At 58.2% G+C, this 108493-nt stretch carries 121 protein-coding genes and 1 riboswitch (2 of these 122 cut by a window edge); of the genes, 56 read left to right on the forward strand and 65 right to left on the reverse strand.

What is annotated here, in order from left to right:
- The 3 genes from ansA to ACJ8IM_RS00525 all read left to right on the forward strand — a co-directional run.
- Window positions 1–762: the 3' portion of an asparaginase gene (gene ansA / locus ACJ8IM_RS00515; RefSeq protein ID WP_033638505.1), read on the forward strand. It extends 255 nt beyond the left edge of the window; 762 of the gene's 1017 nt are visible here — the last part of the coding sequence; its start codon lies beyond the left edge, outside the window; the stop codon is at window positions 760–762.
- 22 nt (window positions 763–784) lie between these two features.
- On the forward strand, window positions 785–1417 hold the full coding sequence (pncA, locus tag ACJ8IM_RS00520) for a bifunctional nicotinamidase/pyrazinamidase (RefSeq protein WP_033654376.1): 633 nt from the start codon (window positions 785–787) through the stop codon (window positions 1415–1417).
- 232 nt (window positions 1418–1649) lie between these two features.
- Window positions 1650–2927: a glycoside hydrolase family 18 protein gene (locus tag ACJ8IM_RS00525; protein WP_033654377.1), complete on the forward strand. Its 1278-nt coding sequence runs from the start codon at window positions 1650–1652 to the stop codon at window positions 2925–2927.
- 46 nt (window positions 2928–2973) lie between these two features.
- Here the strand turns inward: ACJ8IM_RS00525 and ACJ8IM_RS00530 are convergent, their stop codons facing one another.
- The gene (locus tag ACJ8IM_RS00530; protein WP_033634809.1) at window positions 2974–3246 is read right to left on the reverse strand and encodes a YeaC family protein; all 273 of its coding nucleotides are present in this window, start codon (window positions 3244–3246) and stop codon (window positions 2974–2976) included.
- A 63-nt stretch (window positions 3247–3309) separates the two neighbouring features.
- Window positions 3310–3723 (reverse strand): peptide-methionine (R)-S-oxide reductase MsrB, encoded by a 414-nt coding sequence (gene msrB / locus ACJ8IM_RS00535; protein WP_004932219.1) that lies wholly within the window; start codon window positions 3721–3723, stop codon window positions 3310–3312.
- 348 nt (window positions 3724–4071) lie between these two features.
- Here msrB and gapA point away from each other — a divergent pair, with 348 nt between their 5' ends.
- Both gapA and ACJ8IM_RS00545 read left to right on the forward strand, forming a co-directional pair.
- On the forward strand, window positions 4072–5067 hold the full coding sequence (gene gapA, locus ACJ8IM_RS00540; protein WP_004932222.1) for a glyceraldehyde-3-phosphate dehydrogenase: 996 nt from the start codon (window positions 4072–4074) through the stop codon (window positions 5065–5067).
- A gap of 83 nt (window positions 5068–5150) precedes the next feature.
- Window positions 5151–6026, forward strand: coding sequence for a D-hexose-6-phosphate mutarotase (locus ACJ8IM_RS00545; RefSeq protein WP_033634810.1), 876 nt, complete (start codon window positions 5151–5153; stop codon window positions 6024–6026).
- Window positions 6027–6120: 94 nt separating this feature from the next.
- On the opposite strand, the gene ACJ8IM_RS00550 is transcribed toward ACJ8IM_RS00545, so the two are convergent.
- On the reverse strand, window positions 6121–6825 hold the full coding sequence (locus ACJ8IM_RS00550) for a MipA/OmpV family protein (protein WP_033654379.1): 705 nt from the start codon (window positions 6823–6825) through the stop codon (window positions 6121–6123).
- Window positions 6826–6992: 167 nt separating this feature from the next.
- Entirely contained in the window at window positions 6993–7268 is a 276-nt protein-coding gene (locus ACJ8IM_RS00555) for a hypothetical protein (RefSeq protein WP_154067234.1), read from the reverse strand.
- 42 nt (window positions 7269–7310) lie between these two features.
- Between ACJ8IM_RS00555 and yeaG the strand changes: the two genes are divergently transcribed.
- From yeaG to ACJ8IM_RS00580, 5 genes are all read left to right on the forward strand, one after another.
- Window positions 7311–9245: a protein kinase YeaG gene (yeaG, locus tag ACJ8IM_RS00560; RefSeq protein WP_004932230.1), complete on the forward strand. Its 1935-nt coding sequence runs from the start codon at window positions 7311–7313 to the stop codon at window positions 9243–9245.
- A 132-nt stretch (window positions 9246–9377) separates the two neighbouring features.
- Window positions 9378–10646 (forward strand): YeaH/YhbH family protein, encoded by a 1269-nt coding sequence (locus ACJ8IM_RS00565; protein ID WP_033634813.1) that lies wholly within the window; start codon window positions 9378–9380, stop codon window positions 10644–10646.
- A gap of 337 nt (window positions 10647–10983) precedes the next feature.
- Window positions 10984–11214: a hypothetical protein gene (locus ACJ8IM_RS00570; protein WP_004932237.1), complete on the forward strand. Its 231-nt coding sequence runs from the start codon at window positions 10984–10986 to the stop codon at window positions 11212–11214.
- 53 nt (window positions 11215–11267) lie between these two features.
- Entirely contained in the window at window positions 11268–11546 is a 279-nt protein-coding gene (locus ACJ8IM_RS00575; protein WP_033654382.1) for a hypothetical protein, read from the forward strand.
- An 804-nt stretch (window positions 11547–12350) separates the two neighbouring features.
- Complete coding sequence (locus ACJ8IM_RS00580; RefSeq protein WP_033634815.1) at window positions 12351–12527, forward strand: GhoT/OrtT family toxin; 177 nt, start codon at window positions 12351–12353, stop codon at window positions 12525–12527.
- Window positions 12528–12795: 268 nt separating this feature from the next.
- Here ACJ8IM_RS00580 and ACJ8IM_RS00585 read toward each other — a convergent pair whose 3' ends face one another.
- Window positions 12796–13089 (reverse strand): hypothetical protein, encoded by a 294-nt coding sequence (locus ACJ8IM_RS00585; RefSeq protein ID WP_033647615.1) that lies wholly within the window; start codon window positions 13087–13089, stop codon window positions 12796–12798.
- A 295-nt stretch (window positions 13090–13384) separates the two neighbouring features.
- On the opposite strand from ACJ8IM_RS00585, the gene ACJ8IM_RS00590 reads away from it, so the two are divergent.
- Window positions 13385–13795, forward strand: a complete 411-nt coding sequence (locus tag ACJ8IM_RS00590; protein ID WP_308317394.1) for a hypothetical protein — start codon at window positions 13385–13387, stop codon at window positions 13793–13795.
- Between the two features lie 11 nt (window positions 13796–13806).
- Here ACJ8IM_RS00590 and ACJ8IM_RS00595 read toward each other — a convergent pair whose 3' ends face one another.
- Complete coding sequence (locus ACJ8IM_RS00595) at window positions 13807–13959, reverse strand: hypothetical protein (RefSeq protein ID WP_223479875.1); 153 nt, start codon at window positions 13957–13959, stop codon at window positions 13807–13809.
- 141 nt (window positions 13960–14100) lie between these two features.
- On the opposite strand from ACJ8IM_RS00595, the gene ACJ8IM_RS00600 reads away from it, so the two are divergent.
- The gene (locus ACJ8IM_RS00600; RefSeq protein WP_033654385.1) at window positions 14101–14661 is read left to right on the forward strand and encodes a 3'-5' exonuclease; all 561 of its coding nucleotides are present in this window, start codon (window positions 14101–14103) and stop codon (window positions 14659–14661) included.
- 77 nt (window positions 14662–14738) lie between these two features.
- On the forward strand, window positions 14739–15932 hold the full coding sequence (locus ACJ8IM_RS00605; protein ID WP_033647617.1) for a multidrug effflux MFS transporter: 1194 nt from the start codon (window positions 14739–14741) through the stop codon (window positions 15930–15932).
- 8 nt (window positions 15933–15940) lie between these two features.
- Here the strand turns inward: ACJ8IM_RS00605 and dadX are convergent, their stop codons facing one another.
- Window positions 15941–17014, reverse strand: coding sequence for a catabolic alanine racemase DadX (gene dadX, locus ACJ8IM_RS00610; RefSeq protein ID WP_033654386.1), 1074 nt, complete (start codon window positions 17012–17014; stop codon window positions 15941–15943).
- Window positions 17015–17090: 76 nt separating this feature from the next.
- A complete protein-coding gene (locus tag ACJ8IM_RS00615; RefSeq protein ID WP_033654388.1) occupies window positions 17091–18395 on the reverse strand; it encodes a D-amino acid dehydrogenase in 1305 nt (434 codons plus the stop codon).
- Window positions 18396–18936: 541 nt separating this feature from the next.
- Here ACJ8IM_RS00615 and ACJ8IM_RS00620 point away from each other — a divergent pair.
- The gene (locus tag ACJ8IM_RS00620) at window positions 18937–19254 is read left to right on the forward strand and encodes an antibiotic biosynthesis monooxygenase family protein (protein ID WP_033654390.1); all 318 of its coding nucleotides are present in this window, start codon (window positions 18937–18939) and stop codon (window positions 19252–19254) included.
- 46 nt (window positions 19255–19300) lie between these two features.
- Here the strand turns inward: ACJ8IM_RS00620 and zinT are convergent, their stop codons facing one another.
- Entirely contained in the window at window positions 19301–19951 is a 651-nt protein-coding gene (zinT, locus tag ACJ8IM_RS00625; RefSeq protein WP_033647622.1) for a metal-binding protein ZinT, read from the reverse strand.
- A 299-nt stretch (window positions 19952–20250) separates the two neighbouring features.
- Here zinT and ACJ8IM_RS00630 point away from each other — a divergent pair, with 299 nt between their 5' ends.
- Window positions 20251–21786 carry a SpoVR family protein gene (locus tag ACJ8IM_RS00630; RefSeq protein ID WP_004932268.1) on the forward strand — a complete coding sequence of 512 codons (1536 nt, stop codon included), beginning with the start codon at window positions 20251–20253 and terminating at the stop codon, window positions 21784–21786.
- A gap of 57 nt (window positions 21787–21843) precedes the next feature.
- Here ACJ8IM_RS00630 and fadR read toward each other — a convergent pair whose 3' ends face one another.
- Window positions 21844–22563: a fatty acid metabolism transcriptional regulator FadR gene (gene fadR / locus ACJ8IM_RS00635; protein ID WP_033634827.1), complete on the reverse strand. Its 720-nt coding sequence runs from the start codon at window positions 22561–22563 to the stop codon at window positions 21844–21846.
- Window positions 22564–22806: 243 nt separating this feature from the next.
- On the opposite strand from fadR, the gene nhaB reads away from it, so the two are divergent.
- The gene (gene nhaB / locus ACJ8IM_RS00640; protein ID WP_033654392.1) at window positions 22807–24372 is read left to right on the forward strand and encodes a sodium/proton antiporter NhaB; all 1566 of its coding nucleotides are present in this window, start codon (window positions 22807–22809) and stop codon (window positions 24370–24372) included.
- Between the two features lie 120 nt (window positions 24373–24492).
- Complete coding sequence (dsbB, locus tag ACJ8IM_RS00645; protein ID WP_004932277.1) at window positions 24493–25023, forward strand: disulfide bond formation protein DsbB; 531 nt, start codon at window positions 24493–24495, stop codon at window positions 25021–25023.
- A 663-nt stretch (window positions 25024–25686) separates the two neighbouring features.
- On the opposite strand, the gene ACJ8IM_RS00650 is transcribed toward dsbB, so the two are convergent.
- From ACJ8IM_RS00650 to ACJ8IM_RS00665, 4 genes are all read right to left on the reverse strand, one after another.
- Complete coding sequence (locus ACJ8IM_RS00650) at window positions 25687–26133, reverse strand: YcgN family cysteine cluster protein (protein WP_033654394.1); 447 nt, start codon at window positions 26131–26133, stop codon at window positions 25687–25689.
- Between the two features lie 119 nt (window positions 26134–26252).
- Window positions 26253–26909 carry a fumarylacetoacetate hydrolase family protein gene (locus tag ACJ8IM_RS00655; RefSeq protein WP_033654395.1) on the reverse strand — a complete coding sequence of 219 codons (657 nt, stop codon included), beginning with the start codon at window positions 26907–26909 and terminating at the stop codon, window positions 26253–26255.
- Window positions 26910–26967: 58 nt separating this feature from the next.
- A complete protein-coding gene (locus ACJ8IM_RS00660; RefSeq protein WP_033654396.1) occupies window positions 26968–27990 on the reverse strand; it encodes a lytic murein transglycosylase in 1023 nt (340 codons plus the stop codon).
- Window positions 27991–28018: 28 nt separating this feature from the next.
- Entirely contained in the window at window positions 28019–28291 is a 273-nt protein-coding gene (locus ACJ8IM_RS00665) for a YcgL domain-containing protein (RefSeq protein ID WP_033634832.1), read from the reverse strand.
- A gap of 136 nt (window positions 28292–28427) precedes the next feature.
- On the opposite strand from ACJ8IM_RS00665, the gene minC reads away from it, so the two are divergent.
- Genes minC through minE form a run of 3 tightly spaced genes read left to right on the forward strand, consistent with a single transcriptional unit; the run spans window position 28428 to window position 30234 of the window.
- The gene (gene minC, locus ACJ8IM_RS00670; RefSeq protein WP_025303113.1) at window positions 28428–29123 is read left to right on the forward strand and encodes a septum site-determining protein MinC; all 696 of its coding nucleotides are present in this window, start codon (window positions 28428–28430) and stop codon (window positions 29121–29123) included.
- Between the two features lie 25 nt (window positions 29124–29148).
- Window positions 29149–29961 carry a septum site-determining protein MinD gene (gene minD / locus ACJ8IM_RS00675; RefSeq protein ID WP_016927452.1) on the forward strand — a complete coding sequence of 271 codons (813 nt, stop codon included), beginning with the start codon at window positions 29149–29151 and terminating at the stop codon, window positions 29959–29961.
- 3 nt (window positions 29962–29964) lie between these two features.
- Entirely contained in the window at window positions 29965–30234 is a 270-nt protein-coding gene (gene minE, locus ACJ8IM_RS00680; protein WP_004932303.1) for a cell division topological specificity factor MinE, read from the forward strand.
- Between the two features lie 237 nt (window positions 30235–30471).
- On the opposite strand, the gene rnd is transcribed toward minE, so the two are convergent.
- The 5 genes from rnd to ACJ8IM_RS00705 form a co-directional block, all read right to left on the reverse strand.
- The gene (gene rnd / locus ACJ8IM_RS00685) at window positions 30472–31593 is read right to left on the reverse strand and encodes a ribonuclease D (protein WP_033634833.1); all 1122 of its coding nucleotides are present in this window, start codon (window positions 31591–31593) and stop codon (window positions 30472–30474) included.
- An 81-nt stretch (window positions 31594–31674) separates the two neighbouring features.
- Window positions 31675–33363, reverse strand: coding sequence for a long-chain-fatty-acid--CoA ligase FadD (gene fadD, locus ACJ8IM_RS00690; protein ID WP_033654397.1), 1689 nt, complete (start codon window positions 33361–33363; stop codon window positions 31675–31677).
- A 208-nt stretch (window positions 33364–33571) separates the two neighbouring features.
- The gene (locus tag ACJ8IM_RS00695) at window positions 33572–34162 is read right to left on the reverse strand and encodes a Slp family lipoprotein (RefSeq protein ID WP_033638506.1); all 591 of its coding nucleotides are present in this window, start codon (window positions 34160–34162) and stop codon (window positions 33572–33574) included.
- A 100-nt stretch (window positions 34163–34262) separates the two neighbouring features.
- Window positions 34263–34964 (reverse strand): tRNA (adenosine(37)-N6)-threonylcarbamoyltransferase complex dimerization subunit type 1 TsaB, encoded by a 702-nt coding sequence (gene tsaB / locus ACJ8IM_RS00700; RefSeq protein ID WP_033654398.1) that lies wholly within the window; start codon window positions 34962–34964, stop codon window positions 34263–34265.
- Between the two features lie 79 nt (window positions 34965–35043).
- Window positions 35044–36960: an ATP-dependent DNA helicase gene (locus ACJ8IM_RS00705; RefSeq protein WP_033647629.1), complete on the reverse strand. Its 1917-nt coding sequence runs from the start codon at window positions 36958–36960 to the stop codon at window positions 35044–35046.
- A 133-nt stretch (window positions 36961–37093) separates the two neighbouring features.
- Here ACJ8IM_RS00705 and ACJ8IM_RS00710 point away from each other — a divergent pair, with 133 nt between their 5' ends.
- The gene (locus ACJ8IM_RS00710; RefSeq protein WP_033654399.1) at window positions 37094–37438 is read left to right on the forward strand and encodes a RidA family protein; all 345 of its coding nucleotides are present in this window, start codon (window positions 37094–37096) and stop codon (window positions 37436–37438) included.
- Between the two features lie 62 nt (window positions 37439–37500).
- Here the strand turns inward: ACJ8IM_RS00710 and mdtI are convergent, their stop codons facing one another.
- The 4 genes from mdtI to zwf form a co-directional block, all read right to left on the reverse strand.
- The gene (gene mdtI, locus ACJ8IM_RS00715) at window positions 37501–37830 is read right to left on the reverse strand and encodes a multidrug/spermidine efflux SMR transporter subunit MdtI (protein ID WP_033634839.1); all 330 of its coding nucleotides are present in this window, start codon (window positions 37828–37830) and stop codon (window positions 37501–37503) included.
- Window positions 37817–38185, reverse strand: a complete 369-nt coding sequence (gene mdtJ / locus ACJ8IM_RS00720) for a multidrug/spermidine efflux SMR transporter subunit MdtJ (RefSeq protein ID WP_033634840.1) — start codon at window positions 38183–38185, stop codon at window positions 37817–37819. Before mdtJ ends, mdtI begins: the two co-directional genes overlap by 14 nt.
- 550 nt (window positions 38186–38735) lie before the next feature.
- Window positions 38736–39377: a bifunctional 4-hydroxy-2-oxoglutarate aldolase/2-dehydro-3-deoxy-phosphogluconate aldolase gene (locus ACJ8IM_RS00725; RefSeq protein WP_033634842.1), complete on the reverse strand. Its 642-nt coding sequence runs from the start codon at window positions 39375–39377 to the stop codon at window positions 38736–38738.
- A gap of 154 nt (window positions 39378–39531) precedes the next feature.
- Window positions 39532–41007: a glucose-6-phosphate dehydrogenase gene (gene zwf / locus ACJ8IM_RS00730; protein ID WP_033634844.1), complete on the reverse strand. Its 1476-nt coding sequence runs from the start codon at window positions 41005–41007 to the stop codon at window positions 39532–39534.
- Between the two features lie 448 nt (window positions 41008–41455).
- On the opposite strand from zwf, the gene ACJ8IM_RS00735 reads away from it, so the two are divergent.
- The 3 genes from ACJ8IM_RS00735 (at window position 41456) to ACJ8IM_RS00745 (ending at window position 44927) form a co-directional block, all read left to right on the forward strand.
- Window positions 41456–42328 carry a MurR/RpiR family transcriptional regulator gene (locus ACJ8IM_RS00735; RefSeq protein WP_033634845.1) on the forward strand — a complete coding sequence of 291 codons (873 nt, stop codon included), beginning with the start codon at window positions 41456–41458 and terminating at the stop codon, window positions 42326–42328.
- A gap of 189 nt (window positions 42329–42517) precedes the next feature.
- Window positions 42518–43960: a pyruvate kinase gene (pyk, locus tag ACJ8IM_RS00740; RefSeq protein ID WP_019452801.1), complete on the forward strand. Its 1443-nt coding sequence runs from the start codon at window positions 42518–42520 to the stop codon at window positions 43958–43960.
- Between the two features lie 85 nt (window positions 43961–44045).
- Window positions 44046–44927: a leucine-rich repeat domain-containing protein gene (locus tag ACJ8IM_RS00745; RefSeq protein WP_033654401.1), complete on the forward strand. Its 882-nt coding sequence runs from the start codon at window positions 44046–44048 to the stop codon at window positions 44925–44927.
- 49 nt (window positions 44928–44976) lie between these two features.
- Here ACJ8IM_RS00745 and lpxM read toward each other — a convergent pair whose 3' ends face one another.
- From lpxM to znuA, 3 genes are all read right to left on the reverse strand, one after another.
- On the reverse strand, window positions 44977–45945 hold the full coding sequence (lpxM, locus tag ACJ8IM_RS00750) for a lauroyl-Kdo(2)-lipid IV(A) myristoyltransferase (protein ID WP_442516213.1): 969 nt from the start codon (window positions 45943–45945) through the stop codon (window positions 44977–44979).
- A gap of 150 nt (window positions 45946–46095) precedes the next feature.
- The gene (gene mepM / locus ACJ8IM_RS00755; protein WP_033654402.1) at window positions 46096–47418 is read right to left on the reverse strand and encodes a murein DD-endopeptidase MepM; all 1323 of its coding nucleotides are present in this window, start codon (window positions 47416–47418) and stop codon (window positions 46096–46098) included.
- Window positions 47419–47439: 21 nt separating this feature from the next.
- Window positions 47440–48384 (reverse strand): zinc ABC transporter substrate-binding protein ZnuA, encoded by a 945-nt coding sequence (znuA, locus tag ACJ8IM_RS00760; RefSeq protein ID WP_033654440.1) that lies wholly within the window; start codon window positions 48382–48384, stop codon window positions 47440–47442.
- A 78-nt stretch (window positions 48385–48462) separates the two neighbouring features.
- Here znuA and znuC point away from each other — a divergent pair, with 78 nt between their 5' ends.
- Together znuC and znuB are read left to right on the forward strand one after the other, a co-directional pair.
- Window positions 48463–49221 carry a zinc ABC transporter ATP-binding protein ZnuC gene (gene znuC, locus ACJ8IM_RS00765; RefSeq protein ID WP_004932357.1) on the forward strand — a complete coding sequence of 253 codons (759 nt, stop codon included), beginning with the start codon at window positions 48463–48465 and terminating at the stop codon, window positions 49219–49221.
- Window positions 49218–50003 (forward strand): zinc ABC transporter permease subunit ZnuB, encoded by a 786-nt coding sequence (gene znuB, locus ACJ8IM_RS00770; RefSeq protein ID WP_033634849.1) that lies wholly within the window; start codon window positions 49218–49220, stop codon window positions 50001–50003. Before znuC ends, znuB begins: the two co-directional genes overlap by 4 nt.
- 228 nt (window positions 50004–50231) lie before the next feature.
- On the opposite strand, the gene ruvB is transcribed toward znuB, so the two are convergent.
- The 7 genes from ruvB to ACJ8IM_RS00805 form a co-directional block, all read right to left on the reverse strand.
- The gene (gene ruvB / locus ACJ8IM_RS00775) at window positions 50232–51236 is read right to left on the reverse strand and encodes a Holliday junction branch migration DNA helicase RuvB (protein WP_025303125.1); all 1005 of its coding nucleotides are present in this window, start codon (window positions 51234–51236) and stop codon (window positions 50232–50234) included.
- A 19-nt stretch (window positions 51237–51255) separates the two neighbouring features.
- Entirely contained in the window at window positions 51256–51870 is a 615-nt protein-coding gene (gene ruvA, locus ACJ8IM_RS00780) for a Holliday junction branch migration protein RuvA (protein WP_033634852.1), read from the reverse strand.
- A gap of 112 nt (window positions 51871–51982) precedes the next feature.
- Window positions 51983–52504 (reverse strand): crossover junction endodeoxyribonuclease RuvC, encoded by a 522-nt coding sequence (gene ruvC / locus ACJ8IM_RS00785; protein WP_004932367.1) that lies wholly within the window; start codon window positions 52502–52504, stop codon window positions 51983–51985.
- 57 nt (window positions 52505–52561) lie between these two features.
- Window positions 52562–53305 (reverse strand): YebC/PmpR family DNA-binding transcriptional regulator, encoded by a 744-nt coding sequence (locus ACJ8IM_RS00790; RefSeq protein ID WP_033647638.1) that lies wholly within the window; start codon window positions 53303–53305, stop codon window positions 52562–52564.
- Window positions 53306–53324: 19 nt separating this feature from the next.
- On the reverse strand, window positions 53325–53771 hold the full coding sequence (gene nudB, locus ACJ8IM_RS00795) for a dihydroneopterin triphosphate diphosphatase (RefSeq protein ID WP_004932373.1): 447 nt from the start codon (window positions 53769–53771) through the stop codon (window positions 53325–53327).
- Window positions 53771–55555 (reverse strand): aspartate--tRNA ligase, encoded by a 1785-nt coding sequence (gene aspS, locus ACJ8IM_RS00800; protein WP_033654403.1) that lies wholly within the window; start codon window positions 55553–55555, stop codon window positions 53771–53773. The genes nudB and aspS overlap by 1 nt, the downstream gene beginning before the upstream one ends.
- A 74-nt stretch (window positions 55556–55629) precedes the next feature.
- Entirely contained in the window at window positions 55630–55860 is a 231-nt protein-coding gene (locus ACJ8IM_RS00805; RefSeq protein WP_320204121.1) for an FmdB family zinc ribbon protein, read from the reverse strand.
- A 215-nt stretch (window positions 55861–56075) separates the two neighbouring features.
- Between ACJ8IM_RS00805 and ACJ8IM_RS00810 the strand changes: the two genes are divergently transcribed.
- The 5 genes from ACJ8IM_RS00810 (at window position 56076) to cmoB (ending at window position 59835) form a co-directional block, all read left to right on the forward strand.
- Window positions 56076–56654 (forward strand): hydrolase, encoded by a 579-nt coding sequence (locus tag ACJ8IM_RS00810; protein WP_033654441.1) that lies wholly within the window; start codon window positions 56076–56078, stop codon window positions 56652–56654.
- 53 nt (window positions 56655–56707) lie between these two features.
- The gene (locus ACJ8IM_RS00815) at window positions 56708–57523 is read left to right on the forward strand and encodes a DUF72 domain-containing protein (protein ID WP_103798925.1); all 816 of its coding nucleotides are present in this window, start codon (window positions 56708–56710) and stop codon (window positions 57521–57523) included.
- A gap of 102 nt (window positions 57524–57625) precedes the next feature.
- Window positions 57626–58021 (forward strand): MAPEG family protein, encoded by a 396-nt coding sequence (locus ACJ8IM_RS00820; protein WP_004932387.1) that lies wholly within the window; start codon window positions 57626–57628, stop codon window positions 58019–58021.
- A gap of 102 nt (window positions 58022–58123) precedes the next feature.
- Window positions 58124–58867, forward strand: a complete 744-nt coding sequence (gene cmoA, locus ACJ8IM_RS00825) for a carboxy-S-adenosyl-L-methionine synthase CmoA (protein WP_033634856.1) — start codon at window positions 58124–58126, stop codon at window positions 58865–58867.
- The gene (gene cmoB, locus ACJ8IM_RS00830; protein ID WP_033654405.1) at window positions 58864–59835 is read left to right on the forward strand and encodes a tRNA 5-methoxyuridine(34)/uridine 5-oxyacetic acid(34) synthase CmoB; all 972 of its coding nucleotides are present in this window, start codon (window positions 58864–58866) and stop codon (window positions 59833–59835) included. The genes cmoA and cmoB overlap by 4 nt, the downstream gene beginning before the upstream one ends.
- A gap of 36 nt (window positions 59836–59871) precedes the next feature.
- Here the strand turns inward: cmoB and ACJ8IM_RS00835 are convergent, their stop codons facing one another.
- The 3 genes from ACJ8IM_RS00835 to cutC all read right to left on the reverse strand — a co-directional run bounded on the left by ACJ8IM_RS00835 (window position 59872) and on the right by cutC (window position 63292).
- Window positions 59872–61704 carry an FKBP-type peptidyl-prolyl cis-trans isomerase N-terminal domain-containing protein gene (locus ACJ8IM_RS00835; protein ID WP_033654406.1) on the reverse strand — a complete coding sequence of 611 codons (1833 nt, stop codon included), beginning with the start codon at window positions 61702–61704 and terminating at the stop codon, window positions 59872–59874.
- The gene (locus ACJ8IM_RS00840) at window positions 61701–62105 is read right to left on the reverse strand and encodes a hypothetical protein (protein WP_033654407.1); all 405 of its coding nucleotides are present in this window, start codon (window positions 62103–62105) and stop codon (window positions 61701–61703) included. The genes ACJ8IM_RS00835 and ACJ8IM_RS00840 overlap by 4 nt, the downstream gene beginning before the upstream one ends.
- Before the next feature lie 428 nt (window positions 62106–62533).
- Window positions 62534–63292 carry a copper homeostasis protein CutC gene (gene cutC, locus ACJ8IM_RS00845; protein ID WP_033634860.1) on the reverse strand — a complete coding sequence of 253 codons (759 nt, stop codon included), beginning with the start codon at window positions 63290–63292 and terminating at the stop codon, window positions 62534–62536.
- A 101-nt stretch (window positions 63293–63393) separates the two neighbouring features.
- Here cutC and ACJ8IM_RS00850 point away from each other — a divergent pair, with 101 nt between their 5' ends.
- Window positions 63394–64542 (forward strand): MalY/PatB family protein, encoded by a 1149-nt coding sequence (locus tag ACJ8IM_RS00850; protein ID WP_033654409.1) that lies wholly within the window; start codon window positions 63394–63396, stop codon window positions 64540–64542.
- Here ACJ8IM_RS00850 and ACJ8IM_RS00855 read toward each other — a convergent pair.
- Window positions 64539–65105: a VOC family protein gene (locus tag ACJ8IM_RS00855; RefSeq protein ID WP_033654410.1), complete on the reverse strand. Its 567-nt coding sequence runs from the start codon at window positions 65103–65105 to the stop codon at window positions 64539–64541. The genes ACJ8IM_RS00850 and ACJ8IM_RS00855 overlap by 4 nt on opposite strands.
- 828 nt (window positions 65106–65933) lie before the next feature.
- On the opposite strand from ACJ8IM_RS00855, the gene argS reads away from it, so the two are divergent.
- On the forward strand, window positions 65934–67664 hold the full coding sequence (gene argS, locus ACJ8IM_RS00860; protein ID WP_033654411.1) for an arginine--tRNA ligase: 1731 nt from the start codon (window positions 65934–65936) through the stop codon (window positions 67662–67664).
- 62 nt (window positions 67665–67726) lie between these two features.
- On the opposite strand, the gene murJ is transcribed toward argS, so the two are convergent.
- From murJ to rimJ, 4 genes are all read right to left on the reverse strand, one after another.
- Window positions 67727–69262, reverse strand: a complete 1536-nt coding sequence (gene murJ / locus ACJ8IM_RS00865) for a murein biosynthesis integral membrane protein MurJ (protein WP_033654412.1) — start codon at window positions 69260–69262, stop codon at window positions 67727–67729.
- Window positions 69263–69368: 106 nt separating this feature from the next.
- Window positions 69369–70289: a Gfo/Idh/MocA family protein gene (locus tag ACJ8IM_RS00870; protein WP_033654413.1), complete on the reverse strand. Its 921-nt coding sequence runs from the start codon at window positions 70287–70289 to the stop codon at window positions 69369–69371.
- Entirely contained in the window at window positions 70282–70929 is a 648-nt protein-coding gene (locus ACJ8IM_RS00875) for a YceH family protein (protein WP_033647660.1), read from the reverse strand. Before ACJ8IM_RS00875 ends, ACJ8IM_RS00870 begins: the two co-directional genes overlap by 8 nt.
- A gap of 9 nt (window positions 70930–70938) precedes the next feature.
- The gene (gene rimJ / locus ACJ8IM_RS00880) at window positions 70939–71523 is read right to left on the reverse strand and encodes a ribosomal protein S5-alanine N-acetyltransferase (protein ID WP_033638511.1); all 585 of its coding nucleotides are present in this window, start codon (window positions 71521–71523) and stop codon (window positions 70939–70941) included.
- A 346-nt stretch (window positions 71524–71869) separates the two neighbouring features.
- Here rimJ and mdtH point away from each other — a divergent pair, with 346 nt between their 5' ends.
- The 5 genes from mdtH (at window position 71870) to ACJ8IM_RS00905 (ending at window position 76561) form a co-directional block, all read left to right on the forward strand.
- A complete protein-coding gene (gene mdtH, locus ACJ8IM_RS00885) occupies window positions 71870–73075 on the forward strand; it encodes a multidrug efflux MFS transporter MdtH (protein ID WP_033654414.1) in 1206 nt (401 codons plus the stop codon).
- Between the two features lie 73 nt (window positions 73076–73148).
- Entirely contained in the window at window positions 73149–73397 is a 249-nt protein-coding gene (locus ACJ8IM_RS00890) for a hypothetical protein (protein ID WP_033634870.1), read from the forward strand.
- A gap of 127 nt (window positions 73398–73524) precedes the next feature.
- On the forward strand, window positions 73525–74172 hold the full coding sequence (gene grxB / locus ACJ8IM_RS00895; RefSeq protein ID WP_101455584.1) for a glutaredoxin 2: 648 nt from the start codon (window positions 73525–73527) through the stop codon (window positions 74170–74172).
- Between the two features lie 32 nt (window positions 74173–74204).
- Window positions 74205–75845 (forward strand): ABC1 kinase family protein, encoded by a 1641-nt coding sequence (locus ACJ8IM_RS00900; protein WP_033654417.1) that lies wholly within the window; start codon window positions 74205–74207, stop codon window positions 75843–75845.
- Window positions 75846–75997: 152 nt separating this feature from the next.
- Window positions 75998–76561, forward strand: coding sequence for a lipoprotein (locus ACJ8IM_RS00905; RefSeq protein ID WP_004927555.1), 564 nt, complete (start codon window positions 75998–76000; stop codon window positions 76559–76561).
- A gap of 56 nt (window positions 76562–76617) precedes the next feature.
- On the opposite strand, the gene yebF is transcribed toward ACJ8IM_RS00905, so the two are convergent.
- The 5 genes from yebF to cspE (ACJ8IM_RS00930) form a co-directional block, all read right to left on the reverse strand.
- Window positions 76618–76977: a protein YebF gene (yebF, locus tag ACJ8IM_RS00910; protein ID WP_033634875.1), complete on the reverse strand. Its 360-nt coding sequence runs from the start codon at window positions 76975–76977 to the stop codon at window positions 76618–76620.
- 70 nt (window positions 76978–77047) lie between these two features.
- On the reverse strand, window positions 77048–77356 hold the full coding sequence (yqfB, locus tag ACJ8IM_RS00915) for a N(4)-acetylcytidine aminohydrolase (protein ID WP_004927562.1): 309 nt from the start codon (window positions 77354–77356) through the stop codon (window positions 77048–77050).
- Between the two features lie 39 nt (window positions 77357–77395).
- On the reverse strand, window positions 77396–77719 hold the full coding sequence (locus ACJ8IM_RS00920; protein ID WP_033654419.1) for a YebG family protein: 324 nt from the start codon (window positions 77717–77719) through the stop codon (window positions 77396–77398).
- Between the two features lie 88 nt (window positions 77720–77807).
- The gene (gene dbpA / locus ACJ8IM_RS00925; protein ID WP_033654420.1) at window positions 77808–79190 is read right to left on the reverse strand and encodes an ATP-dependent RNA helicase DbpA; all 1383 of its coding nucleotides are present in this window, start codon (window positions 79188–79190) and stop codon (window positions 77808–77810) included.
- A 147-nt stretch (window positions 79191–79337) separates the two neighbouring features.
- Window positions 79338–79547: a transcription antiterminator/RNA stability regulator CspE gene (gene cspE, locus ACJ8IM_RS00930; RefSeq protein ID WP_004927572.1), complete on the reverse strand. Its 210-nt coding sequence runs from the start codon at window positions 79545–79547 to the stop codon at window positions 79338–79340.
- A 246-nt stretch (window positions 79548–79793) separates the two neighbouring features.
- On the opposite strand from cspE (ACJ8IM_RS00930), the gene purT reads away from it, so the two are divergent.
- Window positions 79794–80972, forward strand: coding sequence for a formate-dependent phosphoribosylglycinamide formyltransferase (gene purT / locus ACJ8IM_RS00935; protein ID WP_033654421.1), 1179 nt, complete (start codon window positions 79794–79796; stop codon window positions 80970–80972).
- 34 nt (window positions 80973–81006) lie between these two features.
- Here the strand turns inward: purT and ACJ8IM_RS00940 are convergent, their stop codons facing one another.
- Window positions 81007–81252: a YoaH family protein gene (locus ACJ8IM_RS00940; protein WP_033634881.1), complete on the reverse strand. Its 246-nt coding sequence runs from the start codon at window positions 81250–81252 to the stop codon at window positions 81007–81009.
- A gap of 70 nt (window positions 81253–81322) precedes the next feature.
- A complete protein-coding gene (locus ACJ8IM_RS00945; protein ID WP_033634882.1) occupies window positions 81323–82324 on the reverse strand; it encodes a glycosyltransferase in 1002 nt (333 codons plus the stop codon).
- A gap of 520 nt (window positions 82325–82844) precedes the next feature.
- On the opposite strand from ACJ8IM_RS00945, the gene pabB reads away from it, so the two are divergent.
- The 4 genes from pabB (at window position 82845) to ACJ8IM_RS00965 (ending at window position 88459) form a co-directional block, all read left to right on the forward strand.
- A complete protein-coding gene (gene pabB / locus ACJ8IM_RS00950; protein WP_033654442.1) occupies window positions 82845–84218 on the forward strand; it encodes an aminodeoxychorismate synthase component 1 in 1374 nt (457 codons plus the stop codon).
- Window positions 84215–84793 carry a CoA pyrophosphatase gene (locus ACJ8IM_RS00955; protein WP_033654422.1) on the forward strand — a complete coding sequence of 193 codons (579 nt, stop codon included), beginning with the start codon at window positions 84215–84217 and terminating at the stop codon, window positions 84791–84793. Before pabB ends, ACJ8IM_RS00955 begins: the two co-directional genes overlap by 4 nt.
- A 446-nt stretch (window positions 84794–85239) precedes the next feature.
- Window positions 85240–86604 (forward strand): L-serine ammonia-lyase, encoded by a 1365-nt coding sequence (gene sdaA, locus ACJ8IM_RS00960; protein ID WP_033634884.1) that lies wholly within the window; start codon window positions 85240–85242, stop codon window positions 86602–86604.
- Window positions 86605–86872: 268 nt separating this feature from the next.
- Window positions 86873–88459, forward strand: coding sequence for an EAL domain-containing protein (locus ACJ8IM_RS00965; protein ID WP_033634885.1), 1587 nt, complete (start codon window positions 86873–86875; stop codon window positions 88457–88459).
- Window positions 88460–88475: 16 nt separating this feature from the next.
- Here the strand turns inward: ACJ8IM_RS00965 and ACJ8IM_RS00970 are convergent, their stop codons facing one another.
- A complete protein-coding gene (locus ACJ8IM_RS00970) occupies window positions 88476–90020 on the reverse strand; it encodes a TerC family protein (protein WP_033634886.1) in 1545 nt (514 codons plus the stop codon).
- A 563-nt stretch (window positions 90021–90583) separates the two neighbouring features.
- On the opposite strand from ACJ8IM_RS00970, the gene manX reads away from it, so the two are divergent.
- The 5 genes from manX to mntP all read left to right on the forward strand — a co-directional run bounded on the left by manX (window position 90584) and on the right by mntP (window position 94754).
- A complete protein-coding gene (gene manX, locus ACJ8IM_RS00975) occupies window positions 90584–91543 on the forward strand; it encodes a PTS mannose transporter subunit IIAB (RefSeq protein WP_033654424.1) in 960 nt (319 codons plus the stop codon).
- A 56-nt stretch (window positions 91544–91599) separates the two neighbouring features.
- Complete coding sequence (locus tag ACJ8IM_RS00980) at window positions 91600–92400, forward strand: PTS mannose/fructose/sorbose transporter subunit IIC (protein WP_033634888.1); 801 nt, start codon at window positions 91600–91602, stop codon at window positions 92398–92400.
- 15 nt (window positions 92401–92415) lie between these two features.
- Entirely contained in the window at window positions 92416–93258 is an 843-nt protein-coding gene (locus ACJ8IM_RS00985; protein ID WP_033634889.1) for a PTS mannose transporter subunit IID, read from the forward strand.
- A gap of 54 nt (window positions 93259–93312) precedes the next feature.
- Entirely contained in the window at window positions 93313–93771 is a 459-nt protein-coding gene (locus ACJ8IM_RS00990; RefSeq protein ID WP_033647681.1) for a DUF986 family protein, read from the forward strand.
- 218 nt (window positions 93772–93989) lie between these two features.
- Window positions 93990–94173, forward strand: a riboswitch (yybP-ykoY riboswitch).
- Window positions 94174–94184: 11 nt separating this feature from the next.
- Entirely contained in the window at window positions 94185–94754 is a 570-nt protein-coding gene (gene mntP, locus ACJ8IM_RS00995; RefSeq protein ID WP_033647683.1) for a manganese efflux pump MntP, read from the forward strand.
- Window positions 94755–94818: 64 nt separating this feature from the next.
- Here the strand turns inward: mntP and rlmA are convergent, their stop codons facing one another.
- Window positions 94819–95637: a 23S rRNA (guanine(745)-N(1))-methyltransferase gene (gene rlmA, locus ACJ8IM_RS01000; protein WP_079656563.1), complete on the reverse strand. Its 819-nt coding sequence runs from the start codon at window positions 95635–95637 to the stop codon at window positions 94819–94821.
- Window positions 95638–95798: 161 nt separating this feature from the next.
- Between rlmA and pgeF the strand changes: the two genes are divergently transcribed.
- On the forward strand, window positions 95799–96515 hold the full coding sequence (gene pgeF, locus ACJ8IM_RS01005) for a peptidoglycan editing factor PgeF (protein ID WP_033634893.1): 717 nt from the start codon (window positions 95799–95801) through the stop codon (window positions 96513–96515).
- A 52-nt stretch (window positions 96516–96567) separates the two neighbouring features.
- Here the strand turns inward: pgeF and cspE (ACJ8IM_RS01010) are convergent, their stop codons facing one another.
- The 3 genes from cspE (ACJ8IM_RS01010) to ACJ8IM_RS01020 form a co-directional block, all read right to left on the reverse strand.
- A complete protein-coding gene (gene cspE / locus ACJ8IM_RS01010; protein ID WP_002221949.1) occupies window positions 96568–96777 on the reverse strand; it encodes a transcription antiterminator/RNA stability regulator CspE in 210 nt (69 codons plus the stop codon).
- Window positions 96778–96818: 41 nt separating this feature from the next.
- A complete protein-coding gene (locus tag ACJ8IM_RS01015) occupies window positions 96819–96935 on the reverse strand; it encodes a DUF2627 domain-containing protein (protein ID WP_002211058.1) in 117 nt (38 codons plus the stop codon).
- 682 nt (window positions 96936–97617) lie between these two features.
- On the reverse strand, window positions 97618–98652 hold the full coding sequence (locus ACJ8IM_RS01020) for an MBL fold metallo-hydrolase (RefSeq protein ID WP_033634894.1): 1035 nt from the start codon (window positions 98650–98652) through the stop codon (window positions 97618–97620).
- A gap of 220 nt (window positions 98653–98872) precedes the next feature.
- On the opposite strand from ACJ8IM_RS01020, the gene ACJ8IM_RS01025 reads away from it, so the two are divergent.
- Entirely contained in the window at window positions 98873–99163 is a 291-nt protein-coding gene (locus ACJ8IM_RS01025) for a hypothetical protein (protein WP_033647690.1), read from the forward strand.
- Between the two features lie 46 nt (window positions 99164–99209).
- On the opposite strand, the gene ACJ8IM_RS01030 is transcribed toward ACJ8IM_RS01025, so the two are convergent.
- The 3 genes from ACJ8IM_RS01030 to ACJ8IM_RS01040 all read right to left on the reverse strand — a co-directional run bounded on the left by ACJ8IM_RS01030 (window position 99210) and on the right by ACJ8IM_RS01040 (window position 101360).
- Entirely contained in the window at window positions 99210–100571 is a 1362-nt protein-coding gene (locus ACJ8IM_RS01030) for an amino acid permease (RefSeq protein ID WP_033634896.1), read from the reverse strand.
- Between the two features lie 175 nt (window positions 100572–100746).
- On the reverse strand, window positions 100747–100983 hold the full coding sequence (locus tag ACJ8IM_RS01035; protein WP_025303167.1) for a DUF4060 family protein: 237 nt from the start codon (window positions 100981–100983) through the stop codon (window positions 100747–100749).
- Between the two features lie 74 nt (window positions 100984–101057).
- Window positions 101058–101360 (reverse strand): phage protein NinX family protein, encoded by a 303-nt coding sequence (locus ACJ8IM_RS01040; RefSeq protein ID WP_004927682.1) that lies wholly within the window; start codon window positions 101358–101360, stop codon window positions 101058–101060.
- 170 nt (window positions 101361–101530) lie between these two features.
- On the opposite strand from ACJ8IM_RS01040, the gene fos reads away from it, so the two are divergent.
- Window positions 101531–101938 (forward strand): fosfomycin resistance glutathione transferase, encoded by a 408-nt coding sequence (gene fos / locus ACJ8IM_RS01045; protein ID WP_060430415.1) that lies wholly within the window; start codon window positions 101531–101533, stop codon window positions 101936–101938.
- A 36-nt stretch (window positions 101939–101974) separates the two neighbouring features.
- Here the strand turns inward: fos and ACJ8IM_RS01050 are convergent, their stop codons facing one another.
- Both ACJ8IM_RS01050 and ACJ8IM_RS01055 read right to left on the reverse strand, forming a co-directional pair.
- Window positions 101975–102250 (reverse strand): YebO family protein, encoded by a 276-nt coding sequence (locus ACJ8IM_RS01050; protein ID WP_033647694.1) that lies wholly within the window; start codon window positions 102248–102250, stop codon window positions 101975–101977.
- An 81-nt stretch (window positions 102251–102331) separates the two neighbouring features.
- Window positions 102332–102490, reverse strand: a complete 159-nt coding sequence (locus tag ACJ8IM_RS01055; RefSeq protein ID WP_004927688.1) for a PhoP/PhoQ regulator MgrB — start codon at window positions 102488–102490, stop codon at window positions 102332–102334.
- A gap of 161 nt (window positions 102491–102651) precedes the next feature.
- Here ACJ8IM_RS01055 and ACJ8IM_RS01060 point away from each other — a divergent pair, with 161 nt between their 5' ends.
- Window positions 102652–102885 (forward strand): YobH family protein, encoded by a 234-nt coding sequence (locus tag ACJ8IM_RS01060; RefSeq protein ID WP_004927690.1) that lies wholly within the window; start codon window positions 102652–102654, stop codon window positions 102883–102885.
- Between the two features lie 40 nt (window positions 102886–102925).
- On the opposite strand, the gene ACJ8IM_RS01065 is transcribed toward ACJ8IM_RS01060, so the two are convergent.
- Window positions 102926–103165 carry a DUF2766 family protein gene (locus ACJ8IM_RS01065; RefSeq protein WP_004927692.1) on the reverse strand — a complete coding sequence of 80 codons (240 nt, stop codon included), beginning with the start codon at window positions 103163–103165 and terminating at the stop codon, window positions 102926–102928.
- A gap of 184 nt (window positions 103166–103349) precedes the next feature.
- On the opposite strand from ACJ8IM_RS01065, the gene ACJ8IM_RS01070 reads away from it, so the two are divergent.
- Both ACJ8IM_RS01070 and ACJ8IM_RS01075 read left to right on the forward strand, forming a co-directional pair.
- A complete protein-coding gene (locus tag ACJ8IM_RS01070; RefSeq protein ID WP_004927694.1) occupies window positions 103350–103562 on the forward strand; it encodes a YccJ family protein in 213 nt (70 codons plus the stop codon).
- Window positions 103563–104009: 447 nt separating this feature from the next.
- Entirely contained in the window at window positions 104010–104396 is a 387-nt protein-coding gene (locus tag ACJ8IM_RS01075) for a helix-turn-helix domain-containing protein (protein WP_004927697.1), read from the forward strand.
- 21 nt (window positions 104397–104417) lie between these two features.
- Here ACJ8IM_RS01075 and ACJ8IM_RS01080 read toward each other — a convergent pair whose 3' ends face one another.
- The 5 genes from ACJ8IM_RS01080 to lysM all read right to left on the reverse strand — a co-directional run bounded on the left by ACJ8IM_RS01080 (window position 104418) and on the right by lysM (window position 107298).
- Window positions 104418–104771, reverse strand: coding sequence for a DUF1304 domain-containing protein (locus ACJ8IM_RS01080; RefSeq protein ID WP_033654431.1), 354 nt, complete (start codon window positions 104769–104771; stop codon window positions 104418–104420).
- A gap of 427 nt (window positions 104772–105198) precedes the next feature.
- Window positions 105199–106140 carry a pirin family protein gene (locus ACJ8IM_RS01085; protein ID WP_033654432.1) on the reverse strand — a complete coding sequence of 314 codons (942 nt, stop codon included), beginning with the start codon at window positions 106138–106140 and terminating at the stop codon, window positions 105199–105201.
- Between the two features lie 104 nt (window positions 106141–106244).
- A complete protein-coding gene (locus tag ACJ8IM_RS01090) occupies window positions 106245–106409 on the reverse strand; it encodes a hypothetical protein (protein ID WP_162846224.1) in 165 nt (54 codons plus the stop codon).
- 23 nt (window positions 106410–106432) lie between these two features.
- Window positions 106433–106573 (reverse strand): hypothetical protein, encoded by a 141-nt coding sequence (locus ACJ8IM_RS01095; RefSeq protein WP_162846225.1) that lies wholly within the window; start codon window positions 106571–106573, stop codon window positions 106433–106435.
- A 278-nt stretch (window positions 106574–106851) separates the two neighbouring features.
- A complete protein-coding gene (gene lysM, locus ACJ8IM_RS01100) occupies window positions 106852–107298 on the reverse strand; it encodes a peptidoglycan-binding protein LysM (RefSeq protein WP_033634902.1) in 447 nt (148 codons plus the stop codon).
- A gap of 228 nt (window positions 107299–107526) precedes the next feature.
- On the opposite strand from lysM, the gene ACJ8IM_RS01105 reads away from it, so the two are divergent.
- Complete coding sequence (locus tag ACJ8IM_RS01105; RefSeq protein WP_004934567.1) at window positions 107527–107718, forward strand: YebW family protein; 192 nt, start codon at window positions 107527–107529, stop codon at window positions 107716–107718.
- Between the two features lie 123 nt (window positions 107719–107841).
- Window positions 107842–108066, forward strand: coding sequence for a biofilm development regulator YmgB/AriR family protein (locus tag ACJ8IM_RS01110; RefSeq protein ID WP_033654433.1), 225 nt, complete (start codon window positions 107842–107844; stop codon window positions 108064–108066).
- 242 nt (window positions 108067–108308) lie between these two features.
- On the opposite strand, the gene ompC is transcribed toward ACJ8IM_RS01110, so the two are convergent.
- Window positions 108309–108493, reverse strand: partial view of a porin OmpC gene (gene ompC / locus ACJ8IM_RS01115; RefSeq protein WP_033634904.1) — the end only. The gene runs 898 nt beyond the window's last position; only the last 185 of its 1083 coding nucleotides appear in the window; its start codon lies beyond the right edge, outside the window; its stop codon occupies window positions 108309–108311.

Raw genomic sequence — 108493 nt, forward strand, 5'->3', positions numbered from 1 at the left:
GTGATCCTGCACGGCACCGACACCATGGCGTTCACCGCGTCGGCACTCTCCTTCATGCTGGAAAACCTGGCTAAACCGGTGATCGTCACCGGCTCGCAGATTCCGCTGGCGGAGCTGCGTTCCGATGGCCAGACCAACCTGCTCAACGCGCTGTATCTGGCGGCCAACCATCCGGTGAATGAAGTCAGCCTGTTCTTCAACAACAAGCTGTTCCGCGGCAACCGCACCACCAAAGCGCACGCCGACGGCTTCGACGCCTTCGCCTCCCCGAATCTGCCGCCGCTGCTGGAAGCCGGTATTCACATTCGCCGCCAGCAAGGCATCGACAGCCCACCATGCAACGGCGCGCTGCGGGTGCACGACATTACGCCGCAGCCGATCGGCGTGGTCACTATCTATCCGGGCATTTCCGGCGCGGTGGTGCGCAACTTCCTGCTGCAGCCGGTCAAAGCGCTGATCCTGCGTTCCTACGGCGTCGGCAACGCGCCGCAGAAGGCAGAGCTGATCGACGAGTTGCGCGCGGCTTCAGAACGCGGCATCGTGGTGGTGAACCTGACGCAGTGCATCTCCGGGCGCGTCAATATGGAAGGCTACGCCACCGGCAACGCGCTGGCGCACGCCGGGGTGATCAGCGGTTTCGATATGACGGTGGAAGCCGCCCTGACCAAGCTGCACTACCTGCTGAGCCAGCCGCTGACGCCGGAACAAATCCGCGCCCTGATGCAGCAAGACCTGCGCGGCGAGCTGAGCATCAACGGTTAACCTACTGAACTCTGGAGCGGCGATGAAAACGGCCCTGTTGTTGATCGATCTGCAAAACGATTTCTGCCCCGGCGGCGCGCTGGCGGTCACTGCGGGCGACGCCGTCATCCCGGTGGCCAATCAGGCGATCGCCGCCTGTCTGGCGCGTGGCGAGCCGGTGGTGGCCAGCCAGGACTGGCATCCCGCCAATCACCGCAGTTTTGCGGTGAACTCCCATGCGCAGGTCGGCACCCTCGGCGAGCTGGAAGGCCTGCCGCAGGTATGGTGGCCGGTGCACTGCGTGCAAGGGAGCCACGGCGCCGATTTTCACCCCCAGTTACAGCGGCAACATATCAATGCCGTTTTTCGCAAAGGGCAGGATACGGATATCGACAGCTACAGCGCGTTCTTCGATAACGGCCACCGAGCGCAGACCGAACTGCACGGCTGGCTGCAATCACAGGGCGTCCGGCGGCTGGCAATCATGGGCCTGGCGACCGACTACTGCGTGAAGTTCAGCGTGCTGGATGCGCTGGCCGCCGGCTATCCGACGCAGGTGATCGTCGACGGCTGCCGCGGCGTGAATCTGCAGCCGGACGACAGCGAGCGGGCGCTGCAGGACATGGCGTGCGCCGGTGCGCAACTGGTTACCCTGTCACAATTCCTCGCCAACTAAATCCTCCAGGGCGCCATCAGCGCCCTCTCTGCGCGGTGGCGAAAATTTCGACGCCGCTCACAATATCGCCCTTCTTCTTCCCCAACGGCTTGTGAGCAGCAGGCGCTTTTGCTGTTATGGCTGCGACGCTTTTGGCGTCAATCGGTTATACGCATCCGGGGCCCACTGAGCCCGGCTTTATTGTGACCGCCCCTGGCGGTACGGTCGGCCTTGCCGACCCAAGGAGACAGACATGAAAATAACCCGAAAACTGCTGCCTTTGCTGGCGGCGGTGCAGTTGGCTATGGCCGGCGTAGGCACGGCCCAGGCGGCTTATCTCTCCGTCGGCTACTTCAACGGCGGCGGCGACGTCACCGCCGGCCCCGGTGGCGACATCGACAAGCTGGACGTCACGCAAATCACCCACCTCAACTATTCGTTCGGACTGATCTACAACGGCGAGAAAGACGAAACCAATGCGGTGTTGAAAGACCCCGCTCGTCGCCACCAGATCTACCTGTCGCCGAAGGTGATGGCCGATCTGCAACGGCTACCGACGCTGCGCAAGCAGAACCCCGAGCTGAAAGTGCTGCTGTCGGTCGGCGGCTGGGGCGCACGGGGTTTCTCCGCCGCCGCCGCGACTGCGGAAAACCGGGCGATATTCATCCGTTCCGCGCTGCAGGTGATCGCCCAGTATCAGCTGGATGGTATCGATCTGGACTGGGAATATCCGGTGAACGGCGCCTGGGGGCTGGTGGAAAGCCAACCGGCGGATCGCGACAACTTCACCCTGCTGCTGAAAGAGCTTCATCAGGCGCTGGGTAAAGGCAAGCTGTTAACCATCGCCGTCGGGGCCAACGTCAAAAGCCCGCAGGAATGGGTCGATGTGAAAAGCATTGCTCCATACCTCGACTACATCAATCTGATGACCTACGACATGGCTTACGGCACACAGTATTTCAATGCCAACCTGTACGATTCAAAGCGTTGGCCAACCGTGGCGGCCGCCGACCGCTACAGCGCCGATTTCGTGGTCAAAAATTATCTGGCTGCAGGGCTGAAACCGGCACAGATGAACCTGGGTATCGGTTTCTACGGCCGGGTACCGAAGCGGGCGACCGAGGCGGGTATCGACTGGGACAAGCCGGACGCCGCCAAACATCCGGTGACGCAACCTTACTTCAGCGCGCGAGAAACCGCCCTGTTCAACGCGCTGGGGCTGGATCTCAGCAAAGACACTTACTTTAAATACCACGATATCGTCAGTAAATTGCTCAACGATCCGCAGCATCGTTTTCGCGAGCACTGGGATGACGACGCCAAAGTGCCTTACCTGACGCTGCAATCCGCCGAAGGCAAGCCGCTGTTCGCAATCTCCTACGAGAATCCGCGTTCAGTGGCCATCAAGGCCGAATACATCAAAAGTCAGGGATTGGGCGGTGCGATGTTCTGGGAATACGGCGCGGATGACGACAATCGGCTGGCGCAGCAGCTGGCGGAATCGCTGGGAATTAAGGGCGAAAAACGGTGAATCGACGGGGCGATGGCGACATCGCCCCGCTTTCATTAGGGAAGCCTTACTGCGGTTTGAGTTTGGCCAACGGCTCGGCAACGAACTGCTGTTTCAGCTCTTGCTTGCTCTTCATCACGATCTGCCCGTCGGTGCCGATGCTCATGTGCTGCGGATCGACGTTGTTCATCGACTGCCACAGCATCACCGCCTGCAGGCTGTTTTCTTTTTGCTCCGGCGTCAGCGCCACGCCGTCCGGCCATTTGCCCAGCTCAACCGCCTGTACCAGGCGCTGGTATATCTCGGGCGTCATCGCCGCAATCAGATCTTTCACGTCCATCAGAGCCCTTCTCGCTTACGGATGAATAATTAGCTGAATCGATTTTGTTGGTTAAATTACCACTTAACCGGCCGTTTGGTCGCCATTTTCGCCATCGGTAAAGCTCAGTGAAGCGGAATTGACGCAGTAGCGATCGCCGGTCGGCTGCGGGCCATCGGGGAAAACGTGCCCCAGGTGTGCGTCGCAATGGCCACAGCGGATTTCAACACGATGCATATTATGTGAATTATCATCAAGATAACGGATAGCATCGGCGGAAACCGGCTCATAAAAGCTCGGCCAGCCGCAGCCGGAATCGTATTTGGTTTCGGAATAGAACAGCGGCTGGTTACAGCACAGGCAATGGTACACGCCCTCGCGCTTGTTGTGCAGCAATTTGCCGCTGAACGGCGCTTCGGTGCCGCGCTGTTGCGTCACATAACGTTGGATTTCATTCAGTTCCGTGACCGGATGACCGGGGGTTGTCTCTTTAGCCATTTGTGCTTATCTCTGAATGTGGATAATGTCAACGAAAACAATGATTAATAATAACAAAAAATTAACACCACTGCAGGGGTTTTTGGCCTAAACTGTAGCCCATAAAGGCCACGTCACGATGATATGTGATAGCGATCACACATCTTGCGTATGCTGACTTTATACTTGGCGGCTTGTCCCCATATAACGGATGAGGCCGAGCGCAAATGGACTGTGCAATAAGCGTGCAAAACCACCCTTCCGGTTTGACTTGCCGCAAGAATTGACACGATTCCGCTTGACGCTGGGTAAGGTTTTTGTAATTTTACAACCAACCTTTTATTCACTAACAAATAGCTGGTGGAATATATGACTATCAAAGTAGGTATCAACGGTTTTGGCCGTATCGGTCGCATTGTTTTCCGTGCTGCTCAAGAGCGTTCTGACATCGAGATCGTTGCAATCAACGACCTGTTGGACGCAGAGTACATGGCTTACATGCTGAAGTATGACTCTACTCACGGCCGTTTCAACGGTACGGTAGAAGTTAAAGACGGCCACCTGGTTGTTAACGGCAAAACCATCCGTGTTACCGCAGAGAAAGACCCGGCTAACCTGAAGTGGAACGAAGTGGGTGTTGACGTGGTTGCTGAAGCGACCGGTATCTTCCTGACCGACGAAACCGCACGTAAGCACATCACCGCCGGCGCCAAAAAAGTGGTTCTGACTGGCCCATCCAAAGATGCGACCCCAATGTTCGTGCGCGGCGCCAACTTTGATAAATATGCCGGCCAGGACATCGTGTCCAACGCCTCTTGCACCACCAACTGCCTGGCGCCACTGGCTAAAGTCATCAACGACAACTTCGGTATCGTTGAAGGCCTGATGACCACCGTTCACGCGACCACCGCAACTCAGAAAACCGTTGATGGCCCGTCCCACAAAGACTGGCGCGGCGGCCGCGGCGCATCCCAGAACATCATCCCTTCTTCTACCGGCGCAGCGAAAGCGGTTGGCGTTGTTCTGCCAGAGCTGAAAGGCAAACTGACCGGTATGGCGTTCCGCGTACCGACGCCAAACGTATCCGTTGTTGACCTGACCGTGCGTCTGGAAAAAGCGGCTACCTACGAAGAAATCAAGAAAGCCATCAAAGACGCCGCTGAAGGTTCTATGAAAGGCGTTCTGGGCTACGTTGAAGACGACGTGGTTTCCACCGATTTCAACGGCGAAGTGCTGACTTCCGTGTTCGATGCCAAAGCCGGTATCGCACTGAACGACAACTTCGTGAAACTGGTTTCCTGGTACGACAACGAAACCGGTTATTCCAACAAGGTTCTGGATCTGATCGCTCACATCTCCAAGTAATGGCATGATGTTAAGCTGATAATGAGGGCGACATTTTTGTCGCCCTTTTTTATTTGTCTCTCCGGCAAACAATAGGTCATGAAATGAACGAGAAAATTTTCACCCTGCCCGTTTCCGAACAGATTTCGCCTTACATCAGCCAGCGGCAACTCGATGAGCTGGGCGTGGTTGTGGTGTCGCATCCGAAAGTGCGCGCTGCCGTCGCGCTGCAAGGCGCCCATTTGCTGGCCTGGCAGCCTAGCGGTGAGCAGCCGGTGATTTGGCTCAGCAACAATACCCCCTTCGCCAAAGGCAAGGCCATCCGCGGCGGCGTGCCGATCTGCTGGCCGTGGTTCGGCCCGGTGGCGCAACCCTCCCACGGTTTTGCCCGCAACCAGCCCTGGAGCCTGACGGCGCACGATGAAGATGACAACGGCGTCATCCTGACCTTTACGCTGAAAGACAATGAGCAGACCCGCAAACTGTGGCCGCACGCCTTCACGCTGATTGCCCGCTTCAAGCTGGGTGCGGAGTGCGAAATCGAACTGGAATCGCACGGCGATTATCAGGCCACGGCGGCGCTGCACAGTTACTTCCAGGTCGGCGACATCGATCGGGTCAGCGTGGCGGGTCTGGGCGAGCCTTATATCGACAAGGTGGCGGGCGGCGCAGAGGCGCTTCAGGAAGGCGAAGTGACCTTCGTCGGCCAAACCGACCGCGTCTATACCCGCCCGGAGGCCTTCAGCCAGATCCGCGATCCGGCGCTCGCGCGCACCATAGAGGTTCACCACCATCATATGAGCGACGTCATCGCCTGGAACCCCGGCGTGGAGCTCTCCTGCAGCATGGGGGATATGCCGAACGACGGTTACAAGACCATGGTCTGCATCGAGACCGGGCGCGTCAGCAAACCGCTGGTCGCCGCCGGCGAGCAACCCGCCCGTTTGGGCGTGACCTTCCGCAGCCGTAAGAAGGCCTGAGGCGCCGCGCGCGACAGCGCACTGCAGATGTGCAAAAGGGGCGCCAGCGCCCCTTTTTGATGCACGCCATGCACGATAATCGTGCAATGCGTGATTAGAAGGTGTAGCTCACACCCGTCATCAACAAACCGGTGTAGGATTTATCCACCATCGGGCTGTCTTTCACTTCATCCGACAACTTCACATAGCGGCCGAGGAAGAAGGCGTTCCAGCTTTTGTTGATCTGGTAATTGGCGCTCAGTTCGAGATACGGCGCCCAGCTATCGCCTGGGGTGTAGCTGTCCAGTCCGCTGCGGCGCGATTCATTGGCGCTGACGCCGTAGTAATATTTGTTCTGGTTTTTGCTGTTCCACATCACGCCTACGCCCGGGACCAGCGTCAGCGCGTCCAGATCAAACTTGTACAGATAAGCCACATCGCCCACCAGCCCGTTGCTGTAGTTCAACGTGTCGCCGGTGAAGGTGGTGCGGAGGGTGCCCCACTCCGCGTGGTGCGAATAAGCCAGGCCGGCCATCAGCGTGCCGCGGCGTTTGTCGAGACGCTTCATGCGATCGTCATCGCTGTCGCCAGGGCGGTAGCCCCATGGCGTGTAGTAACCCATGATGCTCAGCTGGTTTTCTTGATCTTTCCACAGGTAGTAACCGGCGGTCAGAGTACGGAAGTAGAAGTCGTCACCTTCATAGTCGATGACGGGCACCGGATATACGCGATCCTGATAACCGCGATACGCGTCCGGGCTAACCAGCGCGCCGGCGCCGAGTGACCAGGTTCCCGCCTGAGCACTTTGCGCACAAACCATTGCGGAAGCGATAATTGCTAGCGTTTTGAGTTTTGAAATCTTCACTGGTTGTTTTCCATAAATTACAGGGTTAATAGCCGCAATAGTTTATGTGAAAATTTAGTTGCGCGCCTAATCTTTACAATAGAAAACGACCAAGATCGAATAACTTATAGCGGAATTATGAATTAATCATGGCGGAACGATGACGTTTCATCCTGCAGGCCGCGCCAGACAAGGCATTTGGCTTCCACTGTAATAACTGAGTCATTGATATGACTTAAAAAAAGCTTTTTCTGCGGCAGGAAATTTTCCGGCAAGCAAACTAAGCTTAAATCAGAAGGTGAATTTATCCTGAGCCCAGTGGCAAACAGCGCAACTCGCGATAATAAGCGCACCAAGTTGGCATACGGGTTGCTGTACTCAGGCGTATTCTCATCTTCCGGGGGCCAGAACACTATCACACGCTCTCTTTAACCTGTGCTAATAACGAAAGGACGGGCATCATGAACATATTTGACCACTATCGCCAGCGCTACGAAGCTGCCAAGGACGAAGAGTTCACACTGCAGGAATTTCTTACCATTTGCCGGCAAGATCGCAGTGCCTATGCCAACGCGGCCGAACGTCTGCTGATGGCTATCGGTGAACCTGTGATGGTCGACACTGCGCTAGAATCACGCCTGTCGCGCCTGTTCTCCAACCGCGTGATCGCACGCTATCCTGCCTTTGAAGAATTCTACGGCATGGAAGAGGCCATCGAACAGATCGTCTCTTACCTGAAACACGCCGCGCAGGGCCTGGAAGAGAAGAAACAGATCCTTTACCTGCTGGGCCCGGTGGGCGGCGGTAAATCCTCGCTGGCGGAGCGTCTTAAGGCGTTGATGCAGCGCGTGCCCATCTACACCCTCAGCGCCAACGGCGAACGCAGCCCGGTCAACGATCATCCGCTGTGCCTGTTCAACCCGCAGGAAGATGCCTCGATCCTGGAAAAAGAGTTCAACATCCCGAGTCGCTATCTCGGCACCATCATGTCGCCGTGGGCGGCGAAGCGCCTGCATGAGTTCGGCGGCGACATCACCAAGTTTAAAGTCGTCAAAGTGCGCCCTTCCATCCTGGAGCAGATCGCCATCGCCAAAACCGAACCGGGCGATGAGAACAACCAGGACATCTCGGCGCTGGTCGGTAAAGTGGACATCCGTAAGCTGGAGAACCATGCGCAGAACGATCCGGACGCCTACGGCTACTCCGGCGCCCTGTGCCGCGCCAACCAGGGGATTATGGAGTTCGTCGAGATGTTCAAAGCGCCGATCAAGGTGCTGCACCCGCTGCTGACGGCGACCCAGGAAGGCAACTACAACGGCACCGAGGGCATCTCCGCCCTGCCGTTCAACGGCATCATTCTGGCGCACTCCAACGAATCCGAGTGGGTGACCTTCCGTAACAACAAGAACAACGAAGCGTTCCTCGACCGCGTGTACATCGTCAAGGTGCCTTACTGCCTGCGCGTGTCGGAAGAGATCAAGATTTACGACAAGCTGCTGGATCACAGCGAGCTGACCCACGCGCCCTGCGCGCCGGGCACCCTCGAAACGCTCGCGCGCTTTAGCGTGCTGTCGCGGTTGAAAGAGCCGGAAAACTCGAGCATTTACTCGAAAATGCGCGTGTATGACGGCGAAAGCCTCAAGGATACCGATCCGAAAGCCAAGTCCTATCAGGAGTACCGCGACTACGCCGGGGTTGACGAAGGCATGAACGGCCTCTCCACCCGTTTCGCCTTTAAAATCCTCTCGCGGGTATTCAACTTCGATCACGCCGAGGTGGCGGCCAACCCGGTACACCTGTTCTATGTGCTGGAGCAGCAGATCGAACGCGAACAGTTCCCGCAGGATTTGGCCGAGAAATACCTGGAGCACCTGAAAGGCTATCTGATCCCGAAATACGCCGAGTTTATCGGCAAAGAGATCCAGACCGCCTATCTGGAATCCTACTCGGAATACGGCCAGAACATTTTTGACCGTTACGTGACCTACGCGGACTTCTGGATCCAGGATCAGGAGTATCGCGATCCCGACACCGGTCAGCTGTTCGACCGCGAGTCGTTGAACGCCGAACTGGAGAAAATCGAGAAACCGGCCGGCATCAGCAACCCGAAAGATTTCCGTAACGAAATCGTGAACTTCGTGCTGCGCGCCCGCGCCAACAACAACGGCCGTAATCCGAACTGGACCAGCTACGAGAAGCTGCGCACCGTGATCGAGAAGAAAATGTTCTCCAATACCGAAGAGCTGTTGCCGGTCATTTCGTTTAACGCCAAAACATCGACGGACGAGCAGAAGAAACACGACGACTTCGTCGACCGCATGATGGAGAAAGGCTATACCCGCAAGCAGGTTCGCCTGCTGTGTGAATGGTATCTGCGGGTCAGAAAATCCTCATAACGCCTCAGGTAAGCGGCATTATCAGGGCCATGTCCACAGTCATGGACGTTGCAGCGCAGCCCAGGGAGGGGCTGGCATATTGCGCTGTCGCGGCCGGGACATGAAGAGTTGGCAACGTCGTTTGGGGGAAGTATGGCCTATTTCATTGACCGGCGGCTGAACGGCAAAAACAAGAGCATGGTGAACCGCCAGCGCTTCTTGCGCCGTTACAAGTCGCAAATCAAACAGTCGATTGCCGAAGCCATCAACAAGCGTTCGGTCACCGACGTAGACAGCGGGGAGTCGGTCTCCATCCCCACTGACGATATCAACGAACCGATGTTTCATCAGGGGCGCGGCGGCACTCGCCATCGCGTTCACCCGGGCAATGACCACTTCGTGCAGAACGATCGCGTTGAGCGGCCTCAGGGCGGCGCAGGCGGTGGCGGCGGCCAGGGCAACGCCAGCCAGGACGGTGAAGGCCAGGATGAATTCGTCTTCCAGATCTCCAAAGACGAGTACCTCGATCTGCTGTTCGAGGATCTCGCCCTGCCCAACCTGAAAAAGAATCAGTACAAGCAGTTGACCGAGTTCAAAACCCATCGCGCCGGCTATACCGCCAACGGCGTGCCGGCCAACATCAGCGTCGTGCGTTCGCTGCAGAACTCGTTGGCGCGACGTACCGCCATGACCGCCGGTAAAAGACGCGCGTTGCACGAGCTGGAAGACGCGCTGACCCAGCTGGAAAACACCGAACCGGTGCAATTGCTGGAAGAGGAGCGGCTGCGCAAGGAAATTGCCGAACTGCGCAAGAAAATCGAAAGCGTACCGTTTATCGATACCTTCGACCTGCGCTACAAAAACTATGAGCGCCGGCCGGAGCCTTCCAGCCAGGCGGTGATGTTCTGCCTGATGGACGTGTCCGGTTCGATGGATCAGGCGACCAAAGACATGGCCAAGCGCTTTTACATTCTGCTTTATCTGTTCCTGAGCCGAACCTACAAGAACGTCGAGGTGGTCTATATTCGCCATCACACCCAGGCGAAAGAGGTGGACGAACAGGAGTTCTTCTATTCGCAGGAAACCGGCGGCACCATCGTCTCCAGCGCGCTGAAGTTGATGAACGACGTGGTCGAAGAGCGTTATGACCCGGCGCAATGGAATATCTACGCCGCGCAAGCGTCGGACGGCGACAACTGGGCCGACGATTCACCGCTGTGCCATGAGCTGTTGGCGAAGAAGATCCTGCCGATGGTGCGTTATTACAGCTACATAGAAATCACTCGCCGCGCTCACCAAACGCTGTGGCGCGAATATGAGGATCTGCAGGCAAGATTCGATAACTTCGCCATGCAGCATATCCGCGAACCGGACGATATCTATCCGGTATTCCGCGAACTGTTTCGCAAACAGACCGTGTGAATAACGTCGCGTTAATGTCACCACAGCCGGAAAACGCCGTTTTCCGGCTGTTTCTTTTTCGCATTATATATTTACATCACCTATGTTTGATTTTTAGGCAATGGCAATATCAATAATAAGTCAGATTCCCCAGAACGGCCGTCTCTATTATTTGTTCTTCTGAGGTTATTCCTAAACATTCGCCTCTGTGCCCACACGGCTTGATAGGAATATTCCCATTCAGTTATCGTTACCCCGTCGCTTAAGTCTCTTCCTAAGCGAAATTTGCCTCATTTTATTTTTCTATGGCTTCTCAGCCCGCTGCGGCGGGCATTTACCTGTCAGCAGGTTAGACATCATGATCGATTACACCCTCTATGGCCTCAACAAGCACGATGTTGATGAATACCATAAGCAAATATGCTGCCTGCTTGGCAAAAACGTGCTGCTGGTGCTGACCGCCAACAAGCCGATAACCAAACAGAACCTGCTCGCCAGCCTTATCCAGGAGATAGAAAAACAGCCCGATGATTATTTTCAGCGGTTGCATCGTGCAGCCATAGAAATGATCGGCGTTAACGGACGCTAAGGCGATATACGTAAGGCAGGCATCTACGCCATTATTGCCGCCGCCGCGTGTCGATGATGCTGTTGATTATTAATATCGATAGCGATATCAGCGAAGGGATAGCCTGCCGCAGAATGTCATCTTTTAGTCCGAAAACCCTTTCTGCCCTTGCTGTATTTCGCGCCGGCCGCCTCATCAATCAAACCCGCCACCTCATCGGCATGGAAACCAGCGAGGTCAACGCATTTCCACCGTATGAATCGCCGAATATCCCCTGCGCGACGCCGTCCCAGAATCAGCGTACCAGCACGATAATGGGTTGCGTGCTCATTGCCGACTCCTTCATCTCATAGTAAAGCACCGCAGGTAGATGAACAGCCCCCTTAAGGAACGTGCCCGGCTGCCTTCGACGCCACGCAGTCCCCATTTTCTATAGTCAGCCTCAGGCGTTCAGCAATGGCGACGACGAGTTAGCGTTCCCGGTTTTCCGGCGTCGCCACGGCCTTATCGAAGCGGCTTACGCCGCAAGGGGGGAGAAAAAAACGATTAAAACTAGGATTTTTACCCATGTCGATCTAAAATTTCGCGCAAAAACAAAGAGAAGTAAATTTAGCCCAACGGGAAAAGGAATGAAGTTGTGAAGGAAATGATCTCCATCGTTTTTATGGCATGCCTGCTGGCGCTGCTGTTTTCGTGGCTGTTCGTCTACGGTCTTAACATTCATTAAACCCGCAACGTCCACAATTCCCCTCCCTGGCCGGCTGGCGGCGCATCGTGACAGATGCGCTAAAACCGGCACATGAAGGGTTCACGTACCGCCAAACCCACGCCACCTCACCTTAGCCGTCCGTCCGCCAATACATCATTAATTTTTATGAGTCATAACCCCCATCGCGTTCCCCCCTTCACCGGCTCTTTTACTGCTTAGGGGAGTCACCTCCAGAAAGAGGGTTTGCCAGATGCGGAATGTTACCGGTAACTATGCTGTTGATTTCTTTTGGTAATAAACGTAAGACCGTTAATAACCCTACGTTCTTTATAGAAATAAATTATGCATTCTTATGGATAAAGGTTTGAATAAACGGTCTTTGGTCATTGATTATCACCCGCCAAGCTCCTAGAATTCGCGCGTAAAAATACAACTGGGATCGGGTTTCATGTCGTCGCTGTGGGTTGCAACGCAATACTGTTATTTTATCGGCCTGTTAGTTTCTATGATTTTCACCTACCTGGTTAGCCGGGACACCGTCAAAATTCGCTGTATCAGCGCGCTGACCATCGGGTTAACCTGGCCGTTAAGCCTGCCGGTGGTGTTGCTGTTTTCGCTGTTCTGACGCCCCCAATACCTCGCGTGGGTTTTTAAACAGGCATGCTAATGAAAAGAGGCCGACCACCGGCGCAGTGGATTTTTGGCGCGGGATAAAAAAACGCCAGCACAAGGCTGGCATGAAAATTGGAAGCAATGTGAGCAATGTCGTGCCGGATCGGGGGGCACAGAAGGAGACAACCCTTTTCCCCTCACCGGCGATTCAAATGATAATACGTCTCATTATTGAATGTAAAGTCATTTCCCTGCGTAACTCTTCCCCCCCTGGAAAAATATCAGCCGCGCGGCGCACGCCAGCGTTGATACAGCCGCCCTGCGCCCCACACCAGCAGCCAGAGAAAAATATTCAACCCCAACCATAACATCAGCAAGTAGAAGAACGTCTGATAACCGGGTATGCCCCGATCGGCTGAAAACGGGTTAAAGTGGAAAAATTTAACGATCGCAAACGGGTTAAGATTGAAACGGTCAAACACGGCCGCCGTCAACAACGGCGGCAACAACGTATAAAACGCCAGGCTGAACAGCAGCAGGATTTTTGTGCCCGAGGTGTTTTTATAATCTTTCATATCAATGTATTACGTCTTCCATTGTGGTGCGAACACCGCCAGGCGTTCACACGCCAATCGACCCCGCAAGCGCAAAAGAGTTCCAGGCAAACGCGGAAATAAAGCCGATCCGGCGTTTAATTGTCATTTAGCGCTCGGGTGATATATACCCTGTGGATTTTAAATTACGATGTCGCCGCGCCGCCTTCAACCGCAGCGTTCGCATGGCATCATCAGGAGGCATTAATGAAACCGGACGCACTCTCTGCCGCCGAACCCGAAAAAGCTCAAGGTCATCTACGGCTGGTATATTTACGTGATCTATAGCCTGCTGGTTTTCAACATTTACATGGCGGTCTACAACGTCTGCGTTCGGCATCCGATCGAGGCCCCGCTGCTGTCGCTGTTTCACAGCCTGTTCCTCGCGCTGATGCTGCAGCAGGTGCTCAAGAAGAACGTCGTTTTCGCCTGGGTCTTGCTCAGCTATTTTATTCTGATGCGCCTGTATTACGCCAATGTGCTGCATGTTGAGTTCACGCTGGTGAGCCGTGGCCTGGTGCTGCTGATTCTGACGCTGCTGCTTACCGGCGCCGTGGCCGTCGGGCAACTGGCCACGCCACCGCAGCGACATGACTGGCTGGCGCGGCTGGGCTGGCGGCAATGGGGAGCGCTCACAGCGCTGGCGGCTATCCTGACGCCGCTGATTACCACCGACTATCTGGGATAAACAGGGGGCTATTAGGGGATGTGCGGTTCGGAAATGTCTACGATACGGCAGATTTTAGTGTAGTTACCCGCCTTCTCACAGATCTTGTCCGTGACGAACATGCCAAGGTAGCCCAGCAGCAGCAAGTAGCCGACCATGCACAGAATAAAGATAAGCGTTCTCACCGATAGCGACCAACCTGACAAGAGTATCCCGAATATCATAACCTGAACGCGGCGCTTTAAAAGGATTTCATGCGCACACAGCCCTCATCGGCGCACGTTCTGTAGTAACATTAAGCCACCACGCAACCGCCGGATACGCCGATGCACCATCTGATGTTAGACATTGAAACCCTGGATATAAAACCCAGCGCCGTCATTCTGGTGGTGGCGGCGGTGTTTTTCGATCCCCGAACCGGGGAGCTGGGCGCCGAATTCGAAGCCGCCATCAGCAGCCAGAAAGACCAGCCGGGCCGTACCATCAGCCTGGACACGGTCGCCTGGTGGGCGAAACAGTCCGATGAGGCCCGCAAACAGGCCTTCAGCGGCACCGAGAGCCTGAAACGCGTGCTGAGCAGCCTCAGCCGCTTTATCCATATGAACAGCACCGACACGGTGAAAGTCTGGGGCAATGGCAAAGAGTTCGACTGCGCGATCCTCGAACACGCCTTCCAGCAATTGGAAATGCCCTGCCCGTGGAAATTCTGGGATACCCAGGACGTGCGCACGGTGATCACGCTGGCGGAACTGCACGGCTTTAACCCGAAAAAAGCCCGCCCGTTCGAAGGTATGCCGCATCGCGCGCTGGATGATGCTCGCCACCAGGCCCGTTATGTGGCCGATACCGTCTCGGCGCTCTATTACCGCCAAGGGGCGCAGCGCTGACCCGCTTTGCCCCTTTTCATTTGCCGCCAGAGTCTCTACTCTAGCCCTCTTTGTCACTTGGACGTGCCTTTCCTGTTATGCAAAAGTTTCTGTTTATGCTTCTCAGCCTGGTGCTGCTCGGCCCATTAGGCATCGATCTTTACCTGCCGACCATTCCCGCCATTGCCGTCGGCCTGGGCAGCAGCGAAGCGCTGATCCAATCCACCATTTCACTGTTTATTCTGGTGCTTGGCCTCGGCCAGGTCATCGCCGGGCCGCTGGTGGATAACTATGGCCGCAAGCCGGTGGCGCTGGCCGGCATTATCCTCTACATGATCGGCGCCGCGATGGCGGCGCTGGCCACCAGCCCGACGATTTTCATCGCTTCGCGTCTGCTGCAAGGGGTGGCGGTTTGCTGCACCGCCGTCGTCGCCTTCAGCGGCGTGCGCGATCGCCTGAATGGCGACGATGCCGCCCGCGCTTTCGGCTTTCTCAACGGCACGCTGAACATCATCCCGGCGCTGGCGCCGCTGCTCGGCGGCCTGCTCGCCGAAGCCTTCGGCTGGCGCGCCCCCTTCTGGTTCCTGGTCGGCTACGCGCTGCTGGTGTTGGTGCTGATCGCGCTGCGCCTGCCGGAAACTCGCCCTGCCGACACCGTGCCGGTCAAAGGGCTGCCGGTGCGCCAATACGCGCGCATCCTCAGCGATCGCCGTTTCCTCTCCTTTGCGGTGGTGAACTCCGGGGCGATGGGCATGGCGCTGACCTACGTTTCTCTGGCGCCGAACGTGCTGATGGGCACCGCCGGCCTGACCCCGCTGCAATTCTCGCTGGTGTTCGGCGCCAACGGTTTCTGGATCATGCTGGTCAGCTTCTTCGCCAACCGCATCATCCACAAGGTCGGCCGCCCGGTTTGTCTGGCGACCGGCGGCATGTTGATGGGGCTGGGCTGTCTGGGCCTGCTGCTGGGCGTCATGCTACTGCCCGCGACGGCGCAAGCGCACTGGCTGGCGTATATGTTGCCGGTCGCCAGCGCCTGCGCCGGGTTGGCGTTCGTGATGGGCCCGGCCACCAGCTACGCGCTGGAGCCGTATTCCAATGAGGCCGGCGTCGCGTCCGCGCTGGTCGGTTTCGTGCAGATGGCGGGCGGTGCCGCGCTGGGTCTGGTGGCGATGGCGTTGCCGCTGCAACCGAAGCTGTCGCTGGCGCTGGTGATGCTGGCGGGCTGCCTGCTGGCGCTGCACGCGCGGCGGCTCAGCAAGCAGATTAAAGGGCAGATCAGAAAAGTCGCCTGAGCCGCGGCTCAGGCTTCAATGGCGACCGGCACCCGCGCCGCTAACGCCGACAGCAGCTCATAGCCCAACGTTCCTGCCGCCGTGGCCACCTCGTCCACCGGCAGGCGTTTCCCCCACAGCTCCACTTCGGCGCCCAGCTCGACTTGCGGACAGGGCGTCAGATCCACCGCCAGCATATCCATCGATACCGTTCCCAGGGTGCGCGTCAGCACGCCGTCAACCCATACCGGCGTGCCGGTCGGCGCATGACGCGGATAGCCGTCGGCGTAACCGCAGGCCACCACGCCAATACGTTGCGCGCCGGCGGCGCTGTAACGGCCGCCGTAACCCACGCGATCGCCAGACTTCAGCTGCTGAATGCCGATGATCTCGCTGCTCAGCGTCATCGCCGGCTGCAACCCCGTCGCCGCAACGTCATTCCAGCACCCGCTCGGCGAAGCGCCATACAGAATGATCCCAGGGCGTACCCAACTGCCGTGGGCAGAAGAATGCCACAGCGTGGCGGCCGAGTTGGCCAGGCAGCGCGGCAGCGGGATATCGGCAGCGGCCGCCTCGATGGTAGCCATCTGCTGGGTCACGCCTTCCGGGCCGTCGGCGGTGGCGAAATGGCTCATCAGCGTAAGCTCGCCGATGTTGGCAACCACCTGCGCCCTGCGCCACACCTCGTGCAGCCGCTCGGGTGCGAACCCCAGCCGATTCATGCCGCTGTTCACTTTCAGATAGACATTGAGCGGTGCGCTCAGCGTGGCATCGGCGATCGCCGCCAGCTGCCAGTCGCTGTGCACCGCCGTCGTCAGGCGATAACGATCGAGCAACGCCAAATCCTGCGGCTGGAAGAAACCTTCCAGCAGAAGAATCGGCCCTTGCCAACCCGACTCACGCAGCAGCACCGCTTCGGCCAGATCCAGCATGGCGAAGCCGTCGGTTTGCGCCATGCTGCGCCAAACGTGTTTGATGCCGTGGCCATAGGCGTTGGCCTTGACCACCGCCCAGACTTTGGCGCCGGGGGCGAAACGGCGCACCACCTGCAGGTTATTTTCAATTGCGCCAAGATGCATCGTGGCGGTTATCGGACGGGGCATCGCTTCTCCTTGGGGCAGCGTACAGCGGCCACGCGCGCCTGCGCGTGGCCGGGAAAGTCTATGACAGCGTCGACGATTAACGCGCGGGATGCACGTCGTTCAGCGGAACCGCGTGTTGCTGGCGAAAACCGGCGCTGTAACGCGCCACCGCCAGATCATCGGAAGGGATCGCCGGCGTAATGCCGGACATCAGATCGGACAACAACTGCCCGGAACCGCAGGCCATCGTCCAGCCCAACGTGCCATGCCCGGTATTGAGATACAGATTCTTCAGCGAAGTGCGGCCGACAATGGGCGTACCGTCCGGCGTCATCGGCCGCAGGCCGGTCCAGAACGTCGCGTCTTCCACTCTGCCGCCGTTCGGGTAGAGATCGCGCACCACCATCTCCAGCGTTTCGCGCCGTTTTTGCTCCAGCTGCGTATTGAAACCGACGATCTCCGCCATGCCGCCGACGCGGATGCGCTGATCGAAACGGGTGATGGCGATTTTGTACGTCTCGTCCAACACCGTGGAGAACGGCGCCGCCGCTTCATCGGTGATCGGAATGGTCAGCGAATAGCCCTTCAGCGGATAAACCGGGATAGAAACCAGGCCGCGCAGCAGCGCCGTGGAATACGAACCGAACGCCACCACGTAGCTGTCGGCTTTAAACACGTCCTCGCCGCACTGCACGCCGGCGATCTTGTCGCCCTCAACCAGCAGGCGGTCAACGCTGCGGTTGAACAGGAAGGTTACGCCCGCCTGCTGCACCATTTTCGCCAGCTGCTGCGTAAACAGCTGGCAATCGCCGGTTTCGTCGTTCGGCAGCTGCAGGCCGCCGGTCAGCTTGTGCGCCACCTGCGCCAGCGCTGGCTCGACGCTGCCGAGTTGGCCGGCTTCCAGCAATCTGTAAGGCACACCGGCATCTTCCAATACCGCAATGTCTTTCGCTGCGTTTTCGAACTGTTGTTGGGTGCGGAACAGCTGCAGCGTGCCGCCCTGGCGACCTTCGTACTGGATGCCGGTCTCCTGACGCAGCGCCTTGATACAGTCGCGGCTGTATTCCGCCAGGCGCACCATGCGGCCTTTGTTGGTCATGTAGTGTTCGGTGTTGCAGTTTTTCAGCATCTGCCACATCCAGTTCAACTGGAAGCTGCTGCCGTCGAGGCGGATCGCCAACGGCGCATGGCGCTGGAACATCCACTTGATGGCCTTCAACGGCACGCCCGGTGCCGCCCAGGGTGCGGCATAACCCGGTGAAATCTGCCCGGCGTTCGCCGCGCTGGTTTCCAGTGCCGGGCCAGGCTGACGATCGATCACCGTCACCTCATGCCCTGCCTTCGCCAAATACCAGGCACTGGCTACGCCCACCACTCCACTACCTAAAATTACCACTCGCATCGCTGACTCCAGCCCAAGGCTTCACAAAGCATAATCTTCTGCTCACAGGAAATTAACTCAGTGAAAAAATCCGTCCAACAACTTCGTCATCAAACGTGACAATATTCACAATTAATTTATCGTCGATGAGCCGAGCATTTGCAATAGCCGCTCGTAAATAGCGATAAGATGCGGTTTAGAAGGGATTATAGCGTCAGACCGCCGCTGAATCGATAGCAACGCTATCAATGACAGCAGTCAAAAAAGGCGTAATAAGCAACATTGATTTAACAGAATATAAAAACATCAGCCAACATATAAACAGAATAAAAAACCAATAAAATAAAAAATACCAACATAACAGACAAAATGAATCCCCTCTCCCCGCAGCAGAAAAAACGCGTAAAATTTCGGCAAAAAATTAACCTTGTTTTCACTACTGGATTAAAACAGCCGAGCCCTTAGCCCCGCCCGTTTAGGTTGAACGCGGCAGCACGATATGAACGTTGAAGCCAGAAGCAGATCCTAAAGTTCACATTGTCGCTTTTCTGGAGAACCCCTTATGTTCATCGCCATCTACCGGTTCTCAGTCAAAACCGGGCACGAACACGCCTTTCGCCTTGCCTGGCTTGAGTTGACCCAAGGGATCTATCTGCAGCGCGGCAGCCTCGGCTCGCGCCTGCATCGAGATATGAGCGGGAAGTTTATCGGCTATGCGCAATGGCCAAGCCGAGCCGCATGGGAAAACTCCGGTGATATTCAGTTGGATGAACGCTACCGGCAAGCCCGGGAGCGAATGCGGGCGACCCTGTTGGCGGATGAAACATTATTTGAAATGGCAGTGACGGACGATTACCTGCAAATCAGACCGTTTGACTGAGCACAAGCCCACATAAGCGGGCTTGTGGTGACGGGAGCGAGCGGCATCAATGATGCAGCATCTCGTCCACGACTTCTTTGGTCTGCAGTTGGAATGGGTAGTAAGTCGGCCAGTTGTCCATTTCTTTCAGCAACGCTTCCTGCGACGTGTTGCCCATAAAGATATGGAAATGTGCCGATTTGCGCGGGCCGATAATATGATCGCTGAACTGCACGAATTTCGGCGCCAGGCTGCCGGCATCCTGGCATTCGAACAGATAACGCACGCCCTTTTTACCGGAAACATAGGTCAAGATCTTGTGCCCGGCGTACTTATACTGACAGGCGCTGGATTGGTCGCCGCGATGAAACTCCATGACGCCGTTTTCAATGCCGATGGTATCCACATCGGTAGCATACCCTTTGCGGTAATACGCTTTTACTTCCGCGAAGGTCTTGCTCTTATCCTTTGCCGCTTTCTTCTTGAACACCGGGTCAAGATCCCCATTGAGTAGATAAGGATACACGGATTGCCAGACGCCCTCCCAATCCGCCAAGTTGCGATCTTTGACGTCCTTATCGTCGAACACGCCCGCCTCCGCTTTTTTTTCCACCTCCGTCAGCGGCTTGCCATGTGAATGATGCCCGTGGGCAAACGCCTGCCCGCTGATAAACAGTGCGGCCAGCGCCACCGCCAGTTTGCCAAAATGCCTCGCCAAAATGCGCTCCTTGTCCGTTATTGAGAAAAAACTAAAAGTTACAATATAACATAACATTTTTCAATCCCTGTCGCGCAGCAGGCAGTGTGTTGCGCGCCCTTGTCACAGGGCTATACTCGGAGAGGGAGCCAGGTGCTGAGGCGCTTTCTGCCGGGACGGGCGTCAAATTGACCGCCGCTCGCTCCCGTGCGTACCGGCATTTTTATTTCACTGATTTGCAATGGTTAATTATGACTTGAACTATGCTTGATACAGGGTCTGCCGTTTGAGCAAGACCCGTGAATAATGAGGGTGCGCTGATGACTACTTCAACACATGAAAAGGTCAAGGATGACAAACGTCTGAGCGATGGACCGGACTGGACGTTCGAACTGCTGCAGGTGTATTTGGAGCAGATTGACCGCGTCGCCAAGCATTACCGGCTCGACACCTACCCCCATCAGATCGAGGTGATCACCTCCGAGCAGATGATGGACGCCTATTCAAGCGTCGGCATGCCGATCAACTATACCCATTGGTCCTTCGGCAAGAAATTCATCGAAACCGAACAGCGCTACAAACAGGGCCAGCAAGGGCTGGCGTATGAAATCGTCATCAACTCCAATCCCTGCATCGCCTACCTGATGGAGGAGAACACCATCACCATGCAGGCGCTGGTGATGGCGCACGCCTGCTATGGCCACAACTCGTTCTTCAAGAATAACTATCTGTTCCGCAGTTGGACCGACGCCAGCTCCATCGTCGATTATCTGCTGTTCGCCCGCCACTACATCAGCCAGTGCGAAGAACGCTACGGCGTCGATGAAGTGGAGCGGCTGCTGGACTCCTGCCACGCCCTGATGAACTACGGGGTCGACAGGTACAAACGCCCGCAGAAAATCTCACTGGTGGAAGAGAAAGCGCGCCAGAAAAGCCGCGAAGAGTATCTGCAAAGCCAGGTGAACACGCTGTGGAAGACCCTGCCACGCGTCGAACGTGAAGAGTCGCCGGAGCAGGCGCGCCGCTATCCGAGCGAGCCGCAGGAAAACATCCTCTATTTTATCGAGAAAAATGCGCCGCTGCTGGAACCCTGGCAGCGTGAGGTGCTGCGCATCGTGCGCAAAGTCAGCCAGTATTTTTATCCGCAAAAACAGACTCAGGTGATGAACGAGGGCTGGGCCACTTTCTGGCACTACACCATCCTCAACCATTTGTACGACGAGGGCCGTGTGACCGAGCGGTTTATGCTGGAGTTTTTGCACAGCCACACCAACGTGGTGTATCAGCCGCCGTACAACAGCCCGTACTATAACGGCATCAACCCTTATGCGCTGGGCTTCGCCATGTTCCAGGACATCAAGCGAATCTGCCAGTCGCCAACCGAAGAAGACCGCTACTGGTTCCCGGACATCGCCGGCAAAGACTGGCTGGACACCTTGCACTTCGCCATGCGCGACTTCAAGGACGAGAGCTTTATCAGCCAGTTTCTGTCGCCCAAAGTGATGCGCGATTTCCGGTTGTTCACCGTGCTGGACGACGATCGCAACAACTATCTGGAAATTGCCGCGATCCACAACGAGGCCGGTTACCGGGCGATCCGCCAGGAGCTGTCGGCACAATACAACCTGAGCAATCACGAGCCGAACATTCAGATCTGGAACGTGGATCTGCGCGGCGACCGCTCGCTGACGCTGCGCTACATCCCACAGGAACGCGCGCCGCTGGATAAGAGCCGCCGCGACGTGTTGAAGCACCTGCATCGCCTGTGGGGCTTCGACGTGATCCTCGAACAGCAAAACGAAGACGGCAGCGTGGAGTTGCTCGATCGCTGCCCGCCGCGGCCGACGCCGCTGTAACCGCCACAACGACAAAGGGCGCCGCATGGCGCCCTTCGTTATTTCATCGACACGCGATTAGCGACGCGCTTCGGTCAGATCGCTCGGCATGGTGCCCTGCATGCTCTGCCAAATCGCCCCGCTGTCTTTACCGTAGTTGCGCACGGTATCCATCACCTGGTCGTACAGCTTCTCATGGCACAGCGTGGACAGCTTGCTGTAGAAGGCCAACGCCAGCTTGCGCGCTTCCGGGTTGGAGAAGTAGTAACGGCCCACGCGGGTATACAGCCCTTTCAGGCCGTTGAAAATCAGGCCGTAGATCGGGTTGCCGGAAGCGAACGCCAAGCCGCGGAAGATCTCGTAATCGAGCAGATTGAAAGCGTCCGCCTGATCTTCCACCTCGGCGGCTTTCGCCAGCACTTCCTGCGCCTGCTCAGGATGATTGCGCACCGCGGCGCGAATAAAGATCGACGCGATATTGGTGCGCACGGACAGCAGGTTATCGATCAGTTGCGGGACGCTTTTGTGATCGAGACGGGCTACGGTCTCAAGGATATTGAGGCCGGACGTTTCCCAGAAATTGTTCACTTTGGTCGGTTTGCCATGCTGAATGGTCAACCAGCCATCGCGGGCCAGACGTTGCAACACTTCACGTAACGTGGTGCGCGTGACGCCAATCAACTCCGAAAGCTCACGCTCCGCGGGCAAAATAGAGCCAGGGGGGAAGCGATTATTCCAAATACTCTCAATAATGTACTCTTCCGCGAAACCGGCAGGACTCTGCGCCTTTATGACCATGTGTTTGACGTTCCGTTGCGACGATAAAATCAGTAAAAGTAATCAGCTCATCATACCAGATCGCGCTGACATGACATAGCGTGAGCGAAAAACAATAAACGAAAGTGTGCATAACGTGGCAAAAAACGAGCAAAAATACCGGCCGGCGGAAATTTGCCGCCGTAAAACAAGCTCCGGTTGCGCCCGCCCCCGCCGCATTGTTAGGGTACGTGCTACGACTGATTTAAGGATGCATAAAGGACAATGGAAACAACCTTGCGCAGCGCTCTGCTCAAAAATTTTCTGGGGCAATCTCCCGACTGGTACAAACTGACCATTCTCATTTTTCTGGCGATCAATCCCCTGGTGTTCTTTTTCGCCAGCCCGTTTATCGCGGGCTGGCTGCTGGTGGTCGAGTTCATCTTTACCCTGGCGATGGCGCTGAAATGCTATCCGCTGCTGCCGGGCGGCCTACTGGCGCTGGAGGCGGTGGCCATCGGCATGACCAGCCCGGCGCAGGTTTCGCAGGAAATCGAACATAACCTGGAAGTGCTGCTGCTGCTGATCTTTATGGTGGCCGGCATCTACTTTATGAAGCAGCTGCTGCTGTTCGTGTTCACCAAGCTGCTGCTCAACATCCGTTCGAAAACGCTGCTGTCGCTGGCGTTCTGCCTGGCCGCCGCCTTACTTTCCGCCTTCCTCGACGCGCTGACGGTCGTGGCGGTAGTGATCAGCGTGGCCACCGGCTTTTATTCCATCTATCACAACGTGACCTCGAATCGCCCCGATGGCGACATCGGCGATGACAGCGATTTCGCCGGTGAAGAGCGTAAACAGACGCTGGAGCAATTCCGCGCCTTTCTGCGCAGCCTGCTGATGCACGCCGGCGTCGGCACCGCGCTCGGCGGGGTCATGACCATGGTGGGCGAGCCGCAGAATCTGATCATCGCCAAAAACGCGGGCTGGGGCTTTATCGATTTCTTCCTGCGTATGGCGCCGGTCACGCTGCCTGTGTTGGTGTGCGGCCTGCTGGTTTGTTGGCTGGTAGAACGTTTTCGCCTGTTTGGCTATGGCGCGCAGTTGCCGGAGGCGGTGCGCGACGTGCTGAAAGAGTATGACCGCAAGGCCACCGCGGGCCGCAGCAAGCAAGAACGGCTCAAACTGGTGATGCAGGCGCTGATCGGCGTTTGGCTGGTGCTGGCGCTGGCCTTCCACCTGGCGGAAGTGGGGCTGATCGGCCTGTCGGTGATCGTGCTCGCCACCTCCCTGTGCGGCGTGAACGATGAGCACGCCATCGGCAAAGCGTTCCAGGAAGCGCTGCCGTTCACCGCTCTGCTGACGGTGTTTTTCACCGTGGTCGCGGTGATCATCGAACAGCACCTGTTCAGCCCGGTGATCCAGTTCGTGCTGCGCGCCGAGCCCGCCTCTCAGCTTTCGCTGTTCTACCTGTTCAACGGCCTGCTGTCGTCGGTTTCCGACAACGTGTTCGTCGGCACGGTTTACATCAACGAGGCGCGCACCGCGCTGGAAACCGGCGCTATCGGGCTGAAGCAGTTCGAGCTGCTGGCGGTCGCCATCAATACCGGCACCAACCTACCATCGGTTGCCACCCCTAACGGGCAGGCGGCGTTTCTGTTCCTGCTGACGTCGGCACTGGCGCCGCTGGTACGTCTGTCGTATGGCCGCATGGTGTGGATGGCCCTGCCTTATACGGTGGTGCTGACGATAGTTGGCCTGCTGTGCGTCCAGTTCACCCTGGAGCCGGCGACCGAGCTGTTGACCCAGTGGCATTGGCTGACGCTGCCGCCCGTCGACTCCGTCGGCCACTGAGACGGTGCCGGCAGGGTGAACCGACTATTTTTACGCTGAATCCAGCCCAGGAGGCTGGCAGCGAGGAGGAATTGGTTTACACTGCCGGTTCAATTGCTTACTGCATGGAAGAATCTAGATATGTTGCAATTCTTTAACCGCTGTTCACAAGGACGCGGCGCCTGGCTGCTAATGGCCCTGACAGCGTTGGTGTTGGAACTGGTCGCGCTCTATTTTCAGCACGTTATGCTGCTGCAGCCGTGCGTGATGTGCATTTACGAGCGTTGTGCGCTGTTCGGCATTCTCGGCGCCTCGCTGGTGGGCGCCATCGCGCCGAAAACCCCGCTGCGCTACGCGGCGATCTTGCTGTGGATCTACAGCGCTTGGGAAGGCGTCCAGCTGGCGTGGAAGCACACCATGATCCAGTTGCACCCTTCGCCGTTCAATACCTGCGACTTCTTCGTGAGCTTCCCTTCGTGGCTGCCGCTAGACAAATGGCTGCCGGCGGTGTTCCACGCTTCCGGCGACTGCTCCGTGCGCCAATGGCAATTCCTGACGCTGGAAATGCCGCAGTGGCTGGTCGGCATCTTCGGCGCCTATCTGCTGGTGGCGCTGATTGTGCTGATCGCACAATTTGTTCGCCCACGTCGCCGCGATCTGTTCGGCCGCTGATCGGCTGACAAACAACAACGGCGCCGAAAGGCGCCGTTTTTTTAGGTATTGCTGTCACATTCCGAGATAAAACCCTCTCAGGTATGTGTAAGGAAGTAAACGAGCACGATCAGCGCTCCAGCCACGGCAAACAGACGGACCATTTTCATTGTTATACTCTCGAACTTGCGGGAGAGCGGCCAAATTACCCAACTTATCGTTTGAAAAGAAGCATCCTGGCGCGGTTAAGCGCGTAATTTACATAACATTAAACTTCTGCGACGCCGGCGGGTAAAAACAGGCTGCGCCAGCGCGGCCCTCCCTACCTACAGGCATCAATAAATTACCGTTACTTATGAACGACTGCACCTTTGTCACATTCAGAGCACAATATTTTGGTGAAGTTTACCCATAAAATCCTTATAGTATCGGCAAAGTGAGTACTACCGATTTCCCTGGTGTTGTTGTGTGTCTTGCCCCTCATCTTTGCAGGGGCTTTTTTCCCCCTACCTCTTATTACGCAAGCCCCTATCATCCTTGAATCAAATGTTGAAATTTGCCTCTGTCCGGCCTCGAGCGTCAACGCCATTCGCACGCCAATGATTAAATAATGCAAGAGGGCGGCATGTCTGAACACGCCGCCCTCTTGCATGAAGCCCCATTTTGCCCTGCAGGCGCCCGCCTTTATCTGGCCCAGTCCGGCTTGTTGAGGATATGGTCCTGCCAGTCCACCACTTCGCTCTCGCGCACCGCGATATGCCGCACCGTGATGCGCTCGCCGTGCATCGCCGCCTTGGAGCCGCTCAGCAGCGGATGCCAGGGGAACAGCGGCTTGCCTTCGCCGATCAGGCGATAGGCGCAGGTCGGCGGCAACCAATCGAAGGTGGTGAGGTTCTCGCGCGTCAGTTTGATGCAGTCTTCTTCCAGCTCGAAGCGCCGCTCGTAGTGGCGGCATTGGCAGGATTTGATGTTGAGCTGGTTGCAGGCTACGTTGGTAAAATAAATCTCGTCGGTATCTTCGTCGATCAGCTTATTCAAACAGCATTGCCCGCACCCGTCGCACAGCGATTCCCACTCTTGTTCTGACATTTCCGCCAGCGTTTTCTGTTGCCAAAAAGCGAGTTGTGACATGTTAGCGTCCGGTTTCGGTAAATGGATAAGTCACCTGCGCACAGGTTCGAGGGGGGACTATATAGACATTTTAGCCGCAAGATGCAAGCTTTGCCGCCGACGGCGCCGGCGGCGAGAGATCAGATCACGCGGGTACTGAGCATTTTGCCGTTCAGGCTGATTTTCAGCATGTCGCCGGAGGCCATCGGGCCCACGCCCTGCGGCGTGCCGGTCAGGATAATGTCGCCGGCGCGCAGCGTGAAGAAACGGCTCATGTAACTGATAAGCGGCAGGATCGGCGTGATCATGTCACGCGTATTGCCCTGCTGGCGCAGTTGATCGTTGACGGTCAACGACAGCTCGGCGTTTTGCGGATCGCCAAATTCCGCCACCGGGATAAACCCCGACATCGGGCAGGAACCATCGAAAGCCTTGGCCTTTTCCCACGGCTGACCGGCCTTTTTAAAACCCGTCTGCAGATCGCGCAGCGTCAGATCGAGCGCCACGCCGTAGCCGGCGATCGCCCGCGCAACGCGGTCTTCGTTGGCCTGTTTCAACGGCGTGCCGATCAATACCGCCAGCTCCACCTCATGGTGCACCGCACCGAACTCTTTGGGGATAGCCACCGGCTGGCGAATATCGCACAGCGCCGTTTCCGGTTTGATGAACACCACCGGCTCGACGGAAACCGCACTGCCCATTTCCTTGATGTGATCGGCGTAGTTGCTGCCGACACAAACCACCTTGTTCACCGGAAAATCGAGCAGCGAACCCTGCCAGTCTCTATGTTGATACATACCGCTTCTCCCAAACTGTGGAGGCTTGGCGCGCCAAGCCGATTATTGGTGTGCCGGATCAATGCCCGATCGCGTCCGCCATCATACCCACGGCGATGGCGAAATAGTAAGAGCGATTCCAGTGCATGAGGGTGCGGAAATTATCATAGACCAGGAACGTCCGCCCCTGGAGATCATCCGGCGCGATGATCCAACCGCGCTGGACGGCATGCGGCAATGCACTGCCATCCGCACGACGCACCCCGCGCTGTTGCCAGGCGTTGACGCTGCGCGCCTGCGCGTCTTTCAACCCCAGCTCGGATCGCTTGAAACCGGCGGGCAGTTTAACCTCGCGCCCCCAGCCGATACCGGGCTGCCAGCCCTCTTTGGACAAATAACTGGCCGTAGACGCAAAGACGTCATCAATGTTATTCCAGATATCGATGCGCCCGTCACCGTCGCCGTCCGCCGCGTAGCGCAAGAAAGAGCTCGGCATAAACTGGCATTGCCCCATCGCGCCGGCCCAGGAGCCTTTCAGCGGCGTATCGCCGACGTGCCCCTGCTCGACTATCTGCAACGCCGCCATCAGCTCCTGGCTGAAAAAGGCCTCGCGGCGCCCTTCAAACGCCAGCGTCGCCAGCGCGGACACCACGTCTTCCCGCCCCTGAATCTTGCCGTAGGCGCTCTCCATGCCCCACAGCGCAATGATATAGCGCCCCGGCACCCGGTAGCGCTCGCTGGCGCGCGCCCATTGCGCCTGGTGCTGCCGATACAGTTCGCGCCCTTGACGCATCTTAACGGGCGACATCACCCGCCGCAGGTAGTCGTCCAGGGTGACCTTGTGCTCCGGCTGATTGCGATCGGCCTTGATCACCCGATCGACGAAATGGATTTGCGCAAAAGCGCGGTCAAGGGTGCCCTGGCTGATGCCCTGCTCCCGCGCCCGGCGCTTGAGCTGCTCGACATACGCCGGGAACTGCGCCGGATCGCGGCCGCTCGCCGCCAGCGTCGTCTCCTGAGCCGCCTGCGGCGCGCCGGGCATCAGCACACCGCCCAGCGCCAGCCAGGCGGCCAATACGGTTCTTCTCGCCGAACGTGTCATCGCGCCTCCCTTGGCCGTGGCGACTGTCTCAGGCCTTGTCGCCCGCCAGATGCTGATTGAGCAGGTTTTCAACCGGCGGCGGGAACTGCAGGTAATAGCCTTCGTCTTTCAACGCCTGCTTCACCTTTTCGATATCCGCCGAGGCCAATTTCTTGCGCTCATCGAGCGAAAGCATCATGGCGAATTGCGGCACGCCGAAACTTTTCATCAGATCCTCTGGCACACGAGAGAAATCGTCTTTTTTTTCGACATAAAGATAAGTTTGATCGCGTTTCGGGCTTCTATAGATCACACAAAGCATTTTTTTAACTCTATTTAATTGAGGGAGCGTCTTGCCTGGATATAACTCTGACTATAACATGCTTATAGTACATCGGAATATCGCACCCCGAGTGGTATTCCGGGGATTTAAAGTTGCTGAGACTGAGTCAGGATAGATGTCACAATCGCCAATTGAGCTAAAAGGCAGCAGTTTTACCCTATCGGTTGTTCATTTGCATAATTCGCAGCCCGAGGTAATACGTCAGGCGTTACAGGAAAAAGTTGAGCAAGCGCCCGCTTTTCTGAAAAACGCCCCTGTTGTTATCAACGTCGCAACGCTGGAAGGCGATGCGAACTGGAAAGAACTTCAACAGGCTGTCGCGGCAGCAGGTCTGCGCGTTGTGGGTATCAGCGGTTGCAGAGATGAGCGTCAAAAGCGCGCGATAGCCCGCGCCGGGCTGCCGCTGCTGAGCGAAGGCAAAGGCCAGAAAATGGCGGCGCCGGAGCCTGCACCTGCGCCCGTGGTGGCGGATAACGCCCCCGCCAAAACGCGCATCATCAGCACGCCTGTCCGTTCCGGCCAACAGATTTACGCCCGCAACTGCGATCTTATCGTGACCAGCAGCGTCAGCGCCGGCGCCGAACTGATTGCCGACGGCAACATTCATGTTTACGGCATGATGCGCGGTCGCGCACTGGCAGGCGCGTCAGGCGACACGCAATGTCAGATTTTTTGCACCCACCTGGCGGCTGAGCTAGTCTCTATCGCAGGGCAGTACTGGTTGAGCGACCAAATCCCGTCCGATTACGTCGGGCAGGCCGTACGACTCAGCCTGTTGGATAACGCTTTAACCATACAACCTTTAAATTAAGCCCTTTTGACAAGGAATCCATTTCATGGCACGCATTATTGTTGTTACATCGGGTAAAGGGGGCGTTGGCAAGACCACTTCGAGCGCGGCCATCGCTACCGGCCTGGCCCAGAAAGGCAAGAAAACCGTCGTGATCGATTTCGATATCGGCCTGCGTAATCTTGACCTGATCATGGGCTGCGAACGTCGGGTAGTGTATGATTTCGTGAACGTGATTCAGGGCGATGCCACGCTGAATCAGGCGTTGATCAAAGACAAACGCACTGAAAACCTCTATATCCTGCCTGCTTCGCAGACGCGCGACAAAGACGCGTTGACCCGCGAAGGCGTTGAAAAAATTCTCAACGATCTCGGCGAGATGGATTTTGACTTCGTGGTGTGCGATTCACCGGCCGGTATCGAAACCGGTGCGCTGATGGCGCTGTATTTCGCCGACGAAGCTATCATCACCACCAACCCGGAAGTGTCTTCGGTACGCGACTCCGACCGTATCCTGGGCATCCTCTCCTCCAAGTCACGCCGCGCCGAGAAAGGCGAGTCGCCCATCAAGGAACACCTGCTGCTGACCCGTTACAACCCGGGCCGCGTCAGCCGTGGCGACATGCTGAGCATGGAAGACGTGCTGGAAATCCTGCGCATTCCACTGGTGGGTGTGATCCCGGAAGACCAGTCCGTGCTGCGCGCTTCCAACCAGGGTGAGCCTGTCATTCTGGATGCCGAGTCAGACGCCGGTAAGGCGTACGACGATACCGTTTGCCGCTTGTTGGGGGAAGAACGCCCATTCCGCTTCATTGAAGAAGAGAAGAAGGGTTTCCTGAAACGCCTTTTTGGGGGATAAACCATGGCCTTATTAGACTTCTTTCTGTCCCGCAAAAAACAGACAGCCAATATAGCCAAGGAACGGCTGCAGATTATCGTCGCAGAGCGTCGTCGCGGGGACAGCGAGCCCCCGTATCTGCCTGATCTGAAACGCGATATTCTGGCGGTTATTTGCAAATACATTCAGATCGATCCTGAAATGCTGCACGTGCAATTCGAGCAGAAAGGGGACGATATTTCGGTACTTGAACTTAACGTGACATTACCGGAATCGGAAGAAGCAGCTAAATGATTGCGACGCATTAATTACCCCCTGTATATTTTATGCAGGGGGTAACTGTATGTGCATCCAGTTATTAAGCTTTATCGGCAGTAAAAAAGTGATTTTTCCCTTTGGGACTATTCCCAATTAACTTTGCCGCCGCCTCGTTTAAAGTAAATTCTGGCCAGATTTACCTTCAACGCATTATTTCCTGCCTATATTCACCCGAGCAGAGTTTCCCTACCCTGCCCTGGTGATAATCAGCGATTAATAATCTTTCAGGATGTCCTGCAGCGGTGCCATTAATAGATCGCCGCGCCAGCCGCTGATTAATTCAGGACGACTTTCGCCGTCTTTCAGTTGCCAATGCCAGTTCAGCAATTGGTTAATTTGGCGACGGGATGCCAGCAGCTCGCTGCTCAACCCGCTTTGCTCGCTGACGGTAGCGATCGCCGCCTTGATGTCTTTGAACACCTTCTTGTAGCCCGGCTGATCGATCAGGTTAGCCAACGGCGCCGGCAGCTCGGATTCGTCCAGCGCTTCGGCCTCCGCCACCAGCGCCAGCAGCGTTTTACCGTGATAACGGATCTCCGGCCCGCTCAGGCCCAGCGAATCCAGTTCTCCCAGCGAAGACGGCATATAGCGCGCCACCTGCCACAGGTTTTCCTCACGCACCACGAAGTTTACCGCCAGATCGCGCTCGCGCGCCTGGCGCAGCCGCCATTCCGCCAACTTCTGCAAACAACCGAGCTGACGCGGGCGCAGCTGCCAGGCATTGCTGATTTCGCGATAGGCCAATTCCGGCGCCAGCGCCTCGCTGCGGCGCTGGCACAGCAGCAGGCACTCATTGTTGGCCGCCGCGGTCCAACCGGCCTCTTCGGTCTCCTGCACCAGCTGTTTGGCCATCGGCAGCAGATAGAACACGTCGGCGGCTGCGTACACGCACTGCCTTTCGGTCAGCGGGCGCGCCAGCCAGTCGGTGCGCGACTCGCTCTTGTCCAGCTCAACTTTCATATACTCCGCCACCAGCGTCGCGAAACCGCAGGAGAGCGGCCGGCCGGTAAACGCCGCCAGGATCTGGGTATCGACCATCGGCGTCGGCAGCGTTTTAAAGGCGTTGAGAAACACTTCAAGATCTTCACTGCCGGCATGCAGGAACTTCACCACGGCGGTATCGGCCAGCAGGTCGACAAACGGCTGCCATTGCTTGATCGGCAGAGGATCGATAAGGGAGAGTTGTTCACCGTCGTAGAGCTGGATCAGGCCCAGCTGCGGATAGTAGGTGCGCGTTCTGACAAACTCGGTGTCCAGCGCAATCTGGGCATGCTTTCTCGCCTGCTCGCAGACCTGCTGCAATCCGGCATCGGTAGTGATCAACTGATAATTCAAAACATCATTCTCTTGTAGGATTCAAACACAACAACGCCGGCATTCACCGGCGTTGTCGATAGTCAGGCGCAAGAGCGAAACCTAGGCGGCATCGGCCGGTTTCGGCGTTTTTAGCTCATCGCGCAGTTCTCGCCGCAAAATCTTGCCGACGTTCGACTTCGGCAATTCATCGCGGAACTCAACAATTTTAGGCACTTTATACCCGGTCAGGTGCCGACGGCAATGGGTCAACAGCTCTTCCTTGGTCAGCGAGGCGTCTTTCTTCACCACGCAGATCTTCACCGTCTCGCCGGAGACCTCGCTGGGCACCCCGATCGCCGCACATTCCAGCACCTTCGGATGCTGGCTGACCACGTCCTCGATCTCGTTCGGGTAAACGTTGAAACCAGAGACCAGGATCATGTCTTTCTTACGGTCGACGATGCGCACAAACCCCTGCTCGTCCACGGTCACCACATCACCGGTCGCCAACCAGCCATCTTTCAGCACTTCGTCGGTAGCTTCCGGGCGTTGCCAATAGCCTAACATAACTTGCGGGCCTTTGACCCACAGTTCGCCCGGTTCTCCCGGCGGCACATCCTGGCCATTGTCGTCCAACAGCCGAATATCCGTCGACGGCACCGGCAAACCGATGCTGCCGCTGTAGTGTTTCAGATCGTAAGGGTTGCCGGCCACCAGCGGCGCGCACTCCGTCAGGCCATAGCCTTCCAGCAGGTGTTTGCCGGTGGTTTTCTCCCACTTCTCGGCCACCGCTTTTTGCACCGACATGCCGCCGCCGACCGAGAAACGCAGCGTGGAGAAGTCGAGTTTGTGGAACTCTTCGTTGTTCAGCAACGCGTTGAACAAGGTATTCACCCCGCTCATGGCGGTGAATGGGTATTTGCCCAGCTCCTTCACCAGCCCCGGAATATCGCGCGGGTTGGTGATCAGCAAATTGCGCCCGCCCAGATCGATAAACAGCAGGCAGTTCACCGTCAGCGCGAAAATGTGGTACAGCGGCAACGCCGTCACCACCAGTTCCTGCCCTTCACGGAACAGCGGCGAGTAGGCGGCTTTGGCCTGTTCGAGGTTGGCCTGCATGTTGCGGTGCGTCAGCATCGCGCCTTTCGCTACGCCGGTGGTGCCGCCGGTGTATTGCAGGAAGGCCAAATCGGTATTAATGATGTCCGGCTTTACATATTGCAGACGGCGTCCGCGCTGCAGCGCGCTGCGGAATGAAATGGCGTCCGGCAGATTATATTTAGGCACCAGGCGCTTAATGTACTTGACCACAAAGTTGACCAGCGTGCCTTTGGCGGCCGAAAGCTGATCGCCCATGCGCGTGAGGATCACGTGCTTGACCTGGGTGTTGAACACCACTTTTTCCAACGTATGGGCAAAGTTGGAGACGATGACGATGGCGCTGGCGCCACTGTCGTTCAACTGGTGTTCCAGCTCGCGCGGGGTATACAGCGGGTTGACGTTAACCACCACCATACCGGCGCGCAGAATGCCGAACAGGGCGATGGGGTATTGCAACAGGTTAGGCATCATCAGCGCGACGCGGTCGCCCTTCTTCAGGCCCAGTTCATTTTGCAGGTAAGCCGCGAAAGCCCGGCTGCGCTCTTCCAGTTTGCGGAAGGTCATCACCTCGCCCATGTTGATAAAGGCGGGCTGATCGGCATAGCGCTGCACGGCATGCTCAAACATTTCGATCAACGACGAATAGCGATCGGCATCAATCTCTGCGGGCACATCTGCCGGATACCGTTTTAACCAGACCTTATCCAAGGTATTACTCCTGAAATCATTACTAATTATCATCGCAGCCTCAAACTCGCAGCCTAACCATAACAATATTTTAACTCAGCAGACCAGTGCAGGTTTTAAACATTATTCAGGTTGCGATGTACGTCACTAATTGTCGGATATTCCTTATCCCAAAAAGCAAAAGGGCGGCCTGAGCCGCCCTGTCAAATGTGTTCACATCAAGCGTATGCTACTCGGTTACGATGGTTTGCACCTGTGCCGGGCCGGGATTGTACCAACCATAGCCTGCGCCCCAACCGGGTCCCCACGGGCCACCGCGCCAGCCCCAGGGGCCCATTGGCGCAGGCGGCATCACCACCTGCTGCACCAGGTGCCAGCGTTTGAAACCGGTCACGTTCATCGTCACGAAGCGATACGGCGTCATGCCGATACGCCCCTCTTTCAGGCCGGTAATGGGGCCGACGACGGTCACCAACTGGCCTTTGAAATCAACCGGTTCGAGGAAACCGTTTACCGTGGCCAGCAAGCGGCCGCGCGACGGTTCACCCAGAATCGGCCGCGCACCGCTGTCGAGCGGCACCGCCGCGATCTCCAGCACCGTGCGCCCCTGCTCGTTGGCGACGTTTACTACGGTGCCGCCGAAGCGGGCTTCCGCGCCGGTAAACAGATTGGGTGCATTTTGTACCGAGGAAAGTTGAGTCACCGGCGAAGGGGTGGAACCTTTGATCGCATCCGGTACGGTGACGCACCCGGACAGAACCAGCGCGCCGCAGGCGACGGCCAGCAGCGACAGCTTTTTACTTGCAGTGCGGATTAACATGGTCGCAATCTCCTGAAATGGCTGTAACTTTGACCGCGTTTCATCGTTCAAGTTGCAGGCTTTCATCGCCCGGCCTCAACAACAGCACAATAGGCCGCGCTTACTCGCGGCCCGGCAGTTTTTTCCAGGTGACTTCATTGCGCAGATAGGTCGGCTCGGCGTTTTCCACCGCCACCGCCAGCCCCTGTTGCCAGGCGTGCAGCGCCAGCGGCAGCATGTCTTGCGCCTGCGGCAACAGCATCTGCCCGTCACGCACGCTCAGCGTAGCCCCCTTGACCAGATCGGGATAGGTTTGCCAGCCGGTGCCGACGTGGGCCCATTCGCCCTGCAGGCGCTGCGCACGCTCCAGCGCCTGCGCCGGCGACAACACCGCCTCGCCTTCGCTTTCCAACCAGCTACCGTCCGCCTGGCGTTCGAACTGCCCCCAGTAGACTTCACCCATGCGCGCATCTATCGCCGCCAGCACCCGCTCCGCGCCGCAGACGCGCCAGGCGCCCTGCGCCATGGTTTGCAGCGTGGAAATACCGAGCATCGGCAGATCGGCGCCCAGCGCCAGGCCCTGAGCGATGCCAATGCCGATGCGCACCCCGGTAAAGCTGCCGGGGCCGCGGCCAAAGGCCAGCGCATCGAGCTGGTTGAGCGCCAGGCCGGATTCCGCCAGCACCTGCTGCACCATAGGTAAAATACGTTGCGTATGCTCGCGTGGGCACAGCTCAAACAGGGCGTGGATTTCGCCTTGATTCCAGACGGCGACGGAACAGGCTTCCGTCGCGGTATCGATCGCTAAAATTCGCGTGGACATGCCAACCTCTGGCGGGAATAAAACTGGGTTTTTCATACAGGGCGCGCATTGTAGCACAGCCCCGTAAGCCCTTCATCTTTCACGTGGCCGACGTGTCGGCGGCCTGCAGGAAGGCGATCGCCTGCTTCAAATCGCGGGTGCGCGGCGTAGGCGGCAGGCTATTGAGGAACACCTCGCCGTAGGGCCGCATGACCAGACGGTTATCGCAAATCACCAGCACGCCGCGATCGTCGGTGTCGCGGATCAAACGGCCGACGCCCTGTTTCAGGGTGATGACCGCATCCGGCAGCTGCACGTCATTGAACGGATCGCCGCCGCGCAGGCGGCAATCTTCAATGCGCGCCTTCAGCAGCGGATCGTCCGGTGAAGTGAACGGCAGCTTATCGATGATGACGCAGGACAGCGCATCGCCGCGCACGTCCACCCCCTCCCAGAAGCTGCTGGTCGCCACCAGCAGCGCGTTACCGGCGGCGACGAACTGCGCCAGCAGCTGCCCTTTGCTGGTTTCCCCTTGCAACAGCACCGGCAGCGTCATCGTGGCGCGGAACTCTTCCGCCAGCTCGCGCATCATCTGGTGCGAGGTGCATAAAAAGAAGCAGCGGCCGTTGTTGGCTTCAATTAATGGACGCAGCATGCGCGCCAGCTGGCGCGCTCCGCCGCGCTGATTCGGCGAAGGCAAAAAGCGCGGCACGCACAGCAGCGCCTGCTTGGCATAGTCGAACGGGCTCGGCAACAGCAGCGTTTTGGCCTTGGTCAGCCCCAGCCGTTCGGTGAAGTGGCCCAACCGATCGTTGACCGACAGCGTAGCCGAGGTAAAGATCCAACTGCCCGGCTTCTCGTCCAGCATTTCGCGGAACCGATCGGCTACCGTCAGCGGCGTCAGCGCCAGCACGAAATGGCGCGAGTTGCATTCATACCAATAGCTGTAGCCCGGCTCCGTCACCGCCTTCAGCCGCTTGAGGCGCGCGCGGTACAGCGTGGCGCGCTCAAAGGCGGCGTCCAGCAGCGCCGAACGCCCCAGCGACAGTTTCATCACGTCATAACACAGCTCCAACGCGTCATCGAGCAGCAACAGAGCGCGCTGCACGTTCGGTTCGCCGAGCACGTCACGCAAATTGCCGCGAAAACCCGGCTCGCCCAGATTCAGACGGAAATCTTGCGTGCTCAGGCTGAGACGGTCGGCGCTTTTTTGCAGTTGAGCGGCGTCGCGCACCTCGGTGCGGTAGGCGATGGTGATGTCCTTCGCCAGATCCAACAGTTGGCGGCTGGTGAGCTGTTGGCCGAAATACTGGCTGGCGATGTCGGGGATTTGGTGCGCTTCGTCGAAAATCATCACCTCGGCTTCCGGGATCAGCTCGGCGAAACCGCCCTCTTTCACCACCATATCCGCCAGGAACAGGTGATGGTTTACCACCACCACATCCGCATCCATCGCGCGGCGGCGAGCCTTGACCACGAAGCAATCCTGATACAGCGGGCAATCGCTGCCCAGGCAGTTGTCATTGGTGCTGGTCACCAATGGCCAGACGAAGCTGTCTTCCGCCACTTCGCTGCAGGTGCTGATGTCGCCCTCTTTGGTCTGCGACGACCACTTGCGCAGCTGCACCAGATCGATCAGCGTCTGCCCCGCCAGCTCGCCGCCGGCCATCGACTGCTGCTCCAGCCGCTCCAGACACAGATAATTGGAGCGCCCCTTCAGCAGCGCCAGCTTGCCTTTGTACTTCAACGCTTTGGCGACGGTGGGCAGATCGCGCGCATACAGCTGATCCTGCAACGCTTTCGAACCGGTAGAGATGATCACTTTGCGATCGGCGCGCAGCGCCGGCGCCAGATAAGCGAAGGTTTTGCCGGTGCCGGTGCCGGCTTCCACCACCAGCTCCTGCTTGAAATTGATTGCCTCGGTGACGGCTTGCGCCATCTGCCGCTGCGGCTCACGCGGTTTGAATCCCTTGATAGCCTGCGCCAATGCGCCGTCTGTTGCAAAATCGTCTGTCACGCTGTCTCTCTGCCGGTGTCATTCAGCGGTGATTATGCCAAGCCTGCCGCCCGGCTACCACCCACTTTATCGCCGCGCTTTTTCATTACCGGCTGTGCTACCCTTAGCGGGACTATGATATGGAGATAAGCAAATGAATATCGAAAGAATTGATCCCGATCAGCGCTGGTCCGAAGCCGTGGTGCACAACGAGACTGTTTACTACACCAGCGTGCCGGAGAACCTGGACGACGACGCGACCGCGCAGACCGCCAACGCCCTCGCCGCCATCGACGTGCTGCTGGCGCGCGTAGGTTCGGACAAAAGCCGCATTCTGGACGCCACCATCTTCCTGGCCAACAGCACCGACTTCGCCGCGATGAACGCCGCCTGGGACGCCTGGGTGGTCGCCGGCAGCGCGCCGGTGCGCTGCACGGTGCAGGCGCAGCTGATGAATCCGAAGTACAAGGTGGAAATCAAAATCATCGCCGCGCTGTAAGCCTGAGCGCAGACGAAAAAAAACCGCAGACGGCAACGCCTGCGGTTTTTTATTGCCCGTTATCAGGACAGTTTAAGGATCACCATCCCCATCAGCAGCAGCGCCAGGCCAATCCAGCCTTTGGCGTTCAACCGCTGGCCGAACATGATCCAGCCTGCGGCGATGGTGGCGGCGATACCGAAACCGCCCCACAGCGCATAAGCGATCGAAAGATCGATGCCCTTCACCGCCTGCGCCAGGGCGCTGAACGCGCCGAGCACCGACAGCAGCGACAACAGCCCCAGCCAAATTTTACGGAAGCCGTCCGACATCTTCAGGAAGATGTTGGCGATGATTTCCAGCACGATCGCCAGCCCCAGGAACCCAATGTGGTACAACTCAAACTGTTGCATGGTTGTTACCTCGCGGGCTGACCTGTTTTCGCTCTTTGCGGGTACCGGATTTCACCAGCATGATGCCGGCGATCAGCGTAGCCAGACCCAGCACCTTCAGCGCCGAGATTGGCTCGTCGAACCACAGCACGCTGAACAGGGTAATGAACAGAATACCGATGCCTTCCCACAGCGCATAGGCCACGCCCAGCGCCACGCGTTTTACCGCTACGGACAGCAACACATAAGACGCGGTGATCATCACGTACATCACGATGTGCCCAATCATGCCGCCATTGACGCTGGCGTATTTCATCGACAAGGTGCCGATGATTTCGGTCATGATGGCCAAACCTAAAAAGATCCAATAAATCATAATTTTTCTCCCAAACGGCGAATAACGCGCGCCAAGGCATATTTATCCCGATTTATCTCGTCAAACGGCGCATTGCGGCGCGCAAGACGCAGAGATCCCTGGGGATAAACTGACCCAAACGCAAAAAGAATGTTTGCCCGGCTGAACGGTAGAGCGAAGGCGAAAGCCCGCTACCGGCACCGGTTAAGGGAGAAAGACGCTATAGCTCGCTGCACCAGTGATGCTCACTGGCAAGGATCGCAGACAGGAAGAGTTGGCACGTAGAGGTTCTGAGGGTAATTCCGTTAATAGTCATCATAATCGTTCTCTATTATCAGCCGCACACCGTGCGATTTGCCCAATATCCTCATGAAAGTAAAATTTTCGACTGAGATATTTTTACCACAGCCAAAATAAGAAAGCAAACTGCCGTTTTCATAAAAATCGAAAAAAAACGGGTTAAAAATAAGAACGTTAATCACGATAAAAATTAAAAAAGGCTCAACGGAGCGTTGAGCCTTGCGATATTCGCGGGCGCGCAAATAAGCGCCAACCCCAGGCGCGGCGCGGGTTACAACGCGGCCCCGCTGACGGCGCTGCGCGCCAGTTCAGTGATGCGCGCGTAGTCGCCGCTTTCGAGCGCGTCCGCCGGCACCAGCCAGGAACCGCCGATGCAAAGTACGCTGTTCAGCGCCAGATAATCGCGGTAGTTGTTCGGCGTAATGCCGCCGGTCGGGCAAAAACGCACCTGCGGGAACGGGCCGCCGATCGCCTGCAGCGCCTTCACGCCGCCGTTGGCTTCCGCCGGGAAGAATTTGAACTCGCGCAGGCCGTGATCCATGCCCTGCATCAGCTCGGAAACGGTGCTGATGCCCGGGATCAGCGGGATTGGCCCCGCCGTCGCCGCCTGCAGCAAGGCTTCGGTCAGCCCCGGGCTGATGGCGAACTGCGCTCCCGCCTCGGTCACCTCCCGCAGCTGCTGCGGATTGATCACCGTACCGGCGCCGATAATGGCCTCCGGCACCTCTTTGGCGATAGCGCGGATCGCCTCCAGCCCGCAGGCGGTGCGCAGCGTCACCTCCAATACCCGCACGCCGCCGGCAACCAGCGCTTTCGCCAGCGGCACCGCCTGCTCCAGCTTGTTGATCACGATAACAGGCACCACCGGCCCTGCCGTCAGGATCTGCTCGGCGCTGGTTTTCCAGTTTTTCATCGTTATTTCTCCATTACTCGCGGTTAACAATGGCACGCCCCTGCCACAGGGCTCCGCGCAAATGCGCGGACGTCCGGCCGTACCGTAAGTGATGTGGCCCACGCGCAGATCGCAGGCAAAAAAAAGCCGGCAGACAGGCTGCCGGCATTGCGCATTACTCGAACTCGTTCCAGGAACGGCCGTCGCGGGTGATCATCGCCACCGAGGCCACCGGCCCCCAGGTGCCCGCCTGATAAGGCTTCGGCGCCTCGTTGTCGGCTTTCCATGCGTCCATGATGGAGTCGACCCACTTCCAGGCCTCTTCCACTTCATCGCGGCGCACAAACAGCGCCTGAATGCCGCGCATGGTCTCCAGCAGCAGGCGCTCGTAGGCGTCCGCCACGTGCTCCTGGTTGAAGGTTTCCGAGAAGCTCAGATCCAGCTTGGTGGTCTGCAGACGGTGCTTGTGATCCAGCCCCGGCACCTTGTTAAGCACCTGAATTTCGATGCCTTCGTCCGGCTGCAGGCGGATGGTCAGCTTGTTCTGCGGCAGCTGTTGGTAAGAGTCGCTGAACAGGTTAAGCGGTGGGTTTTTGAAGTACACCACCACTTCCGAGCATTTGGTCGGCAGACGTTTACCGGTACGCAGGTAGAACGGCACCCCGGCCCACTGCCAGTTGTCGATATCCACGCGGATGGAGACGAAAGTTTCGGTGCTGCTGCTCTTGTTCGCCCCTTCCTCTTCCAGATAACCCGGCACTTTCTTGCCCTGGACGAAACCGGCGGTGTACTGACCGCGCACGGTGGTTTCCCGTACATTGGTCTGATCGATGCGGCGCAGCGAACGCAGTACCTTCACCTTCTCGTCGCGGATACGGTCAGTGGTCAGATCCGCCGGCGGCGACATGGCGATCATGGTCAGGATCTGCAGCAGGTGGTTCTGGATCATGTCGCGCATCTGGCCGGCCTGGTCGAAGTAACCCCAGCGCCCTTCGATGCCCACCTCTTCCGCCACGGTGATCTGCACCGAATCGATGGTGCGGTTATCCCAGTTGGATGCGAACAGCGAGTTGGCGAAACGCAGCGCCAACAGGTTCAGCACCGTCTCTTTGCCGAGATAGTGGTCGATACGGTAAACCTGGGATTCGTTGAAGTACTCCGCCACCTGGTCGTTGATCACGCGGGAAGACGCCAGATCGGTGCCCAGCGGCTTCTCCATCACCACGCGCGCCGGCTCATGGTTCAGTTTGGCTTCGCCCAACCCTTTGCAGATGGCGCCGAAGGTGCTTGGCGGCATGGCGAAGTAGTTGATGGTGGTGCGGTGTTTCTGATCCAGCATTTTACCCAATTTGGTAAAGTTCTTGCTGTCGTTGACGTCCAGATTGCAGAAGTCCAGGCGTGCGCTCAGCGTGGCCCAGAGTTCGTCATCCAGTTTTTCCTTCATGAAGGTGCCAAGCGCTTCCTTGACCACTTCGGTATAGGCTTTTTTATCCCACTCCGCGCGGCCGACGCCGATGATCCGCGTTTCCGGGTGGATGTGTCCGGCTTTCTCTAACTGGTACAGGGAAGGCAGCAGCTTACGGCGCGCCAAATCACCTTTCGCGCCGAAAATAACCAGGTCACACGCCTGGGCTGTAGAGGTTACCGCCATGTTCATCTCCTCGTTGCAGGATATTTGTAATTTTCTTACATTACTAATGTACTCTGTTTGACTACGGCCAGCAAACCCAGCGCAGAAGCAGAAAAAAAGACCTCAATATTCCAGTGGAAAGCGCCAATGTGCGCCAGCGCCCTCGTCCCGGGCAAAACTGTAATTTTTCGTCTTTTTTGACGCTCTGTTACCATTATGAAAGTTAGACACAGGTCATATTCTGGTGAAAAAAGCCTGCATACGCCCTGTCGAGACTGCCAACGGTTACCAGCACGTAGTATATTTTCACTAAACCGGCATTGATTTCTCCTTTGTTTGAAATCGTCATACCCTATCGATTCCAGGTTACAGCCGCTCGTTTGGCGTCTGCTTGCACGGCGAACACGGGCGAGATTCGACGCTGTTGCTTGAAAGCCACAGGGATAAAACCATGAGTGACTCTCGTTATATGAATACGCTGGACAAAATCCAGAGCCATCTGGAACTCCTGAGCAAATCTGAAAGGAAAGTCGCCGAGGTGATCCTGGCCTCCCCGCAGACCGCCATTCACTCCAGCATCGCCACGCTGGCGCGCATGGCCGACGTCAGCGAACCCACCGTCAACCGTTTTTGCCGCCGCCTTGATACCAAAGGCTTTCCCGACTTCAAACTGCATCTCGCCCAAAGCCTGGCTAACGGCACGCCCTACGTAAACCGTAACGTCGAGGAAGATGACAGCGTCGATGCCTATACCAGCAAGATCTTCGAATCGGTCATGGCTAGTCTGGATACAGTAAAGGCAAATTTGGATATTGCCGCAATCAATCGTGCGGTTGACCTGCTCACCCAGGCAAAAAAGATCTCTTTCTTCGGCCTGGGCGCCTCCGCGGCGGTGGCGCACGATGCGATGAACAAATTTTTCCGCTTCAACATTCCGGTGGTCTACTTCGATGACATCGTTATGCAGCGCATGAGCTGCATGAACTCCGGCGAAGGCGACGTGGTGGTGCTGATCTCACACACCGGCCGCACCAAGAATCTGGTGGAGATGGCCCACCTGGCGCGAGAAAACGACGCCACGGTATTGGCTATCACCTCGCGCGACACCCCGCTCGCCCAGGCGGCGACCCTCGCTCTGCTGCTCGACGTGCCCGAAGACACCGACGTTTACATGCCGATGGTGTCGCGGATCGCGCAATTAACGCTCATTGACGTGCTCGCCACCGGATTTACCTTGCGCCGAGGGGCTAAATTCAGAGATAACTTGAAGCGGGTCAAAGAAGCGCTCAAAGAATCGCGCTTTGATAAAGGCGTGGTCATTCCCAACAGTTTTGATTCGTGACCCGACGAAGAAAAAATCGCCGTTCAACAGACATTTGAATGACGGCATCAGAGGCGGTACCCTGTTAACATGCTCATGCGGGTAACCCGGGTGAAATATCAGTGTTTTAAAATTACATTTCACGCCTGGTTTCGTTATCCGACGTTATCGCAACACCAATATTTGCTTCACCAGTCAACGGAGTAATACATGTCCAGACGGCTCAGAAGAACCAAAATCGTTACCACCCTGGGTCCGGCTACAGACCGCGACAATAATCTGGAAAAGATCATTGCCGCCGGCGCCAACGTAGTTCGGCTTAACTTCTCCCACGGCAGCCCGGAAGATCACCAGGCTCGCGCTGACAAAGTGCGCGAAATCGCCGCAAAACTGGGACGTCACGTCGCTATACTCGGCGATCTGCAAGGGCCGAAAATCCGCGTCTCCACCTTCAAGGAAGGCAAAATCTTCCTCAACGTGGGCGATAAATTCCTGCTGGACGCCAACCTGTCAAAAGGCGAAGGCGATAAAGAAAAAGTCGGTATCGACTATAAAGGCCTGCCTGCCGACGTGGTGCCGGGCGATGTCCTGCTGCTCGACGACGGCCGCGTTCAGTTGAAAGTGCTCGAAGTTCAGGGCATGAAAGTGTTTACCGAAGTGACCGTCGGCGGCCCGCTGTCCAACAACAAGGGCATCAATAAGCTCGGCGGTGGCCTGTCGGCCGAAGCGCTGACCGAAAAAGACAAGGCGGACATCGTGACCGCCGCCAAGATTGGCGTCGACTATCTGGCGGTTTCCTTCCCGCGCACCGGTGAAGACCTGAACTATGCCCGCCGCCTGGCGCGCGACGCCGGCTGCAACGCCAAGATCGTGTCCAAGGTGGAGCGCGCCGAAGCGGTCTGCAGCGACGAAGCGATGGACGACATTATTCTGGCCTCCGACGTGGTGATGGTTGCCCGTGGCGATCTCGGCGTCGAAATCGGCGATCCGGAACTGGTCGGCATTCAGAAGAAACTGATCCGCCGCGCCCGTACCCTGAACCGCGCGGTGATCACCGCAACTCAGATGATGGAGTCGATGATCACCAACCCGATGCCGACCCGCGCCGAAGTCATGGACGTGGCCAACGCCGTGCTGGACGGCACCGACGCCGTTATGCTGTCGGCGGAAACCGCCGCCGGCCAATACCCGGCGGAAACCGTGGCGGCGATGGCGCGCGTTTGTCTGGGCGCCGAGAAGATCCCGAGCATCAATGTTTCCAAACACCGCCTGGACGTGCAGTTCGACAACATCGAAGAAGCGATTGCCATGTCTTCGATGTATGCCGCCAACCACCTGAAAGGCGTTACCGCGCTGATCGCCATGACCGAGTCCGGCCGCACCGCGCTGATGATGTCGCGCATCAGCTCCGGCCTGCCGATCTTCGCCATGTCGCGTCATGAGCATACGCTGAATCTGACCGCGCTGTATCGCGGCGTGACGCCGGTGTATTTCGACAGCCACAAAGACGGCGTGATCGCCGCCAATGAAGCCGTCAATCGCCTGCGCGACAAAGGCTTCCTGGTCTCCGGCGATCTGGTGATCGTCACCCAGGGCGACGTAATGGAAACCGTCGGCACCACCAATACCAGCCGTATCCTGCGCGTCGAGTAATCCACGCCGCAGACGAATGCCGGCCGGCTCACGTTGGCCGGCATTTTTTTTTGCCCCTGCACCGCCATGAACGACGGAGAACGCCATGCTCCACCAACACACTCCCGCAGCGAGCGGTGATGAGCTCGATCTCGACGGCCACGGCCTGACGCAGCTCGACGAGTCGCCGTTAGCCGGCCACGCGCTGCACAAGATTAGCCTGTACGACAATCAGCTGACGGCCCTCCCTGTCGCCCTCTTCAGGCACCGAAATCTGCGGGTGCTGAATATCTCCTGCAATCAGCTCGACCGCCTGCCGCCGGAGATTGGCCAGTTGCAACAGCTCGAGATGTTCGACTTTGGCCACAATCGCGCAAACGAACTCCCCGAAGAACTGGGGCAGCTGCATCGGTTGAAATACCTCTATCTGAGCGATAACGGCTTTAGCGATCTGCCGCGCTCGCTGGCGCAGCTGCAGCAGTTGGTTTACCTCAACGCGACCGACAACCATTTAACCGTTTTGCCACAGGCGATACCGAGGCTGACGGCATTGCAGGAGCTGCGTTTATACAACAACCGCATCGGCAACCTGCCCGCCGGAATCGGGCAACTGCACGCGCTGCGCGAACTGCATATCATGAAAAATGCCCTGACCTCGCTGCCGGCGGAAATGGCTCAGCTCGGTGAGCTGGAGATACTCGACGCGGCTAACAATGCCATCGCCGAGCTGCCGCAGGCCTTCTGTCGGTTGCCGCGGCTGAGCGAGCTGAACCTGCGTTTCAATCAGCTGACGCGCCTGCCGGAAAATATCGGCGAGCTGACGGCGCTGAGAAGTCTGGATCTGCGCGCCAACCGCCTGAGCGACCTGCCGGAAAGCCTCGGCGAACTGAGCCGCCTGCGCAAGCTGGACCTGCGCTGGAATGATTTCACCCACACGCCCAACGTCATCGACATCCTGCGGGCTCGCGGCTGTAGGGTGCATATATGAAGAGACGCCGGCCGGATTGCGGCCCGGCCGGCGTTAGCGGCAGAAAGGATTAACGATACAGATCGTCGCGCGAGTAAGGTTCAATCTCCCCTTCCTTACGGGTCTTCAGCAGTTTGAGGATCCAGGTATACTGATCCGGATTCGGGCCCACCAGATTTTCCACTTCTTCATTCATGCGGCGGGCAATGCGCGGATCGTCGGCTTCGGCCAGATCGTCCATCGGCTCGCGAATATAAATATCCAGCATGCTGGTTTTGCCGTCGTACACCGGGAACAAAGGCACGATCGCCGCACGACACACCTTCATCAGCCGCCCCACCGCCGGCAGCGTCGCCTTATAGGTGGCGAAGAAATCGACGAACTCGCTGTGCTCGGCGCCGTGATCCTGATCGGGCAGATAGTAGCCCCAATAGCCCTGCCGCACCGAACTGATAAACGGTTTGATGCCGTCGTTGCGCGCGTGCATGCGGCCGCCGAATTTACGTCGCACGGCGTTCCACAGGTAGTCGATCAGCTGATTGCGCTGGTTGTGGAACATCGCCGCCATCGGTTGGCCGCGCGCGGCCATCAGCATCGCCGGCACATCCACCGCCCAGCCGTGAGGCACCAGGAAAATCACGTTGCGCCCTTCCGCCCGGATCTTGTCCAACACCTCTTCACCGTGCCAACGCACGCGCTTGAGCACTTTCTCGGGCTTGGTGCAAGCCAGCTCAGCCATCAGCACCATCGACTGCGGCGCACAGGCGAACATCTGGTCGATAATGTGCTCGCGGTCGCTTTCCGGCAGCCCCGGCAAGCAATACAGCAGGTTGATGCGGGCACGACGGCGCGCGCCCTTCGCCAGCTTGCCGGCCAGTTTGCCGACCGCACCCAGCACCGGATCGCGCAGGCGCGCGGGCACCAGCGAAATGCCGGCCATCAGGCCGGTTCCCAACCACACGCCCCAGTAGCGCGGATATAAAAAGGCTTTTTGAAACTGCGGGATGAACTCTACGTTCGATTTCTTCTCGTTTTGCATGCACATGCTCTTAGCTTAGCGATTCGGCTAATCATAATTGCCATCACCGATTTTGCAATTAACAACCGCGAACCGCCCAGATAAAACAGCATCGGCCCGCAATCAGGCCGATGAAATTAGCGGCGCCGAAGCGCCGGAAAAAGGGGGACGTTAATCCAACTGCAGTTGAGGAACCACTTCCTTCACCTGTGCCAGATAATCGCTGCGGTCTTTGCCGCCCAGCCCTTCGGAACGCGGCAGCTTGGCCGTCAGCGGGTTCACCGCCTGTTGGCCGGTCCACAGTTCAAAGTGCAGGTGCGGCCCGGTGGAGCGGCCGGTGTTGCCGGAGAGCGCAATGCGATCGCCGCGTTTCACCTTCTGGCCCGGTTTCACCAGCAGCTTTTTCAGGTGCATATAGCGCGTGGTGTACTGGCGACCGTGACGGATCGCCACATAGTTGCCCGCTGCGCCGCTGCGCTTGGCGATCACCACTTCACCGTCGCCGACCGCCAGCACCGGCGTGCCGACCGGCATGGCGAAATCGACGCCTTTGTGCGGCGCCACGCGACCGGTCACCGGGTTCACGCGGCGCGGGTTGAAGTTGGAGGAGATGCGGAACTGTTTCATGGTCGGGAAACGCATGAAGCCGCGCGCCAGGCCTGAGCCCTGGCGATCGTAGAATTTGCCGTCTTCGGCGCGGATCGCGTAGTAATCCTTGCCGCCGGTGCGCAGACGCACGCCCAACAGCTGGCTTTGCGATTTCTTGCCGTCGAAATGCTCGCGCGACATCAGCACGGAGAACTGGTCGCCTTTGCGCAGCTTGCGGAAATCGAGCTGCCACTGCAGCGCCTTAATCACCGAGTTGATTTCGTTACGGCTCAGCCCGGCGTCGCCGGCGCTGCTGACGAAGCTGCCGTTGACCCGGCCGCTGATCACGTTGTTGCGCCATTCGCCCTGCTGCGCCTCTTTCGACTCTTTGAAGCTGTTGCCGACGCGGTCATAGGTGCGGGTTTCGCGGCGGGAAACTTCCCAGGTCAACTGCTGCAGATCGCCCGCATCGTTCACTGTCCACGACAGCTGTTGGCCGATCTTCAGATTACGCAGGTCGCGGTTTTGCGAGGCCAGCAGCGTGACATCCGACATATCGATGCCATATTGCGTCAGAATGCTGCCGAGGGTGTCGCCGGTGGAAACCACATATTCATGCACGCCATCGTCGCCGGCGTCTTTCTGATCCAGCTCATCCTGCGGGATTTCGTCATCGGGGGTGGGTTGGTCGGCATCAATCGGCTCACTGGCTTCGGGGAGCAATGACCGCATCTGGCTGGATTCTAACTCGACGCTCTTGGCGATGGGATTGTGTTCTGGGTGGTAAACAAAAGGCCGCCAAACAGCGACGGCCAATGTGACGACTGTCAGCGACCCCAGCATGACGCGGTGGGGCCGTGGCAGGTTGTTATACGCCAGAGCGATAGTTCGGACTATCTGCTGCACTCGATATTATCCTCATAAGCTTTACTTCAGGCAGCTCACGTACTGGTTTGACAGCTGAGTCAGGAATTTCCCGTAGCTGTCCTTCCCCAGCGCGATGCCGACGCCCAGCGGGTCCAGCGTTCCGGAACGCACTTTGGTACCCTTGGCGACGGCATTGATTACGGCCGGCCTGAATTGTGGCTCAGCAAAAACGCATACCGCTTTCTGCTCAACCAACTGTGTTCGAATTTGGTGTAGGCGCTGTGCTCCAGGCTGAATTTCGGGATTGACGGTGAAATGGCCCAGCGGACTCAAACCGTAGTGTTTCTCAAAGTAGCCGTAAGCATCATGAAAAACAAAATAACCCTTACCTTGCACAGGCGTAAGCATGTTACCAACATTTTTGTCAGTTTGCGTCAGCAGATTCTCGAACTGGCGCAGGTTTGCGTCTAATTTGTCCTTATTTTGCGGCATAAGTTCCAACAATCTGTCGTGAATCGCGATCGCGGTCACTTTTGCTATCTCCGGCGACAGCCAAACGTGCATATTGTACTCGCCGTGATGATGCCCATGATCGTCATCGGCATGGTTATGCGCTTCGCCTGCATGATCATGATCGTCGTCCTCTTCGCCTTTCATCAGCAGCGGCTTCACCGCCGGCAGTTCGCTGATGGCCAGCTTTCGGGTCGCCGAGATCGGCACCAGCGCCTTATTCAGGAACGCCTCCATATCCGGCCCAACCCACAGCACCAGGTCCGCGGAACGCAAGCGCTGGATATCGGAAGGACGCAACGCAAAATCGTGCGGTGAAGCGCCATCCGGCAGCAACACTTCGGTCGGCGTCACGCCGTCGGCGATGGCCGAAGCGATAAAGCCCAACGGACGAATCGAGGTCACCACCGCCGCGGAAGCGCTGCTCAGCGGGCCGGCCATCAACAGTGCGCTGGCCAGCAGCGTGCGCTGCAGCCATTTATTTTTCTTTGCCATCATCAGTAATCCCATCGTTTTCATCAACAAGGCGTGATATTATAACATTCGCTTCGTTCTGCAACCTGTAATCTCGAGATGTCTACACTGATAACGCTAAAAAATATCTCCGTCGCCTTCGGCAGCCGCAAGGTGCTGTCGAACATTTCCCTCAGCCTGCAACCCGGCCGTATTCTCACGCTGCTGGGCCCGAACGGCGCGGGCAAATCTACGTTGGTGCGCGTGGTGCTGGGATTGGTCAAACCGACCGCCGGCACGCTGGAGCGTGAGCCCGATCTGCGCATCGGCTACGTGCCGCAAAAGTTGCACCTCGACGCCACCCTGCCGCTGACCGTCAGCCGCTTTATGCGCCTCAAGCCCGGCGTCAAGAAAGCCGACATTCTGCCGGCGCTCAAGCGCGTGCACGCCGCCCACCTGCTCGACCAGCCGATGCAAAAGCTCTCCGGCGGTGAAAACCAGCGGGTGTTGCTGGCGCGAGCGCTGTTGAACAAACCGCAGCTGCTGGTGCTGGACGAACCCACGCAGGGAGTGGACGTCAACGGCCAGCTGGCGCTCTACGATCTGATCGATCAACTGCGTAAAGAGCTGGGCTGCGCCGTGCTGATGGTGTCGCACGATCTGCATCTGGTGATGGCGAAAACCGACGAGGTCTTGTGCCTCAATCAGCACATCTGCTGCTCAGGGGCGCCGGAGGTGGTCTCGATGCATCCCGAATTCATCGCCATGTTCGGCAATCGCGGCGCAGAGCAACTGGCGGTGTATCGCCACCATCACAATCACCGCCACGACCTGCAGGGAAGAATTGTCTTGAAGAAAACCGGGAGCCGCGAAGCATGATAGAACTGTTACTTCCCGGTTGGCTGGCCGGCGTGTTGTTGGCCGGCGCCGCCGGGCCGCTGGGCTCCTTCGTGGTCTGGCGCCGCATGTCCTACTTTGGCGATACCCTGGCGCATGCCTCGCTGCTCGGCGTCGCCTTTGGTCTGCTGCTCGACATCAATCCTTTCTATGCGGTGATCGCCATTACGCTGCTGCTGGCTCTGGCCCTGGTATGGCTGGAACGCCGCCCGCAGCTTTCGGTGGATACCCTGCTCGGCATTCTGGCCCACAGCGCCCTGTCGCTGGGGCTGGTGGTGGTGGCGCTGATGTCCAACGTGCGGGTCGATCTGATGGCCTACCTGTTCGGCGATCTGCTGTCGGTTACGCTGAGCGATATCCTGATGATCGCCGGCGGCGTCGCCGTGGTGCTGTTGGTGCTGTGGTGGCAGTGGCGCGATCTGCTGTCGATGACCATCAGCCCGGAGCTGGCGCACGTCGACGGCGTCAATCTGGCGCGGGCGCGCACCGTGCTGATGCTGGTTACCGCCTTGACCATCGGCCTGGCGATGAAATTCGTCGGCGCGCTGATCATCACTTCGCTGCTGATCATTCCCGCAGCCACCGCTCGCCGCTTCGCGCGCACGCCGGAACAGATGGCCGGCGTCGCGGTGCTGCTCGGCATGGTGGCCGTCACCGGCGGCCTGACTTTCTCGGCGTGTTACGATACGCCGGCCGGCCCTTCGGTAGTGCTCTGCGCCGCCGTGCTGTTCACGCTGAGCCTGTTCAAAAAACAGCAGGCTTGATTGAAGCCAGAACCAGAATATGACGAGGGCCGCAGATGCGGCCCTTTCTACTGCTGACAGAGGAGGAAAAAACGCGGTTTTTCCTCCTCTGTGGTGAGCAGCCGAAAATCAATGAATTGATTTTCCTTATTTTTTATATGCGCCTTCTATTAATCCGATAACGTCATCAAGTTCAATATTAACGTCAAGGGCCGCAGATGCGGCCCTTTTGTATGGAGGATGGCAAACTTATGCTTCGCGTTCCAGCCCGAAATGCCGGTAGGCATGCTGGGTCGCCAAACGGCCGCGCGGCGTGCGCTGGATAAAGCCCTGCTGGATCAGGAACGGCTCGATCACGTCCTCGATGGTTTCGCGCTCTTCGCCGATCGCCGCCGCCAGGTTGTCCAGCCCGACCGGGCCGCCGGTAAACTTGTCGATAATCGCCAACAGCAGCTTGCGATCCATATAGTCGAAGCCTTCGGCGTCAACGTTGAGCATATCGAGCGCCTGCGCCGCCACCGCGCCGCTGATCACGCCGTTGGCGCGCACCTCGGCAAAGTCGCGCACCCGGCGCAACAGGCGGTTGGCGATACGCGGCGTACCGCGCGCACGGCGGGCCACTTCATGGGCACCCTCGTCGGACAGCTCCAGCCCCAGGCAACCGGCGCTGCGCGAGACGATGTGCTGCAGATCCGCCACCTGATAAAACTCCAACCGCTGGACAATGCCGAAACGATCGCGCAGCGGCGAGGTCAGCGAGCCGGCGCGGGTGGTGGCGCCCACCAAGGTAAACGGCGGCAGATCGAGCTTAATCGAACGCGCCGCCGGCCCTTCGCCGATCATGATATCCAGCTGATAGTCTTCCATCGCCGGATACAGCACCTCTTCCACCACCGGAGACAAACGGTGGATTTCGTCGATGAACAACACGTCGTGCGGTTCGAGGTTGGTCAGCATCGCCGCCAAATCACCCGCCTTCTCCAGCACCGGGCCGGACGTGGTGCGCAGATTCACGCCCATTTCGTTGGCCACGATGTTGGCCAGGGTGGTCTTCCCTAAGCCCGGCGGGCCGAAGATCAGCAGATGGTCGAGCGCGTCGCCGCGCTGCTTGGCCGCCTGGATGAAGATCTCCATCTGCTCGCGCACGTGCGGCTGGCCCACGTATTCGGTCAACAGCTTGGGACGAATGGCGCGATCGAGGACTTCTTCCTCGTTGATCGGTTCGGCGGAGATCAGGCGATCGGCTTCAATCATTATCTACCTCTTAGCGGCCTTACAAAGCCGCGCGCAGCGCGTCGCGGATCAGGGTCTCGCAGTCGGCGCCCGGTTTGGCAATTTTGCTGATCATGCGGCTGGCTTCCTGCGGCTTATAGCCCAGTGCCACCAACGCCGAGACAGCTTCGGCTTCTGCGTCCGCTTCCGGCGCGTTGGCGGCGGCGGACGGCAGGCTGATCTCGCTGCTGCTGTTGAACAGATCGCCGTTCAGCCCTTTGAAGCGGTCTTTCATCTCTACCACCAGGCGCTCGGCGGTTTTCTTGCCTACGCCCGGCAGCTTGACCAGCGCGGTGATCTCTTCGCGCTCCACCGCGCTGACGAACTGCTGCGCGGACATGCCTGACAGGATCGCTAGAGCCAGCTTCGGCCCGACGCCATTGACCTTGATCAGCTCGCGAAACAGCGCGCGCTCCTGCTTGTCGTTGAAACCGTACAGCAGCTGCGCGTCTTCACGCACCACGAAGTGGGTAAACACGATGGCCTCTTGCCCCAGTTCCGGCAGCTCGTAAAAGCAGGTCATCGGCATGTGTACCTCATAGCCCACGCCGTTCGCCTCCAGTAACACCAGCGGCGGCTGCTTTTCCAGAATATTTCCCCTGAGACGACCTATCATTTACCCTCCTGCAGAATGACCGGGCATGGCGCCCTGCCATGCCGTTGCTGGTAAAGCTTATAACATAAAAAAGGCTGGATGAATATCCAGCCTGAGCAATCATCGCTTTGCGTCAGCGCAAACGCCCGCGCGCCAGGTTCAACCGCCCTTCGCTCATCCGCAGCACGTTCTGGCTGAGGTGACAGTGGGTAATGGCGATGGCCAGGGCATCGGCGGCGTCCGCCTGCGGGTTGGCCGAGAGTTTGAGCAGCGAGCGCACCATGTGCTGTACCTGCGCCTTTTCGGCCGCGCCGGTGCCGACCACGGTCTGTTTGACCTGCCGCGCCGCATACTCGAACACTTCCAGATTCTGATTCACCGCCGCGACGATCGCGACGCCGCGCGCCTGGCCGAGCTTGAGCGCCGAATCCGGGTTCTTGGCCATAAACACCTGTTCGATGGCGAAGAAATCGGGCTGAAACTGGGTGATGATCTCACTGACGCCGGCGTAAATCAGCTTCAGCCGCGTCGGCATGTCGTCCACCACCGTGCGGATGCAGCCGCTGGCGATATAGCTCAACTGACGCCCCTGCTGGCGGATAAGGCCATAGCCGGTGACGCGTGAGCCGGGATCGATACCGAGTATGATCGCCATATCTACATCCACCTTGCATGCACGGCGCCGCCGAACGGCGGCGCCCGTTTTACCGGATTACAGCGTCGCCGCCACTTCGTCGGAGATTTCACCGTTATGGTAAACTTCCTGCACGTCGTCGCAGTCTTCCAGCATATCGATCAGGCGCAGCAGCTTAGGCGCGGTTTCCGCGTCCATGTCGGCCTTGGTCGATGGGATCATCGACACTTCCGCCGCTTCGGCTTCGAAGCCCGCCGCGGTCAGCGCGTCTTTCACCGCGCCCAGGCTTTCCCAGGCGGTGAACACGTCGATGGCGCCATCGTCATAGGTCACGATGTCTTCCGCACCGGCTTCCAGCGCCGCTTCCATCACGGTGTCTTCATCCAGGCCCGGTGCGTAGGTGATCACGCCCTTCTTGGTGAACAGGTAAGCCACGGAACCGTCGGTGCCGAGGTTGCCGCCGCATTTGGTGAAGGCGTGGCGCACTTCCGCCACGGTGCGGTTGCGGTTGTCGCTCAGGCATTCGATCATCACGGCGGTGCCGCCAGGGCCGTAACCTTCATAGATGATGGTTTCCATATTGGTATCATCATCGCCGCCCACGCCGCGCGCAATCGCACGGTTCATGGTGTCGCGCGTCATGTTGTTCGACAGCGCCTTGTCCATCGCCGCGCGCAGACGCGGGTTGGAATCCGGATCGCCGCCGCCCAGCTTGGCGGCCGTGACCAGCTCACGAATAATCTTGGTGAAAATTTTACCGCGCTTGGCGTCCTGCGCCGCTTTACGGTGCTTTGTGTTGGCCCACTTACTATGACCTGCCATAAAAAATCTCCGAAAAAAACTACTGGACTGAATTGATCACGAACTCTTCAATCGCCTGCTGATTGCTCCACGACTTGGTCAACTTCACGGCCTCGGCCGCCTCAAGCCATTGGTAAGCGTGATGCTCGGTAATCACCGGATCGCGCTCCTCGGGCAACGCCAGACAGAACCAGTGCTCTTTATTGCGCGTGGTTCCCGGCGCATAGCGATGTCGCAAATGGACAAAGAGTTCAAACTCCACGCAGCGCTGGCAATCGAACAACGGCAGATGCTCTGCTTCGATATCGATGCCGACCTCTTCCATGACTTCACGCCGCGCGGCATGCGGCGGCGACTCATCCTGTTCCAGGCTGCCGGTGACCGACTGCCAGAACTCGGTATCGTCGCGCCGCTGTAACATCAGCACCCGACCACTGGATTTCGCGTAAATCACTACCAGGATAGATTCAGGGCGCTTGTAACTCATCACTCGCTCTCTTGTTCCGCACCGGCTTTCTTTACCACGCTGATCGCCAGCTCCTGCAGCGCAGCCGGGTTGGCGAAGCTCGGCGCGTCGGTCATCAGACAGGCCGCCGCGGTGGTTTTCGGGAAGGCGATGACGTCGCGGATGTTGTCGGTGCCGGTCAACAGCATCACCAGACGATCCAGGCCGAAGGCCAGGCCGGCGTGCGGCGGCGTACCGTACTTCAGCGCGTCCAGCAGGAAGCCGAACTTCTCGCGCTGTTCGTGTTCGTTAATGCCCAGAATGCTGAACACCGTCTGCTGCATTTCGCTGCGGTGGATACGCACCGAACCGCCGCCCACTTCGTAACCGTTGATCACCATGTCATAGGCGTTGGCGATGGCGTTGACCGGCGCTGCCGCCAGCTCTTCCGGGCTCATGTCGCGCGGCGAGGTGAACGGGTGGTGCATGGCCGCCAGGCCCCCCTCTTCGTCTTCTTCGAACATCGGGAAGTCAACCACCCACAGCGGTGCCCAGCTGTCGAGTTGGGTCAGCGCCAGATCGCGCCCCAGCTTCAGACGCAGCGCGCCCATCGCATCGGTGACAATCTTGACGCTGTCGGCGCCGAAGAACAGGATATCGCCGATCTGCGCGTCGGTGCGCGCCAGGATGCCTTCCAGCACGTCCGCGCTGAGGAATTTGGCGATCGGGCTCTGCACGCCTTCCATGCCGGCGGCGCGGTCGTTGACCTTCAGCCACGCCAGGCCTTTGGCGCCGTAGATATTGACGAAAGCGCCGTACTCGTCGATCTGCTTGCGGGTCAGCTGCGCGCCGCCCGGTACGCGGATCGCCGCCACGCGGCCTTTGGCGTCGTTGGCCGGGCCGGAGAACACTTTAAACTCGACGTCTTTGACCAGGTCGGCCACGTCCACCAGCTCGAGCGGGTTACGCAGGTCCGGCTTGTCGGAGCCAAAGCGACGCATCGCTTCGGCGAAGGTCATGACCGGGAAATCGCCCAGATCCACGCCCTTCACGTCCAGCCACAGCTCGCGCGCCAGCTTCTCCATCACTTCACGCACCTGATCGGCGGTCATGAAGGAGGTTTCGACGTCGATCTGGGTGAATTCAGGCTGACGGTCCGCACGCAGGTCTTCGTCGCGGAAGCATTTGACGATCTGGTAGTAACGATCGAAGCCGGACATCATCAGCAGCTGTTTGAACAGCTGCGGGGACTGCGGCAGCGCGTAGAATTTGCCCTTGTGCACGCGGCTCGGCACCAGGTAATCGCGGGCGCCTTCCGGCGTCGCCTTGGTCAGCATCGGCGTTTCGATATCGAGGAAGCCGTGGCTGTCCATGAAGCGGCGCACGAAGCTGGTGATTTTGGCGCGGGTCTTCAGACGCTCGGCCATTTCCGGGCGGCGCAGATCCAGGTAGCGGTATTTCAGGCGCGCTTCTTCGCTGTTGACCTGATTGGAGTCCAGCGGCAGCGGCTCGGAGCGGTTGATGATCTCCAGCGCGTGGGCGAACACTTCCACTTCGCCGGTGGCCATATCTTTATTGATCTGGCTGTCCGGACGCGCACGCACGGTGCCGACGATCTGGATGCAGAACTCATTGCGCAGGTCGTAGGCCTTGTCGAACGCCACTTTCTGGTCCGGATCGAAGAACACCTGCACGATGCCTTCGCGGTCGCGCATATCAATAAAGATCAGGCCGCCGAGATCGCGACGACGATTGACCCAACCACACAGAGTGACTTCCTGGCCCACGTGGGACAGATTCAACTGCCCGCAATATTCAGTACGCATACGCTATCCTTTTACACAGCCGATGCCGCGCCGGGCTACTGCGCCCCTGTCGCGCGGCTGTTATCTGATAAATTCTACTTGTTACCCGGTTTAAAATCCGTCGCATACCAGCCGGTGCCCTTAAGCTGGAAACCGGAGGATGAAATCAACTTGGTCAACGCGGGCTGCCCACACGCCGGGCAGTCTGCCAGCGGCGCATCGGAAAATTTTTGCAATTTCTCTAACCGATGGTTGCAAGCACCACATGCATATTCATAAATCGGCATAGGTCGTTGGATTAAAGAGTGTTGAAAAAAGGGAGTCATTATAAAGGAAATTCATCCGCCCGATAAGTGCGAACACAGCATTGTTACTGCACTAAATGGCGCGTTTTTGCTCGAATCAACACATCGGTTAACAAATTTCCCATTAACCTGCGACAGTTTTTTCACGTAGCCTGATTCTCCCCCGGTTTTGCGCCGAACGCAGCTCGCCCGGCGCGCCGATCAGTTTTTATCCACTTCGCAACGAGATGAAATCCATGCTGAAACTTGACGCCCAAACCACCGCTCTGGTGCTGATCGATTTACAAAACGGCATTCTGCCCTACGCCGGCGGCCCGCACAGCGCCGACCAGGTGGTGGCGAACGCCGCCCTGCTGGCCGCCCGTTTTCGTCTGCTGGGCGCGCCGGTGCTGCTGGTGCGCGTCGGCTGGTCAGACTCCTTCGCCGAAGCGCTGAAACAGCCGGTGGACAAGCCGGCTCCCGCGCCCGCCGGCGGCTTGCCGGCCAGTTGGTGGGAGTTCCCCACGCCGCTGGCGGTCTGCGACAGCGATATTCTGGTCATCAAGCGCCAATGGGGCGCCTTCTACGGCACCGATCTGGATTTGCAGCTGCGCCGTCGCGGCATCAAATCCGTGGTATTGGGCGGCATATCCACCAATATCGGCGTGGAATCCACCGCCCGCGCCGCCTGGGAGCATGGCTATGAGCTGGTGATCGCCGAAGATGTCTGCAGCGCGCAGAACGCGGAAATGCACCGTTTCGCGTTCGAACACATCTTCCCGCGTTTGGCACGAGTGCGCGACACCGGCGAAATTCTTGCCGCGCTCGAGCGGTAACGTTAAGTTGTAGCCTGATAAGCCAAGGACAAGTAAAGGAAGACGACGCCGTGATCTACATCGGACTGCCGCAATGGCAACATGCAGCCTGGAATCGCATCGGGCTGCGTGATTTGGCGGATTACAGCCGCTATTTCAACTGCGTGGAAGGCAACACTACCTTCTACGCGCTGCCGAAGCTGGAAATCGTGCAGCGCTGGCGCGACATGACCGGTGACGATTTTCGCTTCTGCTTCAAATTCCCGTCGGACATCAGCCACAAGGCCGCCCTGCGCAACTGCGCCGCCGAGCTGCAGGCGTTTTACCACTGCCTGAGCCCGGTGCATCAACGCATCGGCCAACTGTGGCTGCAGTTGCCCGCCGCCTTCGGCCCCGATGAGCTGCCGCGCATGTGGAAGTTCTTCGAAAACCTGCCGAAGGAATTCACCTACGGCGTAGAAGTGCGTCATCCGGCGTTTTTCGCCAAGGGCGAGGAAGAGCGTGCGCTGAATCAGGGATTGCACCAGCGCGGCATCAATCGGGTGATCCTCGACAGCCGCCCGGTGCATCACGCCGCCCCCAACACCGCCGCCGTGCGCGATGCCCAGCAGAAAAAGCCGAAGCTGCCGGTGCACGCTCTGGTCACCGCCGACCAACCGCTGGTGCGCTTTATCGGCGGTGACCAATTGGCCGACAACCTGCGCTGGTTCGAGGCCTGGCAGCAAAAACTGCCGCTGTGGCAGCAACAGCATCAGCCCTATCTGTTTATTCATACGCCGGACAACGGCGATTCGCCCCAGCAAGCGCAAAAAATTTGGCAGCAGCTACGGCTGGCGATCCCCGATTTGCCTGCGCCGCCGGACTGGCCAGAACAAGATGCACTGTTTTGACCTATTAATCTGACCAATAACATCAAATATTTCCCCGCGACAGTGAATACAATGACGGCTATGATGCTGGCTGCCAGTTTTGGTTAGGGAACGGAGTTAAAAATGGTAAGCGCGCTTTATGTGGTGCTCGGCGCATTGTTGTTGATCAAACTCTCTTATGACGTAGTCAGATTAAGGATGCAGTACCGCGTAGCCTATGGCGACGGCGGTTTCTACGAATTGCAGACCGCCATCCGCGTGCATGGCAACGCCGTTGAATACATTCCGATTGCTGCCGTCTTGCTGGTGATTATGGAAATGAACGGCGCGGAAATCTGGATGATTCACCTTTGCGGCCTGATGCTGATGGCCGGGCGACTGGTGCATTACTACGGTTTGCGCAACCGCGAGGTTCGCTGGCGCCGTTCGGGCATGGCCGCGACCTATATCTCTTTGTTGTTGATGGTTCTGGCAAATATCTTCTATCTGCCCTGGGATCTGATTTTCAGCCTGCACTGATCTCGTTTTATCATCAGGCGGCCGCGCCGCCTGCTTCCGCTCCGCTTTTTTGCGCTTTTCTGTTAGACTACGCAGCTTCGAATTCTGAACTGATTTGCCGCTATGCCAAACCGCGATACCCTTTTTTCCGCCCCCATCGCCAAACTGGGCGACTGGACCTTTGACGAACGCGTCGCCGAAGTGTTCCCCGACATGATCCAACGCTCCGTTCCCGGCTATTCCAACATCATATCGATGATCGGCATGCTGGCCGAGCGCTTTGTGCAACCCGACAGCCGGGTGTATGACCTGGGCTGCTCGCTGGGTGCGGCGACGCTGTCGATGCGGCGGAATATCAAGGTGCCCGGCTGCAATATCGTCGCCGTCGACAATTCGCCGGCGATGGTGGAACGTTGCCGCCGCCATATCGACGCCTTCCGCGCCGACACGCCGGTCGATGTCATCGAAGCCGACATTCGCGACATCGAGATCGAGAACGCCTCGATGGTGGTACTGAACTTTACGCTGCAGTTCCTCGAACCGGCCGATCGCCTGCGTCTGCTGGAGAAAATCTATCGTGGCCTGCGCCCGGGCGGCGCACTGGTGCTGTCGGAGAAGTTCAGCTTTGAGGACGCTGAAGTCGGCGAGCTGCTGTTCAACATGCACCACGATTTCAAACGCGCCAACGGGTACAGCGAGCTGGAGATCAGCCAAAAACGCAGCATGCTGGAAAACGTGATGCTCACCGACTCGGTGGAAGCGCACAAGGCGCGCCTGCAACAGGCCGGGTTCGAGCATGCCGAAGTGTGGTTCCAATGCTTCAACTTCGGTTCGCTGATCGCCCTGAAAGCGGGGGATGCGCAATGATCGAGTTCGGTGATTTCTATCAACGCATCGCCAAAAGCCCCCTCAGCCATTGGCTGGACACGCTGCCTGCGCAGCTGAGCGCCTGGCAACGCGAATCGCTGCACGGCAAATTCAAACAGTGGTTCAACTCGGTCGAGCATTTGCCGACGCTGACCCCAACCCGCCTCGATCTGCTGCACGGCGTGCGCGCCGAGATGGAGCCGGGCCTGTCGCCGGGCCAGCTTGAAGGCATCGAGAAAATGCTGCGCACCCTGATGCCATGGCGTAAAGGGCCGTTCTCGCTGTATGGCATCGATATCGATACCGAATGGCATTCCGACTGGAAGTGGGATCGCGTGCTGCCGCACATTGCTCCGCTGGCCGGCCGCACCATTCTCGACGTCGGCTGCGGCAGCGGTTATCACCTGTGGCGCATGATTGGCGCCGGCGCACACCTCGCCGTCGGCATCGATCCGATGCAGCTGTTCCTGTGTCAGTTCGAAGCGGTGCGCAAGCTATTAGGCGGCGATCAGCGCGCCCACCTGCTGCCGCTCGGCATCGAGCAATTGCCGGAATTGGCGGCATTCGACACCGTGTTCTCGATGGGGGTGCTGTATCACCGCCGCTCGCCGCTCGATCATCTGTATCAGCTGAAAAACCAGCTGGTGGCTGAAGGTGAACTGGTGCTGGAAACGCTGGTGGTGGAAGGCGATCGCCACCAGGTGCTGGTGCCGGGCGATCGTTATGCGCAGATGCGTAACGTGTATTTCATCCCTTCCGCCGAGGCGCTGAAATGCTGGTTGGAGAAGTGCGGCTTCGTCGACGTGAAGATCGCCGATATGTGTGTCACCAGCCTCGAAGAGCAGCGCCGCACCGACTGGATGACCAGCGAATCACTGGCCGAATTCCTCGATCCGAACGATCGCAGCAAAACGATCGAAGGCTATCCGGCGCCCCTGCGCGCCGTGCTGACCGCCAAAAAGCCCTAGCGCTCGCTAATCGGGCCGGCCAGGGCCGGCCCGACGTTACCCGTTGTTGACATCGACAATCCGCAGCTCATACACCATGGTCGCGTTCGGCGGGATCTGCGGCGCATAGCCCGTTTCACCGTACGCCAACGCCGGCGGCACCACCATCGTCAGCGAACCATGATTTTTCAGATGGCCGATCGCCTCGCGGAACAACGGCGGGTAGGCAGAGAGCGGCTGTGACATCACCTTCCCACTGCGATCCATATCCTGAATCACGCTGCCGTCGGTTAAACTTTCCTTCACCACGATGTCCACCCGCGCGTTTTCCTTAATGGCTTCATCACCCGCATACTCGATGCGATACCAGAAACCGGAAGGCGACTTCTGCGTGCCCTTTTTCTTTTTAAACTCGGTGACGAACGCCTCGCCCTTGCTGGTTTGCACCTTCGCTGCCTGGTTCCGGGCGTCGTTCACCGCTTTTTCCGACTCCGCCAGCGCGCGGGTCAACTGCGCATCGCTTAACTGGTAATGGCCGTTGAAGGTATCGATCACGCCCGCCAGCAGCACGGTTTTATCGGGATTGATGCCCCAATTTTTACGCTCCGCCAGCATCGTTTGAATATCGCGCCCCAAAGCGACACCGGCAGCATAGCTCTGTTGCGCCGGCTTTTTCTCGAGCGCCTGCGCATCCGGCAGCCATTTGGCGCGAGAGCGCAGCCCATCCAGCTCCTCACGCAATGCCTGCTGCGTTTGGTTGGCGTCCGCTAGCGCCAATGCGTTTTTTTTCGCCTGCTCCGTCGTTTTCGCCAGTTGCAGCGTTGATTTTTCGCTTTCCGCCACCGCCGTTGCCAGCCGCTGCGCCAATGCCTTCGCCTGCTCGGCTTGCGTCTTGTTTTTTTCCTGTAGCTGCGCCAGCTGTTGCTGAAGTTCACCCGTCGCCTTGGCGGCTTCGGCCTTTTGCTGTTCCAGTGCCGTTTTCAGGCTTTTCTCTTGCCGCTCGACCTGTTGGCGTTGTTCATCCAGCTCTTTCTGCCGCAGTGCCAGCTGTTGCTGAAGTTCACCCGTCGCCTTGGCGGCTTCGGCCTTTTGCTGTTCCAGCGCTGTTTTCAGGCTTTTCTCTTGCCGCTCGGCCTGTTGGCGTTGTTCATCCAGTTCTTTCTGCCGCAGTGCCAGCTGCTGCTGAAGTTCACCCGTCGCCTTGGCGGCTTCCGCCTTCTGTTGCGCCAGCTCAGCGGCGGCCGCTTGTTTGTCCTGCTCATAACGCTGGCGCGCTTTATCGTTGGCGGTCTGCGCCGCCGTCAGTTTCTCCTGCCAGGCGTTATCTGCCTGTTCAGGCAACGCCGCCAGCCGTTGTTCCAGCAAGGCGATACGCCGATCGCGCTCCTCGGTTTGTTGTTTTTCCTGCGCTAACGCTGCCTGCGTCTCGGCGATCTGCGCCTGAGCCTTGCGCTCCTGCGGCGTCAGGTTCAGCGCCCGTCGCACGCCGCTGGCGAAGTCGCTCAACGCGCTCAGATCGGGAGCAGCTGTCGGTTTATCGGCAGCCGTCAGGGACGACGCAACCCGCAACGCGGTCAGCTCCTGCTGCAGTGATTGAATAGCGGTTTGCTGTTGCTCCAATCGAGCCTCTTTCTCGCGCAGCGTCTTTTGCAACTGCGCCAGTTGCTTTCTCTGCGAGCTCGTTTCACGCGGTTGAACCGGCCGGGGCGCCGACTTTTGGGTTTCCCGGGAGGGAGTAACCGCGGCGTCAGCTGCCGGTGCGTCCTGCCGCTGGTAGCGCTCGGCGAACTGCAGTAATGCCGGCACATCGTCATCCGCTGCGGCCATCGCTGGCGCAAACGCCAGCGGTATCATCAGGCTCAGTAATGCCTTTCTCGCTCGAGGGGTCATTGGGCGCGCTCTCCGCGCTCAGCCAGGCCGGTCATCATGGCAGAACTGATGTCTGCGCACAGACGGCTGGTGCGGTAACGATACAGGGCGTCGACGGTTTCCTGCGTGCCCGTGTTGACCCGCTGGCGTACCCCGGCATACTGCGCGGCGCCGCCCATCAAGGTATCGAATTCGCGTTTGAATTTTTGGTATTTTTCGTTATCCATGCCGCGCATGGCATCCAACTCGCGCTGGCACTGCTGTATACGCTCGGCTTCACGCTGCCGCTTGTCTTGTTCCGCAATGTCTTCTGCACTGGGCGGCTTACTTAATGTAGAAACAGGCCGCTTGGCGGTCTGGCAGCCGCTCAGTGTCAAGGTCAGCAAAAGCGCAGCGGTCAAACAGTGTGCCGTTCGGGTCATTATCGTTATCTCCTTGTTAAGTCCGCCGCCAACGCGCTCCGCGGCTGCATCGACGGCTCTCCTCATTAATGCTGTGATGTTCCGGCCATAGGCCGGCGATGAACGGGTATGAAAATGCAGACGTGGCGATGAGCGGCAGAGCGCAAATCATTCACCACGAAAATGCATACCAAAAAATCATTTAATATTATGATATTTAAAGGATTTTAACTCACAAACTTATCAGCAGGGCATGATGAGCGCAAGAAGAGATGGGGGGCAGTGCGACAGAGAAACAGCGTGAAACGGGCACCGCGTCTTCGCAAGACATAAAAAAAGCCCCGGCAAAACGCCGGGGCCTGGTACTTGCGTGATCGCCGAGGGCTCAGTGACACGCAAAGGGGTCTTACGGCCCGGAAACCGGTTGTCAAACGCGGTTAGCTGCGTGTTTATGCGCTTTGCGCCAGGGGATCAACCAAGGCCAGCGCGTTTTTCATCGCCTCCACCATTTCGCCATCCACGCAATAATGGCTAAATTCGTCAAACTCGTTATCGGAGCACATGGTGACGCCCGCCTTGCGGTAACGCATGGTCGACGGCACCAGGTGACCGGAAGAGCTGTGCAGTTCATGCAGGCCAATATCGACAAACTTGTGCAGATTGCTGAGGCGCACGCCGGCACCCGCCATGATTACCGGGCCCTGACTGGCCTGGCGCAAATCGCGCAGCAACGGCAGGCCCAGTTCGGCGCTCTGCTGCTGGCCGGAAGTCAGAATGCGCGCCACGCCCAGCTCGCTCAGTTGCTCCAACGCCACCATCGGGTTCTGGCACATGTCGAACGCGCGATGGAACGTCACCGCCATGCCCTCGCACAGCCTCATCACTTCGCGCATGCGCGGCAGATCGATGTGCCCTTCTTCGTCCAGCATGCCAACCACTACGCCGGGGAACCCCATCTCGCGGATCTGGCGGAGATCCTGTTTGATCACCTCGAAATCCACCGCGCCGTAGCAGAAATCGCCACCGCGAGGGCGAACGATCGGATGCACCGGGATCGAAACCCGCTCGCGCGCCAGACGCAGCGTGCCATAGCTCGGCGTCAATCCCCCCTCGCTCTGGCTGGCGCACAACTCAATGCGATCGGCGCCCGCCCGTTCGGCCGTCAGCGCACAGTCGACGCTAAAGCAACAAACTTCCAGTTTTATCATTGTCACCCCCAGATAACGGCCAACATACGGCGGCAATTGTTCATTTCTTCATTTCTCACGTAGGCTCATGCATAGGCATAAACCGGCTCAGGGTTGTAACTATGGCATTCAATTTTGATCAATGGGTAGACCGCAGTCACAGTGACAGCGTTAAGTGGGATAAATATCGCGACCGCGACATCATCCCGCTTTGGGTCGCCGACAGCGATTTCACCTCACCGCCGGCGGTGATCGAAGCCCTGCAGCGCCGCGTGGCGCACGGCGTATTCGGCTACACTCACCCATCCCCTGATCTTATTGAGGTTTTTACCCGCCGCATGGTAGAGCGCTACGGTTGGCACATCAAGCCCGAATGGATCATTTTCCTGCCTGGGCTGGTGTGCGGCCTGAACCTGTGCGTGCGCGCCTGCACCGAAGAACACCAGAGCACGCTGGCCCCCTCTCCCATTTATCCGCCGTTTCGCAAAGCGGCCAAATTCGCCGGGCGCAAGCACCTCGCGGTGCCGCTGAAGGCGACCGGCCAACGCTGGGTGCTGGATTTTTCCTCGCTGCATGATCGGCTGAGCGGCAACGAGAAACTCCTGTTGCTGTGCAACCCGCAGAACCCCGGTGGCACCGTTTATCGCCGGGATGAGCTGTTGCAGCACCATCAGTTCGCTCGCGAACACGATTTAATCGTCTGTTCCGATGAGATCCACTGCGAACTGCTGCTTGAGCCCGGCGTGCGGCATATCCCTTTCGCCACCCTGAATGACGATGCGGCCCAACGCAGCGTGACGCTGATGTCGCCGTCAAAAACGTTTAATCTCGCCGGGCTCGGCGCCTCGATGGCGATCGTTCCCAACGAAGCGCTGCGACAAAAGCTGAAACGCGCGCGCAGCGGTATCGTGCCGGAGGTCAATCTGTTGGCGCTGGTGGCGGCGCAGGCGGCTTATCAATACGGGCAACCCTGGCTGGATGAGCAGTTGATTTATCTGCGCGCCAATCGCGATCGGCTGATAAAGCGTATCAACGCCATGCCGGGTTTGACGTTGCTGCCTGTCGAGGCCACTTACCTGGCCTGGATAGACTGCAGCGCGTTGCCGGTGGATAACCCGCATCAGTTCTTCGAACGTGCGGGCGTTGGGCTAAGCGCCGGTTTGGACTTTGGCGATCGGCACTTTGTGCGGCTTAACTTTGGTTGCCGATGGGCCCTGCTCGATGAAGCGCTCGATCGCATGGCGCGAGCCTGTGCGGCACTGCCTGGCTAACCTTGTTCGCTGGCGACGATGTCTCGAATGGAATAAGGATGAAACTTGATCGTGACCGTTCCGTCGGTGATGGCCAGCGTCGGGTTCGGCAGTCGTTCGCCCTCGCCTTTTGGCGAGCTTTGCTTCAGCTTGATCCCCGGTGCCAGCAACGCTTCATCGGCCAGGTGGCTCAACGCCCGGGCGTACAGCGTCTGCGGATCGCCACTGAGCACTAATTCGACGTGTTCCCAGCCTTCGTGCGGATAGCGTCTCTCCCCCGGATACGGCAGTTCGATGCAGTCTATCCGCCACGGCCCAACGGCCAGTGGCTGAGACAAATCGAACAGACAGATAGGTCGCCCGTTGATCATCGATTCGGACAGCAGTGTCCCGCACTGCATCAGCCCCTGGCGCCAGCGCTCGGCGGTGGCGTTCTGGTGACAGCGCAGAGAGATGTGATCGGCGGTAAACGCGGACAGATCAAGCCGCAATTTGGCGGCAAATTGGTGCAACGCCTGTTCGAAACGCGGCAGGTCGTGCTTCAGATCGTCAAGCTCGGCAATGGCCTGCAAGGGAGTGGTCATAGGAACCTCAAAACAACGGGGCGCAAAGTTAAACGCCGTAATTTACACGCTGGCGACAGCGCTCGCCAGCGTTGCGAGGTTTTTCGGCGGCAGTTCAGCATGATTTTTGGTTGCGGGCACGGAGAATAAAAGCCGGATTTTTATTAAGGTGACAGCTTATTAAATCAACGGAAAAATAAAAAATAAGATTTTTCGCAAGACATTATACCTTTTCTTTATGACGCTATGATTTAAGTTATTTTGCACACAATCCTCTGCAGGCCATTGGTCAAGCCGATTGAATCGCTGGGTTTAATCAAAACGACTCACTTATCAATGTCGCACAAATCCGCAATCACAACCCATTGTAAAAGAAGAAAATAAAACGCATTAATTGATTAAAAGCTAAGGATTATCTTAATTTACCCCCAGACAATTGATTCACCAAGACAACTCGGCTACTTTGGAGGAAATTTAAATTCGAGATGATCATTATGTTATTGCTGACGATATCCTTGGTGTTGATAATTATCGCCGTATACGCCATCTACCGTCATTTCAAATCACGCAGCGTCAACACGCTGGATGCCGGTCGCCGCAATAAAAAGCGCTAGCTTCGCAACTCTCCCCTCCGTACATTCTGTTCAGCTCATTCTGCTTTTCACCTTCCGGCAATCAACGCGCCGCATCCGACAACTGTTTCATCGCAGCGGCCGCGCCAACTGCTGACGGACTCCGTCAGATCGGTTACAATTGCAGGCTGTTTTGTGGCGGTCGCCCATCGCGCCCGCCACCGTTGAATCCCACAGGGGCTGGCTTCAGCCCCTCGTTCGTCATTAAGGTAACCCGGTGAATATTCAGGTTCTTCTTTCAGATAAAGTCAGCCAGGCGCTGATCGCCGCTGGCGCGCCAGCCGATTGCGAAGCGCAGGTCCGCCCTTCCGCCAAGGCGCAGTTTGGTGATTACCAGGCCAACGGCGTGATGTCCGTCGCCAAAAAGCTGGGCATGCCGCCCCGGCAGCTGGCGGAAAAAGTGGTGCAACTGCTGGATCTCGGCGACGTCGCCGGTAAAGTGGAAATCGCCGGTCCCGGCTTTATCAACATTTTCCTGAACAGCGACTGGGTCGCCCGCCAGGCCGACCAGGTGCTGAACGCACCGAAACTGGGCATTGCGCCGGTTGAGCCGCAAACCATCGTTATCGACTACTCCGCGCCGAACGTGGCGAAAGAAATGCACGTCGGCCATCTGCGCTCCACCATCATCGGCGACGCCGCGGCGCGTACCCAGGAGTTTCTGGGCCATAAAGTGATCCGCGCCAACCACGTCGGCGACTGGGGCACCCAGTTCGGCATGCTGATTGCCTACCTGGAAAAAATGCAGAACGAAAACGCCAGCGACATGGGCCTGTCCGATTTGGAACAGTTCTATCGCGAAGCCAAGAAGCATTACGACGAAGACGCCGAGTTCGCCGAGCGCGCGCGCGCTTACGTCGTCAAGCTGCAGGGCGGCGATCAGTACTGCCTGAAAATGTGGCGCAAGCTGGTCGACATCACCATGGCGCAAAACCAGCTGACCTATAACCGCCTGAACGTCACGCTGACCGAAGACGACGTGATGGGCGAAAGCCTGTATAACGCGATGCTGCCAGGCATCGTCGCCGATCTGAAAGCCAAAGGGCTGGCGGTGGAAAGCGAAGGTGCCACCGTGGTGTTCCTCGACGAATACCAGAACAAGGACGGCGATCCGATGGGCGTCATCATCCAGAAAAAGGATGGCGGCTATCTCTACACCACCACCGATATCGCCTGCGCCAAGTACCGCTACGAAACCCTGGGCGCCAATCGCGTGCTGTATTACATCGACTCCCGTCAGCATCAGCACCTGATGCAGGCCTGGACCATCGTGCGCAAGGCCGGTTACGTGCCGGACTCCGTCTCGCTGGAACACCACATGTTCGGCATGATGCTGGGCAAAGACGGCAAGCCGTTCAAAACCCGCTCGGGCGGTACGGTGAAGCTCTCCGATCTGCTGGATGAGGCCATCGAACGCGCCGAACAGCTGATCGCCGGCAAAAACCCGGACATGCCGCAAGACGAAATGAAGACCGTGGCCCGCGTGGTCGGCATCGGTGCAGTGAAATACGCCGATCTGTCGAAAAGCCGCACCACCGACTATGTCTTCGACTGGGATAACATGCTGGCCTTCGAAGGCAATACCGCGCCTTATATGCAATACGCCTATACCCGCGTGGCATCGGTATTCAAGCGCGCCGGGATCGACGAAAGCAGCCTGACGCTGCCGCTGACGCTGACCGAAGAGCGTGAAATTGCGCTGGCTACCCGCCTGCTGCAGTTCGAAGAGGTACTCACCACCGTCGCGCGTGAAGGCACGCCTCACGTCATGTGCAGCTACCTGTACGATCTGGCCGGCTTGTTCTCCGGTTTCTACGAGCACTGCCAGATCCTGAACGCCGACAGCGAAGAAGCGCGTCAGAGCCGCCTGAAGCTGGCGCTGCTGACCTCGAAAACGCTGAAAACCGGTCTGGATACGCTGGGCATCGAAACCGTCGAACGCATGTAAACCGCACCGCGCGGAAAGCAAAAAGGTCGCCTGAGCGACCTTTTTTTGTTCTTGCTTTCGGCTCAGGCGGCGCGGCGCGCAAAGTCGCGCGGGCGGAAGCCCAACCCTACCAGCACGCCAAAGTAGGCCACCACACCGGCCACCACCACCGCAGCCAAACGCAGCAAACGTTCCAGCATATTGCCCTGATCCCAGGCCGGCATCAGCCACATCACGCCAATCAGCACCGCCGACATCACCAGCACGGCGATCACCAGCTTGGTAAGGAACAGCGCCCAACCCGGCTGCGGCTGGAAGATCTTCTGCTTGCGCAGCTGCCAATACAGCAGCGAGGCGTTCAGGCAGGCTGCCAAACCGATCGACAGCGCCAGGCCGGCATGCTTCAGCGGGCCAATAAACGCCAGGTTCATCACCTGCGTCATAATCAGCGTGATGATGGCGATCTTGACCGGCGTTTTAATGTCCTGCCGCGAATAGAAGCCCGGCGCCAGCACTTTAACCACGATCAACCCCATCAGCCCAACCGAGTAAGCCACCAGCGCGCGTTGCGTCATCGCCGCGTCAAAGGCGCTGAACTTGCCGTACTGGAACAGCGAAACGGTCAATGGCTTGGCCAAAATGCCGAGCGCGATGGCGCTCGGCAACGCCAGCAAGAAGCACAGACGCAGCCCCCAATCCATCAGGCGCGAGTACTCGTCATGGTTGCCGCTCGAGAAGCTTTTGGCCAGCGACGGCAGCAGGATGGTGCCCAGCGCCACGCCCAGCACGCCGGAAGGAAACTCCATCAGGCGGTCGGCGTAGTACATCCAGGACACCGAGCCGGACACCAGGAACGAAGCGAAAATGGTGTTGATGATCAGCGAGATTTGGCTCACCGACACCCCGAGGATCGCCGGCCCCATCTGGCGCATCACTCGCCAGACCCCGGCATCGCCCAGCTTGAGGCGCGGCAGCACCAGCATGCCTATCTTGCGCAGATGCGGCAGCTGATACCCCAGCTGCAGCACGCCGCCCACCACCACCGCCCAGGCCAGCGCCAGCACCGGCGGGTTGAAATACGGAGCGGCGAACAGCGCGAAACCGATCATGCTGACGTTAAGCAGCGTTGGCGCAAAAGCCGGGATCGAGAAGCGGTTCCAGGTATTGAGGATCGCCCCCACCAGCGACGCCAGTGAGATCAACAAAATATAGGGGAAGGTGATGCGCAGCAGCGCCGACGTCAGGGCAAACTTGTCGGGCGTATCGGTAAAGCCCGGCGCAGTAATGTAAATAACCCAAGGGGCGGCCAGCATCCCCAGCACCGTCACCACCGCCAGCACCAGCGTCAGCAGCCCGGAGACATAGGCAATAAAAGTGCGCGTCGCCTCTTCACCCTGCTGGCTCTTGTATTCGGCCAGGATCGGCACGAAGGCCTGCGAAAACGCCCCTTCGGCAAAGATACGGCGTAACAGATTCGGGAGTTTGAACGCCACGAAAAAGGCGTCCGTTGCCATGCCGGCCCCGAACACGCGCGCGACGATCGCATCGCGGGCAAAGCCCAACACCCGCGAAAACATCGTCATCGAGCTGACGGCAGCCAAGGATTTGAGTAGGTTCATGTGGTTGTCTGATAGGTACCGTAAATATCAACGCCTGCAACAGCAGGCGTCAGTGAAACAATCGGCTCAGTTTACGCATCCGGAAAAGAATAGCTACCGCCATATGTTACATAGAGTTATCCCGCAGCAAACGCTCGACCACCCGCTGGGCGGCCAGCGCCTGTTCGCCGCCGGTTTCCGGCGCGCTCTGATTGGCGACGGCATCAAGGAAATGCCGCACCGCCCCGTCGAAGCCGCGTTGCACCAGCGTGCTTTGCCAGCCCGGCACCGGCTGCTCCAACTCGCCCTGCGCATCTTCACGCAGCCAGTGGCGCATATCGGTCAACTGATACAGCGCGCCGTCGGTCACCGCCTGCACGCTTTCGCGCTGGCTGCCGCCGCGGCGATGCATACTGGTCGTCACCTGCGTGTCGCCGCAGGCGAAGTGATGCTCGGCGTACAGCATTTCACCGGCGGCGTTGGCGCGCAGGCTGCCGCTCAGCAGTTGCTCCCGCCCGCCCGCCAGCCACAGCGCAGTGTCCACCACGTGCAGGTAATCATCCAACAGGGTAAAACGCAGATCGTACGGGCCGACGCTGTCCGCCCGATGTTTATCCATGCGAATGGAGGCCGGCTGATTCATTTGCTGTTTGAGCTGCCGGTAAAGCGGCGCGAAACGGCGGTTGAACCCTACCATCAGCGTTTTGCCTCGCCGCTCGGCCTGCTCAAGCAGCTGCTCGCCCTGCTCCAGCGTCTCCGCCAGCGGTTTATCGACGTAAACGTGCACGCCGCGGTTCAGCAGCTCGCCTATCACCGAAAAATGGCTGGCGGTGCTGCTGTGAACAAAGACCGCATCGCACTGTTCGGCCAGGCTGTCCAGCCGGGAGAAACAGGCCATACGGTAGCTGTCGCACAGCGGCTGCGCTTTTTGCTGATTGGGCGAAAAACCGCCCACCAGCGTCCAATCCGCCGCTTGGCCGAGGATTGGCAGATACGCCTTCTGCGCGATACTGCCCAACCCCACCACGCCTACACGCAATTTAGTCATTCGCATCCCTCGCCAACAGCTGTTGCAACTGCCGTTTCAGCTCCGCCACTTCGCTTTCCAATGCGCTGACTCTGGCGCTCAGTTCGCCGTCGTCCTCAGCGTCGAACGCCGCCGGCGGCGCTTCATCAATCTGGCCGCTGAACAGATGCATGAACCGGCTTTCGCGCTTGCCCGGCTCACGCGCCAGGCGCACCACGAACGGGCCATCTTCGCGCGTGGCCAGTTGCTGCAGCACCTGTTCGACCTCGCTGACATCGCTGAACTCGTGCATCCGATTGGTGCGGGTGCGTAACTCGCCCGGCGTTTGCGCGCCGCGCAACAGCAAGGTGGCGATCACCGCCAGTTCGGCAGGCGAGAGTTTCAGCTGGCCGAACTCGGAGTTGCAAAACCGCTGTTCGTACTTCACCACCCGATTGCCGAACCCGCTGAGGGTGCGCAGGAAATGTTTGCGCAGCAACAGATCGAGCAGTTGCTGCACTTCGCTTTCGCTCAGGTCCATCACCGGTTCGCGGTTGGTTTTTTGGTTGCATGCCAGCGTAATGGCATTCAGCGAAAGCGGGTATTGATCCGGTGTCGTGACCTGTTTTTCCAACAGACAGCCGATAACCCGGGCCTCTCTGGCGTTCAATTCATATTTCATCGTTTGGCCTCAACGTGGGGGTAGCCACTCTTTATTGGTGTATGCCGTCAAAACGTGGTCTTGCCACTGGCCGTCGATCAGCAGGTAATCCTTGGCGTAACCTTCGCGTTCGAATCCCAGACGCGTCAGCAATGCGCCGCTGCGCTGGTTGTGTGGCATATAGTTGGCCATGATGCGGTGCATGCGCTGTTGGCGCAGCATATAGCGGATGGCGGACTGCAAGGCTTCGAACATCAGCCCTTGCCCCTGCCACTTTTCCCCCAGCGAATAGCCGAGGAAACAGGCATGAAACGAACCGCGCAGCACGTTGCTGAAGTTCGCCACGCCGCGCACTTCCTGCTCTTCTGGATCGAGCAGGATAAAATAGTAGGCGCTGCCCTGCTTTTGCATTTCGGTGATCATGCCCAGACGCGCCTGCCAGCCGGAAGGATAACAGTGGCTTTCGTCGCGCACCGGCTCCCAGGGTTTGAGAAAGGCTCGGTTCTCGGCATAATAATCCGCCAGACGGTAGGCATCCCGTTCATTCACTAAACGGACCACCATCCGGTCGGTTGTAAGACGTACTTTTGGCGATGCAGAGCGATAGCCGAACATCATTTCCCCCGCAGTCAAAACGGTTCGATAAGAAGTATTTATTGGGAAGCCGCGTGGATAATTATCCGGCGCCGATCTGATGCCATGACTTTATTTTGCCAATAGCGCCTCAGAACCGCACTTCCCCGCATTCAATATAACCGTAGCCCGCCCCCGAGGTAAAATCCCGGTCGCTCAGTAAATCGCCGAATACGCGTTTTACGGCGTTTTTCCGCCCATTTTGCAGCACAGGTAACACCTTGACGATAAAAAAATATTATCTACACGCCCCCTGTCGCCGTAGGGGAATTGGGTAGAGAATGGAAGCGTTGTTCTCCCCTCTTTCTTTAATTGCTCATGGTGAAGCATGTCTCTGGTGTCGCAAGCACGCAGCTTGGGTAAATATTTTCTGTTGCTCGATAATCTGCTGGTGGTTTTAGGCTTCTTTGTCGTTTTTCCGCTTATTTCGATCCGCTTTGTCGATCAATTAGGATGGGCAGCGCTGATCGTCGGCATCGCGCTGGGTTTGCGGCAGCTGTTGCAACAAGGGCTCGGCATCTTTGGCGGTGCCATCGCCGATCGCTTCGGCGCCAAGCCGATGATCGTCACCGGCATGTTGCTGCGCGCCGCCGGTTTCGCCACCATGGCGATGGCCGATGCCCCCTGGATCCTGTGGTTCTCTTGCGCGCTGTCCGCCCTCGGCGGCACGTTATTCGATCCGCCGCGCACCGCTTTGGTGATCAAGCTGACCCGCCCACACGAACGCGGCCGTTTTTTCTCGCTGCTGATGATGCAGGACAGCGCCGGAGCGGTGGTCGGCGCGCTGATCGGCAGTTGGCTGCTGCAGTACGACTTTCACTTTGTCTGCTGGGTTGGGGCGGCGATCTTCGTGCTGGCCGCCGGCTGGAACGCCTGGCTACTGCCGGCTTACCGCATCTCTACCGTGCGCATACCGATGAAGGAAGGCATGTTGCGGGTCCTGCGCGATCGCCGCTTCCTCACCTATGTCCTGACGCTGACCGGTTACTACATGCTGGCGGTGCAGGTGATGCTGATGATGCCGATCGTGGTCAACGAAATCGCCGGTTCACCGGCGGCGGTGAAATGGATGTATGCGATTGAAGCGGCGCTGTCGCTATCGCTGCTCTATCCGCTGGCGCGTTGGGGAGAAAAACACTTCCGGCTAGAGCAGCGCCTGATGGCGGGCCTGTTGCTGATGACGCTCAGCCTGCTGCCGATCGGTCTCGCCACCAGCTTGCAGGGCGTGTTCACGCTGATCTGCTGCTTCTATCTGGGATCGATCATCGCTGAACCGGCGCGCGAAACGCTGAGCGCTTCGCTGGCCGATCCGCGTGCGCGCGGCAGCTATATGGGCTTCAGCCGCCTCGGCCTGGCGCTGGGCGGCGCGTTGGGTTATACCGGCGGCGGCTGGATGTACGATACCGGCCGGACGATGAACATGCCGGAGCTGCCCTGGTTGCTGCTTGGAGCAGTAGGCTTCGCTACGCTGCTGGCGCTGTACTGGCAGTTCAGCCCGCGGCGCAGTGCGTCGATGATGCTGCGCGGCGGTTGACGCCATAGAAATCCGGCCGAATCGGCAACAGCTGCTATCCTGTTAGTAAAAACACCCACAGGAGCCCGTCGGCATGAGTGAAGAAGCAAAATTACCGCAACTACTCGAACATATGATACTGAACTTGCGCATGATTTATGCGCGCGCCACCCTGGTGGAGAAGGCGCTGGCCCATATCCTCGCCAGCGACGCCGGCCTGAAAAACGATATTATCAAACAGCTGCAGGTCGTCACCGCCGCCAACGAACGTGACCGAATCGATCTGGATGAAGCTCGCATTCACCTGATCGATGTGCTCAACTCAGTACCGGCCAAGAAATAACGCCCCCTGGCCCGCGCCGATGCGCGGGCAATTTCGCAATAACGCACCATCCAACACACGCACGTCAAGACAGCCTCGATAAGCTGTGGTAACTATTGCTGTTAAAACCTGACAACCCGGAGCAAGCATGAAACTGTTTATTTACGATCATTGCCCATTCTGCGTGAAAGCCCGCATGATTTTCGGCCTGAAACGTCTGCCGATTCGCCTGGTCACGTTGCTCAACGACGATGAAACGACTCCGTTTAACCTGATCGGCCAAAAAATGGTGCCTATCCTGGTCAAAGACAACGGTGAAGCGATGCCGGAAAGCCTGGATATCGTGCGCTATGTCGATGCTCTGGACGGCAAGCCGGTACTGACCGGCCGCACCAACCCGGCCATCGCCGAGTGGCTGCAGCGGGTCGGCGGTTACAGCGCGAAATTGTTGTTGCCGCGAATTGCGCATGCCGATTTCGAAGAGTTTGCCACCGACAGCGCCCGCCGTTACTTTATCGATAAAAAACAGGCGTCAATAGGGGATTTCGCCGAGCATCTCGCCAATAGCGCCGATCTGATCGCCCAGTTGGAAGCCGATCTGCAAGCGCTGTCGCCGCTGATCGTCTCCGCCGACGCGGTGAACGGCGAACTGTCCGAGGACGATATTCACCTGTTCCCGCTGCTGCGCTCATTGTCGATCGTCGCCGTGGTTGCGCTGCCGGATAACGTGGAAGCCTACCGCAACCGCATGGCGCAGCGCAGCGAGGTGCCGTTGCTGCTGGATATGGAACAATAACGTTTGAGCAACCAAAAGGATATGGCGTACTGATGCTGAAAATGGTGCTCGCCACCGCTCGCGATCGGGCGCGGCTGAAGGAAATAACCTCCGTTCTGATCCGTTACGGCCTGCAAGACGTTCTGCGTCTGCTGGGCCTGGGGGCTTTGCTGCGCGGCGCCCGCGCTGGATCCGCCCAACAGGACGCCCAAACCCTGCCTGAGCGGCTGCGCGAAGCGCTCGAGGCGCTGGGGCCTACCTTCGTCAAATTCGGCCAGATCCTGGCCACGCGTTCCGACCTGCTGGATCCGGCCTGGACCGACGAACTGGATCGCCTGCACAGCCGGGCGGCAGTGTTGCCATGGGAAACGCTGGCGCCACAGATCGTTGCCGACCTGGGCGGCGAACCCGAGCGGCTGTTCGCCGAATTCGATCGCACGCCGCTGGCGGCGGCGTCGATGGCGCAAATCTACCGCGCACGCCTGCACAGCGGCGAACAGGTGGTGGTGAAAGTGCTGCGGCCCGGTCTGGCGAAAACCATCCACGCCGATTTGCGGCTGCTGGCCTCGCTGGCGGAAACCGTAGAGCAGCAGAGCCCTGCGCTGGCGCGCTATCGGCCGCGGCAGATGGTCAGAGCGCTGGCGACGGCGCTCAATCATGAACTGGATTTGACCCACGAAGGGCATAACTGCGACCGCGTCGCCGGGATGTTCGCCCATCAACCTGACGTCGTCGTGCCCAAAATCTATTGGCAATGGTCTTCTCCGCGCCTGTTAGTGCAGGAATACCTGCCCGGCACCGCGCCGGAAAACCCTCAGCAGCTGGCGGCGGCGGGCTTTGACGGCCCGCTGCTGGCGCAACGCGGCGCCCGCGCCTTTATGAGCATGGTACTGGAGCATCGGCTGTATCACGCCGACCCTCACCCCGGCAACGTCATGGCGCTGAGCGGTGACCGCGTCGGCTTTATCGACTTCGGCATGGTGGGCCAGCTGTCCGAGCGGCGGCGCAACCAGTTGCTCCTGCTGCTGCAGGCCATCGCCGATCGTCAGTCCGAAGGCATCGTCAACACGCTGATCGCCTGGTCGGACAGCGAACCGCTGGATTTGATGGATCTGGAGCTGGCGGCGCAAAACTTTCTCGACAAACAGGCCGCCGCCACTCTGACCTTGGGCAAGGCCCTGACCGACTTGCTGGTGATGGCGCGTGAGCACCAACTGGCGCTGCCGCCCGATCTGGTGCTGCTGTTCAAGGCGTTAATCACCGCCGACGGCGTGCTGCACCGATTGGATCCGGCCTTCGACATCGTCGCCACGCTCAAACCGATGCTGCAACAAACGGTGCTGCAACGCTATGCCCCGGGTGCCGTGCGCCAGCGGCTGTTGGCTCTGGGCGGGGAAGCGCTCGACGCCGGAGAAGAACTGCCGCAAACCCTGCGGCTGATGGTGCGCCGTCTGAAACGCGGGCAGCTCAATGCCGATATCAACGTCAGGAACCTCGGTCAGTTGAGCAAAGCGCTGGAGCGCGCCGCCGTCACCCTGGCCATCGCTATCGTCACCGCCGCTTTTGCCCTGGGCCTGGCGCCTTATCTGATGCATTCTTCGCTGCGGCTGTGGGGCATTCCGCTGTTCCCGCTGTTGGGGGGCGCGGCCTGCCTGGCCGGCGTGGCGCTCTTGGCGCTGCGATTGCGGCGTTGACGCTTTCGGCGTTATCCGATAGGTGTCGCCCGCTTTTGCGCGCACTATCCCCTGCACATCGCCGCCTGCCGTTTTCAGGGGCAGGCGGAACGTTTATAATGATTAATCAATTATCTGCAGCACTTTTCGCCAGCAGTCGCAATGAGGCATTAATGAAGAAGATCCTGATGGGCGCAGCCGCCCTGCTGTTCGCCGGCGTATTGGCCGGTTGCAATCAACTGACCCAGTACACCCTGAGCGAGCAGGAAGTGAATGATTACCTGCAGAAACACAACGACTATCAGAAGCAGATCGGCGTGCCCGGCCTGGTGGACGCCAACATCGTACTGACGCAGTTGCAAAGCCAGATTGGCCGCAGCGAGCCGGGCAAGGTCACCCTTTCCGGCGATGCCAAGGTCAATATCACGTCGATTCTCGGCCCGCAGGCGGCGGATCTGAAGCTGACGCTGAAAGCGCAGCCGGTGTACGACCGTGCACAGGGCGCCATTTACCTGAAAGACATGGAACTGACCGATTACAGCGTGCAGCCGGAAAAAATGCAGACGGTGATGAAAGCGCTGACGCCATATCTGAATCAGTCGCTGAAGTCTTACTTCGACCAAAAGCCGGCTTATGTGCTGAATCCTGACAACAGCAAAACCGAAGCGCTGGCGAAAAAACTGGCGAAGGGATTGGAAGTGAAGCCGGGCGAGTTGGTGATCCCGTTTAGCGACTGACCGCCTCTTGATGCATCAAGCCCGCCGCCAGGCGGGCTTTTTATTGCAGAAAACGATTACTGCGGCGCGCTGTAGGCGATCTCGCCGGTGTTGCAGTTGAGCGTCACGTTGTAGGTTTTATCCGCCTTGGTGCCGCGCACCGTCAGCGGCACCTGCCACACCTGATCCTTGCCGGTGATGGCATCCGGGCTGACCCAGGCGATCGGCGTTGCGGTGCCCAGCAGTTTTTTGTCCGCCTCCCAGCGCGTGATGCGGTTCTGCAAGAAGTCGCGCTTGACCTGGGCGGCGATATCCGCCGGCTGCAGCCCCGCACACTGCCCCACCTTGGCGCTGCGTTGCTCTTGAACCTGCGCCCACACCGCAGTCGATGCTCCCATCATGGCCAACAAGGCGATAGCCAAAGCCGTTTTTTTCATGTGTCCTCCCGTTGTGATTAGCGCTATCCGGGCGCCCATCCCTGGCTCACAACAGGGTTTCGGCAAAGGGTTACCGTTTGACGAACTCGATGACAAACAGCGCATCCAGGCCCGGATAGATTTCCTTGATCACCTGCTTCAGTTCGCCGAGCGACATGTTCTCCTGCTGTGCATGGCGTTCGGTCAGTGCATCCAGGCGCACCGGCGTTACCGACAGCACTTCGATAAAGCAGAAAAATACGCCGTCTTCATTGCGGCTTACGCGCAATACCTCGCCCGGTTCGAAGTGCGACTCACTGGCATCCCGAATGGTGATGGTTTTGCGCCCCGCCAGAATGTCTTGCTCAAAGCGGCTGAAGAAAGTTATTTCACGGCTCATTTTAGATCCTTTTTCATCACAACACCGCAACATAAGCCATTATGCCGCTTGCTTTTCTGACGCAGATCCCTCTTTTGAGTTAGAGACCGTTTTTTTCGCTTTCGCTTCCGTCGGTTTTTTGCCGGTTTCCGCCGGTGATGCGCCGCGCAGGATCAGCCCCAGCGCATCCTTATTCTCCGCCAGGAAGAAGCTCAGCCCTTCGCGCTGTTCGTCGTCCAGCTTCAGCGGCGCCTGTTGCAACCACTCTCCGAGGTTATCCGCCAAATCCAGCATTTTGTCGTAGGCGTCGGCTTCTTTCTTGCTCGCGAAAGTCATTTTTTCCTCACCGTTTCTCACCACCACATATTTAACTTCAACCGCCATGCGTGCGTCCTCAAATACTCAAACAACTGTAAATACATACAGTATAAATGGATGGCGGCGGGAAGGCAAACCGCCGCCCGCCTTCGGCTTATTTCAGCAGCCGCACCTTGCAGCTCTTGCCTTTGATTTTGCCCTGTTGCAGCTGTTGCAGCGCCTTGCGTGCGCTGGCTTTACGGATCGCGACGTAGGCATGCACCGGGAACATGTCGATCTTGCCCACTTCCGCCGCCGTCAGCCCGGCATCGCCGGTCAGCGCGCCGAGGATATCGCCGGGGCGGATCTTCGCCTTGCGGCCGCCGTCGATGCACAGCGTCACCATCTCCGCCTCCAGCGAACCGCTAGCGGCCCCGCTCAGCTCGGACACCGGCGCCCAATCGACGGTCATCTGCAGGTAGTCTTCAATCGCATGCGCCCGCGCCATTTCCTGCGGCGTGCACAGGCTGATCGCCAGCCCGCTCATGCCGGCACGACCGGTACGGCCAATACGGTGCACGTGCACTTCGGGATCGAACGCCAGTTCGTAGTTAACCACCAGCTCCAGCTCTTTGATGTCCAGCCCGCGAGCGGCGACGTCGGTCGCCACCAGCACCCGGCAACTGCGGTTGGCGAAGCGCACCAACACCTGGTCGCGATCGCGCTGCTCCAGATCGCCATGCAACGCCAATGCGCTGATGCCGCGGGCCTCCAAAGCCTCAAGCACCGTCTGACAATCGCGTTTGGTATTGCAGAACACCACGCAGGACGCGGGTTGATGATAACGAATGGCCGACACCAGCAGCGCCGGGCGCTGATCGCGCGTGGTCTCATAGAAACGTTGTTCGATGGCGGTCTGCGCTTCGTCATCGTCCACTTCGACGCTCAGCGGCTGGCGCTGAACGCGTTCGCTGATGCGTTCGATACCCGCCGGATAGGTGGCGGAAAACAGCAGCGTCTGACGCTGCGGCGGCGTGTAACTGATCACATCGTCGATATCGTCGGCGAAGCCCATGTCCAGCATGCGGTCGGCCTCATCCAGCACCAGCACCTTCAGTTCGTCCAGCAGCAGCGTTTTCTTGCGCAGGTGCTCCTGAATGCGCCCCGGCGTCCCCACCACGATGTGCGGCGCGTGCACCAGCGAATCGAGCTGCGGCCCCATCGGTTGGCCGCCGCACAGCGTCAGGATTTTGATGTTTTGCGTGAAACGCGCCAGGCGACGCAGCTCTTTGCTCACCTGATCGGCCAATTCACGGGAGGGACAGAGCACCAGCGCCTGCGTGGCGACCTGAGCGACGACGATATTATTCAGCAGACCAATGCCGAACGCCGCCGTTTTACCGCTGCCGGTTTTCGCCTTGGCGCGCACGTCCCGCCCTTGCAGAATGGCGGGCAACGCGGCGGCCTGCACCGGCGTCATTTTGGCGTACCCCAGTTCGTTGAGGTTGGCCAACTGTTCGGCTGGCAGCGGCAGGGAAGAAAAAGAAACTGTGCTCACGGCGATAACTCTTATATGACGAATGGAATGGCGGCGCGCCCGCAGGTTGGCGCCGAATCAGCGGCAAATGATAACAGAGATGGGCGGCGTTACGGGCAGCGGGCATAAAAAAACCCGCCGGCGGCGGGTTTCTTGGCGGCTCCGTCGTTAAATGGCGACGACGTTGGCTGCAGCAGGGCCACGTTGGCTGTCCTGGATGGAGAACTCAACCTGCTGGCCTTCAGCCAGGGTCTTGAAACCATCGCTAACGATAGCGGAAAAATGAACGAAAACGTCTTTAGAACCGTCGGCAGGCGTGATGAAGCCGAAACCTTTGCTTTCGTTGAACCATTTAACGTGACCAGTGATCTTGCTCATTTGTGTTTCCTTTACTTGATAAACCTGCCTTGATGGCACGAGACGCGAAAACCATGCGATATGTGGGCCTTCTTTCGTCGTCGGTTATTAACGCATAATCGCACATGCAGGGCAAATATTTCTGCTTGTTATAAAAACAGTAAGTTAGCAACAAACTTGGCGCAGCGGCTGCGCACGCAATCGTTTTCGTATATACTGCCCGCCGATCATCAATCCGCTTACTTTCACCGATCCAGGTACGAAACTATGTTAACGATTGGAACCGCCCTGCGCCCTTCCGCCACCCGCGTTATGTTGCTCGGCTCCGGGGAGCTGGGTAAAGAAGTCGCCATTGAATGCCAGCGCCTCGGCCTGGAAGTGATCGCCGTCGATCGCTATCCCGACGCCCCCGCCATGCACGTGGCGCACCGCAGCCACGTCATCAATATGCTGGACGGTGACGCGCTGAAAGCCGTTATCGAACAAGAGCGGCCGGACTATATCGTTCCCGAAATCGAAGCGATCGCCACCGCCATGCTGGTCGAGCTTGAACGCCAGGGCCACCGCGTGGTGCCCTGCGCCGAAGCCACGCGCCTGACCATGAACCGTGAAGGCATTCGCCGCCTGGCGGCGGAAGAGCTTGGCCTGCCCACCTCCAGCTACCGCTTTGCCGACAGCGAGGCGACTTTCCGGCAGGCGGTCGAGCACATCGGCTACCCGTGCATCGTCAAACCGGTGATGAGTTCTTCCGGCAAAGGACAAAGCCTGATCCGCACGCCTGAGCAGCTGCAAAGCGCCTGGGACTACGCCCAACAGGGCGGCCGCGCCGGCGGCGGCCGGGTGATCGTCGAAGGGCTGGTAAGATTTGATTTTGAAATTACGTTGTTGACCATCAGCGCCGTGGACGGCGTACATTTCTGCGCGCCGATCGGCCATCGTCAGGAGGATGGGGACTATCGCGAATCCTGGCAGCCGCAGCGCATGTCAGCCGCGGCGTTAAGCCGCGCTCAGGCTATCGCGGAGAAGGTGGTGAAGGCCCTGGGCGGTTTCGGCCTGTTCGGCGTGGAGCTGTTCGTCTGTGGTGACGACGTGATCTTCAGCGAGGTGTCTCCGCGGCCGCACGATACCGGCATGGTCACGTTGATCTCACAGGATCTGTCCGAGTTCGCCCTGCACGTTCGCGCGTTTCTCGGGTTGCCGATTGGCGCCATCCGCCAGTTCGGCCCTTCCGCTTCGGCGGTGATCCTGCCCCAGCTGACCAGCAGCGATGTGCGCTTCAGCGGCCTGGGACACGCGCTGCGCGGGCACAGCCAGCTGCGCCTGTTCGGCAAACCGGAGATCGCCGGGCAGCGTCGCCTGGGCGTGGCGCTGGCGACGGCGGACACGACGGAACAGGCGGTGGAGCAAGCGAAACAAGCCGCCGCCGCCGTGGCGGTCAACGGCTGATACTCACGGGGCCGCTTACGCGGCCCCGATAACGTCAATAGTCTTCGTCTTCTTCAGCATCGTCATTCCGCGACGCCTCCGGGGCGGCCTCATGCTGCTCGTCTTCATCATCGTCATCGAACAGTACCGCAACCTGAGCGCCCTGATGCTTCTCGCGAATTTCCTGCGCAACGCGAGCAATGGCTTCACCGCTGCTCATGCCCTGCTCCATCAGTTGATGGATGCGATCCGCCGCTTCCTGCTGCTCCGCGTGACTCAGTAATGGCATACCTGCATGCATGTGTCGTTTTCTCCGGCAAAAGGGAGAAGGAGTATACGCGCTAACGCGGCGGATCCCAACGTCTTGTGGCTCAGGCCGGTTGCGAGCAGCCGTTATCGCTGCGCCACTGCTTCAGCCGATGCCGCCACAGCATGACATGCCACCCCTGTTTCAGACCGCGCGCATTGGCGAACATCGCTCTGTCGATGCCGCGCTGATAGAACTCTTCGGTGATCTGACTCTGGGCTGCCGGATCCGGTTCACGACGAATGCTGTGGCAAATGCCCAGCGCTTCGCGGGTGATTTGCCAATGGAAAGCCGGACGAATGGCGACAGTGCCGGCATAGCGCCGGTTGAGCCGCTCCAGCATCTCGACGATTTTCATATAGTGGCGTTGATAATCCACGTTCGCCTGACCGGTGCGACGACGGTTGCTGATCGATTTGTCGTGCACCCGTTGACGGTACAGCGGCGTGCTTAAATATTTGACCCGTTTGGCATTAAACATGACTTCCGTTGTCCAGGGAATATCCTGGTGATGCAATCCCGGCTCGAAATAAAGGCGATGCTGGCGAATAAAGTCGAGGCGATATATTGCCAGCCATACAACGTGAATAAACTTTCGCGATTTCAGCGCACGTTCAAACCACTGTACGCCGGTGATAACGTCGGTGGTGCGCAAACGCGCCTCGGGAAAAATCGGCTGCAATTCGTCCTGGCTGGTGAAATAGCGTTCGCCATTGCATTGCATCACGTCTAATTGGTGTTGTTCCGCCTGTTCCAGCAGCGTGGAATACATGTCCGGCGCCAGCACATCGTCGGCATCGGGAAACGCCACATATTTGCCTCGGGCAACGGCGAGCCCGGCATTGCGCGCGTTAGAAACACCGGCATTGGCTTGATCGATCACACGAATATGCGGATGCGCCGCCGCGTAACGGTGTGCGATCTCCCCCGAACCGTCGGTGGAACCATCGTTGACGATGATCACCTCCAACCGCTGCTCACGCTGGGCCAGCAGCGAGGCCAGGAAAGGCTCCAATAATTCCCCCGCATTGTGCATCGGGACGATCACGCTCAGCATTAACGACATAGGCAGCTCTTCAAGGATAATGTAACAAAATAATAATTTTACTTTTCTAAAAGACGCATAGGGTTCAGCGCACGCTGAAATAGCGTGACGCCTGCAAATTCCCGCAGCGGCTAATGGAACCGAACCTGCTTTTCTTTATTCAAACCAGCGCCAGAAAGCGCTAAGTAATTAACCCATTAATTCCAAAGGGCGGCGACGCTGGCTAAAATCAGGCAAAACCACGCCGCTCCGCATCTAATAACAAGCAGAAATAATAAATTTATGAAATTAACGAATCTTTTTTTATATTTTTCGGGCCTTGCGCCCGCGGCAAATAGGCTTCCAGTGCATTTGACGTTAAATTTTTAACATATCGAAGTATAATCAATGGCGCAAAAAATGCCTTATTTCAGGTTTATTGAACTGCCGTTTATGTGAACTGTGCTGCATGCCGCGCATGGCAAAACATGCATGACGTGACCGTCTATGGCACACTAGCCGCCAGATATCGCCGCCCTCACAGCCAGGTTTATTGACGTTCATGAGCGTAACCGCCCCAAACATAGAATCGTTGCCCTACAGCCGCAGTGCCCTGATGACGCTTTTCGCCCCGCTTTCAGCACAGCCCTGGGCGATGCTGCTGCATTCTGGCTTCGCCGACCATTCGCATAACCGCTTCGATATCCTGGTCGCACAGCCGCGCGTTACGCTCACCACCCAGGGCGCCGGCACGACAATCGAAAGTGACGGCGTCACCATTGAGTCTCAGGAGGATCCGTTCTCCCTGCTGCACCAGCAGCTGGCGGCGCAAGGCTGGCAGCCGGCGTTTAACCCGGATCTGCCGTTTCAGGGCGGCGCCCTGGGGCTGTTCGGCTACGATCTCGGACGCCGGGTGGAAACCTTGCCGCAGTTGGCTGAAGCCGACCTCGCTCTGCCGGACATGGCGGTGGGCATTTATGACTGGGCATTGATCGCCGACCACCAATTGCAAACCCTGACGCTGCTCAGCTATGGCGATGTGGAGCAGCGCTGGCGCTGGCTTACTAGCCAAACCGCGCCGACGGAGCGCCCCTTCACGCTGCGTAGCGGCTGGCGTGCCAATATGAGCCGCCGGCAATATGGCGAGAAGTTCCAACGTATTCAACACTACCTGCGCAGCGGCGACTGTTACCAGATTAATCTGGCGCAGCGGTTCTCCGCCGACTATCAGGGGGATGAATGGCAGGCGTTTTGCCGACTGAGCGCCTGCAACCGCGCGCCGTTCTCCGCTTTCCTGCGGCTGCCGCACAACAGCGTGCTGAGCGTCTCTCCCGAGCGCTTCCTGTGGCTGGCGCAGCAGCGCATCCAAACCCGCCCGATCAAAGGCACGCTGCCGCGGCTGGCGGACGCGGAGCAGGACGCCGCGCAGGCGCGCCGCTTGGCCGATTCGCCCAAGGATCGCGCTGAAAATCTGATGATCGTCGATCTGCTGCGCAACGATATCGGCCGCGTCGCCCAGCCCGGCAGCGTACGGGTGCCGGAACTGTTCGTCGTGGAGCCGTTCCCCGCCGTGCACCACCTGGTGAGCACCATTACCGCCACCCTGCCGGAGCAGGCCTCGGCCACCGAGCTGCTGCGCGCCTGCTTCCCCGGCGGTTCGATCACCGGCGCGCCCAAGGTGCGCGCGATGGAAATCATCGAAGAGCTGGAGCCGCAGCGGCGCAACGCCTATTGCGGCAGCATCGGTTACCTGAGCGCCTGCGGCACTATGGACACCAACATCACCATCCGCACGCTCGTCACCGAAAACGGCCGCATCCACTGCTCCGCCGGCGGCGGCATCGTGGCGGACAGCCAGGAGCAGGCGGAATACCAGGAGACCTTCGACAAGGTTGGCCGTATTCTGCCGCAGCTTGGGGAGTATGCCCCGTCGTGATCCCATCGAACTCACCGGCCTCGCTGCACGCCTTTATCAGCCGTTTTCAGCTGCAGCTGCCGCAGGCGGCGCAGATCTCGCACAATGTGCGCCCGGCGGCGGTGCTTATCCCGATCGTCTGCCGCGCCGAGCCGACGCTGCTGTTGACCCGCCGCGCCGACTCGCTGCGCAAACATGCCGGCCAGGTGGCCTTCCCCGGCGGCAAGACCGACGCCGAAGACGGATCGGCGATCGTCACGGCGCTGCGGGAAGCGCAGGAAGAAGTGGCGATACCGCCGCACGCGGTGACCGTCCTCGGCCAAATGGCGCCGCTCGACAGCAGCACCGGATTTCAGGTCACGCCTATCGTCGGCCTGATCCCGCCGGACGTGCAGTTTCGCGCCAACGAGGGTGAAGTGGCGGACGTGTTCGAGATGCCCCTGCGGGAAGCGCTGACCCTGTCGCGTTACTACCCGCTGGATATTCATCGCGCCGGCCGCACGCACCGCATTTATCTCTCCTGGTATCACAGCCAGTTTATCTGGGGGCTGACCGCCGCCATCATTCGCCGCCTGGCGCAACAGGTCAGTATTTAGCCCGCATTGCGTGATCTGACTCGCAATCTGGCATGGCCGTCGACGTCCGCTGCAGGTAAAGCGATCGAAATCACTTCATTTGATCGCTTTTTCAACTACCGTTCCGGTTGAATGGTTTTAAAAAAACTGTAAACCCTCTCTTAAACCTTACGAAATACCTGTAAAATACCACCGTCCGAGATAAACCACTGTAGAAACAGGGATTAAGCCGGCGGCGTTCAGCACGGAAGGCTGGCGCGATTACCGCTAATGGAGCTTGGGCGAAAGCGGATACCCCGCTTAAGGGTTCGCCCCGGGTAATCAGGAAAAAAAGCGACACCACGGATTATTTAATTTCATGCGAAAAAGGCAGCCGAACCCGCACGGCCCTTTTACAATATCGCTGTTCCCTGCGCGGTTTTTAACCGCCGCAGCCATAACAATACGTCTCTTTAAGGAGTTTTAGCGTGATTAGCGTTTTCGACATGTTTAAGATCGGCATCGGCCCGTCCAGCTCTCATACGGTTGGACCGATGAAAGCCGGCAAACAGTTTGTCGACGATCTGGTAAATAAAGGCCTGATGCCTTCTATCACGCGTGTTGCCGTAGACGTTTACGGCTCACTCTCATTGACCGGCAAAGGTCACCATACCGATATCGCCATCATTCTCGGCCTGGCCGGCAACATGCCGGACACCGTCGATATCGATAGCATTCCGGGTTTTATTCGCGATGTAGAACAACGTCAACGCCTGATGCTGGCCAACGGCCTGCATGAAGTCGATTTCCCGCGCGACGGCGGCATGGTCTTCCGCAGCGACAACCTGCCGCTGCATGAAAACGGCATGCAGATCCACGCCTTCGCCGGCGATAAAGAAGTGTACAGCAAGACCTATTACTCTATCGGCGGCGGTTTCATCGTCGACGAGGAGAACTTCGGTAAGGACGCCGAGCAAGAGCTGCAAATGCCCTATCCGTTCAACTCCGCGCGCGAAATGCTCGATCACTGCCGCGAGACCGGGCTGTCGCTGTCCGGTATGGTGATGCAAAACGAACTGGCGCTGCACAGCAAGCAAGAGATCGAGACCTACTTCGGCAACGTCTGGCAAACCATGCGCGCCTGTATCGATCGCGGCCTGAACACCGAAGGCGTGCTGCCGGGGCCGCTGCGCGTGCCGCGCCGTGCCTCCGCGCTGCGCCGCATGCTGGTGGCGTCGGACAAACTGTCCAGCGATCCGATGAACGTGATCGACTGGGTCAACATGTTCGCGCTGGCGGTTAACGAAGAAAACGCCGCCGGCGGCCGCGTGGTTACCGCGCCGACCAACGGCGCCTGCGGCATCGTGCCTGCGGTACTGGCTTACTACGATCACTTCATCGAGTCCGTCAGCCCGGACATCTATATCCGCTACTTTATGGCGGCGGGCGCCATCGGCGCGTTGTACAAGATGAACGCCTCCATTTCCGGCGCCGAAGTCGGCTGCCAGGGTGAAGTCGGCGTAGCCTGCTCCATGGCGGCGGCCGGCCTGGCCGAACTGCTGGGCGGCAGCCCTGAACAGGTGTGCGTGGCGGCGGAGATCGGCATGGAACACAACCTGGGTCTGACCTGTGACCCGGTCGCCGGCCAGGTGCAAGTGCCGTGCATCGAGCGCAACGCCATCGCTTCGGTCAAGGCGATCAACGCCGCCCGCATGGCCCTGCGCCGCACCAGCGAGCCGCGCGTTTCGCTGGATAAGGTGATCGAGACCATGTACGAAACCGGCAAAGACATGAACGCCAAGTACCGCGAAACGTCACGCGGCGGCCTGGCAATCAAGGTGCAATGCGACTGACAGATAACCCCGCCGCCCGGCGGGGTTTTTTATGGGTAATCAATTCATTGAACGTTTTAGTGACAATGTCACAAAAAAAATATCCTGCATTTTTCTCATCGATCCGGCGGTTAGCCTGCAAATTGGCCTTCTGTTTTACCAAACTGAAATAATTTACTGAGTTACCATCAATCTTGTATAACCTCAGGCTAGAATTAGCCGAGCGCAACTTAAGGATCAATGGCCTGACTGTGACTCGGAGCTGGATTACCGAACAAGGATTTACCGGATGTTGATGACCCACCTCGCCGCGTCCCGATATCGTTACTACCGTTGGCTGCTGGCCGGAGCGGTGGGCGCGGCTATTCTGTTGGTATCGCTGTATACCCGTTACTATCAAGAGGTCAAAAGCATCGAGTTGAGCCAACACACGTTGGCCACCCGCACCGTCGGCAAGCTCAACCAGTTGCTGACGCCGGCGCAGCTGCAGGCGGAACGCAGCATGGACATGCTGAACCAGCCCTGCGAGAACGTGTCATCTACCCTGCGCTTTCGCGCCGCGCAAAATCAGGCGCTGCGCGCCATGTTGCTGGTGAAGAACGGCATTATTTATTGCTCCAGCCTATTTGGCGCCCGTCATTATCAGCTGGCCGCGGTGATGCCTACTTTCGTCAACAGCGACGCCAGGCTGGCGCTGCGCCCCTCGCTGGCGGTGAGCAAAGGTCTGCCTACGCTGGTGCTGTGGACGCCATCGCCCCGCGATAAAACCAGCGGCGTGCTGCACGTGTTTAATATCGAACTGCTGTCCAACTTTTTACTCGAGCCGCAGGAGCCTTACGTTCAGCGCGTGGTGCTGAACGTGGCCGACAGCAGCCTGGAATACGGCCGCCGCGAAATCCTGAGCCGCGATACCCTGACCAACGATCTGCGCTACACCGCCGGCTCCGCGCTGTATCCGTTCTCGATTTCGCTGTTCGGCCCACAGATCGGCATGCTGGCGCTTTCCGCCCTGCCGCGCCATATTCCGCTGGCGCTGCTGATCAGCCTGCTGGCGGCCTATGTGGTCTATCTGCTCACCGCCAACCGCATGAGCCTGTCTTATCACATCGGCCATGCCATCACCCATCGCGAGTTCCGCGTCTACTGCCAGCCGATCATCCACAGCGATACCGGGCGCTGCGCCGGCGTCGAGATGCTGCTGCGTTGGAAAAAGAAACGGCAAGGGTGGATCTCGCCCGACGTGTTTATTCCGTTGGCCGAGCAGCATGAGCTGATCATTCCGCTCACCCGCTACCTGATGAGCACCGTGACGGAAAATCTGCAGCTGTTCCCGCCCCGGCCGTCGTTCTACATCAGCATCAACGTCGCCGCCGAGCATTTTAAAACGCTCAATATCATCGACGATATTCGCCAGATTTGGCTGCCGGCGCACCCGATGCCCTCATTGATGCTGGAGCTGACCGAACGCACCGCGCTGTCGGCAATTCAGTATGACCAGATTCGCACGCTGAAAGACATGGGGATCATGCTGGCCATCGACGATTTCGGCACCGGTCACAGTTCGCTGAGCTACCTGAAGAACCTCAGCCCGGACGTCTTGAAGATCGATCGCGGGTTTACCGCCGCCATCGGCACCGACGCGGTCAACGCCACGGTGACCGACACCATCATTACGCTGGCGCAGCGCCTGAAGCTGAAACTGGTGGCAGAGGGGGTGGAAACGGAGGAACAGGCCGACTATCTGCGCTCACGCGAGGTCAATGCCCTGCAGGGATATTATTTCGCCAAGCCGATGCCGATCCACGTTTTCCCGCTGTGGTTGCAGCAGTACGAATCGCGCGTCAGGAAAGCGGAAGAGGATCCGCCGGAGGCCTGAGCCCCCGGCGGGAGGGTTACGCGTGCGCCGTCTCGTCCAGGACGACGCGGGTAACGCGCACCAGTTCGATACGGTATTCGGACACCTCAACGATATCGAACCGCAGGTGGTTCAGCTCAATGCTATCTCCCGCCACCGGCATCTGCCCGTAGTGAGCCAACAGCAGCCCCGCCAGGGTGGCGTAGTCGGCGGTGGGGCTGACCAGGTCATCGCAGGCCAGCGCCTGTTCCAGCGAGTGCAGATCGGTTCCGCCCTTCACCAGCCAGCCGTCACCTTCCGCCACGATGTCCGGCGTTTCGTCCTCGTCCGGGAATTCACCGGCAATCGCTTCCAGCACGTCCAGCGGCGTTACCAGCCCCTGCACCACGCCGAACTCATTGGTGACCACCACCAGACGCCCTTTGGCGCGGCGCAGCACCGCCAGCAGCTTGATGACGTCCATGGTTTCCGGCACCACGATCGGCGGCGTGCGGGCGGCGAACTCGGCGATATCTTCCCCTTGCTCCAGCGCCACCAGCAGATCCTTGGCACGTACCACGCCGACGATTTCATCCACCGAGTCGCGGCACACCGGGAACAGGCTGTGCGGCGTATCCAGCAGCTGTGCGCGCACCTCCTCGCGGGAGCGCTCGCAGTCGACCCAGGAAATGTCGGTGCGCGGCGTCATCACGCTGCGCAATGAACGCGAGGCCAGCGTCAACACGCCGCTGATCATATAGCGCTCTTCCGCCGCAAAGGTTTCATCCCGCGGCAAGGCGACCGCATCGTCCGTCTGCTGCGCACGCTGCTGCCCCATCAGGCGCATGATCGCTTCCGCGGTGCGCTCGCGCATCGGACGACGCGCTTGATGCTTGATAAAGTTGCGACGCGCGATCTGGTTGAACAATTCAATCAGAATCGAGAAGCCGATAGCGGCATACAGGTAGCCTTTAGGAATGTGCAAACCGAAGCCTTCGGCGATCAGGCTCAGGCCGATCATCAACAGGAAGCTCAGGCACAGCACCACGATGGTCGGGTGCGCGTTGACGAAGTTGGTCAACGGCTTCGACGCCAACAGCATCACCGCCATCGCGATCACCACCGCCGCCATCATCACCGGCAGATCGTTCACCATGCCCACGGCGGTAATCACCGCATCGAGCGAAAATACCGCGTCGAGGATCACGATTTGCACCACCACCGCCCAGAACTTGGCGTAACCGCGGTTAGCGCCGTCTTGATGCGTCTGCCCTTCCAGCCGTTCATGCAGCTCCATGGTGGCCTTGAACAGCAGGAATACCCCGCCGAACAGCAGGATCAAATCGCGGCCGGAGAAGCTGAAATCGCCGACGCTGAACAGCGGCGTGGTCAGGGTTACCATCCAGGAGATCACCGACAGCAGGCCCAAACGCATCAGCAATGCCAGCGACAGGCCGATAATGCGCGCCTTATCGCGCTGCTTCGGCGGCAGCTTGTCGGCCAAAATGGCGATGAACACCAGGTTGTCGATGCCCAGCACGATTTCCAGCACCACCAGCGTCAGCAACCCCGCCCAAATAGAGGGGTCCATTAAAAATTCCATATCAGACTCCAGAGAAAAGTGGGAATGAGCGCACGCCGCTCAGACGTGACGATGCCGCCGCTGCATGGGTGCAGTCGACAATAGCAAGGTGACGGGATGGGATTGCCGGGAGATGGCCGAAGGGCCGAACAGCATATGCAACGCCAGCGGGTGGCGGGTGAAACCTGGAAAAACAGTAACTTCGGTGACAGTCCATAGGGAGGGCTGAGGCCCTTCACTCCTTAGTAATGAAAGAAGGAATTACTGTATCAGGATTTTTCTGGGGGACAAAGCGGCTTTTTCAACGGCGGTTTAGGGTGACGTCCCCGCCATGTCATCTGCGACAGCTAAGATTTCTCCGAGCATTCAATAGCGGAGCAGCGTCACAAAAAATATTTTTTCACTCACTAAAATAAATGTCGCGTTCGTGAAGTATTGCGCACAGGCATTTGAAACTGCGTGAGAAATGTTAGGCGTGCGTTTCTTTTTTTCTACCATAATGTATCTGAACCGCGGAAGTGACTGCCAAGACGGCGCGGAGAAACGACACAAACCGCGCCTGGAGTTCAACGAGGAGGTAGCGAGTGGCAATAGCTATTATCATCGGCACACACGGGGCTGCAGCGGAACAACTGCTGAAAACGGCGGAGATGCTATTGGGCGAGCAGGACAACGTCGCCTTTATAGACTTCGTTCCCGGTGAGAATGCCGAGACGTTAATCGTCAAGTACAACGAAAAAATCAGTGGGTTGGATACCAGCGGCGGCGTGCTGTTCCTGGTGGATACCTGGGGCGGCAGCCCGTTCAACGCCGCCAGCCGCATTGCGGTCGACAAGGAAAACTATGAGGTCGTCACCGGGGTCAACATTCCGATGCTGGTGGAAACCTTCATGGCGCGGGACGACAACCCCGCCTTCGATGAACTGGTGGCGCTGGCGTTGGAAACCGGCCGCGAAGGCGTGAAAGCGCTGAAAAAACCGCAGGAAGAACCCGCAAAACCCGCAGCACCCGTCGCCAAAGCCGCTGCCCCTCAGGCGCCGCTGGGGCCGAATGACCACATGAAAATCGGCCTGGCGCGCATCGATGACCGCTTGATTCACGGCCAGGTCGCTACCCGCTGGACCAAAGAGACCAACGTCAGCCGCATTATCGTCGTCAGCGATGAAGTCGCCGCCGACCATGTGCGCAAAACCCTGCTGACCCAGGTCGCCCCGCCGGGCGTCACCGCCCACGTGGTGGACGTGGCGAAGGCCATCCGCGTCTGGAACAACCCGAAATACGCCAACGACCGCGTGATGCTGTTGTTTACCAACCCGACCGACGTCTTGCGTCTGGTGGAGGGCGGCGTGGATATTCAATCCGTCAATATCGGCGGCATGGCGTTCCGTCAGGGGAAAACCCAGGTGAACAACGCCGTTTCTGTCGATGAAAAAGATATCGAAGCGTTTAAGAAACTGAACGATCGCGGTATCGAGCTGGAGGTGCGCAAGGTCTCGTCCGACAGCCGGCTAAAAATGATGGACCTGATTAACAAACTCAATTAGTGGCGCCAGCCGCTGATTATTTTACTCAGAGCTTTTTTGGTCATAGGAGAAGTGCAATGGAGATCACCACTCTTCAGATTGTGCTGATATTTATCGTTGCCTGTATCGCCGGGATGGGTTCCGTCCTCGACGAGTTTCAGTTCCACCGTCCGCTGGTCGCCTGTACCCTGATCGGCTTCATTCTCGGCGATATGAAAACCGGCATCATTATCGGCGGTACGCTGGAAATGATCGCCCTGGGCTGGATGAACATCGGCGCGGCGGTCGCGCCGGATGCCGCCCTGGCGTCCATCATCTCGACCATTCTGGTCATCGCCGGCGGGCAAAGCGTCGGCGCCGGTATCGCCCTGGCCATTCCGCTGGCGGCGGCCGGCCAGGTGTTGACCATCATCGTGCGCACCCTCACCGTGGCCTTCCAGCACGCGGCGGACAGCGCGGCGGAGCGCGGCAGCCTGCGGGCCATCACCTGGATCCACATCGGCGCCCTGCTGCTGCAGGCGATGCGTATCGCCATCCCGGCGGTCATCGTCGCCATCTCGGTCGGCACCGCCGGGGTACACGCCCTGCTCAACTCGATCCCGGAAGTGGTCACCAGCGGCCTGAACATCGCCGGCGGCATGATCGTGGTGGTCGGTTACGCGATGGTGATTAACATGATGCGCGCCGGCTACCTGATGCCGTTCTTCTACCTGGGTTTCGTGACCGCCGCCTTCACCAACTTCAACCTGGTGGCGCTCGGCGTCATCGGCGTGGTGATGGCCGTGCTGTATATCCAGCTCAGCCCGAAATACAACAAGTCTCAGGTTGTCCAGGCCGGCCCGGCTAACGCGAACGATCTCGATAACGAACTCGACTAGGAATAGGTGAGAGAAATGGTTGATACAACTGCTCAAAAGAAACTCACGCCGGCCGATATTCGCGGCGTATTCCTGCGCTCGAACCTGTTCCAGGGTTCGTGGAACTTCGAACGCATGCAGGCGCTGGGTTTTTGCTTCTCGATGGTACCGGTGATCCGTCGCCTGTATCCGGAAAACAATGACGATCGCAAACAGGCGATCAAGCGCCACCTCGAGTTCTTCAACACCCACCCTTACGTGGCGGCGCCGGTGCTCGGCGTAACCATGGCGATGGAAGAGCAACGCGCGAACGGCGCGCCGATCGACGACGGCGCGATCAACGGCATCAAGGTCGGCCTGATGGGGCCGTTGGCCGGCGTCGGTGACCCGATTTTCTGGGGCACCGTGCGGCCGGTATTCGCCGCGCTCGGCGCCGGCATCGCCATGAGCGGCAGCCTGCTCGGGCCAATCCTGTTCTTCGTGCTGTTCAACCTGGTGCGCCTGCTGACCCGCTACTACGGCGTGGCCTACGGTTACCGTAAAGGGGTGGATATCGTCAACGACATGGGCGGCGGCTTCTTGCAGAAACTGACGGAAGGGGCGTCCATTCTCGGCCTGTTTGTCATGGGGGCGCTGGTCAACAAGTGGACGCACGTGAATATCCCGCTGGTGGTGTCCAAGATCACCGACCAGACCGGGCATACCAACGTGACCACGGTGCAGACCATCCTCGACCAATTGATGCCGGGCCTGGTGCCGTTGCTGCTGACCTTCGCCTGTATGTGGCTGCTGCGCAAGAAAGTCAACGCGCTGTGGATCATCATCGGCTTCTTCGTCATCGGTATCTTTGGCTATTGGATTGGCCTGCTGGGCCTGTAATCGTTCGAAACGGCCGGGGGGCAACCCCCGGCTTTTTTATGTGTGGAGCAAGAGATGTCACTGACCGACGCCGTACTGATGCTGTTTATTACCCTGCTGTTGCTGTACTCGCTGTATGACGAATTCGGCATGGATCTGCTGAAAGGCAAAACGCGCCTCAAGGTGCTGCTCAAACGCCGCCACCGCCTCGACAGCCTGATTTTCGTCGGCCTGATCGCCATTCTGATTTACCGCAATGTCACCGACAATGGTGCGGTATTAACCACCTACCTGCTTATTTCCTTGGCGCTGCTCGCTATCTATGTTTCTTATATTCGCGCTCCAAAGATGGTGTTTAAAGCGCAGGGTTTTTTCTTCGCCAATGTGTTTGTTGAATATAACCGCATTAAAGCCATGAATTTATCGGAGGACGGTATTCTGGCCATCGACCTGGAACAGCGCCGGCTGTTGGTTCAGGTGACACACCTGGACGACCTGGAGAAGATTTATCAATTTTTCGTTGATAATCAATAGATAAATAAATAACCGCTTTGTTACCGCTCAAACCTTGCGCGGCCTGTGGGTAATTAATGGGCTGCGTCACTTTCACTCTGACTATTATTTCCGCAACATTGTTACCCACGTCTACATTATATTCCCACATGAAATTAGATTAATGAAAACGAGTCTCAATTAAGCGCGAGCATCACGCCAGAATAAAGTTGTCGGTGGCGGAAATAATATGGTATGGTTGCGCCGTCATTGGGGAGTAGCCGGTTTCTGGAGAATAAAACGCCAGAAACGCCCGTATCAACATACTCGTTTCGCCGTATGAAACGTGGTGCGGGCAGCCAGGTAAGGTTGGCGAGACCATAGACACGTAACTCCGTCGTTTGGTTGGGGGTGGGTTACGTGTATATGGAGCCACCCGGCCGAGGCTATTTCACATGAACCTTTCAGCAACACTCATTCTCGCTTTCGGCATGTCCATGGATGCTTTCGCCGCTTCGATCGGCAAAGGCGCCAGCCTGCATCAACCCCGTTTCCGCGAAGCGATCCGCACCGGCCTGATCTTCGGCGTGGTCGAAGCGATCACCCCGCTCATCGGTTGGGCCATCGGCCTGTTCGCCAGCCAATACATCATGGAATGGGATCACTGGGTCGCCTTCTCGCTGCTGTTCATTCTCGGCATGCGCATGATTGTCGAAGGGGTGCGCAACAAGCCCGATGAAGAAGAGAAGGTCAAACGCCACGGTTTCTGGATCTTGGTGGCTACCGCTATCGCCACCAGCCTCGACGCCATGGCTATCGGCGTCGGCCTGGCCTTCCTGCAGGTCAATATCGTGCACACCGCCATGGCCATCGGTTGCGCCACCATGATCATGGCGACGCTGGGCATGATGATCGGCCGCTTTATCGGCCCGCTGCTGGGCAAACGCGCCGAGATCCTCGGCGGCGTGGTGCTGATAGGTATCGGCGTCAACATTCTGCTGGAGCATCTCGGCTACCTGGCCTGAGGCGCTCGCGCTACAAAAAAACCTGCCGCGGCAGGTTTTTTTGTTTCTGGGCTCACTGCGCCTGTTAAGCACGGCGCCGGTACAACGCCAGCACGAAATCCGTTTCGCACTCAAACTCGCCGCCGTGCGCCAGCCTCTGCTGCACCTCCGGCGTAGCGCGCCAGGCGAACGGCGTCATCTGCAGCAGGTTGGCGGCCTGTGCGCCCGGCAAGGTCATCGTATAGGCCAATGCCTCTTTACGCTCGCACTCGAATCCGTCGAACTGTTCGTCCTGTTCGGCATGCAGCTGCGCCTGCTGGTACACCTGCTCTTTCAGTTGGTACAGATGACGCGGGCCCGGCGAAACCGTCACCACCACGCCGCCCGGCTTCACCACTCGCGCCAGCTCCTCTGCCTTGCAAGGCGCATAGATGCGCAACACCGCATCCAGCGCCCCGTCGGCGAACGGCAGGCGATGGCTGGAGGCGACGCAGAACGAGACCGCGGGATAACGCTTGGCAGCGTAGCGGATCGCCACCTTGGCGACGTCCAGCCCATAAACCGCCATATTGCGCTGCTGCGCCAGCCGTGCGGCCACGGCGGCGGTGTAATACCCTTCCCCACAGCCTATATCCAATAACGCGCCTGCATCGGCCGCCAGTGCCAAATCCAGCCACTCTGCCACCTGCTGTTGCAGCGGCTGATAAAAACCGCCGTCGAGAAACGCGCGCCGCGCCTGCATCATTTCCGCGCTGTCTCCCGGCTGCTTCGATCGCTTGTGCTGTACCGGCAGCAGATTGACGTAGCCTTCTTTGGCTTGATCGAACTGATGATTGCCGTCGCAACGCCAGTGTTGCGATGAAAAATGCAGCGGTTGATGACACAGAGGGCATTGATAAGACATGAATGGGCTTCCAGAAAGACAGGGCGCGGCTAGTCTAAAGAAGGCGTCGGCTCGATGCAAGGCGCATCCCCGCTCGCTTTCGCCGCCAACAACACCTGGTCAAGCGGGGAAAAAGCTGGCTACACTGAGAGTCTGTTTTCTCACGCAGGTGAAAATAACTTATGAGCGATCGTTCCGCGCTGCTCGATGCGGTGCCCCACATTCAGCACGGCTTCGGCAGCAAACTCGCGCTGCTGCCGGGGCATCTGCTGCCCTACAGCGCCACGCTGCCGGAAAAGAAGCAGGTGCACGGCACCCGTATCGTCGAGGTGCTGCAACCGGCGCAGGCGTGCGGTGAAGCCGACGGCTTCTACACCCGCCAGCCCGGCATTCTGCTCGGCGTGCTGACGGCGGACTGTCTGCCGGTGCTGTTCAGCCGCCGCGACGGCGGCGCCATCGCCGCGGTTCATGCCGGCTGGCGCGGGTTGCTGGACGGCATTCTGGAACAGATGGCAGCGCGCATTCGCCAGGACGGCGACACCGCCGACTGGGTGGTCTCTATCGGCCCCGCCGCCGGCGCGTGCTGCTACGAAGTCGACGAAGCGCTGGTGGAGAATTTTAAACAGCGCCTGCCGCTGCCCGCCACGCTGATCAGCCCGCATTATCGGCATCTGGATTTGGCCGCGATTGCCGAACACAAGCTGGCGGCGCTGGGCTTCGCCGCCGTTGACCGCGCCGGCAGTTGCACCATCTGCACGCCGGACGTCGACCCGCAGCGGCCGCAGCGCTTCAAGTACACCAGCTATCGCCGCAACAGCCATCGGCGCGCGCAGGATCCGACGCATCCGGGGATCAAAGGCCGCAACCAGTATGCCGGCATCATCATCGCCGCCGGATGACGGAAACGAAAAAGCCCGCGCGGAGGCGGGCTTTTTGTACAGCTGACGCTGATTAGATAGCAGTAACGTTTACTGCAGATGGGCCTTTCTGGCCATCTTGGATTTCGAACTCAACGTTCTGGCCTTCAGCCAGGGTTTTGAAGCCGTTACCCTGGATTGCAGAGAAGTGTACGAACACGTCTTTGCTGCCGTCAGCCGGGGTGATGAAACCGAAACCTTTAGACTCGTTGAACCACTTAACTTGACCTTTGATCTTTGCCATCTTGAGTATTTCCTTTGGATTGTTTAAACCGCCCGAGGGCGTTACATAGACAAACTAGAGTCGTTACTGCTTGAGGCACTAAGATAAGGATCGGCAGAGAAGCGGTATTCAACGCTAACGTCTTTACTCAGAACTTCTTTACTGAAAATGCCACACATATACAGAACTGTACCTCGTTTTACCCAGATGCGTTATCACATACTCTGTATGCGATGGCAAGCCATTTTTAATCACTGAACGACATGTCGCACATATTTGAAACGGTCGAGCGCCGCATTTGCTTAAATAGCCCAAAAGATGTTGAAGCATCGGCTATTTTCTGCTTGCCAAAATCACTGCGCCAGACCCCGCATTCTGATAGCGTTTTAACAAAACTTTCATCGTTTTGACGCCTCTCCCTCTCGGCACTTTCGCTTTTTTGCCGCTTATAGCGTTAAAAAATTTGAATCTTTATGGAATGTCATATGCAACATTTGAATATCGATGAACGGGGGCCAATTTATTCAATGCTGCTCCGACCCTTTAGCGCCGGAAAGCGCAGTCATCGTCGGTTTTCAACCCTGCCGCCACAGGGTGAGAACCCCATCGCGTCGGAAGGCGCAAGTGAAGCGGGTACCGCGGGCAACGGTTGCATAAGCATGCAACCTCCAGACGCCTCTCCCGCTGGCCGGTTGTTTCATCCTAAATAATCCGAAAGCCACGAGTCTGAATAACCGGAATAATCTTATGAATAGCGAAAGTGTGGCATGGAATTAAATCTTGAAGATCGGGTGGTTATTTGAATCACCACCCGTGCTTATCGATTCTGCTAATTACCGCCACGCTTTCAAACCGTTGATCTTATTCTTTCCCCGGCACCGCAGGGCGAAGAGAGAACGCTTGCTGCGAGTCCTGCAACGCGATCCGCTCGCCAATCTTCAACGGGTGGAATTGATGCTGATCCAGCCCCGCCTCGCTCAGCGCCAGGTTCAACTGCTGCGGCGGCTCGTCGAGCGATTCGTCCGCCAATTCGAATACCCCCCAATGGATGGGAATGGCGCGCGGCTGATTCAGCTCGCGATATAGCGTCACCGACTGCTGCGGATCCATATGCTGCTCCTGCATGAACCAGCGCGGCGCATAGGCGCCAATCGGCAGCGCCGCCACGTCGAACGGCCCCAGCCGTTGACCGATCTCCGCCAGCCGTTCCGAATAGCCGCTGTCGCCGGAAAAATAAAACCGCAGCGCCGGATGGTGGATCACCCAGCCGCACCACAACGAGCGATTGCGATCCCACAGCGTGCGCATGCTCCAATGCCGCGCCGGCGTGGCGTAGACCGTCAGTTCGCCCAGCGACAGGCTCTGCCACCAGTCCAGTTCATGCACCTTCAGCCGATAGCGGCGAAACCAGCGCTTCAATCCGAGCGGCACGATAAACTCGGCCTGTGGAAAGCGCCGCGCCAGCTGCCGCACCGTGCGCCTGTCGAGATGATCATAATGATTATGGGAGATCAGCACCGCATCCACCGCCGGCAGTTGCCCCACCGTCAGAGGCGTCGGCGTTCTGCGCTTCGGGCCGTAGAAGCTCAGCGGCGATGCGCGTTCAGACAACACCGGGTCGATCAGGATATAGCGCCCGCCCAGCCGCAGCAGCATTGACGCATGCCCAAGCCACCAAATGCTGTCATCGCCACCGCTGAGATCGGCGGGTTGCCACCAACGCTCGGTAAATTGCGCGTAGCCCTGCTGCGGCGGCCTGGGCAGCCCCTGCCGCTTGCGTTCATCCTGCCAACGCTGCAGGTCGCCCTCCTGGCGCTGCGAGGGTTCCGGGTTGCGAAATCCCTCCGGCGTGTGATGCGCCTTGGCCGCGTCGTAATAACGGTTGATTCTCTTCATCCTGCCTTTTCTCCCGACCACTGCGCCCTGCACGGGCATGACTTTCAGTGTAACAAACCCGATGAAGCTCGCACTTTGTCAGCCGTGCGCTGCATCTCGGGACCTTTTGCCGTATGCTGTTGTCTCACTCCGGTGAGACAGCCAGGGCCGCCAAGAGCCCGTTAAGACTCTCTTAAGATCTTTGTGATTGACTTGTAGGGCATACAGAAAAGGAGAAGTTATGAGTCGTTCTACATCCCGCAAATCAGGCATCGGCCTGGGGCGCCGTATTCGCAGCGCGCTGCTGGCGCAGAAGCAATACTGGAAAATGTATTTCGCCATGAAGCTGCGCCGTCTGCGCGTACCTGCCCCGCTGGTGGTGCTGGGCGGTTCGCTGCTCGGATTCTTCATGCTGACCCTGCTGATGCTCAGCGTGGTCGCCATCGACGTGATCAGCACCCTGCTGCTGCTGTGTCGGAAACTGCTGGGGCGGGGGCATAGTGAGGGGCGCGCCTTTATGCCGCGCGGCTAACGAGAAAAGAAGCGGAGGCGCGCAATACGCCTCCGCAGCATACCGATTAACGCTTGGCGCCTTTACGGCGCGTCAGCATAAACCCGCACCACAGCACCGCAATCCACACCGGCATCAGCAACACCGAAATGCGGATCCCTTCGCTGAAATACATAATCACCAGAATCAGGCTGAGGAACGCCAGGCACAGGTAGTTGCCGAACGGGTACCACAGCGCCTTAAAGCTGGGAATGACGCCCTGGCGGTTCTTGGCGGCGCGGAATTTCAGGTGCGCCAGGCAGATCATCACCCAGTTGATCACCAACGTTGAAACCACCAGCGCCATCAGCAGCTCAAACGCCTTGCCGGGCATCAGGTAGTTAATCAGCACGCCGATCGAGGTAATCAACGCCGATAGCGCAATGGACAGCACCGGCACGCCGCGCTTGTTAACCCGCGTCAGCGCCTGCGGCGCATTGCCCTGGCTGGCCAGCCCGAACAACATGCGGCTGTTGGCATAAACGCCGCTGTTGTAGACCGACAGCGCGGCGGTCAGCACCACCACGTTGAGCACGGTCGCCACCAGATTGCTGTTCAGCGCATGGAAAATCAGCACGAACGGGCTGCCCCCCTCCACCACTTGCCCCCACGGATAGAGCGACAGCAGCACGGTCAGCGAGCCGATATAGAAGATCAAAATGCGGTACACCACCTGATTGGTGGCTTTGGGAATGCTGCGGCGCGGATCGGCGGCTTCCGCCGCGGTGATGCCGACCATTTCCAGGCCGCCGAACGAGAACATGATCACCGCCATCGCCATCACCAGCCCGGAGAAGCCGTGCGGCATAAAGCCGCCCTGCTGCCACAGGTTGGTGATGCTGGCCTGCGGGCCGCCGTTGCCGCTGACCAACAGCCAGGCGCCGAACACGATCATGCCGACAATCGCCACCACTTTGATGATGGCGAACCAGAATTCGGTTTCGCCGTACAGGCGCACGTTCACCAGGTTAATCAGGTTGATCAGCACGAAAAACAGCGCGGCGGAGGCCCAGGTGGGGATCTCCGGCCACCAGTACTGAATGTAGATGCCGACAGCGGTCAGTTCCGCCATGCCGACCAGAATGAACATCGCCCAATAGTTCCAGCCGGAAAGAAAGCCGGCGAAGTCGCCCCAATATTTATAGGCAAAGTGGCTGAACGATCCGGCGACCGGCTCCTCCACCACCATTTCGCCCAGCTGGCGCATGATTAAAAACGCGATAAAACCACCGATGGCGTAACCCAACAGCACGGCGGGGCCGGCCATTTTAATGGTTTGCGCAATGCCGAGAAATAAACCGGTACCGATGGCGCCCCCGAGGGCAATAAGCTGTATATGTCTGTTTTTTAAGCCGCGTTTTAGCGGAGTATCCTGATGCTGACCGCCCATCTTATCCTCATATGGCGTACACCCTTGCCGCTATCGGCCAAGATTTCACCAATCAATAAATGTATCTGCGGGCGGCTTTTTAACACTTAACCCCGTGAGCATCAAGGAGAAGCGCCCCGAGACGGCGGGCCGGAGCGCGATTTTTTAACCGTGAGAAAGCATGCAACGGTGGCATTCAGCCAGGCATACCGCACAGTTTGGTCAGGTTACGCGCGCCGATCATCAGCGTGGCGACATAGGATTGGCGACGCGTGACCACTTCCACCGCCACGCGATCGTTTTGATATTTTATCAGGTAGGTCGAGGGCCAGCCCTGACGGCGCTGGCCGAAGCTTTCGGCATGACGATCGATCGCCGCATGGGCAATCACCAGATGAGACAAGTTTTTATCACCTTTGATAATGCGCTTCATAAACAGCCTCCGCCAACGACAGCTCTGTTATTAGAAAAAGGAGAAACTCTTACCAATCACCGGTATTGTTCGACTCAGTTAGCCTGTCGGCTCATCAGGAAGCAGATCATCGCCGCGCGCAGCGGGCTGGCGCTGTCCGCCTGCCATTCACCGCCCTGGGTGCTCATGCGCGCCTGCCATTGCGGGCTGTCGCTTTGGTTATCGGGGTTCAGACTGATTTTGTTGGCGCAAATGATCGGCCAGGCATCGGAGGGATTCTTGCAGTAATCTTTACCTTTCACACCACCGTAGGGATACCACTTGTCCGGGTTCTCTCCGGTCAGCAGCGCGATGCTGCGGTTCACTTCGGCATCGCTTTCTTCGTACCATTTAATCATCGGCTTCATCCATCTTTCGTAAGGTTCGCGCTACATTACGATGTCTGTACGACAGTTTTATGACAGCGCCGCCGGTTTTCACATTATCTCTACTAATGCTTTGCCCCCTTTATCTTTCCTGAGCGCCTGCGTACACTTTTCTCTCTGTTCTGCGCCCAGGAAACGCATGCATGTTGACCGGCCTCAACCATCTGACGCTTGCCGTCAGCGATCTCGATCGCAGCTTCGATTTTTATCGTCATCTGTTGGGTTTTACCCCGCACGCCCGCTGGCAAGGCGGCGCCTATCTTTCGTTGGGGCCGTTGTGGCTATGCCTGTCGCTGGATGAAAAGCGCACGCAACAACACGAGCGCGATTACACCCATTACGCCTTCAGCGTAGCGCCGGAACACATTGAACAGGCCAGTCAGCGGTTGCGCCAGGCCGGCGTCAAAGAGTGGAAAAGCAATCGCAGCGAAGGCGAATCGCTCTATTTTCTCGATCCTGACGGGCATCAATTGGAGATCCATGCCGGCGATTTGGCCAGCCGCCTGGCGGCATGCCGGGAAAAACCTTATCAGGGCATGGTGTTTTACTGAGGCGCCCCGGCGGCAGTGCCAGCCGGAGCATCATGCTCAACGTTCGGGGATAAAACCTTTGAAATCCAGCGCGGGGCTGAGATCGTCGTCGTCAGCAGCAGCGCCGTCAGTGCCAGCGCGGTGCGCCATACGCTTCAACAGCGCCGTTTGCTGACGCTGTTGCTCGGCAATCTCTTGCAGCAGGCGAATCTGCTCGTTGGCGCGCACGCTGGCGCGGTTCACCAGGAACCAAACCCACAGCCCGGCCAGCAACGCCACGGCGGCGAGGGCCAGCGACAACAGGCCGTTCTGGCCAAAACCTAAATCGTACATGGAAAACCCTATCTACTGCGACATTCAGGCCGCCATCTTAACACTCGCGGCGGCCGTGCGAACATCCCTGCCGAAAATTGCTTACCAGGGCACGAAGCGGGTCACCGAACAGATGCCCAACGCAAAATTTCCACCATCGTCGCAATAGCTGTCCAGCGCCAGCAGGTAGAAAAACAGGCAGGCAGCGACGGCCGTCATTATCACGAGGATTTTTTTTCGCAACAAATTTAGCAGCCTCATTGTTATCTGGGTAATCTATCGCGCATGTTATCACAGCGAAGTTAAACGAAGTTTAACTTTTCGTTTAGATTTCTGGCTATCGCCCGGTTTTCAGACTGTTACCCTTGCCCTCGCATGCGCGCCGTGGCTAGATGCTCCCTCAGGGACAACGAGGAAATGCGATGAGTAAATTGATTAAGTGGGTACTGGTGTTGGCGGTCATTTACGGCGGCTTTTTGATCTCGGGTTACGGCGTGCTGATCGGCAGCAACAAAAACGTTGGCGGGTTGGGATTGCAGTGCAAATACCTGACGGCGCGTAACGTGGCGATCGCCCAGTACGTAAATGGCGACAACGGTTTCATCGGCGTAGCCGACTGCCCGCTGTTCAAGAAAATCGAAACGGTGGTGGATTAACCGCCACCGCCCGACGCCGCCGCTCTGCGGCGGCCCCGCCTCAGTTGCGGGTAAACTTCATCTCGATCAGCGCAATCGCCTTGTCAATCGCTCGGCGGGTCACCGGATCGGCGCCAGCAGGGTGCGTGGAGAAATCGATGCTTTTGAGCTGACCCGCCATCTTGTCGCGCACTTCGGTCGGCGCAATCACGTCGATAACGTCCAGAATCTGTTTGATGACCAGTTGGCAAGCGACCAGATCGGAAGCCAATTCCTGCTCGTTGCTCAGCATGTCAGACATAATAACTTTCCTTCTTGATTCAAACGCCGCACAGAATAGCATGGCGTCCGCGCCATTGCCCGCTCTCCCCGTCTTTTTCCCCCTTCTGCGCACCGCCGGGCAAAAGCCCGCGGCGGATTAGCCTATACTTGCAGCATGACGGTGGCAAAAACCACCCCCAAGCCACAACCAACAGGAGAAAGTTATGGCGAATCACAATGTGAAATCCTGGGCGACAGTGCGTGAAACTTCGGTGGAGATCGCCGAAGCCATTTTTGAACTGGCAGGGAACGACGAAGTGTTGGCGCAGAAAATCTGGGAAGAAGGCAGCGACGAAGCGCTGGAGAAAGCCTTTGCCAAAACCACCGCCGACCAGCTTTATTGGGGAGAGGAAACCGTCGAGCGGAAAAACGTTTGAGCGCCTGCGCAACAAAAAGCCCGGGTTTCTGACCCAGGCTTTCCCGATTGGCGTTCGCCCCGCTCAGCGGCGTGCAATATCTCTTGCTCTCACGGTTCTTCACCTCCCACACCTTCCGCGTTTTTCATGCTCATCACCGGCATCGCCATAAAAGCGCCGACGCCCACGATTACAACCAGAGTAATAATCACTGTCATTAACATGCGATCACCCCATCAACGTTGAGTTGTTACGGCTGACTCTGTTTTGGCGGTTACTTGCTGCGGCCTTCTTTGCGTCCCCCACCGAGGCGGTGACCGTCTCAGATTAGCCGTTTTTCCTTTCGGCTGACAAGCGGCGGTTACGCGGTTTTTCCGAATAATTGCCGCCCGACACCGGCGGCGTTTTTGTCCACGGCGGCAAGTTGTGTATACTTCACCGCTATGTAGGTCTCACACTGACGCACTGATGATACAAGAACACCACCTCTCATTGGTCTGCGCCCTCAGCAAATGGGTCGAAACTCACCTCGGACGAGTGATCCATCTCGAAGAGCTGGCCGAGTACTCCGGCTACTCGCTGTGGCACATGCAGAAGCTGTTCAAAGAAGCGACGGGAATTTCGCTCGGCAAATACATTCGCGAACGCCGTCTGGCCGGCGCGGTCTACCAACTGCGCAGCAGTGAAGCGTCGATCTTCGATATTGCCCTGGACTTTGGCTTCGGTTCACAGTCTCACTTCACGTACATGTTCAGAAAGCGTTTTAATATCACGCCCTATGATTTCCGCCAGGATTTGAGCGTCGATCTGCATATCGATCCGCCGCTGCACGTCATTCACCAAAAATCCGCCTGAAGCCCGCCGCAAACCGGCGGGTTAACGCGCCGCCCATGCAGCCAGTATCGCGATCGCGGCCGGCAGCGCCTGCACCCACAGAATTTTGCGGCTGGCGGTCAGCCCGCCGAACACGCCGGCCGCCAACACGCACCCGAGAAAGAACAGCTGCAGCGCCATATCCCCACGCCAGTAGCTCCATGCCAACCCCACCGCCAGAAAGCCGTTGTACAACCCCTGATTGGCGGCCAGCACCCGGGTGGCGGCGGCGAACTCCGCCGTCGTGCCGAATGCGCGCCTGCCGAGTGGCGTACGCCACAGGAACATTTCCAGCACCAGGATATAAAGATGGAGCGCTGCGATGAGCAGCAGCAAAATATCGGCAAAGAGCTTCATGAGGATCCCGGTCGTTTATTGAAGATGTCATCAATTATAAACTCCGCCTCTCATCTTCCCATCGGCGGAGATAAAAAAACCCGCCGAGGCGGGTTTATGCAGGAGTCATTTTTTGAGGTTAGTTTAATACGGCGACCAACAATGCCGCGACAGAGACCCAAAACAGCGCCGTGGCAACCACGACATGGGACAGTCTTGCACGATAGAGTACCTGGCTCATAATGACCTCACTGACATCTGACTAACGGGAGACAACCTTACTTCCTGAGGATTATCCTAAACTTCTTCTCGCTGTCATTATATGCGCCAGATCACTTTTCCGCCGATAAACCTTATATTGTCGTAAAGCTGGAGCCGCGATCACATTAATTTCGCCTTATTAGAGCGAAATAAGCCGAATAATCGCGGCGATTATATCCTAACGCTATCAAACATCGCTCCAGGGCAGGCGTGGCGCGGTCATGCGCTCACCAGAATAACCGCTAACCGCCGGGAAGCGCGGCGCCCCTTGTTCCCAATCATGCTGAGCCCGAGTAATTTCAGCCTTGCTATGGCCAACGAAATTCCACCAGATAAGGACCTCTTCGTTTAATGGCGCCCCACCGATTAATAATCCCCGGCTGCCCTTTTGCGCATTTAACCCAATAGAGTTATTCTTCATGCCCAAATAGGCGAACTCATCAGGTGAAAAAGTTTCACCATTAAGTTCAAATGCACCAATAAGGGGCAAAAAGCCGATTTCATAATCATCGCGCAGCGGCAATTCGATCCTCGCCGCTTCCTGCCATTCCAGATCAATGGCGATTAATGGCGAAAGCGTAAACACCGGTGAACGATAAGCGCCAAATTCCCCAACCAGCAAACGGTGATTCACGCCGTTATTCTGCCATTGCGGCAAGTCAGGATAATGATCGAAGCGTGGCGCCATGTCGGCATGTTCGGCCGGCAGCGCGATCCATAATTGTGCGGCATGCAATCGCCGTTGCTCACCCACCGACTGTTCGGTATGCACAATGCCGCGCCCTGCGGTCATCAGATTAACCTGGCCTGGACGAATCACCTGCTCACTGCCGAGGCTGTCTCGGTGCAGCACCTCCCCCTCTATCATCCAGGTGAACGTTTGCAGCCCGATATGCGGATGCGGCCCCACATCCATGCCGGGCGAGGTGCCGTTGAAGACCGTCGGCCCGGCGTGATCGAGAAAACACCAGGCGCCGACGGTGCGCCGCTCCCGGGTTGGTAACGCACGGTTGATCGGGATGCCCCCCACTTCTGCGTTACGCACGGCAATACGTTGTATCTGGCGCACGCCGTCAACGACAGGGCATTCGCGTGCAGGTGAAGAGAGCGTAGGACGTGACTGACTCATCGCAAAGACCTCCTGAATGGCGCCGATTCGCCAAGGGTAACCGCCCAAGCTTAACACAGGACAGCTTCCCCACAGAGCGGCGACGCTCAGGCGCAGTTGCGCGGTCAGGACGCTTTGATATAGCAGCTCATGATGTCTATATCGTCCTGCGCGTGCCTGAGATCGGAAAAATAGGTCACGCCAAAGAGAATTGATACCACCAGCAGCACGGACACCAACAGGCCGATAATCGCCAGCAGTTTGGTCTCATCATGGAGATTAGGCTCCATTTTATCTCCCCTAGTTAATCGCGTCAGGTCACCCACAGCGTGACCGCCAGCGTAAAGATAATCAGTGAGCAGGACGCCACCGCCAACACGACGATCGCAAATTGCGCATCACCCAAGGTTTCTCGATAGTTTTTATCCGTTGAGGCGTTACGCTGTTGTTTCACTAAATCGGTTTCACTCGTTCAACTGCTGCATTGCTGTTTGACGGGGCAAAACATCCCCTCAGAATAAGGCGCCAACGTTGCCGCCTTGGTCGTTCCGGCTCAACCGGGGGATGACGCTATCAATTTTCCCCATCAGGGTCAACACCGCGCCTGCCGGCAAGCGAGCGGGTACACAGGGGAAATGTAACCGGCATCAAGATCGCAGGGAAATAAGAGACGCCTATTGCAGAGGACAAAAAAAAGCCCGGTACGCAACCGGGCTATGGCAGACCGACGCGTTATTGCGGGATACGCAACACCTGCCCAGGATAAATCTTGTCCGGGCTCGACAGCATCGGCTTGTTGGCTTCGAAAATCTTGTTGTACTGATTGGCGTTGCCGTACATCTCTTTAGAGATGGCGCTCAGCGTATCGCCCTTCTTCACGGTATAGAAGCGGCTCTCGGCGTCGGGTTGCGTCACCGCCACCTTATCCTCCACGCCGCTGATGCCCGCCACGTTGCCGACAGCCACCAGGATCTTCTCTTTTAACTCCTGGCTGACGGCGTCGCCGGTCACTACGGCTTTACCATCGATCACTTGCACATTGACTTTGTCGGTGCCCGGCAAGCCGCTCTTATCGAGATGCTCCTTGAGTTTGGCGCCTTGATCTTCGGCGGAGGCATTGCCGGTGACTGTGTCCCACAGTTTTTCGCCCGCTTCTTTGACGAAGTTAAACAAGCCCATATTCACTCCTTTTGATGGTTTCACTAATGCGTTTAAGTAAGGCTTGTTAAGCTTAGCATCGACAAAAGGATATGCCATCCGCTCACGGCGTCAGAAACGGTTAGAGTATTCCGAAAGTGTCGTCAACGGCGTTTCGGTGGCGATTAATCGCGCAATGATGCTGAAAAATCGCGCTTTTTTACCTACACTGTTGCAGACAGAGCAACTCGACGAAGGAGGCGTGCAACGATGTACGCATTGGTGATGTTTGTCTGTTATCTGGATGGTGGCTGCAGTGAAATGGTGGTCGACATATTGCGCGACGAGCCGCAATGCCTGGTCGCGATGAAGGAACAGAACTTGCGACACGCCGGCTGTTATCCCATGGAAGAGTTTATCGACGGCTTCTGGTTGCCAGCCAGCGAATATTCGGATTTTTAACGCCCTCCCCGCGCGACGCTGAGGAATTTCTGATTTCATCGGAAACTGCGTCTTCCTCCGAGGCATAAGGCCGCTGTTTTGCTAAATTGCGGCTCCCGAAGAAGAAAGAGACAGAGAAAGGTCATGCCAGCATCGGCTCACTCCAACGAGCAATATGAAACTCTGCTGCACGACGTCAGCCTGGCGTTAGGCGACGCAGTGTTGCAGTTAATCCAAAACCATAAAAAGGTCTCCGGCAGCAATATTCTTTCACAGCTGGTGAACGAAATAGAGCGTGAGCAGGATCAGCAACGTTTCGCCGCGCTGCGTTCCGCCATTGAGCTGGTCGGGCTGGCGCCCAAAGGCTGAGATCCCGATAAAACGAAGGCCGGGCTTGCGCCCCACCTGAGGTTAATGACAAGCCTGATGACATTGCCAGGTTTACCGAAAACAGCATTTAAAATAAGGGAAATCAATTCATTGATTTTCGGTTGCTCACCACAAAGAAGGAAAAACCACGCTTTTTCCGCCTTTGTCAACGAGCTAAGGCGGGGCTTGCGCCCCGCCTGATTACCAATCCCGACACAGGATGAAGGTAAGGGAATTGCAGATTAGAAGCGATACGTCAGGCTGACGGCAACAATATCATCGTTGGCCAATTTCAGTTTGTTATCGTCGCTCAGCTGGTTGATTTGGTAATCAACGTAGGTGTACATATTTTTGTTGAAGTAGTAAGTCGCCCCCACTTCCACGTATTTCACCAGGTCGGCATCACCGATCCCTTCGATATCCTTGC

It is taken from the genome of Serratia sp. CY33525, assembly GCF_052169115.1.
GTDB lineage: Bacteria > Pseudomonadota > Gammaproteobacteria > Enterobacterales > Enterobacteriaceae > Serratia > Serratia sarumanii.

What these genes read in the sequence shown, in the direction of transcription:
- pncA (WP_033654376.1), top strand. Translation starts at nt 785, where the DNA reads ATGAAAACGGCCCTGTTGTTGATCGATCTGCAAAACGATTTCTGCCCC.
- ACJ8IM_RS00525 (WP_033654377.1), top strand. Translation starts at nt 1,650, where the DNA reads ATGAAAATAACCCGAAAACTGCTGCCTTTGCTGGCGGCGGTGCAGTTG.
- ACJ8IM_RS00530 (WP_033634809.1), bottom strand. Translation starts at nt 3,246, where the DNA reads ATGGACGTGAAAGATCTGATTGCGGCGATGACGCCCGAGATATACCAG.
- msrB (WP_004932219.1), bottom strand. Translation starts at nt 3,723, where the DNA reads ATGGCTAAAGAGACAACCCCCGGTCATCCGGTCACGGAACTGAATGAA.
- gapA (WP_004932222.1), top strand. Translation starts at nt 4,072, where the DNA reads ATGACTATCAAAGTAGGTATCAACGGTTTTGGCCGTATCGGTCGCATT.
- ACJ8IM_RS00545 (WP_033634810.1), top strand. Translation starts at nt 5,151, where the DNA reads ATGAACGAGAAAATTTTCACCCTGCCCGTTTCCGAACAGATTTCGCCT.
- ACJ8IM_RS00550 (WP_033654379.1), bottom strand. Translation starts at nt 6,825, where the DNA reads ATGGTTTGTGCGCAAAGTGCTCAGGCGGGAACCTGGTCACTCGGCGCC.
- yeaG (WP_004932230.1), top strand. Translation starts at nt 7,311, where the DNA reads ATGAACATATTTGACCACTATCGCCAGCGCTACGAAGCTGCCAAGGAC.
- ACJ8IM_RS00565 (WP_033634813.1), top strand. Translation starts at nt 9,378, where the DNA reads ATGGCCTATTTCATTGACCGGCGGCTGAACGGCAAAAACAAGAGCATG.
- ACJ8IM_RS00570 (WP_004932237.1), top strand. Translation starts at nt 10,984, where the DNA reads ATGATCGATTACACCCTCTATGGCCTCAACAAGCACGATGTTGATGAA.
- ACJ8IM_RS00575 (WP_033654382.1), top strand. Translation starts at nt 11,268, where the DNA reads ATGATGCTGTTGATTATTAATATCGATAGCGATATCAGCGAAGGGATA.
- ACJ8IM_RS00580 (WP_033634815.1), top strand. Translation starts at nt 12,351, where the DNA reads ATGTCGTCGCTGTGGGTTGCAACGCAATACTGTTATTTTATCGGCCTG.
- ACJ8IM_RS00585 (WP_033647615.1), bottom strand. Translation starts at nt 13,089, where the DNA reads ATGAAAGATTATAAAAACACCTCGGGCACAAAAATCCTGCTGCTGTTC.
- ACJ8IM_RS00600 (WP_033654385.1), top strand. Translation starts at nt 14,101, where the DNA reads ATGCACCATCTGATGTTAGACATTGAAACCCTGGATATAAAACCCAGC.
- ACJ8IM_RS00605 (WP_033647617.1), top strand. Translation starts at nt 14,739, where the DNA reads ATGCAAAAGTTTCTGTTTATGCTTCTCAGCCTGGTGCTGCTCGGCCCA.
- dadX (WP_033654386.1), bottom strand. Translation starts at nt 17,014, where the DNA reads ATGCCCCGTCCGATAACCGCCACGATGCATCTTGGCGCAATTGAAAAT.
- ACJ8IM_RS00615 (WP_033654388.1), bottom strand. Translation starts at nt 18,395, where the DNA reads ATGCGAGTGGTAATTTTAGGTAGTGGAGTGGTGGGCGTAGCCAGTGCC.
- ACJ8IM_RS00620 (WP_033654390.1), top strand. Translation starts at nt 18,937, where the DNA reads ATGTTCATCGCCATCTACCGGTTCTCAGTCAAAACCGGGCACGAACAC.
- ACJ8IM_RS00630 (WP_004932268.1), top strand. Translation starts at nt 20,251, where the DNA reads ATGACTACTTCAACACATGAAAAGGTCAAGGATGACAAACGTCTGAGC.
- fadR (WP_033634827.1), bottom strand. Translation starts at nt 22,563, where the DNA reads ATGGTCATAAAGGCGCAGAGTCCTGCCGGTTTCGCGGAAGAGTACATT.
- nhaB (WP_033654392.1), top strand. Translation starts at nt 22,807, where the DNA reads ATGGAAACAACCTTGCGCAGCGCTCTGCTCAAAAATTTTCTGGGGCAA.
- dsbB (WP_004932277.1), top strand. Translation starts at nt 24,493, where the DNA reads ATGTTGCAATTCTTTAACCGCTGTTCACAAGGACGCGGCGCCTGGCTG.
- ACJ8IM_RS00650 (WP_033654394.1), bottom strand. Translation starts at nt 26,133, where the DNA reads ATGTCACAACTCGCTTTTTGGCAACAGAAAACGCTGGCGGAAATGTCA.
- ACJ8IM_RS00655 (WP_033654395.1), bottom strand. Translation starts at nt 26,909, where the DNA reads ATGTATCAACATAGAGACTGGCAGGGTTCGCTGCTCGATTTTCCGGTG.
- ACJ8IM_RS00660 (WP_033654396.1), bottom strand. Translation starts at nt 27,990, where the DNA reads ATGACACGTTCGGCGAGAAGAACCGTATTGGCCGCCTGGCTGGCGCTG.
- ACJ8IM_RS00665 (WP_033634832.1), bottom strand. Translation starts at nt 28,291, where the DNA reads ATGCTTTGTGTGATCTATAGAAGCCCGAAACGCGATCAAACTTATCTT.
- minC (WP_025303113.1), top strand. Translation starts at nt 28,428, where the DNA reads ATGTCACAATCGCCAATTGAGCTAAAAGGCAGCAGTTTTACCCTATCG.
- minD (WP_016927452.1), top strand. Translation starts at nt 29,149, where the DNA reads ATGGCACGCATTATTGTTGTTACATCGGGTAAAGGGGGCGTTGGCAAG.
- minE (WP_004932303.1), top strand. Translation starts at nt 29,965, where the DNA reads ATGGCCTTATTAGACTTCTTTCTGTCCCGCAAAAAACAGACAGCCAAT.
- ACJ8IM_RS00695 (WP_033638506.1), bottom strand. Translation starts at nt 34,162, where the DNA reads ATGTTAATCCGCACTGCAAGTAAAAAGCTGTCGCTGCTGGCCGTCGCC.
- tsaB (WP_033654398.1), bottom strand. Translation starts at nt 34,964, where the DNA reads ATGTCCACGCGAATTTTAGCGATCGATACCGCGACGGAAGCCTGTTCC.
- ACJ8IM_RS00710 (WP_033654399.1), top strand. Translation starts at nt 37,094, where the DNA reads ATGAATATCGAAAGAATTGATCCCGATCAGCGCTGGTCCGAAGCCGTG.
- mdtI (WP_033634839.1), bottom strand. Translation starts at nt 37,830, where the DNA reads ATGCAACAGTTTGAGTTGTACCACATTGGGTTCCTGGGGCTGGCGATC.
- mdtJ (WP_033634840.1), bottom strand. Translation starts at nt 38,185, where the DNA reads ATGATTTATTGGATCTTTTTAGGTTTGGCCATCATGACCGAAATCATC.
- ACJ8IM_RS00725 (WP_033634842.1), bottom strand. Translation starts at nt 39,377, where the DNA reads ATGAAAAACTGGAAAACCAGCGCCGAGCAGATCCTGACGGCAGGGCCG.
- zwf (WP_033634844.1), bottom strand. Translation starts at nt 41,007, where the DNA reads ATGGCGGTAACCTCTACAGCCCAGGCGTGTGACCTGGTTATTTTCGGC.
- ACJ8IM_RS00735 (WP_033634845.1), top strand. Translation starts at nt 41,456, where the DNA reads ATGAATACGCTGGACAAAATCCAGAGCCATCTGGAACTCCTGAGCAAA.
- pyk (WP_019452801.1), top strand. Translation starts at nt 42,518, where the DNA reads ATGTCCAGACGGCTCAGAAGAACCAAAATCGTTACCACCCTGGGTCCG.
- ACJ8IM_RS00745 (WP_033654401.1), top strand. Translation starts at nt 44,046, where the DNA reads ATGCTCCACCAACACACTCCCGCAGCGAGCGGTGATGAGCTCGATCTC.
- lpxM (WP_442516213.1), bottom strand. Translation starts at nt 45,945, where the DNA reads ATGCAAAACGAGAAGAAATCGAACGTAGAGTTCATCCCGCAGTTTCAA.
- znuA (WP_033654440.1), bottom strand. Translation starts at nt 48,384, where the DNA reads ATGGCAAAGAAAAATAAATGGCTGCAGCGCACGCTGCTGGCCAGCGCA.
- znuC (WP_004932357.1), top strand. Translation starts at nt 48,463, where the DNA reads ATGTCTACACTGATAACGCTAAAAAATATCTCCGTCGCCTTCGGCAGC.
- znuB (WP_033634849.1), top strand. Translation starts at nt 49,218, where the DNA reads ATGATAGAACTGTTACTTCCCGGTTGGCTGGCCGGCGTGTTGTTGGCC.
- ruvB (WP_025303125.1), bottom strand. Translation starts at nt 51,236, where the DNA reads ATGATTGAAGCCGATCGCCTGATCTCCGCCGAACCGATCAACGAGGAA.
- ruvA (WP_033634852.1), bottom strand. Translation starts at nt 51,870, where the DNA reads ATGATAGGTCGTCTCAGGGGAAATATTCTGGAAAAGCAGCCGCCGCTG.
- ruvC (WP_004932367.1), bottom strand. Translation starts at nt 52,504, where the DNA reads ATGGCGATCATACTCGGTATCGATCCCGGCTCACGCGTCACCGGCTAT.
- ACJ8IM_RS00790 (WP_033647638.1), bottom strand. Translation starts at nt 53,305, where the DNA reads ATGGCAGGTCATAGTAAGTGGGCCAACACAAAGCACCGTAAAGCGGCG.
- nudB (WP_004932373.1), bottom strand. Translation starts at nt 53,771, where the DNA reads ATGAGTTACAAGCGCCCTGAATCTATCCTGGTAGTGATTTACGCGAAA.
- aspS (WP_033654403.1), bottom strand. Translation starts at nt 55,555, where the DNA reads ATGCGTACTGAATATTGCGGGCAGTTGAATCTGTCCCACGTGGGCCAG.
- ACJ8IM_RS00805 (WP_320204121.1), bottom strand. Translation starts at nt 55,860, where the DNA reads ATGACTCCCTTTTTTCAACACTCTTTAATCCAACGACCTATGCCGATT.
- ACJ8IM_RS00810 (WP_033654441.1), top strand. Translation starts at nt 56,076, where the DNA reads ATGCTGAAACTTGACGCCCAAACCACCGCTCTGGTGCTGATCGATTTA.
- ACJ8IM_RS00820 (WP_004932387.1), top strand. Translation starts at nt 57,626, where the DNA reads ATGGTAAGCGCGCTTTATGTGGTGCTCGGCGCATTGTTGTTGATCAAA.
- cmoA (WP_033634856.1), top strand. Translation starts at nt 58,124, where the DNA reads ATGCCAAACCGCGATACCCTTTTTTCCGCCCCCATCGCCAAACTGGGC.
- cmoB (WP_033654405.1), top strand. Translation starts at nt 58,864, where the DNA reads ATGATCGAGTTCGGTGATTTCTATCAACGCATCGCCAAAAGCCCCCTC.
- ACJ8IM_RS00835 (WP_033654406.1), bottom strand. Translation starts at nt 61,704, where the DNA reads ATGACCCCTCGAGCGAGAAAGGCATTACTGAGCCTGATGATACCGCTG.
- ACJ8IM_RS00840 (WP_033654407.1), bottom strand. Translation starts at nt 62,105, where the DNA reads ATGACCCGAACGGCACACTGTTTGACCGCTGCGCTTTTGCTGACCTTG.
- cutC (WP_033634860.1), bottom strand. Translation starts at nt 63,292, where the DNA reads ATGATAAAACTGGAAGTTTGTTGCTTTAGCGTCGACTGTGCGCTGACG.
- ACJ8IM_RS00850 (WP_033654409.1), top strand. Translation starts at nt 63,394, where the DNA reads ATGGCATTCAATTTTGATCAATGGGTAGACCGCAGTCACAGTGACAGC.
- ACJ8IM_RS00855 (WP_033654410.1), bottom strand. Translation starts at nt 65,105, where the DNA reads ATGACCACTCCCTTGCAGGCCATTGCCGAGCTTGACGATCTGAAGCAC.
- murJ (WP_033654412.1), bottom strand. Translation starts at nt 69,262, where the DNA reads ATGAACCTACTCAAATCCTTGGCTGCCGTCAGCTCGATGACGATGTTT.
- ACJ8IM_RS00870 (WP_033654413.1), bottom strand. Translation starts at nt 70,289, where the DNA reads ATGACTAAATTGCGTGTAGGCGTGGTGGGGTTGGGCAGTATCGCGCAG.
- ACJ8IM_RS00875 (WP_033647660.1), bottom strand. Translation starts at nt 70,929, where the DNA reads ATGAAATATGAATTGAACGCCAGAGAGGCCCGGGTTATCGGCTGTCTG.
- rimJ (WP_033638511.1), bottom strand. Translation starts at nt 71,523, where the DNA reads ATGTTCGGCTATCGCTCTGCATCGCCAAAAGTACGTCTTACAACCGAC.
- mdtH (WP_033654414.1), top strand. Translation starts at nt 71,870, where the DNA reads ATGTCTCTGGTGTCGCAAGCACGCAGCTTGGGTAAATATTTTCTGTTG.
- ACJ8IM_RS00890 (WP_033634870.1), top strand. Translation starts at nt 73,149, where the DNA reads ATGAGTGAAGAAGCAAAATTACCGCAACTACTCGAACATATGATACTG.
- grxB (WP_101455584.1), top strand. Translation starts at nt 73,525, where the DNA reads ATGAAACTGTTTATTTACGATCATTGCCCATTCTGCGTGAAAGCCCGC.
- ACJ8IM_RS00900 (WP_033654417.1), top strand. Translation starts at nt 74,205, where the DNA reads ATGCTGAAAATGGTGCTCGCCACCGCTCGCGATCGGGCGCGGCTGAAG.
- ACJ8IM_RS00905 (WP_004927555.1), top strand. Translation starts at nt 75,998, where the DNA reads ATGAAGAAGATCCTGATGGGCGCAGCCGCCCTGCTGTTCGCCGGCGTA.
- yebF (WP_033634875.1), bottom strand. Translation starts at nt 76,977, where the DNA reads ATGAAAAAAACGGCTTTGGCTATCGCCTTGTTGGCCATGATGGGAGCA.
- yqfB (WP_004927562.1), bottom strand. Translation starts at nt 77,356, where the DNA reads ATGAGCCGTGAAATAACTTTCTTCAGCCGCTTTGAGCAAGACATTCTG.
- ACJ8IM_RS00920 (WP_033654419.1), bottom strand. Translation starts at nt 77,719, where the DNA reads ATGGCGGTTGAAGTTAAATATGTGGTGGTGAGAAACGGTGAGGAAAAA.
- cspE (WP_004927572.1), bottom strand. Translation starts at nt 79,547, where the DNA reads ATGAGCAAGATCACTGGTCACGTTAAATGGTTCAACGAAAGCAAAGGT.
- purT (WP_033654421.1), top strand. Translation starts at nt 79,794, where the DNA reads ATGTTAACGATTGGAACCGCCCTGCGCCCTTCCGCCACCCGCGTTATG.
- ACJ8IM_RS00940 (WP_033634881.1), bottom strand. Translation starts at nt 81,252, where the DNA reads ATGCATGCAGGTATGCCATTACTGAGTCACGCGGAGCAGCAGGAAGCG.
- ACJ8IM_RS00945 (WP_033634882.1), bottom strand. Translation starts at nt 82,324, where the DNA reads ATGTCGTTAATGCTGAGCGTGATCGTCCCGATGCACAATGCGGGGGAA.
- pabB (WP_033654442.1), top strand. Translation starts at nt 82,845, where the DNA reads ATGAGCGTAACCGCCCCAAACATAGAATCGTTGCCCTACAGCCGCAGT.
- ACJ8IM_RS00965 (WP_033634885.1), top strand. Translation starts at nt 86,873, where the DNA reads ATGTTGATGACCCACCTCGCCGCGTCCCGATATCGTTACTACCGTTGG.
- ACJ8IM_RS00970 (WP_033634886.1), bottom strand. Translation starts at nt 90,020, where the DNA reads ATGGAATTTTTAATGGACCCCTCTATTTGGGCGGGGTTGCTGACGCTG.
- ACJ8IM_RS00980 (WP_033634888.1), top strand. Translation starts at nt 91,600, where the DNA reads ATGGAGATCACCACTCTTCAGATTGTGCTGATATTTATCGTTGCCTGT.
- ACJ8IM_RS00985 (WP_033634889.1), top strand. Translation starts at nt 92,416, where the DNA reads ATGGTTGATACAACTGCTCAAAAGAAACTCACGCCGGCCGATATTCGC.
- ACJ8IM_RS00990 (WP_033647681.1), top strand. Translation starts at nt 93,313, where the DNA reads ATGTCACTGACCGACGCCGTACTGATGCTGTTTATTACCCTGCTGTTG.
- mntP (WP_033647683.1), top strand. Translation starts at nt 94,185, where the DNA reads ATGAACCTTTCAGCAACACTCATTCTCGCTTTCGGCATGTCCATGGAT.
- rlmA (WP_079656563.1), bottom strand. Translation starts at nt 95,637, where the DNA reads ATGTCTTATCAATGCCCTCTGTGTCATCAACCGCTGCATTTTTCATCG.
- pgeF (WP_033634893.1), top strand. Translation starts at nt 95,799, where the DNA reads ATGAGCGATCGTTCCGCGCTGCTCGATGCGGTGCCCCACATTCAGCAC.
- cspE (WP_002221949.1), bottom strand. Translation starts at nt 96,777, where the DNA reads ATGGCAAAGATCAAAGGTCAAGTTAAGTGGTTCAACGAGTCTAAAGGT.
- ACJ8IM_RS01015 (WP_002211058.1), bottom strand. Translation starts at nt 96,935, where the DNA reads ATGTGTGGCATTTTCAGTAAAGAAGTTCTGAGTAAAGACGTTAGCGTT.
- ACJ8IM_RS01020 (WP_033634894.1), bottom strand. Translation starts at nt 98,652, where the DNA reads ATGAAGAGAATCAACCGTTATTACGACGCGGCCAAGGCGCATCACACG.
- ACJ8IM_RS01025 (WP_033647690.1), top strand. Translation starts at nt 98,873, where the DNA reads ATGAGTCGTTCTACATCCCGCAAATCAGGCATCGGCCTGGGGCGCCGT.
- ACJ8IM_RS01030 (WP_033634896.1), bottom strand. Translation starts at nt 100,571, where the DNA reads ATGGGCGGTCAGCATCAGGATACTCCGCTAAAACGCGGCTTAAAAAAC.
- ACJ8IM_RS01035 (WP_025303167.1), bottom strand. Translation starts at nt 100,983, where the DNA reads ATGAAGCGCATTATCAAAGGTGATAAAAACTTGTCTCATCTGGTGATT.
- ACJ8IM_RS01040 (WP_004927682.1), bottom strand. Translation starts at nt 101,360, where the DNA reads ATGATTAAATGGTACGAAGAAAGCGATGCCGAAGTGAACCGCAGCATC.
- fos (WP_060430415.1), top strand. Translation starts at nt 101,531, where the DNA reads ATGTTGACCGGCCTCAACCATCTGACGCTTGCCGTCAGCGATCTCGAT.
- ACJ8IM_RS01050 (WP_033647694.1), bottom strand. Translation starts at nt 102,250, where the DNA reads ATGTACGATTTAGGTTTTGGCCAGAACGGCCTGTTGTCGCTGGCCCTC.
- ACJ8IM_RS01055 (WP_004927688.1), bottom strand. Translation starts at nt 102,490, where the DNA reads ATGAGGCTGCTAAATTTGTTGCGAAAAAAAATCCTCGTGATAATGACG.
- ACJ8IM_RS01060 (WP_004927690.1), top strand. Translation starts at nt 102,652, where the DNA reads ATGAGTAAATTGATTAAGTGGGTACTGGTGTTGGCGGTCATTTACGGC.
- ACJ8IM_RS01065 (WP_004927692.1), bottom strand. Translation starts at nt 103,165, where the DNA reads ATGTCTGACATGCTGAGCAACGAGCAGGAATTGGCTTCCGATCTGGTC.
- ACJ8IM_RS01070 (WP_004927694.1), top strand. Translation starts at nt 103,350, where the DNA reads ATGGCGAATCACAATGTGAAATCCTGGGCGACAGTGCGTGAAACTTCG.
- ACJ8IM_RS01075 (WP_004927697.1), top strand. Translation starts at nt 104,010, where the DNA reads ATGATACAAGAACACCACCTCTCATTGGTCTGCGCCCTCAGCAAATGG.
- ACJ8IM_RS01080 (WP_033654431.1), bottom strand. Translation starts at nt 104,771, where the DNA reads ATGAAGCTCTTTGCCGATATTTTGCTGCTGCTCATCGCAGCGCTCCAT.
- ACJ8IM_RS01085 (WP_033654432.1), bottom strand. Translation starts at nt 106,140, where the DNA reads ATGAGTCAGTCACGTCCTACGCTCTCTTCACCTGCACGCGAATGCCCT.
- ACJ8IM_RS01090 (WP_162846224.1), bottom strand. Translation starts at nt 106,409, where the DNA reads ATGGAGCCTAATCTCCATGATGAGACCAAACTGCTGGCGATTATCGGC.
- lysM (WP_033634902.1), bottom strand. Translation starts at nt 107,298, where the DNA reads ATGGGCTTGTTTAACTTCGTCAAAGAAGCGGGCGAAAAACTGTGGGAC.
- ACJ8IM_RS01105 (WP_004934567.1), top strand. Translation starts at nt 107,527, where the DNA reads ATGTACGCATTGGTGATGTTTGTCTGTTATCTGGATGGTGGCTGCAGT.
- ACJ8IM_RS01110 (WP_033654433.1), top strand. Translation starts at nt 107,842, where the DNA reads ATGCCAGCATCGGCTCACTCCAACGAGCAATATGAAACTCTGCTGCAC.